This is a genomic window from Streptomyces taklimakanensis (assembly GCF_009709575.1).
In the GTDB taxonomy this organism is placed as follows: domain Bacteria; phylum Actinomycetota; class Actinomycetes; order Streptomycetales; family Streptomycetaceae; genus Streptomyces; species Streptomyces taklimakanensis.
Genome location: NZ_WIXO01000001.1, coordinates 5,600,977 through 5,716,319, shown reverse-complemented (window position 1 = coordinate 5,716,319; position 115,343 = coordinate 5,600,977). Strand labels below are relative to the sequence as shown.

The window sequence follows — 115,343 nt, the reverse complement described above, 5'->3', positions numbered from 1 at the left end:
GGTCCGGCAGCCGCGGGCCGGTTTCGGGGCGCAGGTGGCGCAGGGCTCCGTACCCCAGTCCGCCGCGCGGCACGGCCCGCAGGCCCTCCTTGACGGACTTCAGCGCGGTCCCGGTGTCCGCGTCCCGGGGGACGTCCAGCGCGACGGGGTACATCGTGGTGAACCAGCCGACGGTCCGCGCGAGGTCGACGTCGTCGAACAGGTCCTCCCGGCCGTGGCCCTCCAGCGTCACCGCGACCCGGTCCCGTCCCGTCCAGCGCGCCAGGACCCGGCCCAGGGCGCACAGCAGGACGTCGTTGACGCGGGTGCGGTAGGCGTCCGGCACGTCCTGGAGCAGCCGGCGGGTGTCCTCGCCGTCCAGGCCGACGGTCAGCGTCTCCTCGCGGGTGGCGTCGTTGTCCCCGTCGAGGTCGGTCGGCAGGGCGCCGACGCCGTCCACGTCCCGCCAGTGGGCGAGTTCGTCGTCGAAGCCGCCGGCCGCGGTGTGTTCGGCCAGCCGCCGCGCCCACGCGTGGAAGGAGGTGGTCTTCGGTCCGAGGTCCACCCGGTCCCCGGCCCGCAGCGCCCGGTACGCGGCGTCCAGGTCCTCCAGGATCACGCGCCAGGACACCGCGTCCACCACCAGGTGGTGGGCGGCCAGCAGCAGGACCGGCCGCCGGTCGCCGCCCGGACCACCGCCCGGGCGGCACAGCGCGGCCCGCAGCAGCGGTCCGGCGGCCAGGTCGAATCCGGAGCACAGGGCGTCGGCCACCCCGCGCAGCGTCGCGTCCGCGCCGGCCGTGGCGCCCAGGGGCAGATCGTGCACCTCCAGGTGCGGCGCGTCGCCGGGGGCGGCGCCCCACTGGCGCCACCGCCCGCCGTCGACCGGCTCGAACCGCAGGCGCAGCGCGTCGTGCTGCTCCAGCACGGCCGCCAGGGCGTCGCGCAGCAGCGCCTCGTCGGTGTCGGCGGACAGGTGGAAGGAGAGCGACTGGGTGAAGTGCGCCGGGTCGCCGGTGAGCTCGTCGAACAGCCAGTGCTGGACGGGGGTGAGCAGCGCCTCGCCCACGACCGGGCCCTGTTCGGCGGCGGTGGGCGCCCGGTCCGGCAACTCCTCGGCCGCCGCTGCCAGTTCGGCGACGGTCTGGTGGAGGAACAGGTGCCGGGGGGTCAGCGCGAGACCGGCCCGGCGGGCCGCGGAGACGATCCGGATGCCGAGGATCGAGTCGCCGCCGAGCGCGAAGTAGTTGTCCTCCACGCCCACTTCGGGCACGCCCAGCACCTCGGACCAGATGGCGGCGAGCGCCTTCTCGGCGTCGGTGCGCGGCGGGCGGTCGCCGCCGGCTGCCGGGGCGGTCCACACGGGTTCGGGCAGGGCGCGCCGGTCCAGCTTGCCGGTGGCCCCCAGCGGCAGCCGCTCCAACGGCACCACGACCGCCGGGACCAGGTGGTCGGGGAGCGTGTCCGCGAGGAAGGCGCGCAGTTCGGCCGGGTCCGGGGCCCGGTCGCCGCGGGACACCGCGTAACCCACCAGCCGCCGGTGGCCGTCGTGCTCCACCACCCGGGCGGCGGCCGAGGTCACCCGCGGGTGCCGGGCCAGGGCGGCCTCCACCTCGCCCAGTTCGATGCGGAAGCCGCGCACCTTCACCTGGTCGTCCGAGCGGCCCAGGTAGAGCAGCTCGCCGTCGGTCGTCCACCGCGCCAGGTCGCCGGTGCGGTACATGCGGCTGCCCGGCTCCCCGAACGGGTCGGCCACGAAGCGGGACGCGGTCAGACCGGGCCGGCCCAGGTAGCCGCGGGCCACGCCCGTCCCGGCGAGGTACAGCTCGCCGGGCGCCCCGGCGGGCACCGGACGCAGCCGGTCGTCCAGGACGTAGGCCCGGGCGCCGCCGATCGGCCTGCCGATCGGCGGGACGCGCTCGGGGTCGGCGGGGTCGCAGGTCCAGGCGGTGGCGTAGACGGTGGCCTCGGTGGGGCCGTAGACGTTCATCACCCGGCAGCCGGGCACCGCCTCGCGCACCCGGCGGACGGTGCCGGCGGGCAGCGCCTCGCCGGCCAGGACGACGGTGTCCGCCGTGACGCGGGCGGTGTCCTCCTCCAACAGCCGGCCCAGGGCGGAGGGAACCGCGCTGAGCAGGCCCGCCTGCCACGCGTCGGGGCGCTCGGCGAGGGCCAGCAGGTCGCGGACGACCTCCACGCAGCCGCCGGCGAGCAGCGGCGCGACGATCTCGAACACCGACACGTCGAAGTTGAGCGAGGTGGAGGCCACCACGTGGGCGAACCCGCGGCCGCCGAACTCGGCGGCGGCCCAGTCGGCCAGCGCCACCACCGACCCGTGGGCGACCACGACGCCCTTGGGCCGGCCCGTCGAGCCGGAGGTGTGGATGACGTAGGCGGGGTGGTCGGGCAGCAGCGTCCCACGCCGCTCGTCGGCACCGATGTCGGCGGCGGACGCGGCGGCCAGGCGCTCGGCGCAGACGGGGTCGTCCAGGGTGATCCGGGTGAACGGTCCCGCCGGCAGCCGGCCGGCCGTCTCCGCGCTCGTCACCACGGCGTCGGGACGGACGTCGTCGAAGAGGAAGGCGATGCGCTCGGCCGGGTGGGCCGGGTCCACCGGCAGGTAGGCGGCGCCGCTCTTGAGGACCGCCAGCAGCGCCACGACCAGGTCGGCGGTGCGCGGCAGCGCCAGGGCGACGAACCGTTCGGGGCCGGCGCCGGCGTCGACGAGCAGCCGGGCCAGTCGGTTGGCGCGCTCGTCGAGCTGCCGGTAGGTGAGTCGTTCCCCGCCGGCCAGTACGGCCGGGGCGTCCGGGGTGCGCGCGACCTGTTCCGAGAACGCCTCGGGCAGGGTCCTGCCCGGCGTCCGCACCACCGGCCCGCCGAGCCGGTCGATCAGGTGGCGCCCCCGCTCCGGTTCCACCAGCGGCAGGTCGGCCAGGCACCGGCCCGGGTCGACGGCCATCTCCGTCAGCAGCGTCCGCAGGCTCGCGCCGAGCCCCTCGACCGTGGCGGCGTCGAAGGCGTCCGGGTCGTAGTCCAGGGCGACCGCGAGGGTGTCGCCGGGGGCGACCACCACGCTGAGCGGGTAGTTGGTCGGCTCCAGGTCGCGTTCCTGCTCGACGGCCAGCCCGTGCCGGGCCAGGGCCCCGCTGTCGAAGGGGTAGTTCTCGAAGACCACGATGCTGTCGAACAGGTTCGTTCCGCCCGGCACCTCGCTCCAGGTCTGGAGTTGGGCGAGGGAGACGAAGTCGTGGCGCCGGGACTCCGACTGGGCGCTCTGGAGGTCGCGCAGCCACTCCACCAGGTCGCGCCGGCCGTCGATCCGCGCCCGGGTGGGCAGGGTGTTGATGAACAGCCCGACCATGGAGGTCACTCCCGGCAGCTCGGCGGGTCGTCCGGAGACGGTGGTGCCGAACACCACGTCGTCACCGCCGCCGTAGCGGGACAGCAGCAGCGCCCAGGCGCCCTGGAGCACGGTGTTGACGGTCAGGCCCGCCCGCTGCGCCGTCTCCCTCAGCCGTGCCGACACGCCGGCGTCGAGCGTCACCCGGACCGTCCCCGTCGAGGAGGTGCGGTGTGCCTCGGCGGGTCGCCGGTCCCTCGGCAGTTCGGTGGGGACGGAGAAGCCGGCCAGCGCCTCGCGCCAGTACCGCTCCGCGCTGCCGGTGTCCTGCCGGGCCAACCAGCCCAGGTAGTCCCCGAAGGGCGCGCGGTCCGGGACCCGCGGGCGGCGCCCGGCGGTCAGCGCCGCGTACCGCTCGCACACCTCGTCGAAGACCTGGGCCGCGCTCCACCCGTCGAGCAGGACGTGGTGGAAGGTCCACACCATCCGCACCCTCTTCGGCGACAGCCGGATCAGCACCAGTCTCATCAGGGGCGCCCGGGTCAGGTCGATGCCGGCGCGCCGGTCCCGGTCGAGCAGCTCGTCCAGGTCCCGTTCGCACCCCTCGGCCGGCCGCCCGGACCAGTCGAGGTGGGTGACGGGCACGGTGGCACGCTGCTGCACGGCCTGGAGCGGTTCGGCGGTCTCCTGCCACACCAGGCGGGTGCGCAGCATCGGGTTGGCGTCCACCGTCCGCTGCCAGGCCGTGGCGAGGGCCTGCGGATCGGTGACGCCCGACAGCACCAACTGCACCTGGTTGACGTAGGTGCGCGAGTCGGGGTCCATGAGGCTGTGGAACAGCATGCCCGCCTGCATCGGCGTCAGCGGGTACAGGTCGGCGACCTCGCGGCCGTCTCCCACGACCCGGTCCACGGCCGCCTGGTCGAGCCGGACCAGCGGGAAGTCCGAGGGGGTGCGGCCTCCGGCGTCCGGACGGGAGCAGTGCGCGACGATGTCCTCCAGGGCCCGCACCATGCCGGCCGCGAGGTCGGCGACCGTCTCCTCGCGGTGCAGTCCGGCGCTGTGGTACCAGGTGATCTCCAGGCCGTCGTCCTCGACGCGGGCCACCACGTCCAGCAGGTGCGGACGCGTCGATTCGGGTGCCTCCGCGCCGCCCAGGCCGCCGGGCACCGAGCGGATCAGCGCGCCGCCGTCGGCGGACCAGTCGAAGCGGCCCAGGTAGTTGAAGCTGATGCCGGGCATCGGCGCGTCGGCGAGCCGCTCGTCCCGCGCCAGGTACCGCAGGGCCCCGTGGCCCAGGCCCCGGCCGGGTACGGACCGCAGTTGCTCCTTGACGGACTTCAGCGCGGCCCCCCAGTCACCGTCCGGCACCCGGAGGGCGACCGGGAACAGGGTGGTGAACCAGCCGACCGTGCGGGACAGGTCGACGTCGTCGAACAGGTGGTCCTCGCGGCCGTGCCCCTCCAGGCCGACGGCGACGGTGCGGCGCCCGGTCCACTCCGCCAGCACCCGCCCCAGGGCGGTCAGCAGCACGTCGTCGATGCGCGTGCGGTAGACGCCGGGGACCTTGCGCAGCAGGTCGTCGGTGCGCCGGCGGTCCAGCCGTACGGTCACCGCGCGCAGGTCGGCCGCGGTGTTGTCACCGCTCGCGTCCACCGGCAGCGGCGCCTCGCAGTGCCGGGCCACCTCCTCCCAGTGGGCGCGCTCGGCGTCGAAGCCGCCGGCCTCGGTGTGCGCGCGCAGCCGTCGCGCCCACTCCTGGACGGAGGTGGTGCGGTCCGGCAGGCGCACCGGTTCTCCGGCCAGCGCCTGGCGGTAGGCGGTCTCCAGGTCCTCCAGGATCACGCGCCAGGAGACGCCGTCGACCACCAGGTGGTGCACGGCCAGCAACAGCCGGGCGGGCCGGCCGGCGGCGCCGGTGAACAGTCGTGCGGTGAGCAGCGGGCCGTCGTCCAGTCGGAAGGCGGTGTGTGCCGCGGCCGAGACGCCAGCCTCGACCTCCTCGGCCGCCGCCGCGTCCAGTCCCGTCAGGTCGTGGATCTCCAGCAGCTCGGGGGGTTCCGCGTCCGCGGTGGCGCAGTGTTGGCGCCACTCCCCGTCGGCCTGCCGGACGAAGCGGGACCGCAGGGCGTCGTGGTGCGCCCACAGGGCCGCCAGGGCCCGGCGCAGGGCGGCCGGGTCGGGGACGTCGGGCGTCTCCACCACGACGCGCTGGTCGAAGAACTCCGGGCGCCGCGGCCCCGGGTCGAGGAACCAGTGCTGGATGGGGGTGAGCGCGACCTCCCCGTGCACCGGCCCGGTTCCGGCGGCGGGCGCGGCGGTGCCGGTGGCGGCGGCCAGGGCGGCGACCGTGGGGTGTCGGAACAGGTCGCGGGGGGTCAGCGCGAGGCCGGCGGCGCGGGCGCGGGAGACCACCTGGATGCTGAGGATCGAGTCGCCGCCCAGCATGAAGAAGTTGTCGTCCGTCCCGACCCGTTCCACTCCGAGCAGCTCCGCCCAGATCCCGGCCAGGACGCGCTCGGCCTCGGTGGTCGGCGCGCGGTAGGCGGTGCCGCCGGCCTCCGACCAGTCGGGGGCGGGCAGTCGGCGCCGGTCCACCTTGCCGTTGGCCGTCAGGGGCAGTTCCGGCACCGTGACGAAGGCGGCGGGCAGCATGTAGTCGGGCAGTTCGGCCGACAGGTGGGCGCGCAGTTCGGCCGCGGACGGCACGGCCGCGGCCGGAGCCGGCACGAGGTGGGCGGCCAGGCGCTTGCGTCCGGCGTGCTCGTACACCGACACCACGGCCTCGGCGACGGTCGGGTGGGCGGTGAGCCGGGCTTCTATCTCGGCGGGTTCGACGCGGAAACCGCGGATCTTGACCTGGTCGTCCGCGCGTCCCACGAAGTGCAGTTCGCCGTCGGCGCTCCACCGCACGATGTCGCCGGTGCGGTACATCCGTCCGCCGGGCGGGCCGAAGGGGTCGGCCAGGTAGCGCGCGGCGGTCGTTCCGGGACGTCCGGCGTAGCCGCGGGCCACGCCGGCTCCGGCGATGTACAGCTCGCCGGGGACGCCCGGCGGCTGGGGCTGGAGCGCGTCGTCCAGCACGTACACCCGCGTGTTGTCCAGCGGGCGCCCGATGGGCAGCACCGCCGGCAGCGGGTCGCCGGCGCGGAAGGCCCGCCGGGTCGCGAAGGTGGTGGTCTCGGTCGGGCCGTAGCCGTCGACGACGGTGAGGCCGGGGCAGGCGTCCAGGACGCGGCGCACCACCGCGCCCGGCACGGCCTCGCCGCCGGTCCACACCTGCGCGGCGCCGCGCAGGCAGGTGGGGTCCTCCTGGGCGAGCAGGCGGAACAGGCCCGCGGTCAACCACAGGCAGCGCACGCCCTGTTCGGTGATCGCGCGGCGGACCACGGCGGCGTCCAGCTCCGACGGCGGTGCCAGCACGGCCGTGCCGCCGCGCAGCAGCGGCACCCACAGCTCGTAGGTGGAGGCGTCGAAGGCGTGCGGGGAGTGCACCAGGACCCGGCCGTGGTCGGCGAAGGCGCGGTCGAGGGCGAGAGCGGCGACGTCCCGCTGGCGCACCGCGACGCCCTTGGGGGTGCCGGTGGAGCCGGAGGTGAACATCAGGTACTGGACGTTGTCGGGGCGCACCGCGGTCTCGGCCGTGTGACCGGACGCGTGACCGGCCGCGCGGTCGGTTCCCTCGCCGTCGGGCCGCAGGACGTCTCCGCCGGGCAGCACGGCGCGGGCCGTCTCCTCCCAGACGCCGCCGGTGAGCAGCAGGTCCGCGCCGGCCTCGGCCAGCATCCGCCGCAGCCGCTCGCGCGGCGCCCTGCCGTCCAGGGGGACGTAGACGCCGCCGGTGCGGACGAGGGCCAACTGGGCGACGACGAGCGCGGCCGAGCGGTCCATCAGCACGCCCACCGGGCGCTCCGGTGCCACCCCGAGCGCGGCCAGCCGGTCGGCCAGTGCCGCCGCCCGGGCGTCCAGCTCCCGGTAGGTCAGGCGCTCGTCGCCGGCTTCCAGCGCGACGGCGTCGGGCGTGCGGCGCACCTGTGCGGCGAAGAGGTCCGCCACCGTGGCCTCGGGCGTGTCGGTGGCCGTGTCGTTCCACTCCCGCAGCACCTGCTCGCGGCGCGCGTCCGTCAGCAGCGGCAGCCGCGCGGGCGGGCGCTCCGGGTCGGCGGCCATGCCCCGCAGCAGGACGGTGAGGTACTCGGCCAGGCGGGCGGCGGTGGCGGCGTCGAACAGCTCCGGGTCGTACCCCAGTCGCAGGGCGAGTTCCGGACCCGGATAGGCCACCAGGCTGAGCGGGTAGTTGGTGGTCTCGATGCCGTCCAGGCCGCTCAGCCGCAGCCCGTGCGCGGCGGCGAGGTCGTCGTCGACCGGGTAGTTCTCGAAGACGACGATGCTGTCGAACAGGGCGGTCCGCTCGGGGAGGTCGGTGAACGCCTTCATCCGGGTGAGCGGCACGTAGTCGAACGGCCGGTCCTCGCCCTGTTCCCACTGCAGCCGGCGCAGCCACTCGAGCAGGGTCCCGTCGCGCGGCACCGTGACGCGGGTGGGCAGGGTCGCGATGAACAGGCCGGTCATGTCCTCGGCCCCCGGCAGCTCGGGGGGCCGCCCGGACACGGTGGTGCCGAAGACCACCTCCGGTCTGCCGGCCTGGCGGCTCAACAGCAGCGCCCACGCGCCCTGCACGAGGGTGTTGAGGGTCAGGCCGGCCGTCTTGGCCAGACCCTCCAGTGCCCGGGTGGTGGCCTCGGGCACCGTGACGCGGACCGCCCGCGTGGACTCCGCGTGGTGGGCCTCGTGCGGCTCGCGGTCGTAGGGCAGCGCGGTGGTCTCGGTCAGGCCGGCGAGGCGGGCCCGCCAGTGTCGTTCGGCCTCCGCCCAGTCGCGGTCGCGCAGCCAGGCCACGTAGTCCCGGAACGGAGGACGCGCGGGCAGGGCTCGGTCCGCCTCCCCGCCGTCCGCCGCCGCGGGGCCGGAGAGCAGCGCGTGGCAGGCGAAGACGTCGGACAACACCTGGAACAGGCTCCAGCCGTCCAGGATCAGGTGGTGGAAGGACCACACCACCCGCACGCCGCCGTCCGGGAGCCGGGCCAGCACCAGGCGCTGGAGCGGGGCGCGCGTCAGGTCGATGCCGCGCTCGCGATCCCGGGCCAGGAACTCCCGCAGCCGGTCCTCCCGCTCGTCCTCGGACAGCTCCCGCCAGTCCAGGTGGGTGACCGGCACGGGGGTGTGGCGCTGCACCACCAGCAGCGGTTCGGGCACGTCCTGCCACACGACGCGGCCGCGCAGCACGGGAGTGCGGTCCGTCACCCGCTGCCAGGCTGCCGCCAGCACGGCGGGATCGGACACGCCGTCCAGGACGAAGGTCAACTGCTGGAAGTAGACGCTCCGGTCGTCCTGGGAGAGGCGGTGGAAGAGCATGCCGGCCTGGGTGGGCGTGAGCGGGTGGACGTCCTCCACCGCGCCGGGGTCGTCCCCCACCACCCGGTCCACGGCCGCCTGGTCGAGCCGGGCCAGCGGAAAGTCCGAGGAGGTGCGCCCGCCGGTGCCCGGCCGGGCGGCGTGCCGGGCGATGCCGGCCAGGGCGTCGGCGAACCGTCCGGCCAGGTCCGCGACGGTCTCCTCCCGGTGCAGCCGCTCCGAGTGGAACCAGGTGAACTCCAGCGCGTCGCCGTCCAGGCGCCCCACGACCTCCAGGGCGTACGGGCGCGGCGCCGCCGGGTCGGCGTCCAGCTCCAGCGTGCGGAACGGGCCGCGGTACAGGCTCTCGCGACCGTCCGGCAGTCCGAACCGGCCCAGGTAGTTGAAGCCGACCTGCGCGGTCGGTGTCCGGGGCGGCGTCCCACCCCGGGTCAGGTACCGCAGGGCGTCGTGTCCCAGACCGTGCCGGGGCACCGACCGGAGCTGTTCCTTGACCCCCTTGAGCACGGTGTCCCAGCCGGCGTCCGGCGGGACGGCGAGGGCGACGGGGTGGCGGGTGGTGAACCAGCCGACGGTGCGGCTGGTGTCGACGTCGGCGAACAGTTCCTCGCGGCCGTGTCCCTCCACCTCCACCAGCACCCGGTCGTGGCCGGTCCACTCGCACAGCACCCGGCCCAGGGCGCTCAGCAGCACGTCGTTGGCCTGGGTGCGGTAGGTGTCCGGCAGGACGCGCAGCAGGGCGGAGGTGTCCTCGGGGGTGAGGCGCACGGTCACCGAGCGGGTCGAGGCGTAGGTGTTGATGTCGGTGTGGGTGTCGGCGTGGGTGCCGTCGGCGCCCGCCCGGTCCGTCGGCAGGTCCGCCGTGGCGCCCTCGGTCGAACGCTCCCAGTACGCCCGCTCGTCCTCGAAGCCGCCCTCGGCGGCGTGCGCGGCCAGGCGTCGGGCCCAGTGCCGCAGCGGGGAGGACTTCGGCGGCAGCGCCGCCGCCCCGTCACGTCCGGCGCGGCGGGCTCCATAGGCCCGGTCGAGGTCCTCCAGGAGGACGCGCCAGGAGACGCCGTCGACCACCAGGTGGTGGACGGCCAGGTGCAGGACGCGGGGCCGGTCGGCTCCCCGGTCGTGCAGCACGGCGCGCAGCAGGGGCCCGTGGCGCAGGTCGAAGGGGCCCAGGTGCGGTGCGTCGGTGTCCGGGCCGGTGTGGCGGGCCAGTCGGAACCGGGGGGCCCGACCGTCGATGTGCCACCCGACGCCCTCGGGCCCGGCGGTGGTGGTGCCGTCGGCGGGGACGAAGCGGGAGCGCAGCGCGTCGTGGTGGGCGACCACGTCGTTCAGGGCGTCCTCCAGCGCCGTCGCGTCCACCGTGTCGGCCAGCTCCACCGACAGCGTCTGGGCGTAGTGGCCGGCCCGTTCGGCGCCGCTTTCGAACAACCAGTGCTGGATGGGCGTCAGCGGTGCCGGTCCGGTGGCCGGCACGGAGGCGGGGGCGGCGGGCCGGTGGCCGGCCGCGGCGTCCGCGCACCGGGCGAGGGCGGCGACCGTCTGGTACCGGTAGACATCGCGGGAGGTCAACGAGAGCCCCGCCTGCCGGGCCTGGGCCACCACCTGGATGCTGAGGATCGAGTCGCCGCCCAGGGCGAAGAAGTTGTCGTCCGCCCCGACCCGCTCCACGTGCAGGACGTCCGCCCAGATGGCGGCGAGCGTCCGCTCGGTGGGGGTGCGCGGCGCGACGTGCCGCGTGGTCTTCCCGATGGGGCCCGGGTCGGGGAGCCGGCCGCGGTCCAGCTTTCCGTTGGGGTTGAGCGGCATGGCGTCCAGCACCACGACGGCCTGGGGCACCATGTAGTCGGGCAGTGTGCGGCCGAGCGCCCGGCGCACCGCCTCCGGTTCCACCCGCACCCCCCGGGTCGGGACGACGTAGCCGACCAGGCGCCGGTGGCCGTCGCTCTCGCGGGCGGTGGCGGCCGCCTCGGCGACGCCCTCGCAGTCCCGCAGCGCCTCCTCCACCTCGCCCAGCTCGATGCGGAAGCCACGCACCTTGACCTGCTGGTCGATCCGGCCGACGTACTCCAGTTCGCCGTCGGCGGTCCACCGCGCCAGGTCGCCGGTGCGGTACATGCGGTCCCCCGGCGCGCCGAAGGGGTCGGCGACGAACCGGGCGGCGGTCAGTCCGGGCCGGTTCAGGTAGCCGCGCGCCAGGCCACCGCCACCGAGGTAGAGCTCTCCCGTCACTCCCGCCGGCTGCGGGCGCAGCAGGCCGTCCAGGACGTAGGCCCGGGTGCGGGCCACGGGCCTGCCGATCGGCGGGGCCTGGCCGGGCACGGCGTCGCCGGCGAACCAGGCGGTGGCGTAGACGGTGGCCTCGGTGGGGCCGTAGATGTTGGCCACCTCGCAGGAGGGCATGGTCCGCCGCAGGTCGCGCACGGTCTGCGCGGGCAGCGCCTCGCCGGCCAGCACGACCGTGCCCGCCTCGACGGCGGCGGCGCCCGTGGTGAGCACCCGGGAGACCACCGACGGCACGCCGCTGACCAGCCCCGCCCGTCGCGGGCTCGGCCCGTCGGCGAGGGCGGGCAGGTCGGCGACCAGCTCGACGCCGCCGCCGGCCAGCAGGGGGCACAGCATCTCGAAGACCGAGACGTCGAAGTTGAGCGAGGTGGAGGCCACCACGTGCGCCAGTCGGTCGGGGCCGAACCGCTCCCCCACCCAGGCCGCCAGGGCCGCCACGCTGCGGTGGGTGATCACGACCCCCTTGGGGCGACCGGTCGAGCCCGACGTGTAGATGACGTACGCCGGGTGGTCCGGGTCCAGCGGCCGGAGCCGGTCCGCGTCGACCGGGTTCGTGTCGGCCTCCCCGGGGACGTCCGCGCCGTCGGCCGCGTGGTCCTCCAGGATCAGCGGGTCGCATCCCTCGGGCAGCGCGTCGGCGGTCCGGCCGCTCGCCACCACGAGGGCGGGAGCGGCGTCGGCGAGCATGAAGCGGACGCGCTCGGCCGGATAGCCGGGGTCCACCGGAAGGTATCCCGCGCCCGACTTGAGCACCGCCCACAGCACCGGCAGGAGGTCGGCGGAGCGCGGCAGGCACAGCGCCACCAGCTTCTCCGGGCCCGCGCCGCGGGCCATGAGCAGCCGGGCGAGCCGGTTGGCGCGCCGGTTCACCTCGGCGTAGTCCAACCGTGTCGGGCCGCAGACCACGGCGGTCCGGTCGGGGGTCTCGGCCACCCGCGCCTCGAACAGGGCCGGCAGCGTCGCGCCCCCCGCGTCCCGTTCGGCGCGCGCGGGTGGGTTCCAGGAGTCCAGCAGCGTGCGCCGCTCGTCGTCCGACAGCAGGGGCAGCTCGGCCAGTGTCCGGTGCGGGCCGTCCGCCATGCCCTCCAACAGGTGGTGCAGGTGGCGGCCGAGCCGGGCCACGGTCCGCGCCTCGAACAGGTCCGTGTTGTACTCGACCGTCAGCTCGCACCCGCCGTCCGGCAGCGGCGCGAACTCCAGGACGAGGTCGAAGCGGGCGGCCGGGCGGGGCAGCGGGTGCTCCTCGATCCGCAGTCCGCCGGCCCGCGGCGGGTACGCCGGAGCGGTCTGTTGGACCACGAGCACCTGCACCAGCGGGGTGCGGCTGGGGTCCCGGGGCGGGGCCAGTTCCTCGACCACCCGGTCGAACGGCACCCCGTCGTGGGCGAAGGCGTCCAGCACGGTGGCGCGCATGCTCTCCACGAACCGGTCGACCGTGGCGGAGTCGTCCACCTCGCCGCGCAGCACCACGGTGTTGGCGAAGAAACCGGCCACGTCCTCCAGGTCCCGGCGGTCCCGTCCGTTGGTGACGGTCCCGAACGCCACGTCCCGTTGCCCGGAGTACCGGGAGAACAGCACGGCCGCGGCCCCGGCGAACAGGGTGAAGACGGTCGTGCCCCGGCCTCCCGCCAGGTGACGCAGCCGTGCGACCAGGTCCGCGGGGAGGCGGTGGCGGTGGGCCGCGCCGTTGGTGGTGCGCACCGCCGGCCGGGGGCGGTCCGTGGGCAGCTCCAACTGCTGGAGTCCGCTCAAATGCCGCTTCCAGTACGCGAGGTCCTCGGCATCGGACGAGTCGGCGGCGCCGGCGGCGGCCCGCCGCTGCCGTTCCCACGCGGCGAAGTCCGGGTACTGCACGGCCGGTGCGGGCGGGACGTCCGGTTCACCGGACACCTCCGCGTGGTAGAGCGCGGCCAGGTCGCGGACCAGGACGCCCACCGACCAGCCGTCGGTGACGATGTGGTGCTGGGCCAGCAGCAGCAGGTGGTCGGCGGCGGCGCGGCGCACCAACAGGGCCCGGGTCAACGGCCCCTCCGCCAGGTCGTAGGGGCGGCTCAGTTCCTCCGTCAGCAGGCGCTCGGCCGCCTCGTCGCGCCGCTCGGCGGGCAGCGTGCCGAGGTCGGCCGTGCGCAGCGGCAGCAAGGCGTCGCGCCCGACCCGCTGCACGCCCTGGCCGTCCACCGTGGCGAAGGTGGTGCGCAGGGAGTCGTGGCGGGCGGCGAGCCGCTCCAGGGCACGGCGCAGCGCGTCGGTGTCCAACGGCCCGACCAGGCGCACCGCCACGCCGGTGTTGTACTCGGTGCCGCCCTCGGTGAGGTCGTCGAGGAACCACAGCCGTCGCTGCGCGCTGGACAGCGGGAGCGGCCGGTCGCGCGGGGCGGGCGGAATCGGGTCCGACGGCGCGGCGACGGACGGGTCGTCGAGCAACGGGGCCAGGTCGGCGACCGTCCGGGCGGTGAACACGTCCCGCACCGACAGCCGGACACCCAGTTCCCCCCGGATCCGGGACAGGGTCCGGGCCGCGAGGATCGAGTCGCCGCCCAGGTCGAAGAAGTCGTCCTCCACGCCGACGACGTCGGCCCCCAGCACCTCCGCCCAGATGGCGGCCAGCGCCCGCTCGCCGGGGGTGCGCGGTGGTACGTGTCCCGCGGCGGGGGTGTGGCCCGGTGCGGGCAGGGCGTGCCGGTCGATCTTGTTCTGCGGGGTGAGCGGCAGTTCGTCCAGGACCACGACGGCGGAGGGGACCATGTGCGCCGGCAGCGCGGCGGCGAGCGCCGAGCGCAACTCCCCGGGCTCTGGGGCGCGCTCCGGTTCGTCGGGCGTGACGTAGCCGACGAGTCGCCGCCGTCCCGGTTCGTCCTCGCGCACCACGACCACGGCCTCGCGGACGCCGGGGTGGTGGAGCAGGGCCGCCTCGATCTCTCCGGGCTCGATGCGGAAGCCGCGGACCTTCACCTGCCGGTCGAGGCGGCCGAGGAACTCCAGCTCGCCGTCGGCGGTCCGGCGCACCCGGTCGCCGGTGCGGTAGAGGCGGGCGCCGGGCGGTCCGAAGGGGTCGGCGACGAAGCGCGCGGCGGTCAGGCCCGGCCGGCCGAGGTAGCCGCGGGCCACCCCGTCCCCGCCCACGTACAGTTCGCCGTCGGCGCCGGGCGGTACCGGTCGCATCGACGCGTCCAGCACGTGCGCCCGGGTGCCGGGCAGTGGGGTGCCGATCGTCGGGGTGCCGCTCCCGGCGGAGAGCGGACCGGTCCAGGAGGCGACGATCGTGGCCTCGGTGGGACCATAGGAGTTGATCATGCGACGCCCGGGTGCCCAGCGGTCGACGAGCCCCGCCGAGCAGGCCTCGGCTCCGACGATCAGCGTGCGCAGGTGACGCGCGCCGCCGTCCCGACGGGGGTCGGGGAGGGTGGCGAGGGCGGCCGGTGGAATGAGGGCGTGGGTGATGCGGTGCTCGTCCAGGACGGAGGTCAGTTCGTCGCCCAGCCAGGGCCCGTCCGGGGGCACGACGAGGGTCGCGCCGGACAGGACGGACACGCACAGCTCCAGGACGGAGGCGTCGAAGCTGGGCGAGGAGAACTGCAGCACGCGGTCGCCCGGGCCCACGGCGTACCGTTCGGCGGCGGCCGCGGCGAAGCCGCCGATGCCCCGGTGGGTGACCGTCACGCCCTTGGGGGTTCCCGTGGAGCCGGAGGTGTAGATCACGTACGCCGCGTGGTCGGCGTCCACCGTCGGGCGCGGGGCCGCGGGTCGGGGGCCGCCGTCCTCCTCCATGAGGTCGCCGACCCGGCCCGGTTCGTCGAGGACCACGGCGGGCGCGGCGTCGTCCAGCATCAGGGCGCGGCGCTCGGCGGGATAGTCGGGGTCCACCGGCAGGAACGCGGCACCCGCCCGGGCCACGGCCAGTTCCGCCGCGATCAGTTCCATCGAGCGCGGCAGGACCAGCGCCACCACCCGGTCCGGCCCGGCCCCGCGCCGTACGAGGTCGTCGGCCAGGCGCTCGACCCGCGCCGCCAACTCCCGGTAGGACCAGGTCCGCCGACCGTCGGTCACCGCGGGTGCCTGGGGCGTGCGGGCCACCCACGCGGCGAACAGTTCACCGATCGGTCGGCGCGCTCCCGGGGGGAGCGCCTCTCTTCCCGGGGTCTCGGCACCGTCGGCCTGCGGCAGGGGCGACGCCGGTACGGGCTTGTCGTGCAGGTCCGTCATGGGTGAAGTCCTTCGGAGCGGGGACGATGCGGTGCGCGCGGGCACGGGCCGGCCCGGGGAGGCGGCCCGTGGGCCCACCGGAGCGGTGTGGTGGGCGTCCGCGCGTGCGGGGCGGGTGGGGGTCAGGCGATGTCGGTGCGGCGGGCCGTTCGGCCGGATATCTGGACGCGGTCGACGGCACCGGTGACGGGGTCGCGGTGGAAGCGCCCGCCGGGTTCCCGCCGGCCGGTGGCCGGGTCGACCAGGTCGCAGGAGAGATCCGGGTAGCAGATCAGGGGCACCGGGGAGTCGCCGTCCACGGACAGCGCCGGCGAGCCGTTCGCGCCGATCGTGATCCGGTACTCCATCCGGCCGTTGCGGTAGGTGCCGGCGCACTCGGGGAGGGCGACGGGGGCGCCCCGGTGCGCGGGGGACGGAGCGGTCGGCACCCGCACACCGGTGATCCGGGTGATGTCCTCGACCAGGTCGCGCCACAGGGCGGTGGCGCCGCCGGCATTTCCGGTGAAGGCGACCACCATGCCGCCGTCCGGCTCCGCCCGCAGGTGGCAGGAGGTGCCCTGCGCGTTCCCGTCGTGGCCGTACCACCACCGTCCGTCCTGCCGGAACAGCGCCAGGCCCAGGCCCCAGGCGTCCGCCAAGACCCCCGGGGCGGCGCCCGGTTCGGGGCGGCGCATCCGCGCGGCGGTGGCGGACGGCAGTGCGGCGGATCGGCCGGCCAGTGCCTTCCCCAGCACCGCCAGGTCCAGGGCGCTCGCCAGCAGGGCGCCGGCCGGCGCCTCCACGGGGGCCAGGTTCTGGTGTGCCGGACGCGTCCGGCCCGATGCCGTGTTGAGGGCGTGGCCGGCCGCGATCGGGCGGGTGGGGCGGGTGTCGTCGAGGAAGGCGGGCACGGTGCCGAGGGGCTCCAACAGCAGCACCCGGACGGCTTCCTGCCAGGTCATGCCCGTCACCGCCTCCACCAGTCGGCCGGCGGCGACGTAGCCGGCGTTGGAGTAGGAGAAACCGGTTCCGGGTGCGAACAGCGCGTCCCGTGCGGTGCAGACCGTCGACAGGTAGCGGGACGCGGTGGTGCCCGCGGCGGTGTCCGAGTCCGGCCCGGTGGGCAGGCCGGCGGTGTGGCCGAGCAGGTGACGTATCGCCACCTCGGGTAACTCCCGCAACTCCGGGAGGAACTCGACGACGGGGTCGTCCGGATCGAGGTCGCCGTCGTCGGCCAGGATCATCACGGCCGCCGCCGTGTAGGCCTTGGTGACGGACCCCAGCGGTACGGCCGTGTCCGCGGTGAACGGGGTGCCCGTGGCGACGTCGGCCGTTCCGGTGTGCACGCTCAGGACCTGCGTCCCGGTGTCCACGGCCAGTTGGGCGCCGGGTACCCGGTGGAGGCGGGCGAGGGCATCCAGGCGGTCCTGTAGTACCTGGTGCGAGAGGGTTGGCCGCCGGTCGGTGACCGGAGCGCCGGTGGGGTACGGCATGGGAATGGGGACTCCTGGTGAATGTGGCGGGGAAGGTACCGGGCCGGTCCGCGAGGTGAGCGGTGCGGGGCCGGCCGGTGCGGCGGCGGCCGGCGCTACGGCCGGTCGACCTCGATCGGCAGGTGGCGTACGCCGACGATCACGGCCGGGTTCTGGAACGTGACCTCGTCGGGTGACGGGATGGCGATGTGGCGGAAGCGATCGAGCAGCATGCGCAGCGCGATCCGTGCCTCCAGTCGGGCCAGTGGCGCGCCGAAGCAGAAGTGGATGCCGTGCCCGAAGGTCAGGTGGGGGTTCGGGCTGCGGGTCACGTCGAGGACGTCCGGCGCGGTGAAGCGGGCCGGGTCGCGGTTGGCGGCTCCCAGGTGGGCCATCACCAGGGCGTCGGCCGGGATGTCGTGTCCGCCGAGGACCACGGGCCGGGTGGTGCGGCGGCCCAGTTCGGGGAAGGGGGGCAGCCAGCGCAGCACCTCCTCGACGGCGTCCGGCAGTCGGGCGGGGTCGGCGCGCAGCGCGCCGAGCGTGCCGGGGTGCCGGTCGAAGGTCACGACGGCGTTGCCCAGCAGGGCGGTGGTGGTGATGTGCCCGGCGACCAGCAGCAGGGCCACGAACCCGACGATCTCCTCGTCCCTCAGTCGGGTGCCGCCCACCTCGGCGGTGAGGAGTTTGCTGGTGAGGTCCTCGCCGGGGTGCGCGCGACGGTGGCGGATGTGCTCCAGGACGTAGCCGCTCATCTCGCGGACGGTCGGGGCGATGGCCTTCAGCGCCCGCTCCAGGTCGGCCATGTCGAGCGTCTCGCCGAGCCGGTCGCCGCCGAACAGGGTGCTCGCCCACTCCTGGAACAGCCTGTGGTCCTCGGCCGGCACGCCGAGCAGTTCGGCGATCACGATGATGGGGAGCGGATAGGCCAGCGCGTCGACGAGGTCGAACCGGTCGCGGTCGGCGACGGCGTCCAGCAGGCGCGCGCACACGTCCTCGATGCGCGGTTCCAGTCCGTGCACCACTCGCGGGGTGAACGCCTGGCTCACCAGCGTGCGGAGCTTGCGGTGCTCCGGCGGGTCCATGCCGACGAAGTTGCCCTGCCGGAAGGCCTCGAAGTCCTTCTGGGTGGGGGTGATCGGGGAGAGGTCCGAGGAGTACGTCACCGGGTCGGCGAGTACGGCGGCGACGCCCCGGTGGTCCACGACCTGCCACAGGCCCTGCTTCTCGTCGTACAGCACGGGCCCGGAGGCGTGTAAGGACCGCCACCGGTCGGCTAACGCGTCGAAGGCCGAGGCTCTCTGTCTCAGTTGGCTGCTGGTCACCTTTTCTCCCTTGGGTGGGGCGTGCGGGCGCGACGGGGCCACGGTCGTGGTGGGCCGTGCTGCGCCGGAGGGCTCGTGGCCCGTGCCGGCGAGGAGCGGCGTGCGGTGACGTGCGTTCCGGCCGTCGGCCGACCGTACGGCCGAGCCCGACGGCGGCGTCAACCGGTCCGCCGATCCCTCCCGGACGGCGGGGTGCGGGGCACGGCGACGTCCCCGGCGGGCCGCGCGGTCGTCATCGGCTCGTCACCGGAGTCGCTCGGACCGGATCAACACATTCGCCCAACCGCACTTCGGTCTTCCGTCCGGTCGAGGACGGGCGGTGGCATCCACCCAGCGGACCAAGCCGGCATCACAAACCCCCCAGCGAAACCCTCCGCGCAGCCGCTGCGCGGATTGCCCCGAACACACACGGACAGGCGAAGACCCACGAGGGTCTGACGCCTGAGTACGGAACGAAGGAGCACACGCTCGACGGGTGCTGTCCGAGCAGTGGCGCAATGCGCGCTCTGGGCGCCTTCGTCCCGATGGAACCCGGCCACAGTCTTCACGGTGTGTCACACAATGGCAACCCCCTGAATTTTCACGGAGGGCGTTTCTCTCGCCCTTCCGCCGCGGCCGTCGAGCAGCTTCAGCGAAAGCCCGCCCCGTCGTACGACGGCTCGGGAGCCGGATCGCCGCCCCTGCGGGTGCCCCTGCGGAGCACCCGCAAACACCCCTCCGTCGAAAAAATCCGTGCGGCGTCACCGCGGACACCCCGGCCCCGGTCCCCGGTACCGGGCTGCCACACCCCCGACCACGTGCAACGTCCGCGGGACGCCGGTCGGCCCGCCACCGGGCCGTCGGTCTCCGGTCGGTCCTCCTCGGGTGGCACGGCCGGCCGGGGACACCGGCCGAGCACGGGTCACGCAGCACAGAAGGGCGCACGGGGGCGCGCCGGCGCACGATTCGCGCGAGTCGTGCATCCTCGCGAATCAACTCCCGTGCGGCGTCCCGCCCACGGGACCGAGCACCCGCCGGCCGCGGCCGGCGTCACCGGTGGCGCGAACTCCCCCGGCCCGGCCCGCCGCGCGTCACCCGTCGGCGCCCGGGGAGGGGCGATCGCGCACGGAGCCGCCCCACTCCGCCACCAGGCGCGCCACGGCCTCCCGGTGCTCCGTCAGGTAGAAGTGCCCTCCCGGAAAGGTCCTCAGCCGGAAGTCCGCGGACGTGTGGTCCTTCCACGCGGCGGCCCCCTCGTGCGTGACCCACCGGTCCCGGTCGCCCGTGAGGCACATGACCGGCATGTCCACCACGACGTTCGCCGCCGGCCGGTACAGCTCGATCGCACGGTAGTCGTTGCGAATGGCGGGCATGATCATGCTCATGAGCTCCGGCTCCCGCATGACCTCGGTGTCGGTTCCCCCCAACTCGGCGAGGTGGTCGAGGATCTCCCGGTCCGTGCCGCGATGCACGTGGCTCTCCCGACGCACCGACGGAGCGGACCTGCCGGAGACGACCAGACGACACCGCGCCGTCGTGCCCTCGGCGGCGAGTCGGAGCGCCGTCTCGAAGGCCACGGCCGCTCCCATGCTGTGACCGAAGAGCACGAGCGGCACGGTGTCGGCGGCATACCGGCGGCAGGACGGCGTCAGTCGGTCGGCGAGCTCCTCGATGGTGGTGACGAAGGGTTCGCCGAGGCGCTCCTGCCGTCCGGGGTACTGGACCGCCGAGACGTCGAAGCCCTCGGGGAAGTGCCGCGCGAACGACGCGAAGAACGTGGCGGCGCCCCCGGCGTGCGGGAGGAGGACCACGTGCGCCGTGGGCCGCTCGCTCCTGCGCAGTTCCCTCACCCAAGGGTCTTTCCTCACCATCGACACCCTCGTCTCTCGTCCGGCACGGCCCGCGCCCCGGCCCGACGGGCGCGACGCGGCGACCACGGTCCCCGTCACCCTACGGCGCGGAGGCGACGACCGAAGCGCCGAGAACAAGACACGCGCCACGTCGACGGACCGTCCCGCACGCGACTTCCGACCGGGAGGACGGAACCGGCCGAGCGGCCGCCCCCTCCCCCGGCCGGGTGCCGTCGGCCGCCTCGGTGCTCTACGCGTCGAAGCTCGCGAAGTAACCGGCCGCCATGTCCCTGCCCCCGTGCCCCTGTTCCGAAGCGCGCCGAAAGCGTCGGTGGCCCGCCTCGACGCAGTCCAGACGGACACCGACGCGCCGAGCCGCCTCCAACACGAGCCGGGCGTCCTTCTCGGAGTTGTCCACGGAGAAGCTGGGGGTGTAGTCGCCGGAGAGGATCGCGGAGGACTTGGCCCGGAAGAAGCCGTTGTCCATCGGGCCGCCCGCGACGACGTCGAGGAAGTGCTCCGGCTCGACGCCCAGCCGGTCGGCCAGGGCCAGCGCCTCGCCGACGCCGTGGGTCAGCGCGATCACCCAGGTGTTGAGGACGAGCTTCAGACGGCTGGCCGCTCCGGAGGCGCCGTCCTCCCCGACCCACACGGTGCGCGAGCCGATGGCGTCGAAGATCGGCTGCACGGTGGGGCGCACGACCTGCGGCCCGGCTGCCATGATCACCAGTTTGCCCAGTTCGGCGGGTTGTCGGGTGCCCTGCACGGGGGCGTCGACGAACACCAGGCCGGCCTCGGCGGCGTGGGCGGCGAGCCGGTCGACCTCCTCCCCCACCGTGCTGGTCTGCACCCAGATCGCGCCCTCGGCCAGTCCCGGAGCGGCCGCCTCCATGGCCTCCAGGACGCGGGGGCCGTCGTTGAGGGCGGTCAGGACCACATCGGCGTCCGCGACCGCGTCGGCCGGGGTGTCGACGGCGCGCACACCGTCGGCGGTCAGCGCCTCGGCCTTGCTTCCGGTGCGGTTCCACGCCCGAACGGCGAAACCGCTCTTGCTCAGGTTGCGCGCGACGGGGGCGCCGATGATGCCGGTGCCCAAAACCGCGATGGTCGGTTGTGCCGTGGACATGGGGTGACTCCTGCCGTGGTGTCGGGTGATCGGAATGCGCGGGGCACGTGCCATGGCCCAGGGTTCGAAAATTTTCGAACCACTTCACCCTAGAGGGCCCCGGTTATGCTGGCAACGCTCTTCGACGACCTCTCGGTGAAAGGCCGCGGATGCCCGTTCAGCTGTCTCATCCGCCGCTGGAGGCGGTGGAACTCGGCGCCGTGTACGCCGCGTTGGCCGACCGGCATCGACGCCGAGTGGTGGTCCGGCTCGCCTCGGAACCCGGAACCGAGGTCGCCTGCTCCACGCTCGACGTACCGGGCTCGAAATCGACCCGCTCCTACCACTGGAAGGTGCTCCGCGAGGCAGGGTTCATCCTCCAGCGCAGCACCGGTACGGGCATGCTGCTGCGGTTGCGCCCGGACTTCGAGGAACGCTTTCCGGGACTGCTGGACAGCCTGCTGAGGCTGGAGGGTTCCGCCACCCCCGAGGAGCCCTGACGGCCACCCGGCGCAAGAGCCCGCGCACCGCTATGGAAGCGGCGGCAGGGCCCGGTCCACGACACCGACCAGGGTCTCGCGATCGGCCACCTTGCCCAACACGCGGAGGCCGTACAGCGAGTTGAGCAAATGCAGCGCCAGGGAGCGGGAGGCCGCGGTCTCCTCGATCGAGCCGTCGCGCCACCCCTGCTCGACACAGGCCGTCAACGCCGCCTCCATGCGCGCGAAGGTCCTCCGCACGAGCTCGGTGACCCGCGGATCCCGGCCCGCCAACTCCATCGCGGTGTTGACCACGAGACAGCCGCGGTGTTCCGGCGCCTCGGCGGTCTCCTCCTCCACCACGCTCATCAGGACGGCGCGTATTCGGTCACGGGCGAGCCCCGGCCCCTCTTCGAGGAGCGCCACCAACCGGGTCGTCCACTCGGCGTCGTAGCGCTCGATGGCCGCCTCGAACAGGTCGTGCTTGCTGTGGAACGCGTTGTAGAGGCTGCCGCGGCCCAAGCCCGTGCTCTCCACCAGGTCCTGGGCCGACGTGGCGGCGTACCCCTTGTCCCAGAACGTGGCCATGGCCGCGTCCAGCGCGTGATCGAGATCGAAGTTCCTGGGGCGTGGTGACATGGGTGAAGTTTATCAGTTGTGGAACGCTCGTTAAAAAACCTTGCCCGGGACCCGGTGGTGTGGTTGCCTCTGTGGCGTCGTTGAGGCGCCGAGCTCCGGGCAGCGCGCCCGGTCCTCGATCGCACCGCTGTGGAGCAGGAGACGAACCGCTCCTGACGCCGGCGCCGCGAAGGCTCCCACCGCACCCGGACAGCGACATCGGGGCGCGGAACACGGGGGAGAGCCAGCCATTCACTGGGGGATACCTTGAGAACCGCTCAGTCCGCTGTGCCCGCACGCGACACCCGACCGCAACACGGCACCTGCCTGCCCGCCCTGCTGGAGCAGCAGGTGGAGGCAGAGCCCGAAGCCGTGGCGGTCGTCTTCGAAGACCGCCGGCTCACCTACCGTGAGCTGGGACAGGCGAGCGACCGGCTCGCCGCCCACCTGCGCCACCTCGCCGTGGGAGCCGACGACCGCGTCGGCCTGTACGTCGAGCCGTCACCGGACCTGCTGATCGGAGCGTGGGGGATTCTGATCGCGGGAGCCGCCTATCTGCCGCTGTCCCCGGAGTACCCCGAGGACCGGCTGCGCTACATGCTCGAGGACAGCCGTACGAGCATCGTCGTCACCCAGGATCACCTGCGCGAACGCCTGACCCGCATCGCTCCGCGCGGCACGCGGGTCGTCACACTCGACGAGGCGCGGGACGTCCCCCCGGCCACCGGGGGGACCGCGCCGGCCCCGCTCCTCGCCGGACCGCGCCCGAACTCGCTCGCGTACGTCATCTACACCTCCGGCAGCACCGGCAGGCCGAAGGGGGTGACGATCGAGCACCGCAGCATCGTGTCGCAGCTGCGGTGGATGCACACCATCGGCCACCTCGGGCGCCACGTGACCGTGCTCCAGAAGACGCCGATGAGCTTCGACGCCGCCCAGTGGGAGATCCTGGCGTCCGCCACCGGCGCCCGGATCGTCGTCGGCGCGCCGGGCGTCCACCGGGACCCCGAGGCGCTGATCGACACCGTCCGCCGGTACGAGGTGACGGCCCTGCAGGGTGTCCCCACCCTGCTGCAGGCCCTCCTGGAGACCGAGGAACTGGCGAGCTGCACCACGCTCCGACGCGTCTTCTCGGGGGGCGAGATGCTCTCGCAGCGGCTCGCCCGCACACTGCTCACCGAACTTCCGTGGGCGAGCCTGGTCAACCTGTACGGGCCGACGGAGACCACGATCAACGCGACCGCCCACCTGGTCGATCCCGACACGCTCGGCGACGGCGCCGGTTCGGTCCCGATCGGCGTGCCGGTCGACAACACACAGTGCTTCATCCTCGACGAGGAACGCGCGCCGGTCGACATCGGCACGACCGGCGAGCTGTACATAGGCGGCGTCCAACTGGCCCGCGGCTACCTGCACCGGCCCGATCTGACCGAGGAGCGTTTCGTCCCCTCGCCGTTCGTCCCCACCGAGCGGCTCTACCGGACCGGCGACCTGGCCTACTGGAACCCCGACGGCACGATCACCTGCGTCGGCCGCGTCGACAACCAGGTCAAGTTACGCGGCCACCGCGTCGAGTTGGACGAGATCGCCGTGGCCATCGAAGAGCACACCTGGGTCCGCCGCGCCGCGGCCGTCGTCACCGACGACGCGCGCACCGGCTTCCAGAACCTGGTCGCGTGCATCGAGCTGAACCCCCGGGAAGCGGCCCTGATGGACCAGGGCAACCACGGCGGCCACCACCAGTCCAAGGCCGACAAGCTCCAGGTGCGGGCGCAACTGTCCAACCCCGGGCTGCGCGACGCCGACGAACTCGCCGGGCGCCCCGTGCTCGCGCTGCCGGGCCGGAAGGAGACCGAGCGCCAGCGCAGGGAGACCTTCGCCCGCAAGACGTACCGCTTCTACGACGGAGGGGAGGTCACTCGTGCCGACATCGTGGAGTTGCTCGCCCCGCGGCCGGTCGGCACCCTGGCGCGCGACCTGGAGGATCTGACACCGTCGCAGCTCGGCGAGGCACTGCGGTGGTTCGGCCGGTTCCACAGCGACGAGCGGCTGTTGCCGAAGTACTCCTACGCCTCCCCCGGCGCGTTGTACGCGACCCAGATGTACCTGGAGACCGCCGGACTCCGGGGCGTGGACGGGGGCCTGTACTACTACCACCCCGTCGACCACGCCCTGGTGCGGATCGCGGATCCGGCCCCCTCCTCCGCGAGTCCGGCCGGCAGCGTGTTCCTCAACGTCCACTTCCTCGGCAGGAGACGGGCCATCGAGCCCGTCTACGCCAACAACATCCGGGAGGTCCTGGAGTTCGAGGCGGGCCACATGCTGGGGGTGTTCGAGGAGGTCCTGCCCGAGTACGGGCTGACCATCCGGCCCCTGGCGTACGAGCCCTCCGTCAAGGACCGCCTCGACGTCGCCGAGGAGGACCACTACCTGGGCACCTTCGAGGTCCGCCGCGACGACGGGGAGCCCCGGCAGGACCCGATCGAGATCTACGTGCAGGCGCACCCCGGACGTGTCACGGGCCTGCCGGCGGGTCACTACCGCCACCGGGACGGCGACCTCGAACTCGTCTCCGAGACGCTGATACAGCGCCGACACGTGATCGCCATCAACCAGGCCGTGTACGACCGTGCCTCCTTCGGTGTCACCGCCGTCAGCCGGGCGTCACAGCCGTGGCTGGAGTACGTCGGCATGGGCGCCAGGCTGCACCACCTCCAGCGCAACGCTCTCGGCCTGGGCCTCATGTCCTCCGGCTACAGCTCCAAGTCCGGCAATCCGCTGCCGGCCGCCCGGCGCGTGGACGACATCCTCACGTCCTGCGGGATCGAGACGGGCCCCTCGTACTTCTTCCTCGGCGGCAGGGTGAGCGAGGAGCAGATCCGCAGCGAGGGCATGAACGAGGACGCCGTCCATGTGAAGGGGCCCGCCGAGCTCGTCAAGGACGACCTGGCGACCTTCCTGCCCGACTACATGATCCCCAACCGGGTCCTGGTGATGGACGAACTTCCCCTCACCGCCAACGGCAAGGTGGACGTGAAGGCCCTGGCCGCCCGTGAGGAAGTGCGCGCCGCGGGCAGTGGCGCCCCGTACGTCGCACCGGCCACTCCGCACGAGCGGTGGCTCGCCGAGGTCTGGGGGAAGGCACTGAAGTACGAGGACGTCTCCGCCGCGGACGACTTCTTCGCCTCGGGCGGCAACTCCCTCACCGCCGTCGCCCTGGTCAACCGCGTCAACAGGGAGTTCGGCACCCGGCTGCCGCTCCAGGTCGTCTTCGAGGCACCGAAACTGGCCGACCTCGCCGCTCGCATCGCGGACGGCTCCGCCGGACCGGCCTCGCGGCTCGTACGGCTGCACGACGGCGGTGACGGTGCCGCTCCGGTGTTCTGCTGGCCCGGGCTCGGCGGTTACCCGATGAACCTCCGCCTGCTCGGACGGGAGTCCGACCTCGGCCGGCCGTTCTACGGAGTGCAGGCCCACGGCATCAACGCCGGTGAGGAGCCCTACCCGACGGTCCAGGAGATGGCCGGCGCCGACGTGGCCGAGATCCGGCGCGTACAGCCCGAGGGGCCCTACACGCTGTGGGGCTACTCCTTCGGGGCCCGTGTCGCCTTCGAGGCGGCCTGGCAACTGGAGCGGTCGGGGGAGAAAGTGGAGAACCTCTTCCTGATCTGCCCCGGCAACCCGAAGGTCCGCGCGGCCGACGCCGAGCGCCACGGGCGCGAGGCATCCTACGCCAACCCCGCCTACGTGACGATCCTCCACTCGGTCTTCACCGGCTCCGTCAGCGGTCCCGACGTGGAGCGATGCCTGGATGCGGCACGCGACGAGGACGGTTTCGTGGCGTTCGTCCGTCACCGTATCCCCGCACTGGACGAACAACTGGTGCGGCGCATCACGCGGATCGTCCGGGAGACCTACGAGTTCGACTACAACTTCCGCGAGCTGGCGGAACGCCGGCTCGACGCGCCCGTGACCGTCTTCAAAGCCGCTGGGGACGACTACTCCTTCATCGAGGGCGCCTCCGGCTACTCCGCCACGCCGGCCACCATGATCACGCTGAACGGCGACCACTACGCCGTGCTCAAGGAACCCGGCGTAGCGGAGCTGGTCACCGCGATCCGGGGCCGCCTCGGTCTTTGCTGACCACCGCGACGGATACGGAGCCGCACCCGTGCCTCACGTGACCATCATGCACTTCCCCAAGGAATTCACCGACGAGCAGAAGCGCCGGCTGGCCGCCGCCCTGACCGCGGTCGTCACCGAGCACTTCGGCACCGACGACGGCGCCGTTTCGATAGCCCTGCGGCCGGTCGACCGACAGGAGTGGAACGACCGGGTCGTCGACCACGAGATCACCGGGCGAGAGCACCGACTGATCAAGGAACCCCGCTACCGGTCCGTCTGAACCGGTCCGCCGCGCCCCGCGCGTCGGCACCCCGGCCGCCGGCCTCCCGCGCCGGCGGCCGGGTCCGGGCCTGCCCGAAACCCCGCGCGGGCCCCTACTCCCACAGGAAGAGGACAAGGCAATGACCGACTCCCTCGGCCCCCGTCTCAAGGTCGGCGTGGTCGTCCCCTCGACCAACACCTCGGCCCAACCCGAGATGGAGGCCCTACGGCCCCACCAGGTCACCAACCACACCGGGCGCATGGTGATCGGCGACGACTCCATGGTCGACGAGCCCGGCTTCGACCACGTGATGCGGAGCATCCGCCGTTCCACCCACCCCGCGATCAAGAGCGTCGTCAGTTGCCGTCCCGACTGCGTGATCGTCGCGGTCTCGCCGGAGAGCTACTGGGAGGGGCCCGATTCCCACGCCCGTGTCCTCGCCTCGATGCGGGAGGCCGCGGACGGCCTGCCCGTCACGATGAGCCCCGACGCGATCAACGCCGCGCTGACCGCCTACGGGGCCCGGCGCATCGCGGTCGTCACCCCTTACCTGCCGGTCGGCGACGACTCCGTCAGCCGGTTCTTCAAGGACAGCGGCTACGACATCGTGCGGATCCGGGGGTTGGGCATGCCCAGCCCGGCCAAGATCTCCCACGTCTCCGAGACGCAGCTGCGCGATGTGGTCGAGGAGATCGACGGCCCGGACGTCGAGGCGATCGTCCAGGTCGGCACCAACGTGGCCATGGCGCGTCTCGCCGCCGTCGCCGAGACGTGGCTCGGCAAGCCCGTCATCTCCAACAACACGGTTCTGTACTGGCACGCCCTGCGCCGGAACGGCATCCAGGACCGTGTCCACGGCCACGGCTCCCTGCTGTCCGAGCACTGACACCGGCGCCCGTCGCGGAGACGACACACGGCGCCTTCCGACCCCGACTGTCGCGGCCCGCCCGGCCGGACGGGCCGCGACGAACTGGAGAACTCTCATGACCACCGCTGACAGCGGAGAAGTGACCGCCCTGCGTCTGGACCCGGAACCGACCGAGGAGCGGCTCCCCCATCCGAAGTTGCTGGCCTTCACGGCCGCCGGCTTCCTGGCCATCATGACGGAGACGATGCCGGCCGGCCTGCTCCCGCAGATCGGACGCGGCCTCGGGGTGTCGGAGGGGCTGGCGGGCCAGCTCGTCACCCTGTACGCGGTCGGGTCCGTGATCGCCGCCATCCCCGTGATCGCCGCGACCCGCAGCGTGCGGCGCCGGCCGCTCCTCCTGTGCGCCGTCGGCGGTCTGTTCGTCTTCAACAGCGTCACGGCCCTGTCGACGAACTACACGATCACCCTGGGCGCCCGCTTCGTCGCCGGCATGGCGGCCGGCGTGATCTGGGGTCTGCTCGCCGGCTACGCCCGGCGCCTGGTGCCCGAACACCTGCAGGGCCGGGCTCTGGCGGTCGTCGGCGTGGGACAGCCGATCGCCCTGACCTTCGGTGTCCCGCTGGGTACCTGGCTGGGGACGATCTTCGGATGGCAGGGCGTCTTCTGGGTCATGTCGGCCGTGGCGCTGCTGCTGATGGTCTGGGTGAGCGCCCTGGTGCCCGACTTCCCCGGGCAGACCGCCGAGCAGCGCAGGCCCATCCGGGAGATCTTCCTGATGCCGGGCATCCGCTCGATCCTCGCGGTCATCTTCCTGTGGATCCTGGCCCACAACGTCCTCTACACCTACATCGCGCCGTTCATGGGCCAGGCCGGCCTCGGTGACCGCGTCGACGTGATGCTGTTGGTCTTCGGCGCCACCGCCATCGTCGGCATCTGGTTCACCGGCATGTTCGTCGACCGCGGTCTCCGCGCGATCACGCTCCTCAGCCTCGCCGGTCTCGCCGTCGCCTCCCTGGTGCTCGGCATCGGCCACGACTCGCCGGTCGCGGTGGTCGTCGGCGTGGTGGCCTGGGGGCTGACCTTCGGCGGCGCGCCGACCCTGCTGCAGACGGCGATCGCCGACACCGCCGGTGACGGCGCGGACGTCGCCCAGTCCATGCTCGTCACGGTCTTCAACCTCGCCGTGGCGGGTGGCGGTGTGGTCGGCGGTCTCCTGCTGGAGTCCACCGGCGCGGCCTCGTTCCCGTGGGTTCTGCTCGCCCTGTCCCTGTTCGCCCTCGCGGTCGTCGGCGCGGCGAGGACGCACGGTTTCAAGCCCGGACCCCGAGTGTCGGGGTGAGGTCCGAGCCCGCGGGGCATCGCCCGCGGCGCGATCGCGTCCTCGGTTCCGGCCCTGTGGGGTCGGCACCGAGGACGCGGTCGTTCGGGCGGGGTGCCCCGCGGGACGACCGGACCTTCCGGCGCGGCCGTCGCGGCGCCGGTGGTCGCGGACGCGCCCGCCCTGTGGCGACAACGGAGACGATCACGGTTCGGGGCGGTTCCGGGCCCGGTTCCGCCGTGCGCGACACCCCGGAGCCCCGGGGGCGGGATTCCGGCGACCACGGGACCCTGCACGGGTATTGACCTCCCGCCCGACGAGCCCTTAGCGTCCCTGAACCAAGCATCCGGAAAATTTCCGGAAACTTTAAAACGGTCGACCGAAATGAGAGTCCTCCGATGAGATCCATCCGCTTCGTCACCGCCGCGTTCACCGCGGCAGCCCTGACGCTGCCGCTGGCGGCGACATCGGCCACGGCCGCACCGCCCTCCGACCACCAGGCGGCCCCTCACTCCAACGCCAAGTTCGACCGGCTGCGTTGGGCCGCTCCCGAGGGGTTCTACGTGGGCACCGCCGTGGCGGGCGGCGGCCACCACCTGGAGCAGGACTATCCGGACCCCTTCACCTCGGACCGGAAGTACCGGAAGATCCTGGGGCAGCAGTTCAACTCGGTCTCCCCCGAGAACCAGATGAAGTGGGAGTTCCTCCACCCCGAGCGGGACCGCTACGACTTCGAGGCGGCCGACGCCATCGTCGAGTTCGCACAGCGCCACAAGCAGGTCGTGCGCGGGCACACACTGCTGTGGCACAGTCAGAACCCCGAGTGGCTGGAGGAGGGCGACTTCTCCAAGGAGGAGCTGCGCGCCATCCTGCACGACCACATCACCACCGTCGTCGGCCGGTACGCCGGCAAGATCCAGCAGTGGGACGTGGCCAACGAGATCTTCGACGAGCAGGGCAACCTGCGCACCGAGGAGAACATCTGGATCCGCGAGCTCGGCCCGGGCATCATCGCCGACGCCTTCCGCTGGGCGCACCAGGCCGACCCGAAGGCGAAGCTGTTCTTCAACGACTACGGCGTCGAGGACGTCAACGCCAAGAGCGACGCCTACCACGAGCTCACCCGAGAGCTGCTCGCGCAGGGTGTCCCCGTGCACGGTTTCTCCGCTCAGGCGCACCTGAGCATGCGCTACGGCTTCCCGAGCAGTCTCGAGGAGAACCTGCGCCGGTTCGACGAGCTCGGCCTGGAGACGGCCATCACCGAGCTGGACGTCCGCATGGACCTGCCGGAGAGCGGCAAGCCCACCCGGGCCCAGCTGGAGCAGCAGGCCGACTGGTACCAGCGGACCCTGTCGGCCTGCCTGGCCGTGGCGGACTGCAACTCCTTCACGATCTGGGGCTTCACCGACAAGTACTCCTGGGTTCCGGTGTTCTTCGAGGGTGAGGGCTCCGCGACGGTCATGACCGAGGACTTCGTCCGCAAGCCCGCCTTCCACGCGCTGCGGTCCACCCTGAAGGAAGCGAAGACGGAGCAGTGGAAGGAGAAGTGGAAGCGGGGGTGGAGGCACTGAGACCGCTCGCCCGCCGCGACCGTCCGCGACGGGCGCCCTGAGCCCGTGCCGGGTCCGCCGCCGCACCGCCGTCCGGCGCGGACCCGGCACGCCTCACCGAGGCGGGGGGCGCCGCAGCGAGGCGGGAGTACGCCCGGTCAGGTCGCGTGCGACGCGAATGAGGTGCGGCTGGTCGGCGAAGCCGGCGGCGGCCGCGGCGGCGGCCGATCCGTCGGGCAGACAGGCGACCGCGGTGCGCAGCCGTGCCCACTGTCGGAGCCTGACGAGCGGGATCCCCACGGACGCGCGGACGAGTGCGCGGAGCCGGGGTGCCGAGAGCCCGACATCGGCGGCGACGGCGTCGAGGGAGCCGGGCGCCACGCTCCTTCGCAGTGCGTGGAGCACCCTGGGGTCCGGAACGTGCCCGGCTCCGGCCACGGCGGTGAGTTCGGCCCGGGCCTCGGTGAAGTCCGGCCGCTCTCGGGGGCCGTGCGCGTCGACGCCGCCCAGCGCCGCCAGGATCCGCCGCACCGCGGGCTCGTCGAGTCGCGTCACCCCCGGACCGGGACACAGCAGCCAGGGATCGACGAAGAGCGCGACGAAGGCGGACGTCGCCCTGCAGGTGTGGGCGAGTTGAGGAGGTACGACCACCCCCGGCGCCACGACCGGACGTCCCCCGTACCGGTCGACCTCCACCCGGCCGCCGATCGACAGGACGACCTTCCACGCCGGGTGGCGGTGTCGGGCGACACCGGACGCACCGGTGTCGGCGAACATCGTGATCTCGGCGCCGGACGCGAACACGATCCGGCGATCGTTCCGTTCAAGCGTCCACGCGCCGGTCGGACGGAGCATCACACCATGCACACCGCCCTCGCCGTCGCCCTGTCCGTTCTCCTGATCACCGCGGGCATCGCGCACTTCGTCCTCCCCGACCACTTCCACGGCCTGGTCCCGTCCTGGCTCGGCGGAGCCCGGCACCTGGTCATTGTCAGCGGAGTCGCCGACATCGTCGCGGGCGCGCTGGTCCTGTACCCGGGCACCCGGCCCGCCGGCGGGTGGGCCGCCGCCGCGCTCATCACCGTCTACCTGGTCTCCCACCTCGACGCCCTGTGGCACGCGCGTCCCGACCGGCCCGGCCTGCTGGAGCGGCCGGTCGGCGCGGTGGCGCGGCTGCTGGTCAACCTCCTCTACATCGGCTGGGCGGTCGCGGTGGCCACGGCATGACCCCGTCGGGGCCGTCCGGATCCGCGGAGCCGGACGGCCCCCGTCCCGGCCGCGCACCGATTCCGCGCCTCCCGATCCGTCCTTCCCGAAGACGCCTCGCGACGGCCTTCCTCGACAAAGCCCACTGACACCACGTCAACGCATTCCTCTTCCTCTCCCGCCCCGGAGAGCACGGTAGCGACCATCCGATTCCTCGCATATCTTCGGTCCCGACTCGACGAGGAGTTGGAGACCGCGCATGGTGAACTCGGGAGAAACCGCACCCGCAGCACGAGGCGCCCGAGACCGGTTGGCGCTCGACGGGAAGGCACACACGGCGCACCTTCTTAGCCCTTCCGGAGGAGATCTCACTCGACGACTGGAGGAGCATCGGAGAGCAGATATCCGTGATCTCCGATTCCTCTTCCCGGTGGCTCGGCGACTGGCTGATGCACAGTCAGGAAAAGTATCCCGGCCGCTACCAGCAGGCCATCGAAAAGACCTCGCTGGACTATCAGACGCTACGCAACTACGCCTGGATAGCCCGGAAGTTCCCGCCGTCCCGCCGACGGGACGGACTGAGCCTCCAGCACCACGCCGAGGTGGCGAGCCTCAGCCGTGAACTGCAGGACAGGTGGCTCGGTCAGGCCGAGCGGTACGGCTGGTCGAGGAACGAGTTACGGCGCCGCATCAAGGCGGGACTGAAGCCCTCGCCGGAGCGGAGGCCGTCGACCAACGTCCGGGTGAGCGTCTCCGCCGAACGCCGCACCCGGTGGGAGAAGGCCGCCGCCAACCGGGGCAGGAACTCTCGGCGTGGATCGTCGCCGTGTTGGACGAGTCCGCCGCCACGGCCCGCCGTCCCGCCACCCTTCCCGCCGGGACCCGACTCGGGAATGGAGCCCACCGCCCATGACCCTTGGTGTCTGGGACTACCTCGACGAGTTCCACGCCGAACGTGACGACATCCTCGACGCCGTGGGGGCCGTGCCGGTCTTCGTGGACGTCGACCCCGACACGTACCTGATGGACGTGGACCGGGTGCCCGAGGCCGTCACCGAACGCACCCGCTGTCTGCTGCCGGTCCACCTGTACGGCCAGTGCGTCGACCTGGCACCGCTGGAGGAACTGGCGCGGAGGCACGGTCTGGTCGTCCTGGAGGACTGCGCGCAGGCGCACGGGCGCGCCGCCACGGCCGTCTCGCCGGGACGACGGGCGCGGCCGCGGCCTTCTCCTTCTACCCGACGAAGGTGCTGGGCGCCTACGGGGACGGCGGAGCCGTCCTCACCCGTGACGCCGACACCGCCGCGGCGCTGCGCAGGCTGCGCTACTACGGCATGGAGGACCGCTACCACGTCGAGGCCACACCGGGCCACAACAGCCGGCTGGACGAGGTCCAGGCGGAGATCCTGCGACGCAAGCCGGCCCGGCTGGACACCTACGTCAAGGCCCGGCGCGCCGTCGCCGACCGCTACGCGCGGGCGCTGGCCGACACCGACCTCGTCCTGCCCGCGGCGGCGCCGGGCAACGACCACGTGTACTACGTGTACGTGGTGCGCCACCCGCAGCGGGACACCATCCTGCGGGAGCTGGAGCGACGCGGCATCTCGCTCAACATCAGCTATCCCTGGCCGGTGCACACGGTGCGCGGCTTCGCGCACCTCGGCTACCGGCGGGGCGACCTGCCGGTGACCGAGGAGTTGGCGGGCGGCATCTTCTCGCTGCCCATGTACCCGTCGCTGCGCCTCGACGACCAGGGCCGGGTCGTCGACGCCCTGTGCGAGGTGCTGGCGCGACTCTGACCGGACCGCGATGTCCCGGCACTCCCCCGCGCTCCCGCTCACCCGCTTCCCCACCACGCCCACGCCCACGCCCGCCGGCGCCGTGCGCCCCGCCCGGAGGAGGTAGCCGCCATCGACGTCTCCCACGCCGCCCCCGCCGCGCCGTCCCGGCCTCCGCGGCGGGCGGTCGCTTCGCCGCCTGGTGGGCCGAACGCCGACGCGCGGCCCGGCTGACGGTCACGCCCATACCGTTCGCCGACCTCGACCAGTGGGGTTTCGCGCCCGCCGGCGGCGACCTCGCCCACGCCAGTGGTCGGTTCTTCACCGTCACCGGACTGCGCCGGTACGACGCCGGCACGGCCGTGCACGACCAGCCGATCATCGCCCAACCCGAGATCGGGGTGCTCGGCATCCTGGTCAAGCGGTTCGGCGGCGTGCCGCACGCGCTGATGCAGGCGAAGGCCGAGCCGGGCAACATCGGTTCGGTGCAGTTGTCGCCGACCGTGCAGGCCACGCAGAGCAACTACACCCGCGTCCACCGCGGCGCCGCCACCCGGCACCTGGAACACTTCGTCGGCACGGCGCGCGGGCGGGTGCTGGTGGACACCCTGCAGTCCGAGCAGGGCGCGTGGTTCCGGCACAAACGCAACCGCAACATGGTGGTGGAGGCCACGGGTGACGTCACGGAACACCCGAACCACCACTGGGTGGAACTGGAGGAACTGCGGCGGTTGCTGCGGGTGGACCACCTGGTCAACATGGACGCCCGCTCGGTGCTGGCCTGCGCGCCGTTCTTCCGCCCACCCGACACCGGCGACGACCCGTTCCTGCGGGCGCTCGCCCGCTCCTACCGCGATCCGGCCGTCGGGCGGCACGGCGAGCAGGAGGTGCGCACCTGGCTCAACGACGCCAAGAGCCGCTGCGCGTGGAACGTCCGGCTGCTGCCGCTCGCCGAGGTCGGCGGGTGGTCCCGGACCGCGTGGGAGCTGACCGACGACGCGGGCCGGGACTTCCGGATCATCGCCGTGCGGGTGACGGCCGGCGACCGGGAGGTGGCGAACTGGTCGCAACCGCTGCTCGCCCCGCGCGGGCCGGGGCTGGCGGCGACGGCCGAAGGCGTCCTGCGAGCCGTCTCGGTGCGGCCGCCCACGGTGTTCGGGGACTGCCCGACGCCGACCGCGGTGGACCGGGGCGTCGTCACCGCGATGGCGCGGCGGGCGCTGGCGGGCGAGCCGCTGACGGTGTGGCGGGACGGGGGGATCGCGCGGGACGTGCTGTACGTGACGGACGCGGCCCGGGCGCTCGTCGCCGCGCTGGACCACACCGACGCGCTGGCCGGACGGCACTGGGTCGTGGGCACCGGGCGGCCCACCCGACTGACCGACCTGTTCGCCGCGGTCGCCGAGGTGGCGGCGGAGCGGACCGGGCGGCCGCCGGTGCCCGTCGTCACCGTGGATCCGCCGGCCCACGCCACGCCGCCGGACTTCCACAGCTACACCGTGGACGCCTCGGCCTTCCGCGAGGTCACCGGCTGGGAGCCGCGCGTGCCGCTGCGGACGGGGCTGGAACGCGCGGTGCGCTTCCTCGCCGGCACCGACGCGGGCGAGCCGCCGGCCCGGTGCCGGCCGGGGCGCGGCGAATCGGCGGCTCGGTGACCCCTGTCAGTGCCCCATGCCCAAGCCGCCGTCGACGGGGAGGACGGCGCCGGTGACGTAGCCGGCGTCCGGGCCGGCGACGAAGCGCACCACCCGCGCGACCTCCTCGGCGGAGCCGCTGCGCCCGAGCGGCACGGCGGCCACCATCTCGGCCCGGCGCCGTTCGGGAAGCGCGGTCGTCATGTCGGTGTCGATGACGCCCGGCGCGACCACGTTCACCGTGATGTTGCGCGACGCGACCTCGCGTGCCAGGGAACGGCCGAAACCGATGAGCCCCGCTTTCGAGGCGGCGTAGTTCGTCTGCCCCGCCGAACCCAGCATTCCGGCCACTGAGGAGAGCAGTACGATACGCCCGCCACGAGCGCGCATCATCGGATGGAGCGCACGCCGGGCAACCCGGAAAGCGCCGGCCAGATTCGTGTCGAGAACGGTGTTGAATTCCTCGTCACGCATTACCGCGAGGAGTTTGTCCCGGGTGACTCCGGCATTGGCCACAAGCACCTCCACCGGCCCGTGCGCCTCTTCGACCCGTTCGAACGCGAGATCCACCTGGGCGCTGTCCGTGACGTCACACCGAACGCCCAGGAAACCGTCCGGCGGCGCGCCCGTCCGGTAGGTGACCGCCACACGATCCCCCGACTCCACAAAGGAAAGGGCTATTGCCTTTCCGATTCCCCGGTTTCCCCCGGTGGCGAGAACAGAGCGCGCCATCTCCCGCCTTCCATCGCCTCGAACACATCCCGGCGGCAACCGCCGGGAAAACACCCCGCCTTTTCCGTCAGCCAAGCACAGCGCACGGGAGCGTTCAAGCCCGCGGTGCGACATCGCGCGCGGAACGCGGAGGGAACGAGAAGGCGACGGGAATGCCGGTGGATCGGTTCCGGCGGGGCCGCGCTTCCTCAGAGCGCGCGGTGCATGATGTGCAGCCCGACATAACCCCGCGTCGGATGCCGGAACCCCTCCGGCAGGGTGCCCAGCACCTCGAAACCGAGCGACTTGTACAGTCCCACCGCGCGGGTGTTGGTCTCCACGACGGCGTTGAACTGGATGGCGCGGTAACCCGCCGACCGCGCCCACTCCAGCGTGTACTCGCACAGCTCCCGGCCCACGCCCCGTCCCGAGTGCGCGGGGTCGACCATGTAGCTCGCGCTCGCGATGTGCGACGCGTTGCCCATGTGGTTGCGGTTCATCTTCGCCGTCCCCAGGACCGCGCCCGAGTCGTCGACGGCGACGACCGTACGGTTCGGGGCCGGAAGGAGCCACCAGTCGCGGCCCTGTTCCTCGTCGAGATCCGTCGGGTAGGTGAAGGTCTCGCCCGCGGCGACGATCGTGTGGAAGAAGGGCCAGATGGCGGGCCAGTCGTCCACACCGGCTTCTCTGATCGGCATCCGGGCAGGATGCCCGCCCGGCCGCCGGACGTCCACCCCGTTTCGGCGCGTTCGACGGATGGTGCGGCCGGATGGGGGGACTTCGACGGTACGGCCGTGGTCGCGCGGGTAGAAGGCGGCCCATGTCCGAACGGTTGCGGGTCGATCCCCCGGGTGGCCGCGATCGCCTCGTCCGGGCTCGGCCCGGCGTCGGGGTGGTCGCGTCGCGTTTCCGGGCGCCCCCGCCGGCCCCCGACCGGCCCCGGGGCTTTGAGACCGACGGGCTGCGGGCGATGTGGGAGACGGCCGTCCACTTCGCCGAGGAACAGTCGGCCGTCGGCCTTCCCCGGTCGGCCGGCCCCGGCGCGGAACACCCCGGGGAGGGCATCCGATGTCCCGGTTCGAGCTGATCACGTTCGGCCACAGCACCGCGGGCCGGGCGGCGCTCGCGGAACTCCTGCACCACGCCGGCGTGACCGCCGTGGTGGACGTGAGGACCGCTCCCGGCAGCCGGCGCGATCCGGACCTGTCGCGGCAGCGGCTCGCCCGATGGATGCCCGAGGAAGGCATCGCCTACCGGTGGGAGCAGCGTCTGGGCGGGTTCCGCAAGCCGTCCCCGCACTCGCCCGACACGGTGTGGCGCAACGCCTCCTTCCGCGGTTACGCCGCCCACACCCGCACCCCCGGGTTCGTCACCGCGATGGACGACCTGGTGCGGCAGGCGGCGGAGACGCGCACGGCGGTGATGTGCAGCGAGGCGGTGTGGTGGCGGTGCCACCGTCGTCTCATCGCCGATTTCGCCGTCCTCGCCCGTGGTGTGCCGACCCGCCATCTGATGCACGACGGGCGCCTGACGGCGCACTCCCCCACGTCGGGGGTGCGCCTGCGGACCGACGGCCTCCTCGTCTACGACGACGGCGCGGCAGCCCGGGAGGAGCGGACCTGACGCGGACCGCTCGGCCGTCTCCTCCCCGTCTCCTCCGGTTCCCCGGCCCCTCCCGTCTCTCCGGTCCCCTCCACCGGTGAGGAGGGCGGTGGGGCCGGGCCGGTCGGGGCGGAACCGGCGATCCGACAGCGGATGTCGATCGGTTCCGGCGGGTGACCGTGAAAAAGTGGGCGGCAGGCGAGGCGGAGCCGAGGAGGTTCGGTCATGATCTTCCACGACGCCGGCGGGAACGGTGAGCCGCCCCGGCCGGTGACACCGGGGGTGCCGCCGGCCGGGGTGCCGGACATTCCCGACGCGGGGGTGTACGTGATGGACGAGCAGGGGCGCATCGTCTGGGTGAACGACCGGGCCCAGTCGCTGCTCGCCCGGCCCGCCGGCGACCTCCTCGGCCAGGACGCCCACGACCTTCTGCACCGAGACGGTCGGGGACAGACGCTCCCGCGCGCCCAGTGCCTGATCCTGCGGGCGTTCCTCGGCGGCCGGACGGCCCAGGGCGAGCGGGGGTGGTTCGAGCGTGGGGACGGCTCGCTGCTGCCGTTGTCCTGGCTGGCCACCCCCTGCCGGCTCGGCGGGGGGGCGGCGGGCTCGATGGTGCTCCTCCACGAGCCGGTCCTCCCCGAGTCCGTCGAGTGGGAGCAGGGTGATCCCGCGGCACCGCTGTCGGAGCTGGAGCGCCTGGCCCTGCTCGCCGAGACCACCACACAGCTCACCTCGACCCTGGACACCGAGGAGACGCTGCACCGACTGGTGCGGTTGGTGCTGCCCCGCCTGGCGGACTGGGCGGTGGTGGACCTGATCACCGAGAACGGCGAGGTGCGGCGGACGGCCGTGGTGCACCACCGGGACGGCGTCCTGCGGCACCGGGAGGACCTGCGGGGCCCGATGCCCCCGGTGCCGCAGGACTCCCCGATGCCCCTGTCACGGGCGCTGCGCGGCGCGGCCTCGACGCTGGCCGGTCCCGAGACCTACCAGGGCCCCCCGGACTCGGGCATCGCGGTCGCCCAGCGCGAACTGTTCCGGGCGACCGGCATGCACTCCGCCGCCATCGCCCCGATCCACGGCCTGCGGGACGTCCTGGGAGCCCTGACGCTGGGCCGCTCCGAGCGTCCGGGGGCGTTCACCGCCGCCGACCTCTCACTGCTCGACGACATCGCCCGTCGGGCGGGGCTCGCGTTGGACAACGCCCGCCTGTACCAGCGGCAGCGGCGGGTCGCCGAGACCATGCAACGCCACCTGCTGCCGCAGACCCCCCGCGTACCGGCTCTGGAGATGGCGGCGCGCTACGTGCCCGCACCGCACGCCTCCCAGGTCGGCGGCGACTGGTACGACGCCTTCGCCCTCCCCGACGGGGCGACCGCCGTGGTGATCGGCGACGTGGTCGGCCACGACCTCGACGCCGCCGCCGGCATGGCCCAGGTCCGCAACATGCTCCGCGCCTACGCCTGGTCCCGCCAGGAGCCGCCCAGCGTGATCGTCGATCTGCTCGACCGGGCGATGCCGCACGTGACCGAGGCGTCGATGGCCACCGTCGTCTTCGCCCGGATGGAGGACGCCGGTGCCGGGCGGTGGCGACTGCGCTGGACCAACGCCGGCCACCCCCCGCCCCTGCTGATCGACCACGACGGACGGACCCGTTTCCTGACGGCCGGACACGGGCTCCTGCTCGGTGCCGAGCTCGGCTCCGTCCGCACCGACGCCGTGGTCACGTTGCCGCCCCGGTCCGCCCTGGTGCTCTACACCGACGGGTTGGTCGAGTCCCCCGGCCACTCCATCGACGACGGGCTGACCCGGCTGCGCCGGCACGCCGCCGCCCTGGCCCGTCGCCCCCTGGAGGTCTTCTGCGACCTCCTCTTGGAGCGTGTCCGCCCCACCGACAACGACGACGACATCGCGCTGCTCGCCCTGCGCACGCCCGACCCCGACGACGTGCCCGGCCCCACCGTCCTCGACCACCGCCGAGGGTGGTCAGTGCCCTCCGCGCCCCGTGTCGGCACCGGACGTCGCGGAGCCGTCGCGGTCCGGGGCCCGAGCGGGCTTCGGGGCGCTCCGGGTGGGGCTCATCCGGCGGACGACGACGGCGAGGACGACGAGCAGCACGACCAGGCCCACCCACACCTGTGTCCGGGTGACGTCGAGTCCGGCACCGGAGACGCCCGGGGTACGGCCACCGTCCCGGCCGGTGGCGGCGACCACCAGCAGACCGACGACGGTGGCCGCGACGGCGACCCGGCCCGCCAGGCGCGCCACCAGGGACACCGCTCCCGGCCGCCCGGCGGCGTCGCGCGGGCGCAGGCGCTCGCCGCGCCGCGCGGGGGCCAGCAGGCGGACCAGGAACAGGACGGCGACGGGTAGTTGGAGCAGCCACACCGTGGTGCGGAAGGCCCCGTCGTACCAGACGTTGGTGCCGTACAGCAGGGTGTGCCAGACGCTGAGGACGTAGCCGACGACGATGAAGCGGTGCAGGGCCCGCCACATCCGGGAGCCGGTGGTCCGCCGCAGATAGAAGGCCAGACCGAGGGGGATCGTCAGGTAGAGGGCCAGCAGGCCGATCAGGATGGCGATCCGGCCCGTTCCCGAGGAGTAGACGCCGGGGACGAACACCTCGGCGAAGGAGGTGGTCAGACGGCCGATCCAGCTCCGCCCGTCCTCGTCGGCGCGCACCAGTTCGGCGAAGAACAGGGCGGCGTGGGCGAACATCAGGCCGATCGTGGTCAGGCTCGTGGTGCGGTGCCACCGCTCGATCCGCGCCACGGACACCCGCAGCCACCCGGGCCGGGAGCTGGACCTGACCAGACCCAGCATGATCGTGAGCCACGCCCACAGCAGACCGCTCCATCCGAACGCCTGGCACAGCCAGTACATCCAGTACCGGTCGGCGTCGGCCAGGTCGGGCATCACCTGGAGCGTCATGGAGGTGCCGGAGGACACGCGCGCGTACAGCCAGACGAAGATTCCCGCCGTGACCACCAGCGCGGCGGTGGCGTCGGGCACCGCCGACCGCAGGTCCGCCCGTAACTCGGACCAGTCGAACCACCGGTGACGCTGCACCGAAGCAGGGGTGGATCCCACCATGACCAGACACCGTTCTCCTAGGGGGGTGGCGAGGAGCGGCCTGCCCAACCGGGACCGCGCGACCGGGGCCCCACCGTGGGCACGCGCGCCACGAGGGTAGCCACAGGCCGCCGCCCCGGAAAGCCCAACCGAGCGCGGCGGGGCCGATGTCCCCCGTTCCGGTGCGGGGCGCCGCCGGGGCCCGGCCCGAGGGGCGTCCGTCCGGGGCCGGTCACCGACGGCGCCGACCGGCGCCCGCCGCCTCGCGCGTCAGTCCGCGGTCACCACGTCGCGCGGTCCCTCCGCCGTCCGGACCGACACGCCGCCGAAGTCCCTCTCGACCTCCGCCCTCTCCGCCGCGTTCGGATACGGGTTCTTGCACGCGGTGCCGGCGCTGGAACCGGACATCAGGCTCGAACAGGGGCCTGGCTTGCGGTCCGGCAGGCCCAGGATGTGGCCGAGCTCGTGCGCGGAGATCCGGACCGTGTCGTAGCCCTGGACGACGGCCTGCCGTCCGATGTAGACGATTCCGTTGCCCAGTGTGGTGGGCAGGGCGCGGGGCCAGCCGTTGTCGGCCAGGATCCGTATGTCGGCGCGCCGGCCGGTCGCGACCGGCCGCAGTTCGACGCCGTCGACGCTCTCGTTCCAGATCGCCGCCCCCCGGTCGACCGCGCTTTTGAACTCGGCGGACGCGCTCGCGTCGTAGGTGAGCACACGTGGGGCGAGGGCGCGGTCCCCGGCGGGGGAGGGAGCGGCAACAGCCTGGCCACCGGCCAGGGCGAGCGTCATCGCCAGGGTGGCGGTGGCGCTGCGGACGAGCGTGCGGACGTGCATGGTCGGCCTCCTCGTGGGGGAAGGGGGTCGTGCTCATGACACACTGAAAGTTCACTGCCCACCGGGGGCGGACGCCAATCCGTCAATCGGCACCACCGCCCGGGGCGCCCGTCTTGGTCACCGCTTCGACGCGACGCGCCCCGTCCTCTCACACCCTCGCCCGGTAGGAGCGCATCGCCAACGGGTAGAAGACCGCGGCTATCGCCACCGCCCAGACCAGCGACCACAGCAACGGCCGACCCACCTCGCCGCCCAGCAGCAGTCCGCGGAACGCGTCCGACAGGTGGGTGACCGGGTTGACGTCCGCCCAGGCCTGGAGCCAGCCGGGCATGGTGTCGACACGGACGAAGGCGCTGCTGGTGAAGGTGATCGGGAAGATGAGGGTGAAGCCGAACGCCTGGACCTTCTCCGCGTCGCTCGCGAGCATGCCGATCAGCACCGCGCTCCAGGACACCGCCGCCGCGAAGACGACGAGCAGCAGCGTGCCCGCGAGGAAGCCGCCGAGGCCGCCGGTGGCACGGAAGCCGAGGGCCAGGCCGAGCGCGAGCATCAGGAGTGTCGCCCACAGGTGTTTGGCCAGGTCGGCGGTGATCCGGCCGACCAGCGGGGCGGAGCGGGCTATCGGCAGGCTGCGCAACCGGTCGAAGACCCCCTTGGTGAGGTCGGTGTTGAGGGCCAACGCCGTGTAGGTGGTCATGAACAGGGTGTTCTGGACGATGATCCCCGGCAGGGCGTACTCCAGGTACGCCCCGGGCGAACCGGCCATCTGACCGCCGAGCACGTACGTGAAGAGGAACACGAACATGATCGGCGTGATGCTGTAGTCGACGAGCTCCAGCGGATTGTGCTTGACGGCGACGAGGCTGCGCCACGCCATGGTGGCGGTCTGCCGCAGCCCGGCGCCCGGGCGGACCCGGCCGCTCGCGGTGAGGGTGGCATCGGCCGTCGTGGCGGTCACGGCCTGCTCACCTCCTTCTCGTCCTTCTCGTCCTTCCCGGTGCCGCCGTGGTCGGGGTCGGCGTCGTCCGCCCCGGGCCGTTCCCCGTCCGACGCGGTACGGCGGCCGGTCAGGGACAGGAAGACCTCGTCCAGCGACGAACGGCGCAGGGTCAGCTCGCCCACCGCGATGCCGGCCCCGTCCAGCCGGCGGACGACGGCGGGCAACAGCTCCGGGTCGTCGACCGGTGCCGTGATCGCCTCGCCCTCGATCCGGGTCCGTGGCCCGGCCTCCTGTGCCACCGCGGCATGGGCGGTCGCCAGATCGTTCCCCCGCACCGGCCGCAGTTGGAGCACCTGCCCGCCCACCTGCGACTTCAGTTCGTCGGGCGTGCCCTCGGCGATGACCCGCCCCTTGTCGATCACCACGATCCGGTCGGCGAGCAGATCCGCCTCGTTCAGGTACTGCGTGGTCAACAGCGCGGTCACCCCCTCGGCGACCAGGCCGCGCAACATGTCCCACACCTCGCCCCGACTGCGCGGGTCGAGCCCGGTCGTCGGCTCGTCGAGGAAGAGGATGCGGGGCCGGCCCACCAGGCTCGCCGCCAGGTCCAGCCTGCGCCGCATGCCGCCCGAGAACGTCTTCACCGCGCGTCCCGCCGCGTCCGTCAGGCCGAAGCGCTCCAGCAGCTCGGCCGCCCGCGCCTTCGCCTCACGCCTCGGTATCCCCAGCAGCCGGCCGATCAGCAGCAGGTTCTCCGTACCGGTCAGGTTCTCGTCGACCGCCGCGTACTGGCCGGTCAGACCGACGAGCGAGCGCACCGCCCCGGCCTCGCGGACCACGTCGTGTCCGGCCACCTCGGCCCGCCCGGCATCCGGTTGGAGCAGGGTGGCGAAGATCCGCACGGCGGTGGTCTTGCCCGCTCCGTTGGGCCCGAGCAGCCCCAACACCGTCCCGGTTCGGGCGACCAGGTCCACGCCGTCCAGCGCCCTGGTCTCCTTGAAGCGTTTGGCCAGGCCCTCCGCCCGGATCGCGTACGTCATGGAGTTCGCCCCCTCGCATCGAGGTCGCGCTTCGGCGGTGGTCTCCGGGCCCTCCGGCCCGGGGGTCGCCTTCCGGACAACGGTGACCCACGTCACGGACATTCCGCCCGACACGGCCGTACGGCGCCTCGGGGGCGAGCCGGTACGGCGGACCGGGAACGGAGCCCGTGGTGATCATGGCGATCTCCCTTCGCGGATCCCCACGACTCCACCCTGACACCGGTCACCGACACTCGCCCGTGGGGCCGCTCGCCGAGAGCCGACCCCACAGGCCGGCGCCCGACGCCGACGGCGTCACGGTCGCCGGGACCACCACGACCACGCCCCGCGCCCGCGCCCGCGCCGGGGGGCGACTCCCCCGGTGAGTCCGTCGATCACCAGGGACACCCCGATGCCGAGCATCCAGGCGTCCTTGGCCAGCGGGAGTCCCTGCTCCGTCCACCGCAGGCTGCCCTCCCGACGCATGCCGGGAGTGCGCAGGTACAGGCCGAGCGTGCCGAGCGAGAACGCGGTCAGTCCGGCTCCCACCACGGTCGCCGGGACGAAGGGCACCAGCAGCGCCGCGCCGAGCCCGATCTCCGTCTTCGACAGGATCCCGGTGAACCGCCGGGGCTCCATCCGTCCCACGAACGGGTAGGCGCCGGAGGCGAACCCGTGCAGTCCCCCGGCGGTCTCCTCGTCCGCGCCCGTCTTCGTCAGGCCGGAGTTGACCAGGAACACCCCGGCGGTCGTCCGCAACGGCAGCCGCCGGGCCCAGACCGCCGCGTTCGAGGGTGGGAAGCGCGTATTCGACAGGTACATGGAATCTCCCGATGAAGTACCGGTCCGGCCGGGACCGGGAAGGGCGCGCCGTCCCGGCCGGCCCCCGTGCCTCGCGCCGCGAGGGGCCGTGGGCGCACACCGCCCACGGTAACGGGGCGCCCCGCTCCCCGCAGCGCGGCGACGGCCCTCGACGCCGGCCTGCCACGGCACGGCCGACTCCTCGGCCGAACAGGCGAGACGACGCCGGGAGATTCCTGTGAACAGCCGATGCGTCAGGACCGCCCGATCGACCGTGATCGCCACACCCGGACCGCGCCACCTGCCCGGCACGACATCGCAGCCGCCATCACGCACCGACTCGTTGGAGGCGGCGGGCCGCCGGTCATGGCGCGGAGCCGCCTCGGGAACCTTCACCGGTGGACGCGGGCCAGGTGGTGGCGCATGCGTGTCTCGGCCGCCGCCGCGTCGCCGGCCAGCATGGTGTCCAGCAGTTCGGCGTGTTCCCGCGCCGACTCCACCAGCGGGCCCGTCTCCACGAGGTCGGCGTAGGCGTGGAGGCGGGAGCGCCTGCGCAGGTCGTCCACCGCTTCGACGAGACGGGCGTTGCCCGCCAGGGAGAGCAGGCCGAGGTGGAAGCGGCGGTCCGCCTCCAGGTACCCGACCAGGTCACCGGAGCGCGCGGCGGCCACGGTCCCCTCCGCGGTGGGACGCAGAGCCTCGAGCTGTTCCCGCGTGGCCGTCCGGGTCACCCTGCCGATGGTCGGGGCCTCGATCAGGAGGCGGAGTTCGGTGAACTCCGCCAGATCGCGTTCGGACGGCTCAGTGACCCGGAAGCCCTTGTTCCGTACCGCTTCGACCAGCCCCTGGCGGGCCAGGTCCAACATGGCCTCGCGCACGGGGGTGGCGGACACCCCGTACTCGGCGGCGAGGGCGGGGGCGGAGTAGACCACCCCGGGCCGCAGTTCACCCGCGACCAGTGCGGCCCGGAGGGCGTCGGCCACCTGGTCACGTAGATGGGCCTGCATCGAGACGGGTCTTTGGGGCCTGGACTCGCTCATGAACCGCCCTCCGTGATCCTGCGGCCCCACTTTACAATGTCACGTTGCAGACGACGGGGCACCGGACCGCCCGACGCGATCGGAGCACCTCACGCGCCGTCGCCCGTACCGGCGGCACAGGAGGGGTGGCCCCAGCCATCGGGGTTCTTGGCGATCGTCTCGCCCTTCGCGTAGGGCCGCCCGCAGCGGCACCGGCCCGGAAACCGGGCCTTGACCGAGCCGCCCGAGGAGCGCGCGGCCCTCGGGCGGCCCGTCGCCTTCCCGGCCGGGCGGCGGGTGCCCTTTCCGCCGGTGGAGGGTGTCGTGGGGTCCGGTGGGGGCAGGGTGTCGCCCGTCGCCGAGCCGATCGGTCGCTGGGTGCGGGCGGTGTGGCTCGCCGCGCGGTCGGCCGCGTCGTTGAGCCGGTCCCCGTCCACCCGGTGGGCCGGCGTGTGGACGAACTCCACGTCCCGGTCGGTCAGCAGTTCGTCGATGCGCATCACCAGGGCCTGGTTGGCCACCGGCGTGCCCGCGGCGGTCTTCCAGCCCCTGCGGCGCCACCCCGGCAGCCAGGTGGTGACCGCCTTCATCGCGTACTGGGAGTCCATCCGCACCTCCACCGGCACCGCCGGATCGAGGGTCTCCAACAACTCCCGCAGCGCGGTCAGTTCCGCCACATTGTTCGTCGCCCGGCCCAGCGGCCCGGCCTCCCAGCGCTCCACCTCGCCGTCCGCGCCGGCGATGACCCATGCCCAGGCCGCGGGCCCGGGATTACCCTTCGACGCGCCGTCACAAGCGGCGATGATCCTTTCCAACACCCTCCGATCCTGCCACCTCCCGCCCGTCCTCCGGCCATCGGGCCGCCCGGCGGGCCCGCGGGCCCTTCGGCTCCCGGCGGGACATCGGTCGTGTTCGGGCGCGGCTGTCCGAACGGCCCTCTTGTGGCTCTGGCGTGCCCACGCCATTCTGGGCGGCGCGGTGGCCTCTACCCGCATAGACGGAGGCCGCCGACTCCGGTACGCCCTTCCGCACCACGCCCCCTCTCCCGATTCCCCACAGGAGGCCCGCGTGACCGCCCTCGGATCCCGCGGACGGAGAACCGCCGTCGTGTGCGCCGCCCTGACGGCCCTCGGCTTCGCTTCCGTCCAAGTACCCGCCTCGGCGACCGCTCCGCCGAAGACCGAACGGGACGGCACCGCCGTCGCCACGATCAAGAACGACACCGCCCGCTCCCTCGCCGTCTCCCTCTCCGGGACCGACTGGCGCGCCCGGGTCCGGGCGGCGACCCTCGCCTCGCACGAGGTCGCTCTCGACGCCCTCGTACGGAAGGCCCCCTCCGCCACCGTGGGGAGCCTCGGGGCGGTGGTCGACGGAGCCGACCGGAGGTTGGCCGAGGCCAAGGGGTTGGACGCGGGCGTCGGCTCCCTGCTGCGGCTCCGCCTCGCCGACGCGTCCATGCGCGCCTCCCTCAGGGCCGGCGCCGAACCGCTGGTGGCCGCGGCGCCCGACGACGACGCCACGACGGTGACCGCCTACGACAGCGGTGGTCGCTCCCACACGCTGGACGTCCGGCACGTCCCCGAACGGCCGGTCTACGTGGTGGACCTCGACTCGGAGAAGGCCGTCTCCGCCGGCATGGAGGTCCTGCGCGAGGAACTCGCCCGACGCGGTCTGTCCGCTCCCCGGCCGGTGGCGTCGGCCGGCGCCACGGGCGACGGTTTCTGGACGAGCCGCATCACCTCGGTCCGGCTGTCCGACGACGAGGAACCGTGGATCAAGGGCGACGCCGAGATCTACTCCCTGGTGACCGGCTTCGGCCCGGACGGCAAGGTGCGGGTCGATCCGGTCGAGATGCCCTACCTCGACGAGGACGGGAAGACCTACCGCCCGAACCAGATCCTGGTCAACTGGTCGTCCTACAAGTACGACCTGGCGGACGTGGTGATGATGGAGGAGGACGGCGGCACCAACTACCGGGCCCTGGCCAAGGCCATCGCCGACGCCCTGCTCACCGTCGTCGACCTCGGCGCCTACGTCCCGCTGGTCGACGCCGTCCTGGACGCCGTGCCCGACGACTGGTGGACCGACGACCCGGACTACGTGGACTCCTGGTACACCCTGGCCCGGAGCACTTCCGGATCGGTCGCCGGCGCCAGGGGCAACGGCCTCCTGACGCTCGAACCGTACTGGGTGGCGAGTTTCTGAGGGGCCACCACCTTCGGCGCGCCGGCGTCGCCGCGGACCCGCGCGCGACGGAAGCGCCGCCGCCGGTCCTCCTGGGACGGACCGGCGGCGGCGCGGCACGGCTCCCGGCTCCGCCCGTTCAGGCGTCCTGCGGGTACCAGCGCAGTTCCACGGTGTTGCGGTCGGGGTCGCGCACGTAGAGGGACTGGGCGGTGCCCCGGGCGCCGAAGCGCGGGCCGGGGCCGTCCAGCACCTCGAACTCGCCCGAGTCGACGACCTCCTGCCAGTCCAGCGGCTCCACCACCAGGCAGATGTGGTCGACGTTGGCGCCCGCGGCCGGCTCCCCCTCCTTCCGCGACACCAGGTCGATGATCGTCGTCGGGGAGACCCGAACCGACGGGAAGGGCGCGTCGCCCCGGCGCCACTCGTCGACGCGCACCGGCTCCAGGCCGAGTTTGTCGCGGTAGAAGGCGAGGGAGCGCTCGATGTCGGTGACGCTGAGAACGACGTGGTCGAAGCCGATCACGCGCATGGGTCCTCCCGGGGTGGGCGGATGGGTACGGGACGGCCGGCGCCGGGGGCGGACCTTCCCGGCGACGGCGCTCACCGGCGCCAACACGGGCTCGGTGCGCCGTATTTCCACCGCGGCCGACCGGTGCGCCGCGCTCCTCCGGCACGCGGCCGACCGTCAGAGGGGGAACGCCTCGCGCCGCAGGAACGCCAGCCGGGCGCGCTTCGCGGGGAGTCGGACGTCGGGCAGGTCGATCGCGGGGAGGACGACCTCGGGTCCGGGTTCGAACCCGGTGCGCAGCAGGCGGGCGATCGCCTTCTCGTTGCGGGCGTCGGGTTCGACGACGATCCGTCTCAGGCCGGGGTCGGCCGACAGGCGGGTGAGCAGAGCGGTCACCAGGCGCTCGGTGAAGCCTCGTTCGGAGGCACCGGCGGCGGGGGCGACGAGCAGGTGGACCCCCACGTCGCCGGGCCGGACCTCGTAGCACGACCCCACCCGGTCCTCGGCCGGGTCGTAGGTCTGGAAGAGCGCGACGGGCTCGTCGCCCCGGTGGACGAGGTGGGCGTGGTGGGTGTCGAGGGTGCCCATGTGGGCGTAGACGTCGCGGACGTCCTCGACGCTCGTTCCCGTCATGCCCCAGAAGGCGGCGCGCTCCTCGGTGACCCAGCGGTGGATCACGGGGGCGTCCCGTTCGGGGTCCACGGGGGTGATCCGCACGGCTCCGCGACCGGTGACGGGTCGTTCGCGGTCGGGGTGACGGACGGTGTCAGGGGTGCTGCCGGCGCCGGCCATGGTTCTCCTCGCTCGGTGCGCGAGCGGACGGGGCCGGACGGCCGGCGGGCGGGGGGCCCGATCGGTTCCCGGCGCCCGAACGTCACCGCTTTCGGGCAGCGGTTGCCCGCACACCCTTCATTGATTAGGTTAGGCTTACCTAAGCTAATTCGACGTCGGTCGGAAAGCAATCCGGGCGGCGGAAGGGGGGAACCGTGCGACACGGCTGGGAGGGTGTGGTCCTCAAGCTGCTGCGGGGCAAGGACTTCGTCCTCACGGTGATCGAGACCGAACCGGTCACCGAGCACTACCGCCGCATCCGGGTGTCGGACGGTGGCATGCTCGCCGCGACCGGCGTGCACCCCACGATGTGGGTCCGCCTCTGGTTCGACGACGCGGGCAAACCCCACCAGCGCGCCTACACCCTGGTCGACCCCGACCCGGACGCCGGAACGTTCGACCTGGAGTTCGCGCTGCACCGGGGCGTCGCCTGCGACTGGGCGCGCGCGGCACGGCCGGGCGACACGATCGAGGCCACCGTCCACGGCACGGGGTTCGGCACCCCCGATCCCGCGCCCTCCCGGCTGCTCGTCGTCGGCGACCCGGCCTCGCTCCCGGCCGTCAACTCCCTGCTGGACTCCTTCCCCGACACCCCGGCGACCGTCTGGTTCGAGACCGCCCACGAGGGCGACACGGAGCTGCCGCTGCGGCTCGACCCCGCCCGGCACGAACTTCGGTGGGTCCCCCGCGAGGGGGCCGGCGCCCGACTGGTCACCGAGGTGACGGCCGCCCTGCCGGGCTCGGTGGCCGCCGAACCCGCCCCCTACGTGTGGATCGCCTGCGACACGGCCACCACCCGGGCCCTGGCCGCGCACGCGCGCAAGCAGGCGGCCGTGCCCAGGGAGCGGCTGCACGCGCTGGGATACTGGCGCGCGACCTGATCCTGGCGGGACGGACCGGACCGCGGGGAACCGGGTGGGGGGTGGCGCGGGGCTCCGGCACAATGGCCGGATGCCTCACAACCGGACCGCCCACCCCCCGGCGGGCCGCGCTCGCGCGCGCCGAGCACCGCACCGCGCCCCCGACCGGGCCCGCACCACGGACGGGCCCGCGGCGACGGCCGGGGCCGGCGCACCGGCCCCGCGACCGGAGCAGGCGACATGAGGAGGCTCGCCGCCCGTCTGTGGCACCTGCTCGCGGGCCCGGTGCAGTGGCGCGTCCTGTGGCTCGCGCACGCGAAGTTCACGGTCGGTGTCACCGGCGTCGTGCGCGACGACGACGGCAACGTGCTCCTCCTGCGGCACCGCCTGTGGCGGAAGGACCGCCCGTGGGGCCTTCCGACGGGCTGTGCCCGCAAGGGCGAGTCCCTGGCGGAGACGGTCGTGCGCGAGGTGCGCGAGGAGACCGGGCTCGACGTGCGCGTCGGCGAACTCGTCCGCCTCGAGAGCGGCTACCGACTGCGCGTGGAGGCGGCGTACGAGGCCCGGCTCCGCGGGGGCACCCTGCGGATCGACCCCTTCGAGATCCTGGAGGCCGGCTGGTTTCCGCCCGACGACCTTCCCGAGGGGTTGTCGGAGTCCCACCGCCGCCTGATCGAGCGCGGGGCGGGCTGACGGCGGGCCGACGGGCCGACGGAGCGCCACCTCCGGGTCGGGGACGCCGGGGGAACACCCCCGTGCCCCCCTTCCGTCCACAACCCCTGGGAAGCACCGCGTCCCGTGACGGATGATGGCCTGGCCGCTCCGCGCGGCCCCGACCACACCGACACGGGGGACCCACGTGCTCACCGTCCTGCTCAGAAGGCACCTCGCTCCCTACCGGAGGGCGGTGTGCGCCCTGGTGCTGCTGCAGTTCCTCCAGACCTGCGCCACCCTCTGCCTGCCCGCGCTCAACGCGGACATCATCGACAACGGCGTCGTGGCGGGGGACACCGGCCGCATCCTCGCCTCCGGTGCCGTCATGCTCGCGGTCACCGTGGTCCAGGTCGGCTGCAACATCGGAGCCGTCCTGCACGGCGCGCGGACCGCCGCCGCGTTCGGCCGGGACGTGCGGGCAGCGGTCTTCGACCGGGTGCAGTCCTTCTCCGCCCGCGAACTGGGCCGGTTCGGGGCCCCGTCGTTGATCACCCGGACCACCAACGACGTCCAGCAGGTGCAGGCACTGGTCCTGATGGGCTTCACGCTCATGGTGTCGGCACCGATCATGTGCGTGGGCGGCATCGTGATGGCCCTGGGGATCGACGTGCCGCTGTCGTCGGTACTGGTCGCGGTCGTGCCGGTGCTCGGCCTCGCCGTGGGGCTGATCGTGCGACGACTGCGTCCGCTGTTCCGGGCGATGCAGGAACGGCTCGACACGGTCAACCGGGTGCTGCGCGAGCAGATCACCGGCATCCGGGTGGTCCGGGCCTTCGTCCGCGACGGACACGAGAGGGAACGCTTCCGCGTCGCCAACACCGAGCTGACCGAGGTGTCCCTGGGCAGCGGACGGTTGCTCGCGCTGATGTTCCCGATCGTCATGACCGTCGTGAACCTCTCGTCGGTCGCGGTGGCCTGGTTCGGCGCCCACCGCATCGACGCCGGCGACATGGAGATCGGGGCGTTGACCGCGTTCCTCGCCTACCTGATGCAGATCGTGATGAGCGTGATGATGGCCACGTTCATGTTCATGATGGTGCCGCGCGCGGACGTGTGCGCCGAGCGTCTCCAGGAGGTCCTGGAGACCTCCACCAGCGTGGCGCCGCCGAGCGAGCCGGTGCGGGAGGTGCGGTTCCACGGACACCTGGAGATCCGCGGGGCCGGGTTCCGCTACCCGGGCGCCGAGGAACCCGTCCTGCGCGACGTGAACCTGGTGGCCGGGCCCGGCGAGACCACGGCGGTGATCGGGTCGACCGGGAGCGGGAAGTCCACGCTGCTCTCCCTGGTGCCCCGGCTGTTCGACGTGACCGAGGGCGAGGTCCTGGTCGGCGGTGTGGACGTGCGGAGACTGGACCCGGCCCGGTTGGCGAGGACCGTGGGACTGGTGCCACAGAGGCCGTACCTGTTCTCCGGCACCGTCGCGACGAACCTGCGGTACGGCAGGCCGGACGCCACGGACGAGGAGCTGTGGCACGCCCTGGAGACCGCCCAGGCCGCGGACTTCGTCCGGCGGCTGGAGGGCGGGCTCGACGCGCCCGTCGCACAGGGCGGCACCAACGTCTCCGGCGGGCAACGGCAGCGGCTGGCGATCGCGCGGACCCTGGTGCAGCGTCCGGAGATCTACCTCTTCGACGACTCCTTCTCGGCGCTCGACTACGCGACCGACGCCGCGCTGCGCGCCGCGCTGGCCCGGGAGACCGCCGGTGCGACGGTCGTGATCGTCGCCCAGCGCGTGTCGACCGTCCGCGACGCCGACCGCATCGTGGTCCTCGACCGGGGTCGGGTGGTCGGCAGCGGACACCACGACGCCCTCCTGGCCGGCAACGACACCTACCGGGAGATCGTGCTCTCCCAACTGACGGAAGCGGAGGCCCACTGATGGCCATGGGACGGATGGCCGCGGGCGGCCCGCACCAACGGTCGATGAACTTCGTCGGTTCCGGGAAGCGGTTGTTGGCCCGCTTCGGGCCGGAGCGGGCCACGGTGTGCGGCATGCTCCTGACCGTGCTGCTGAGCGTGGCGCTCTCCGTGGCGGGACCGATGATCCTGGGTCGGGCGACCGACCTGGTCTTCGCCGGGGTCGTGGGGCGCGACATGCCCGAGGGAGTCGACCGGGAACGGATCCTCGACCGCATGCGGGAGGAGGGGCGGGACGACACCGCCGAGATGCTCTCCGGGGCCGACTTCACCCCCGGCCGGGGCATCGACTTCACAGCCGTCGGGAAGATGCTGCTGCTCGCGCTCGCGGTGTTCGCGGTCGCCGGACTGCTGATGGCGGTCGCGACCCGCCTGGTCAACCGGGCGGTCAACCGGACCGTGTACCGGCTGCGCGAGGACGTGCAGGCGAAGCTGTCGCGGCTGCCGCTGTCGTACTTCGACCGGCGGCAGCGCGGCGAGGTGCTCAGCCGGTCCGGCAACGACATCGACAACATCGGTCAGACCCTCCAACAGACCATGGGCCAGTTGGCCAACTCGCTGCTCACCGTCGTCGGCGTGCTGGCGATGATGTTCTGGATCTCGCCGCTGCTGGCACTGGTCGCCCTGGTCACCGTGCCGCTGTCGTTCGCGGTCGCCAAGGGCGTCGGCAGGCGGTCGCAGCCGCAGTTCGTGCGGCAGTGGAAGTCCACCGGCGAGCTGAACGCGCACATCGAGGAGATGTACACCGGGCACTCCCTGGTGAAGGTCTTCGGGCGGCAGGAGGAGTCGGCCAGGGCGTTCGCCGAGCACAACGACGCGCTGTACGAGGCGTCGTTCCGGGCGCAGTTCGCCGGCGGGATCATGCAGCCGCTGATGTTCTGCGTCTCCAACCTCAACTACGTGCTGGTCGCCGTGGTCGGCGGGTTGCGGGTCGCCTCGGGAACGCTGTCGATCGGTGACGTGCAGGCCTTCGTCCAGTACTCCCGACAGTTCTCGATGCCGCTCAGCCAGATCGCCTCGATGGCGAACCTGGTGCAGTCGGGCGTCGCCTCGGCCGAGCGGGTCTTCGAACTCCTCGACGCCGAGGAACAGGAGCCCGACCCGGTGCCGGGGGCACGCCCGCAGGAGCGGCTGGGGAGGGTCGTGCTGGAGAAGGTCTGCTTCCGCTACTCCGAGGACAGACCGCTCATCGAGGACCTGTCGCTGACGGTCGAGCCGGGCCGCACCGTGGCCGTCGTCGGCCCCACCGGCGCGGGCAAGACCACCCTGGTCAACCTGTTGATGCGGTTCTACGAGGTGACGGGCGGACGCATCGTCCTGGACGGGGTGGACGTCGCGCGCATGTCGCGGGACGACCTGCGCTCGAACATCGGCATGGTCCTCCAGGACGCCTGGCTGTTCGGCGGCACGATCGCGGAGAACATCGCGTACGGAGCCCACCGCGAGGTGACCCGGGAGGAGATCGAGGAGGCGGCGCGCGCCGCCCACGCCGACCGGTTCGTCCGCACCCTCCCGAACGGTTACGACACGGTGCTCGACGACGAGGGCAGCGGGATCAGCGCCGGTGAGAAGCAGCTCGTCACCATCGCGCGGGCCTTCCTGTCCGACCCGGCGGTCCTGGTGCTCGACGAGGCGACCAGCTCGGTGGACACCCGCACCGAACTGCTGGTCCAGCGGGCGATGGCGCGGTTGGCGCACGGCCGCACCAGTTTCGTGATCGCCCACCGGCTCTCCACCGTCAGGGACGCCGACACCATCTTGGTGATGGAGGACGGCTCGATCGTCGAGCAGGGGCGGCACGAGGAGCTGTTGGCGGCCGGCGGGGCCTACGCCCGGTTGTACCGGGCCCAGTTCGCCCGCGCCGTGGCGGAGGTCGACTGACCCCCGCCCGCCGCCGGCCGGCCGCCCTCGCCCGGCTCACCGCGCGGCCCGGCTCCTCCCCCGCCCCCTCACGGGTCCACCGGGGACGGTGGACGACGCGCCCGGTCGTACCGCCGGGCGGACACGGGCGGCGCCGACCAGGACCAGGGGGACGAGGACGGCGATGGCCGCCCCGGTCCACAGGGCGCCCTGGGGACCGGAGGCGTCGACGGCCAGTCCGCCCAGGAGCGCGCCGACGGCGACGGAGGTGTTGAAGGCCGACACGTACAGGGCCGAGGCGGCCTCACGGGGTTCCGGCGCGGCGCGCAGGATGCGGTTCTGGAAGGTGACCGGCACGGCGCCGTAGCCGAACCCCCACAGGGCCAGGAGGGCGCCCGCCGTCAGGACCCCGGTGTCGGTCGCCGCCAGAAGGATCAGGGCGGAGACCAAGACCGTGCAGGCTCCCGCGGCCGTCCGCCGCGAACGCTCGGCCAGTGCGCCGGCGGCGAAGGTGCCGGCGACACAGGCGGCGCCGAAGAGCAGCAGCAGCGCTCCGACCGCGCCCTCGGGGACGCCGTCGTCGCGCAGCACCGGACGGACGAAGGTGTACGCGGCGAAGTGACCGGTGACGGCGAACGCCAACAGGGCGATGCCGGTGCGCACTCCCGTGCCGCCCCCGAGGGCTCCGGGCAGGTCCGCGAGGCGGACGCCGCGCCGCGCGGGCACCTTCGGCATCAACGCGACCAGGCAGCCCAGGACCACCAGGGCGAGGACGCCCACGGCCGCGAACGCCGTCCGCCAACCGGCGAGGTGGCCGACGAAGGTGCCGGTGGGCACGCCCAGGACGGAGGCGGCACCGACGCCCGCGAAGATCGCCGCGGTGGCGCGCGGCACCCGCTCCCTGGGAACCAGGCGCGGCGCGATGCCTCCGACGACCGCCCAGAACCCGCCCACGCTGATCCCCACCAGGAAGCGGGCGGTCAGGACGACGGCGAAGTGGTCCGCCGTCGCGCACACCAGGTTGGCCACCGCCACCAGACCGAGCAGCACGGCCAGGACGGTGCGGCGGTCGACGCGCCCGGCCGCGACGGCGACCAAGGGCGCCGAGACGGCGGCGACCAGTCCGGGCACGGTCACCATCAGCCCCGCCGTGCCCGGGGAGACGCCCAGGTCGGAGCCGACGGAAGTGAGCAGCCCGACCGGCAGCAACTCGGAGGTCATCAGGGAGAAGAGGCCGAGGGCCACCGTGGCGACGGCGAGCCGGCCCCTGGCGGGCGGGATTCGGCCGCCGTCTTCGCGGTCGGTGGCCGGTGTGTCGACGGTGGTCACGGTTTCACGAGCCCTTCCTTCGGCGGTTGGTGTCGCGATCCGCCGGGCGGCGGGTGCCGCCCGGCGGGACGGGGGGACGGGGGGACGGCGTCAGTCCAACGCCAGGACGGCCGTCAGGACCTGACGGAGCGTCGCCTCCGGGTCGTCGACGGGGCCGGTGGAGCGCCACGCGACGAACCCGTCGGGACGGACCAGCACGGCACCGTCCGGTTCGACGCCGTGGACCCGTGCCCAGTCGGCGTCCTCCTCGGGGACCAGTTCGGCGTCCGGTCCGGTGCCGACGCGGTGGCAGACGAGCGGTACGGACAGCAGGTCGGCGACGCGGTCGGCCGCGGCGTACCACCCGGTCGTCGCGGTGGCGCCGCAGAGGAGCACCGGCGTCGTCTCGTACAGGTCCAGGGTGGAGATCCGCTCCCCGGCGCGGCGCAGCCACATGTGGGGCGCCCGGCTGCCCGGTTCGCCCGTCAGCCGCAGGGCTCCGGGGACGGCCGGGGCGTCGGGGTCGGTGCCCACGACGGCGCCGCGCGGGTAGCGGTAGCCCAGGGCCACGGTGAGGACTCCGCCCTGCGGGCCTCCCCCGCCCGGCCCTCCGGATCCCCCGGCGGGCGGCCCCCCGGCGGCCGGGTCGTAGCCGGGGTGGCTGTGCTCCGCGGAACGGCCCGAGGCGCGGGCGGCGGTGGCCAGCGCGACGGGGCGACGTTCGAAGTCGTAGGTCTCCAACAGGCCCTTCCCCGCCCAGCCGCCGAGCACGGCGGCCAGCTTCCACGCCAGGTTGTGGGCGTCCTGGATCCCGGTGTTGGCGCCGAACGCCCCGGTGGGGGGCATCTCGTGGGCGGAGTCGCCGGCCAGCAGGACCCGGTCGTCGGCGTACCGCTCGGCGACCCGCTCCGCGGCGTGCCAGGCGGCCCTCCCGGTGATCTCCACGTCGAGGTCGGGGACGCCGACCGCGCGGGCGATGTGCCGCGCGCACCGCTCGTCGGTGAACTCCTCCAGCGTCTCGCCCCGCTCGGGGTGCCAGGGCAGGTGGAAGACCCAGCGCTCCCGGTTGTCGACCGGCAGCAGCGCCCCGTCCGCCTCCGGGTCGGTCAGGTAGCACATGAGGAAGCGTCGGTCGCCCACCGCGTCGGCGAGGCGACGGGAGCGGAAGGTGACGCTCACGTTGTGGAACAGGTCGCCGGGTCCGGTGTGACCGATGCCGAGCCGTTCGCGGATCGGGCTGCGCGGACCGTCCGCCGCGACGAGGTAGGAGGCGCGGATCGTGGTGTGCTCCCCGGTCTCGCGGCTCTTGACCACGGCGACGACGCCGTCCGGGTCGGCGTCGAAGGACATCAGCTCGGTGGCGAACCGCAGGTCGCCACCGAGCCGGCGAGCGCGTTCCACCAGGACCGGCTCCAGGTCGTTCTGGCTGCACAGACACCAGGCGCTGGGACTGATCCGGGCCAGGGCGCCGCCTTCGTCCATCCGCTGGAACAACCACTCGCCCTCGTCACCGGCCAGGGACGGCGTCTGGAAGATGCCGTGGTTTCCGGCCAGGACCGACGCCGCGTCCCTGATGGCGGATTCGAGTCCGGCCACCCGGAACAGCTCCATCGTCCGCACGTTGTTGCCGCGTCCGCGCGGGTGGGCCGAGGTGCCGGCGTGCCGCTCCACCAGGACGTGCGGTACGCCCAGGCGGCCCAGGAACACGGAGGTGGACAGGCCCACCAGGGAACCGCCGACGATGAGGACCGGGATTCTGAGGTCGGCTTCTTCGTTCATCGTTCGCCTCCAGCGCGTGCGTCACCACCGGCGCACACGGGCGTGCGCCGGTGGTGATGCATGCCACCCGCACGGGGTGCTCGCCCATGCTTCACCCGGATGATCCGCCGATCGCGGACGGGAACCGGAGGGGACGAGGCAGTGCGGTTTCCGGCCGGCACCGGTCATCACCCCGCCCCGGCCTGGGGGTTCGTCACTTTCGCTGCCGCAGAAGGGGTTTGGCGGGCGCCTCACCCGGTTGCTTCCCAGGATTTGCGGCACCGGACGGGGCGTCACACGATCAAGACGCACCGCGGTCGAAGCCGGGTCCGAGCAGGTCCCCGGCCGCTCGGCTCCCTCGGTGATCCCCCTTCCCCCACTCGCAGGAGAGGTGTGCCGGATGACAGCATCGGGCCTCGCCCCCCAGGTCTCTGGCCGTGTGTCCCAGTCGGCCTTCGACGGCTCCACACTCCGGGTCGTCCTGCTGCTGGACGTCGCGGACGGCGCCCAACAGCGGTTCCTCGGCGCGTACGAGCGCGTGTGCGACCAGGTGGCGTCCACCCCGGGGCACATCCGCGACCAGCTCTGCCAGTCCCTCGACGACCCGTCCCAGTGGCTCATCACCAGCGAGTGGGAGAGCGCGCCGCCGTTCCTCGCCTGGGTGAACAGCGAGGAGCACATGGAGACGGTCCGGCCGCTGCGCGCCTGCCTGACGGACACCCGGTCGCTGCGTTTCCGCGTCATCAGGGAGACCGGTGGCCCCGCCGCCGCGCCGGTGGCGGCGGTGGGGCCGCAGTCCTCCCCCCGACCGGGCGGCGGTGTGGTGCGCCACGCGTTGCTCCACACCGTCCGCCCCGGCAGCGAGTCCGAGGTGGCGGACATCCTGGCCGGCCACACCCTGCCCGCGTGGCGGGCGGGCGACACCGCCCGGCTCCACCGCACCTCGCTGTTCGTGCACGGAAACCGGGTCGTGCGGATCGTCGAGCTGCGCGAGCTGCGGGGGGATCTGCTCGCCGGGCTCCTCCACGTCACCGGGCGCCCCGAGGTGCGCGCGGTGGAGGACGCCCTCACGCCCCATCTGACGCGGAGTCGGGACCTGGACGACCCGCAGTCCGCACGGGTGTCCCTCACCCGGGCCGCGATGCCCGCCGTGCACCACGTCGCCCCCGTGGGGCCGGTGCCGTCGGGGACGGAGGTCCGGCGGCTCGCCCTGTACCACCCGGCCCGCGAGGGCGCGGGCGGCGAACTGGCGCGGCTGCTCTCCCGGCAGGACGAACTCGCCGGTGACGATCCGCTCGACCCGGTCCGCTCCGCCACCGTCTTCCACCGTGACGACACCGTCGTGCGGGTCGTCGAGGTGGCGGGCGACCCGGAGGCGGCGCCCGGTCCGGTCCTGGGGCTGCGGGACCCCGCCGACGCCACCGAACTCGCGGACCTGCTCGACGGTGAGGCCCTCGGTGTCGACGGCCTCGCCCTCGACGAGGACGGGCTGCTGCGCCTCCTCGCGCACGCCCGCATGCGGCTCGTGGCCGACCTCGTCGAGCGCCGTTCCTGACACCGGCTCCGCCCCCCGCCTCAGCACCTCACCGTCCGAACCACACGCGACCGACGACCAGCGACCAGCCATCCCGTGCCAGCCGGCAGCGGCCTTCCGAAAGCGATCGACCAATGAACGAGACCCAGCAGCGCCCACGCACCGTCGCCCTCGAGGAGATCCAGCCCAACCGCCGGCGCGGCGGCGACCTGCGCGCCATGCTCACCCCCGCCACGGTGGGTTCCACCAGCGGTTTCATGGGCGTGGCCATCGTGCAGCCCGGCGATCGCATCGCCGAGCACTACCACCCGTACTCCGAGGAGTTCGTCTACGTCGTCAGTGGCTCCTTCGAGGTGGATCTGGACGGGGAGCCGCACCCGCTCGCGCCCGAGCAGGGGTTGTTGATCCCCGCGCACATGCGGCACCGGTTCCGCAACGTCGGCGACACCGAGGCCCGTCTGGTCTTCCACCTGGGCCCGCTGGCGCCCCGGCCCGAACTCGGCCACGTCGACACCGAGGAAACCGCGCCGGAGCGGGCCGACGACCGGTTCCCGCCCGTCCACGGCAGGCCCGCCGAGCCCACCGGGGCGGTGTCGTGACCCGACGCGTCGCCGTCACCGGTCTGGGCGTGGTGGCCCCCGGCGGCATCGGCGTCCCGGCGTTCTGGGACCTGCTGACCGAGGGCCGAACCGCGACCCGCGGCATCACCCTCTTCGACCCCGTCGGGCTGCGCTCGCGGATCGCGGCGGAGTGCGACTTCGACCCGTTCGCGCACGGTCTGGACGCCGATCGGGTGGAGCGCTGTGACCGTTACGTACAGTTCGCGCTGGTCGCCGCCGCCGAGGCGGTCCGTGACGCCGGCCTGGAGCCCGGCCGGGAGGACCCCTGGCGCACGGGCGTCAGCCTGGGCACGGCGGTCGGTGGCACCACCCGACTGGAACACGACTACGTTCTGGTCAGCGAGCGCGGATCCCGCTGGGACGTCGACCACCGGCGGGCCGGTCCACACCTGCACCGCGCGTTCTCGCCCAGCACGCTGGCCTCGGCCGTCGCCGAGGAGTTCGGCGCGTGCGGTCCGGTGCAGACGGTCTCCACCGGCTGCACCTCGGGGCTGGACGCCGTCGGGTACGCCTTCCACGCCGTCGCCGAGGGACGGGCCGACGTCTGTCTCGCCGGTGCCTCGGACTCGCCGATCTCCCCGATCACCATGGCCTGCTTCGACGCCATCAAGGCCACCTCCCCCAACAACGACGATCCCGCGCACGCCTCCCGGCCGTTCGACGCCGACCGCGACGGCTTCGTCATGGGCGAGGGCGGCGCGGTGCTCGTCCTGGAGGAGCTGGAGCGCGCGCGTGCCCGCGGCGCGCGCGTGTACTGCGAGGTCGCCGGCTACGCGACCTACGGCAACGCCTACCACATGACCGGCCTGACCCCCGAGGGCCTGGAGATGGCGCGGGCCATCGACACCGCGCTCGACCAGGCCCGGCTGGACGGCTCGGACGTCGACTACGTCAACGCGCACGGCTCGGGGACCCGGCAGAACGACCGTCACGAGACCGCGGCGGTCAAGCGGTCCCTGGGAGCCCACGCCTACGACACGCCGATGAGTTCGATCAAGTCGATGGTGGGCCACTCGCTGGGCGCCATCGGATCCATCGAGACGGTCGCCTGTGTGCTGGCCCTGGCCCGCCAGGTGGTGCCGCCGACGGCCAACTACGAGACCCCGGACCCCGAGTGCGACCTGGACTACGTGCCGCGCCAGGCGCGCGAGCGGAGGATGCGCACCGTGCTGTCGGTGGGCAGCGGCTTCGGCGGCTTCCAGTCCGCGGTGGTGTTGACGCGGCCGGACGGGAGGACGCGATGAGCCCGCGACGGGACGGGTCCGGGCGGCGCGCGGTCGTCACCGGCATCGGCGTGGTGGCGCCGAACGGGATCGGCGCGGAGGTGTTCTGGAAGTCGGTGGCCGACGGCGTCGGTGCCCTGGACCGCGTCACCCGCACCGGCTGCGGGCACCTGCCGCTGAGGGTCGCGGGCGAGGTCCGCGACTTCGACCCGGCGTCGACGATCGAGGGACGCCTCCTGGTCCAGACCGACCGGTTCACCCACTACGCGCTGGCCGCGACCACGATGGCCCTGGAGGACGCCCGGTTCGGTCGGGCCGACGCGGACTCGCCCTACTCCGTGGGCGTGGTCACCGCGGCCGGATCCGGTGGCGGCGAGTTCGGGCAGCGGGAGCTGCAGAACCTGTGGGGCCAGGGACCGCGGTACGTCGGGCCGTACCAGTCCATCGCCTGGTTCTACGCGGCGAGCACCGGCCAGATCTCCATCCGCGACGGCTTCAAGGGGCCCTGCGGCGTCGTGGCGGCCGACGAGTCGGGCGGCCTGGACGCCCTGGCCCACGCCGCGCGCGCCGTGGGACGCGGCACCGACACCGTCGTCGCCGGCGCGGCCGAGGCGCCGCTGGCCCCCTACTCGGCGGTGTGTCAACTGGGGTACCCCGAGTTGAGCACCGAGGAGGTTCCACAGCGCGCGTACCTGCCCTTCACCTCGTCCGCCCGCGGGTTCGTGCCCGCCGAGGGCGGCGCCATGCTCGTGGTGGAGGACGGGGAGGCGGCCCGCCGCCGCGGCGCCCCACCCAGGGCCACGGTGGCCGGACACGCCGCCACGTTCACCGGCGCCTCCCGCTGGGACCGGTCCCGCGAAGGGCTGGCCCGGGCGATCCGCGGCGCCCTGGACGAGGCCGGCTGCCGACCGGAGGAGGTCGACGTGGTGTTCGCCGACGCCCTCGGGGTGGCCGAGGCGGACCGTGCCGAGGCCCTGGCGATCACCGACGCCCTGGGCTCCCACGGCCGGCGCGTGCCGGTCACCGCGCCCAAGACCGGCGTCGGGCGGGCCTACTGCGGGGCGTCCGTGCTGGACGCCGCGGCGGCGGTGCTCGCCATGGAACACCGTCTGATCCCTCCCACCCCCAACGTCCACGCCCACGAGGTCGACCACGATCTGGACCTGGTGACCGACCGTGCCCGCCCGGCCGAACCGCGCACGGCCCTGATCCTCAGTCGGGGCCTCATGGGCACCAACGCGGCGCTCGTGCTGCGACACGGCGCCTGACCCCTCCCACAAGCGAAGGAGAACATCCACATGACCGATCAGGTGACCGCACAGGTGACCGTGGAGGAGCTGGCCGCCCTGATGAGACGGACCGCGGGCGTCACCGTCGACCCCCGCGAGCTGGCGGAGCGGGCCGAATCCGGCTTCGACGCCTTCGGCCTCGACTCGCTGGGGCTGCTCGGCATCGTGGGCGAGCTGGAGAAGAGCCACGGCCTGGACCTGCCGGACCACGCCGAGCGGTGCAGGACGCCCCGCGAGTTCCTCCGGTGCGTCAACGGCGCCCTGACGACGGAGGTGTGAGGTGGCCGGGCACACCGAGAACGAGATCACCATCGCCGCGCCCCTGGACCTCGTCTGGGAGATGACCAACGACGTCGAGAACTGGCCGCGGCTGTTCAGCGAGTACGCGTCCGCCGAGATCCTGTCCCGCGACGGCGACCGCACGCGGTTCCGGCTGACCATGCACCCGGACGAGGAGGGCCGGGTGTGGAGCTGGGTCTCCGAGCGGGTGGCCGACCGCGCCTCCCTCACCGTGCGGGCCCACCGCGTCGAGACCGGCCCCTTCCGCTACATGAACATCCGGTGGCGGTACGAGGAGACCTCCGAGGGCGTCCGGATGCACTGGACGCAGGACTTCGAGATGAAGCCGGACGCCCCCGTGGACGACGCGTGGATGACGGAGAACATCAACCGCAACTCCCGGATCCAGATGGCCCTCATCCGGGACCGGATCGAGCAGGCCGCGGGCGAGCGTCCGACCGCCGCCGCGATGAGCGACTGAGGAGCCGCGCCCGTGCACCACACCCTGATCGTCGCCCGGATGGAACCGGGAGCGGCGCCGGACATCGCGAAGGTGTTCGCCGAGTCCGACCGCGGCGAGCTGCCCCACCTGGTGGGCGTGGCCCGGCGCAGCCTCTTCCAGTTCGGCGACGTGTACATGCACCTCATCGAGAGCGAGCGGGACCCCGGCCCCGCCATCGCCCGGGCCACCGACCACCCGGAGTTCCGCGGCGTCAGCGAGCGGCTCTCGGCGTACGTGAAGCCGTACGACCCGCAGACCTGGCGCGGCCCGAAGGACGCCATGGCGCACTGCTTCTACCGCTGGGAACGCGACGGCACGGCCTGACACGGCCCGACGCGCCCCGGCGCCCGGACTCCCGTGCTTGGGTTCCAACGGTCCTCGCAACACCCGCGATCTGTGGGAGTTGCGAGGACCGTGGGCGTTCGGCCCACGGCGCCGCGTCAGGGGTCGCGCAGCCGGGCGGCCCGGTCCCGGATGGCGGGGAGGCGGTCGTAGAGGGCCTGGCCGGGACAGTCGGTCTGGTGGCTGTCCCGGTGGCCGGAGACGACGTCGAAGACCGCCGTCTCCCCCTTCGGGTAGCGGCTGTTGCCGTTGGTGGAGGTCAACCTCACCCTCCCGTGCGGGTCGGCGCCGGGGCGGAGCTTCCACGCGGTGACCGAGGCGATCGCCTCGACGACCGCCTCGGGCACGGGTGTTCCGGCGTCGAAGGTGCCCAGGGCGGCGACACCGACGCTGTCCCGGTTGAAGCCCTGGGTGTGGGCCCCGTGGACCGGGCGCGCCGCGCCCCCGGCACGGCCCTCGTAGATGGTGCCGCAGCGGTCGACGACGAAGTTGTAGCCGATGTCGTCCCAGCCCTGGCCGTGGACGTGGTCGGCCTCCAGCGCGCGCAGCAGGGCGGGGACCTCGTCACAGTGGTAGTCGTTGGGGTGCCCGGTGTGGTGGACGAACACCGCGACGGCCGGGCCGGTGTAGGCGGGACGCTCCCTGACCATGTCCTCGTCGGCGCCCCAGGCGGACCGGGAGACGACCGTCGGCCGGGGGCCTCCGTTCACGGGCACGGCCACCGGGGGCGGATCCGGTCGCCGGACGGGCGAGTGTGCGGGGCCGTCCCCCGCCACCAGCGCGGCCAGGGGGAGGAGGACAGTGCCCAGCACCAGGCGGGGGGACCACATGAAGCCCACTGTGCGTCCCCCGGCCGCCGTTCTCACGGCCGGCACCCCCGATCGGGTGACGTGGCCGGGGGTGGTGCCGTCTCCTCCGCGCTCGCCGCCCGGGACGACGCGACGACCGTTGCCGGGGCTCGGCGCCGTGGGTGCGGCCGTCGTCGCTCGTGCCCGTAAGGGTCCGGTGCCCGGTGCCCGACCGGCTCGCACCGCGCCGGAGGGCGAGGGGGGTTACGGGTGCTTCCGGTTCCCGAAGTGGTCCAGCAGCCACGCCGTGCCGTTCAGCCCCCAGGTGAGAAGCGCCAGGGCGACGACGGGAGCGGCCACCAGGCCGAGGACGAGGAGGATGGTCTCCGTCACGGTGCCTCCAGGGAAGTGAGCGGTGTCGGCGATCGTTCGGCCGCGCGCGGCGAGGGCCGCCCGGCTGTTTCGACCGGTGCCCCGTTTGGGGACGGACACTCCTGCGGGGTCGGCCGCGTCCACGGCCTCGGAGGTGCCGCGGCCGTGGACGCGGTCCGCCAAAAGCGGAGGGAGGCCCGATGGAGAGGCCGCCGGAACGGCTCGACGACGTCGTGGACCTGGTGCGCGAGGTGCTCGGCCCCGAGGTGATCGGCGTCTATCCGCACGGCTCGGCCGTGCTCGGGGGGCTGCGCCCCCACAGCGACCTGGACGTGTTCGTCGTCCTCCGGCGGCACACGCGAAAGGAGCAGCGCAGGGCGCTCGTCGACGGGTTGCTCGGGATCTCCGGGGACGGCACCGCCTCGCGCCCGGCCCGGCCCGTCGAACTGACCGCCGTCGTGCGGGACGACGTGTGTCCCTGGCGCATGCCGCCCCGGTGCGAGTTCCAGTACGGGGAATGGCTGCGCGAGGAGTACGAGCGCGGTCTGACACCGTCACCGGGGCCCGACCCCGACCTGGCGCCGCTGGTCACGATGGTGCTGCGGGGCGACACCGCCCTGTACGGGCCGCCTCCCGGCGAGGTGCTCGCCCCCGTCCCGCACGGGGACCTCAGACGGGGGATCGTCGCCGGGGTGCCGGGGTTGTCGGCCGAGGTGGCGTCGGACACCCGCAACGTCGTCCTGACCCTCGCCCGCGTCTGGACGACCCTGGCGACCGGGACGGTCCGCTCCAAGGACGCCGCGGCCGACTGGGCCCTCCCCCGGCTTCCGGCCGCGCACCGGCCCGTCCTGGCCCACGCCCGGGCCGTCTACCTGGGCGACGAGGAGGAGCGGTGGGAGGAGTTCGCGGCGGGGCCGCGGCCCTACGTCGACCACGTCGTCCGGGAGATCGACCGGCTGGAGCCGCTCGGCGGGACGGCACGGCGGCGGTGACGGGCGCGGCCCGGGGGCGTCAGCCGGGCCCGTGCCGCCGGAGCCCGTAGACCCGGGTCGCCGTACCGCCGAGGACGGCGGCCCGCTCGGCGGGGGTCAGGGCGGCGGTCAGCTCCCGGGCGGTTCCGACGACCCGTCGGTAGGGCGCGGCGAGCAGGCAGACCGGCCAGTCCGAACCGAACATCAGCCGCTCGGGCCCGAACGCCTCCAGGGCGGTGTCGGCGAAGGGGCGCAGGTCCTCCACCGTCCAGGTGTCCCAGTGGGCCTCGGTGACCAGTCCGGAGAGCTTGCCCAGGGTGTTCGGCAGCCCGGCCAGCCGCCGCAGGTCCCGGGCCCAGGATGCGGAGCGGCCCTCGGCCACCGGTGGCTTGCCCAGGTGGTCCAGGACGAACAGGAGGTCGGGGTGGGCCGCGGCGGCTTCCGCGGCGGCGGGCAACTGGTGTGGCAGGACCACCAGTTCGTGCACGAGGCCGGCCGCGGCCAGCGCCCGCGTACCGCGTGTCACGTCCGGGCGCAGCAGCCACCGGGGGTCGGGCTCGCCCTGCACCTGGTGGCGGATGCCCACCAGGTGCTCGCCACCGGGCCCGTCGCGGAGCCGGGCGAGGGCGTCGGCCACGTCGGGGGCGGTCAGGTCGGTCCAACCGACCACCCCGGCGACCAGGTCGTCGGCGGCGGCCAGGGCCAGCAGTTCGGGGGTCTCGTCGGGGACGGTGACGGTCTGCACCACCACGGTGGCGTCCACTCCGGCGGCGGCCGCCTCGGGGGCCAGGTCGGCCGTGGTGAAGGTCCGTCGCAGGGGAGCGAGCCGGTCGTCGGCGAGCCAGTCCTGGTCGCGCACCGACAGGTCCCACACGTGGTGGTGGGCGTCGACGATCCGGGCCCCGGTGTCCGCCGGCCTCCCCTCCGGCCGGTGCTCCCCGGCCGTCACCGGGCTCCCGGGCGCGGTCGCAGACCGGCCATGCCGCCGTCGACCGCGAGGGCCGTGCCGGTGACGGCGGCGGCCGCCGGGGAGGCCAGGTAGACGATCGCCGCCGCGACCTCCTCGGCGGTGACCAGACGCCCCATGGGTTGACGGGCCTCCAGCGCGGCGCGCTCGGCCTCGGGGTCCTCGGCGGCGTCGAGCAGTCGGGTCACCCACGGGGTGCCGGTCGTGCCGGGGTTGACGCAGTTGACGCGGATGCCCTCGTGGAGGTGGTCGACGGCCATGGCGAGGGTGAGGGAGAGAACGGCGCCCTTGGTCGCGGAGTACGCGGCGCGGCGCGGCAGTCCGGCGGTGGCGGCGATCGAGCAGGTGTTGACGATCGAGCCGTGTGCCGAGCGCCGCAGACGGGGCAGGGCGGCGCGGGTGGTGCGGACGATGCCGAGGACGTTGACGTCCAGGACGCGGTGCCACTCCTCGTCGGGGTTGTCCTCCACCGTGCCGACCGCCCCGACGCCGACGTTGTTGACCAGGACGTCGATGCCGCCCAGGAGGTCGGCCGCCTCCGCGACGGCGCCGCGGACCGAGGCGTCGTCGGTGACGTCCGCCTCCAGACCGGCCCACGGCTCGTCCCGGCAGTCCGGGGCGAGGTCGAGGACGGCCACCCGGGCACCGGCGTCGACCAGGGCGCGGGCCGTGGCCCGTCCGATCCCGGAGCCGCCGCCGGTGACCAGGGCCCGCAGTCCCCTCGGGCCGGGGAATCCGCCCGTGCCGGGGATCTCGTGGGCGCCGGGGGCGCCGGGGGTGCCGGGGGTGCCGGATGTCTCCGCGGTCATGCCGGGGCCTCCTCGTCGGCCGCCGTCCGGGCGGCCCAGTACGCGCCGTGGGGATAGGTGTGACGTGCGATCGACTCCGGGACCATCGCGGCGGAGAAACCGGGCGCGGTGGGCACGGTGTAGTGACCGTCGCGGACGACGGCCGGGTCGAGGAAGTGCTCGTGCAGGTGGTCGACGTACTCGATGGTGCGGTCGCGTGTGGTGCCGCTGAGCGCCACGTAGTCGAACATCGACAGGTGGCGGACGAGTTCGCACAGGCCCACGCCGCCGGCGTGCGGGCAGACCGGGACGTCGAACTCGGCGGCCAACAGCAGGATCGCCAGGTTCTCGTTGACCCCGCCGACCCGGACGGCGTCCAACTGGAGCACGTCGATCGCCCCGGCCTTCAGCAGTTGCTTGAAGACGACGCGGTTGTGGGCGTGTTCGCCCGTGGCGACCCTGACGGGGGCCACGGCGGCACGGATCGCCGCGTGGCCGAGGACGTCGTCGGGCGAGGTGGGCTCCTCGATCCAGTACGGGTCGAACTCGGCCAGCTCCCTCGTCCGGACGATCGCCTCCGCCACGTCCCAGCGCTGGTTGGCGTCCAGGGCCAGGCGGATGTCGGGACCGACGGCCGCGCGGGCGACGCGACAGCGGCGGACGTCGTCCGCCGGGTCGGCGCCCACCTTCAGTTTGATCTGCCCGAATCCGTCGGCGACCGCCTGGCGGGCCAACCGGGTGAGCCTGGCGTCGGAGTGGCCCAGCCAACCGGGCGAGGTGGTGTAGGCGGGATAGCCGCGCTCGCGCAGGGCGGCCTCGCGCTCCGCGCTGCCGTGTCTGCCCCGGCGCAGCAGTTCCAGGGCCCTGGCGGGGGTGAGGGCGTCGGTGAGGTGGCGGAAGTCGACCTGGGAGACCAGCCACGCGGGGTCGGCGTCGGCGAGCAGCTTCCACAGCGGCTTGCCCGCGCGTTTGGCCGCCAGGTCCCACACGGCGTTGAGCACCGCGCCGACCGCCATGTGCATCACCCCCTTCTCCGGCCCCAGCCAGCGCAGTTGGCTGTCGTCGGCCAGCGCGCGGGCGAGCGTGCCGGGATCGGCGCACAGCTCCTCGACGGGCCGGCCGAGGACGTGGTCGCGCAGGGCCTCGATCGCGGCCACCTGGACGTCGTTGCCGCGGCCGATGGTGAAGGCGAAGCCGTGCCCCTCGGCGCCGTCGCCCGCGTCGGTGCTCAGGACCAGGTAGGCGGCCGAGTAGTCGGGGTCGGGGTTCATCGCGTCGGAGCCGGTCGACTCCTCGGAGGTGGGGAAGCGGATGTCGTGGGTCGTGAAGCCGGTGACGCGGGCGGGAGCGGTGGGCACCGGGCGGCCCCTCACGCCTGGACGAGGGTCTGGCGTTGGTCGCCCAGGCCCTCGATGCCGAGTTCGACGGTGTCGCCGGCCCGCAGGTAGGGAGCGTCCGGCAGACCGAGGGCGACCCCGGCCGGGGTGCCGGTGTTCAGCAGGTCCCCCGGTTCCAGGACCATGTACTGGCTCAGGTACCAGATCAGGTGCGCCACGTCGAAGACCATGTCGGAGGTGTGGCCGTCCTGGCGCACCCGGCCGTTGACCGACAGCCGCATGCCGAGCGCCTGCGGGTCGCCGACCTCGTCGGGGGTGACCAACCACGGCCCCAGCGGGTTGAAGGTCTCGCAGGACTTGCCCAGGTCCCACTGGGAGGAGCGCTCCAGTTGGAACTCGCGCTCGGAGACGTCGTGACTGACCGCGTAGCCGGCGATCAGCGCGTGCGCCTGCTCGGGCGAGTCGAGGTAGCGGGCGCGGGAGCCGATGACGACGCCGAGTTCGACCTCCCAGTCGGTGCGGGTGGAGCCGCGCGGAACGAGGACCTCGTCACAGGGTCCGACGACGGTGCCCGGGTCCTTGAGGAAGACCACGGGGCGCTCCGGGACCGCCGCCCCGGTCTCGGCGGCGTGGTCGCGGTAGTTGAGGCCGATGCACACGATCTTCCCCGGGCGGGCGACCGGTGCGCCGACGCGGGTGTCCGCGGGCCGGTGGAGTTCGGGCAGTCGGTCCTCGCGCAGGGCGGCACGGAGGCGTTCGACGCCCCCGGAGGCGAGGAACGGACCGTCGAAGTCGTGCGTCACTCCGGAGGCGTCCAGCAGGCGGCCGTCGTCGGCCAGGACGGCCGGGTGCTCCTCGCCTCGTGGACCGAGCCGGGTGAGTCTCACGGGCGTGCTCCTTCGTCCTCGTCACACCGCCGGCCGACCTCGCGGGAGCGGGTGTCGATCCGGTGGCACGTGGATGGTCCGATTCCTGACACGGGCTCGGTCATCGGATGTCTATGACGTCGGACGGTATAAGAAGCCCGAGTTCCCGTAAAGACACGGCGAGAGATCCGATGACCGATGGGTCGGGGGCGGGGCAACTCTCCGGGGTGCCTTCCCGGACCGCCTCCCGGGTCACTCCTCCTGCCCGTCGCACTCCCCCAGCCACTGCTCGACGGCCGCGACGTGCACCGCGGCCGCCGCCCCGGCCAGTTGGGGATCCCGTGCCCGCAGGGCCCGCAGGATCGACTCGTGCTCGCGGTGCGCGGATTGGAGGGCCGCCTCGGTGTCGGCGCCGCGCGCCACCCGTACCTGGTGGGTGCGGACGGAGAGGACCCGCAGCAGCATGGTGAGCACCGGGTTGCCGACGGTCGCCGCGATGGTGTGGTGGAACTCGTTGTCCAGGGAGACGAACTCCTCGACGGACTCCGCCGCGGCGCACCGGTCCAGGATCTCCCGCAGCTCACGCAGCCGGGCGTCGTCGATCAGGGCCGCCGCCGCTGCCGTGGCCTGCGGCTCCACCATCCGGCGGACCTGCAGGAGTTGGCGGGCCGCCGCCCCCCTGGAGACGTCGGAGGCGAAGGAGAGGGTCTCCAGCAGCAGGTGGGGCTCCAGACTGGAGACGTAGGTTCCGTCACCGTGCCGGACGTCCAGGATCCGCATCGCCGCCATGGCCCTGACCGCCTCGCGCAGCGAGTTGCGCGACAGGCCGAGCCGCTCGGCGAGCACGTCCTCCTTGGGCAGCCTGGCCCCCGGCGACAGTCTTCCGGAGACGATCATCTCCTTGATCATCTCGATCGCCCTGTCCGTCACGGACATCCCGCAGCCTCCGTCGTTCGTTCGCGCCGTGGCACACCCGTGCGTGCCCCTCCGTACCGCAGCGGCGATCGTCGCAGAACCACGGGCCGTCGGCGTACCTCCCCCTCCCGCGCAGAGGTCCGATCACACGGAGAGGACACCGGGGCGGGAGGAGGGTCGCTTCCTTCGGGGGCCGGTCGGACAGAGCTCCCGGCGAACTCGCCGGTGAGCGCCCGCACCTCGCCCCACCTGGGGCGTTCGCCTCCGAGGGGACGTGGAACACCGGAGTGTGCGACGGCTCGGGGCGTCGGCGCACTCCGGCCGGGATCGGCCCCGCCCGTCGGAGAGATCGGGTCTGTGGGTTGTCCCCGGTGGCGTCATGGGCCATGCTGCCGAACCGCGGACGGTCCGCAACGGCCCGCCGCGCGTACCGCCGCACCACCACCGCCCCTGGAGGCCCCATGCGTTCGTCGGCACCCCACTCCGGCTCCCCGTCCGCCCCGGGGCCCCCGCCGGCCGGGGCACGCACCGAGGCCGACGGGAACGTCCTGTGGTACGACGAGCCCGCCGTCTCGTGGGAGTCGCACGCGCTGCCCATCGGCAACGGCACCCTGGGCGCCATGGTGTTCGGCGGAGTGACTTCCGAGACCGTGCAGTTCAACGAGAAGAGCCTGTGGACCGGTGGGCCCGGCGTGCCGGGGTACCACTTCGGCAACGACTCCCCGCGTCCGGGCGCGCTGGAGGAGGTCGTGGCGAGGATCGACGCCGAGGGCTGTGCGCCCCCCGAGTGGGTGGCGGGGAAACTGGGCCGACCCCGCACGGGGTTCGGCGCCTACCAGACCTTCGGGGAGCTCCGCATCGACACGGCCGACCGGGACGGCGCCCGCGGCGATCGGGACGCCCCGGGCGCCGTCCCGCCCGGGTGCACCGGGTACCGGCGGCACCTGGACATCGCCGACGCCGTCGCCGGAGTCCGTTACACCGTCGGCAAAGTCACCCACGTCCGGGAGTACTTCGTCAGCCGGCCCGACCGGGTGCTGGTCGGACGGCTGGTCGCAAACCGGCCGGGTTCGGTCGCCTTCGCCCTGCGCTACACCTCGCCGCGCGACGACCACCGGGTGACGGTCGAGGACGGCGAGCTGCGGGTGCGCGGCAGGCTCGCGGACAACGGCATGGTCTTCGAGGCACGGGTCCGGGTGGTCGTCGACGGCGGCGAGGTGGTCCACGAGGACGGCGGGTTGAGGGTCGTCGGCGCCGACGGCGCCGTGTTCGTCCTGGCGGCGGGCACCGACCACGCGCCCGTCCACCCGTCCTACCGCGGCCCCGATCCGGCCGACGCCGTGCGGGCCGCGGTCGAGGCCGCCGCGGCCCGCACCCACCGAGAGCTGCGCGACCGGCACACCGCCGACCACCGTGCCCTGTTCGACCGCGTCCGGCTGGACATCGGCCAGTCCGTTCCCGACCGCCCCACCGACGAGTTGCTGGCCGCCTACGACGGAGGGGAGTCCGCCGACGCCCGGGCCCTGGAGGCCCTGTACTACCAGTACGGCCGCTACCTCCTCATCGCCTCCTCGCGCGACGGCGCGCTGCCCGCGAACCTCCAGGGCCTGTGGAACGACTCCACCTCTCCCCCGTGGGACGCCGACTACCACACCAACATCAACCTCCAGATGAACTACTGGCCCGCCGGGCCGGCCAATCTGGCCGAGACCGCCGAACCCTTCACCGCCTTCGTCGAGTCGCTGGTCGAGCCCGGCGAGCACAGTGCCCGGAGCCTCTTCGGCACCGCCGGCTGGGTGGTGCAGCACAGCGTCAACCCCTTCGGCCACACCGGCGTCGACGACTGGGCGACGGCCTTCTGGTTCCCCGTGGCCGCCGGCTGGCTCGCCTCCCAGGTCTGCGACCTGCACCGTTTCGCCGGCGACCGCGAGGCCCTGCGCAACCGCGTCCTGCCGCTGCTGCGGGGCGCCGCCGAACTCTGGCTGGCGAACCTGCGACGCGATCCGCGCGACGACACGCTGGTGGTCTCCCCCTCCTACTCGCCCGAGCACGGCGACTTCACCGCCGGGGACTCCATGTCCCAACAGATCGTGTGGGAGCTGTTCGCCGACGCCCTGGAGGTCGCGGAGGAACTGGACGCCGACCCGGAGTTCCGCGCCCGGCTCCGCGCGGCCCTGGACGAGCTCGACCCCGGGCTGCGGATCGGCTCCTGGGGGCAGCTCCAGGAGTGGAAGGCGGATCTGGACGACCCGGCCGACACCCACCGACACGTCTCCCACCTCTACGCGCTCCACCCCGGCCGCCGGATCTCCCCGCACACCACCCCCCGGTACGCCCGCGCGGCCGAGGTCTCGCTGGACGCCCGCGGCGACGGGGGCACCGGCTGGAGCATGGCCTGGAAGGTGAACTTCCGGGCGAGGCTGCTGGACGGCGAACGGGCCCACGCCCTGCTCGCCCGCCAACTGGCGCACAGCACCCTGCCCAACCTCTTCGACACCCACCCGCCGTTCCAGATCGACGGCAACTTCGGCGCCACCGCGGGCGTCACGGAGATGCTGCTGCAGAGCCACGGCGGTGTGATCCACCCGCTGCCCGCCAGGCCCTCGCGGTGGCGGAGGGGATCGGTCGCCGGGCTCAGGGCGCGCGGCGGTGTCACCGTCGACGCGGCCTGGGAGGAGGACGGCACCGTCACGTTCACGCTGGCGCCGGACCGCACGGGGGAACTGACCGTGCGCAGCCCGGTCTTCGCCGGGACGCACACCCTGGTCGACACCGCGACCGGGGAGGCCGTGGAGGTGTCCGACGCCCCCGGCGGCGACCCCGACGGCGGCCCCGACGGCGAGTTCGTCGTCTTCGCGGCCGAGGCGGGCCACGTCTACCGCGTGACCGGCAGGGTGCCGGTCACCGAGGCGCCCCGGTAGGCCCGGGGCCGAGGCGGTCGGCCGCCTCCCTCGGTTCCAGGCGGGCGGCCGCCCGCGGAACGCGTGAGCCCCGTCCGGAAGGCACCGGACGGGGCTCACGGACGAGGGGTCGGTTCAGTTCGTGGCGAGCATGCCCTCGCGCAGCCTGGCCAGGACCCGGGACAGCAACCGCGAGACGTGCATCTGGGAGCAGCCGAGCCGCTCGCCGATCTGGGACTGTGTGAGCTCCTCGACGAACCTCAGGTGGATGATCCGGCGGTCCCGCTCGCCCAGTTCCTCGATGAGCGGTGCCAGGGCGTGGAAGTTCTCCACCAGCTCCATGCCCGGGTCGTCGGCGCCGATGAAGTCCGCCAGCGCCGTCTCGCCCTCCTCGCTGCCGCCGACGGCGGCGTCCAGCGAGGCGGACTGGTAGCCGTTGGAGGCCAGGCGCGCCTCGATGACCTCCTCCTCCGAGAGGTTCATCAGCGCGGCCAGCTCGCTGACCTTGGGGGCCCGGCCGAGCCGGGTGCTCAGCTCCTCGGTGGCGCGCGCGAGTTCGACGCGGGCCTCCTGGAGCCGGCGCGGAACGTGCACCGCCCAGGAGGTGTCGCGGAAGAAGCGCTTGATCTCGCCCACGATGTAGGGGACGGCGAAGGTGGTGAACTCCACCTCACGGGAGAGCTCGAACCGGTCTATGGCCTTGATCAGGCCGATCATGCCGACCTGGACGATGTCCTCCATGTCGTCGCCGCGGTTGCGGAACCGGCCGGCCGCGTATCGCACCAGCGACATGTTCATCTCGATCAGCGTGTTGCGCGCGTACTGGTACTCGGGCGTGCCCTCCTCCAGCACCGCCAGGCGGTCGAAGAAGAGCTTGGACAGCGCCCTCGCGTCCTTCGGCGCGATCTTGTGCGGGTCGGTGACCTGCGGAAGCTCGGTGGCGACCTGGGGAAGCCCGGTGCCGTTCCGCTCGGCAGGCTCCTGCGCACCCCGGTCGGCCTTCGTACGCGAGATCGTCGTCGCCGTCATGCGTTTCCCTCCCTGGTTCGCCGCCCCTCGCCATCGTCTGTGGGCCGACAATGCCGCGCCTGCCCCGGCCGCGACGGAGTATGCGCATCAATTTCTGGGATTTTCGTTCCGCCAGGTGGGGGCATTCGCCGGGCACCCGGTGCCGGCCGGCACGATGCTCCCACGGCGGCGCCCGGTCACGGCGGGTCGCCCGTACGCCACCATGACACGAGGAGCGCAGAGATGAGGAACCCTTCCCCGGTCTCCCTGGAGGACGTCCGCGACGCCGCCGAGCGGATCAGGGGAGTGGCGCACCGCACCCCCGTGCTGCGCTCGCGCACCCTGGACGACCTCGTCGGCGCGGAGGTCCACCTCAAGTGCGAGAACCTCCAGCGCGTCGGGGCGTTCAAGTTCCGCGGCGCCTACAACACGATCTCCCGGCTCTCCCCCGAGCAACTCGCCAGGGGCGTGGCGGCGTACTCCTCGGGCAACCACGCCCAGGCCGTGGCCTTGGCGGCACGGGAGTTGGGCACCACCGCGGTGGTGCTGATGCCCGAGGACACCCCTCGCTCCAAGCGGGAGGCCACCGCCGGGTACGGCGCGGAGGTCGTCACCTACGACCGTTACACCGGCGACCGGGTGGCCCTCGGCGAGGCGCTCGCGGCCGAGCGCGGACTGACGCTCGTCCCGCCCTACGAGCACCCGCACATCATCGCCGGGCAGGGCACCGCCGCGCTGGAGCTGATCGAGGAGGTGGGCGAACTCGACGCGCTGGTGGCCCCGGTCGGCGGCGGCGGTCTGATCGCCGGCAGCTCCACGGCCGCCAAGGGCCTGCTGCCCGGGATCCGGGTGATCGGTGTCGAGCCGGAGGCCGGCGACGACACCAGGCGCTCCCTGGCGGCGGGCGAGCGGGTCTCCGTCCCCGTGCCGCGCACCGTCGCCGACGGACTGGCCGCCGAGATCCCCGGAGAGTTGACCTTCTCCGTCAACCGGCGGTTGGTGGACGAGATCGTCACGGTCACCGACGACCAGGTGCGCGACGGGATGCGGTTCCTCTTCGAGCGTCTGAAGACCGTGGTGGAGCCCAGTGGCGCCGCCGCTCCCGCCGCCCTGCTCGCCGGCCGGATCGGCGACCTGCCGCCCAGGGTGGGGGTGATCCTGTCGGGCGGCAACGTCGCCGCCCGGCGCTTCGCCGAACTCTGCGGGGAGTGATTCGCCGTCCGCGGACCGCCGACCGCCGGCCCGTGCCGGGCGGCCCGCGTCGTCCGGTTCCCCTCCGGGCCCCGTCCCACGTTCTCCCTCCGAACGCCCGTCCGCCGGCTACGGTGGTGGCATGATCGACGCCGACGACGTCCGCCGCATCGCACTGTCCCTTCCCGAGTCCGCGGAGAAGGAGGCCTGGAACATGCCCACCTTCCGGGTGGCCGGAAAGATGTACGTCACCGTGCCCGACGACGAGACCTCCATCGCGGTGCGCTGCCCCCGGTACGAGCGCGAGGAGTTGATCGCGGCCGAGCCGGAGAAGTTCTGGGTCCCTCCGCACGAGGCGGGTTCGGCGTGGGTACGGGTACGGCTGGCCGCCCTGGAGGACCTGGCGGAGCTGCGCGACGTCCTCGTCGACTCCTGGCGGCAGGCGGCGCCCGACCGGCTCCGTGACGCGCACCCCGAGCTGGTGCCGGGCTCCGGGGCGAGCAGTCCGTCCTGAACAGTCCGTCACGGGGCCCCGATACTGGTCGGTACTGGTCGGTGTGCCCCGAGGTCCGGGGCGGGAGACGGTCGGGAGGTGGCGGTTGACGGCACGGGGAACGGCGGCGGAACTCACCGTCGCACAGCGCCGGGCGGTCCTGTCGTCCGATCCGGTCACCGGGGAGCTCTCGGCGTCCCCGGCGGTGTGCGCGGCGCTGCGGGCCAAGGGGCTGGCCGTGGAGTACGGCCGGGTCCGCCGGCACTATCTGAACGGCGCGGGGCTGGCGGTGCGCGAGCGGCTGCGGGAGCAGCCGCTCGAGCGGCCCTCCGGCGAGGCGGGTCCGGGGCCGTCGCCGGGCTCCGTCGCCCCGGCTCCGCCCACACCGTCCGATGCTCCGGGTCCGTCCGGTCCGCCCGCGCCGGGCGGCGGCGGGTTCGACGCGGCGACCGGCGACGGCCCCGAGCCGGCCGAGGGGCCGCGGCGGCGCGCCGCCGCGGCCCGCGCCTGGGCGGGGGTGCTGGAGATCCGCCGCGTCACGGGCGGCGCGCCGGGCGGCGGGGACGGCACGGCCGTCCCCGCTCCGTGGGAGCGGACGCGCGCGGTGCGGGCCGTCTCCCTGGCCCTGGAGGCCGCCGGCGTACCGCCGTCGGCGGTGGGCGGGGACGGTCGCCGCACACGAACGGGCTACCGCGTGTCGCCCTCCGAGGAGCCCGGCTCGGTCCGTGTCGAGTGGTTGGGTCCATCGGTCTCGGAGGCCCGCCGGGAAGCCGGAGAGCGGCTGCGGGCCTGCGCGCGACTCCTGGAGGAGCGCGGTTGGGAGGCGCTGCTGTACCGGGGGCCGCGACGCACCCCGTTCCTGTCGGTCACCCCTCGGGACTCCTGACGACGTCCGGGGCGCGCCCATCGCCTCGGGGCCACGCTCCCCTCGCGGGGGCGGTCGTTCCGAAGGCGGTCGGACCGTTCCGGGCGGTCGGGGTCGGATGTCGGGCCGGGGCCGGGATCAGGAGTCGGGCTCGCCGTGGTCGGCGAAGGCGCCGACGCGGACGTTGGGCGTGGCACTGCTGGTCACGCGGTAGTGCCCGTCGGGCAGGTCCTCGCCGGTGGTGACACGGACGGCGAGGGGCCCGGCCCACTCGTACTTCCTGTTCTCGCCGTGGCGGGCCAGGGTGTCGGCCAGGTCCTGACCCACTCGACGACCGCGCCGGGCCAGCTTCTCGTACACCGCGGTGGGGAGTTCGACCTCGTAGGCGTTGGGGGCGACCACACGGCTGTGCCCGAGCACCACGAGGTGGTCGTCACACTCGCGCCGCAGGGCATCCGACAGCTCCGCCGGCTCCCGGGGCAGGACCCTGGCCAACAGCGCACGCTTGGGGTGTCCGGCCTTCCGCCCCCACCTCTTCAACGCTCTCATGACTCGTCGCGTGCCCGAGGCGCCCGGCCTCATGCGCGTACGGGGTCCGCGCGGGTGGGTCCGTCCCCGTGGGCCGCCGTTCAGCGGCGCCTGCCGTTCCGGGCGGCGACCGCGACCACCACCGCCACCGCGGCCGTCACGAGCAGGACGACACGGCCGCGTGTCACCGGGCCGGGAGCCGCGCGGCGCCCGGTCCCGGCTCCCGCTCGCCGCGCCGGTCCCTCCACGTCCACGGTCGACCGGCCCCGGGTGCCCTCGATCCGCTCGCGCAGTTCGCCGGGGTCGAGGGCTCGGCCGTTGTACCGGGGATCGCCGCTCATCGTCCGTCCTCTCCTCGGCCGCGACCGCGTCGGCTCCGGCCCCGCGGGTCACGGTTCGTCACGTGGGTACAGGCGCCCGGTACCCGGGGATGGTCATGCCCATGCCATTACGTGACCCGCGCCACCCCGGCCACGATCCGTGGACACGCCGGTGTTCGTCGTGCCGGCACACCGCGTGGCACCGCGCCGCGCATCAGGCCGCGCGGCGGGCGGCGTCCCGGTCGCCGGTGGCGCCGTCCCGCCGGACGGGCCCGGACGGCGCCGCCTCCGGCAGGTCCGGCACGGCCCGCAGATGGCGCTCACGCGCCGCGTGACGGGCCGGGGCGGCCTCGTCGTCGCCGGCGGAGGCTCCCAGCATGCGTTCCTCGTACCACTCCAGGGCGAGCATGGCGCACAGCAGCAGGGGGGGTATCACGAAGGCGGTGACAGCCACAGGAACTCCTCGGAAGGGACAGCCGGTCCCCTTCCGCGTTGCCTCGTACTCCCCCCGGAAACCCCGCATCACCCTTTTCCGGACACAAGCCGCCGAACAGCCGTCAACCCCCCTCCTTCGGGGCGGCTTTCCGCACCGGTCACCGCTCCGGGCGCTCACAGCCACCCGTTGCGGCGGAAGGAACGGTAGAGCAGGGCCGAGGCCGTCACCATCACCCCGACCGCCAGCGGATAGCCGAAGGACCAGTGGAGTTCGGGCATGTGCCGGAAGTTCATCCCGTACAGACCGGTGAACACGGTGGGCACGGCGAAGATCGCGGCCCACGCCGAGATGCGGCGCATGTCGTCGTTCTGCCAGGTGCCCACCCGGGCCAGATGGGCGTCCAGCACGGAGTTGAGCAGCTCGTCCAGGGACCGGACCTCGGCGTCGGCACGGTGCAGGTGGTCCACCACGTCGCGGAAGTACGGCAGCGCGTCGTGCGGCCACAGGGAGCGGGAGCCGGTGACGAACTCGCGCACCACCGGTACCAGGGGGCGGACCGCGTCGCGGAACTCCAACACCTCCCGCTTGAGGGTGTAGATCTGCTCGGTGACGTCGTCGCGCGAGGAGGAGAAGACGCACCGTTCCAGATCGGTCAGGTCCGTGCGCACCTTGGCGGCCGCGTCGGTGTAGGAGTCCACCACCACGTCGAGGACGGCGTGCAGCACCGCGGCGGGACCGAAGGACGACCTCTCCGGGTCGGCGGCGAGCCTGCGGGCGGCCTCGGTGGTGGGGTCCGCCCACCCGTGCCGGACGGTGAGGGCGAAACGCGGTCCGAGGAAGACCATCACCTCCCCCGTCTCCACCTCCGAGGCGCTCTCGATGTACCACAGCGTCCGCAGCGCCACCGCCAGCACGTCGCCGTACCGTTCGCCCTTGGGGCTCTCGTGGGCCTGCACCGCGTCCTCCACCGCCAGCGGGTGCAGTCCCATCTCCTCGGTGAGATCGGCCAGTTCGCGCTCGGTGGGCGAGTCCAGGCGGACCCACGCGAACTCCCCCTCGTCCAGCTCCCGCAGATGCTTCGACACCGTCCGGCCTGCCCCGGCGGGCTCGCCGCAGTCGACCTGTCGGACCCGGTCGGTCCCTTCCCCGTAAATCACGCACTCCATGACCTCCGGATGCTTCGACGGTCCGGTTCCATGCGTGCCCACCGACCGCGCGCACCACGGCCCGGGGCGGCCCGGGGCGGCGTTCGGACGTCCACGGATGCGGGCCCGCGCGGCGGAGGCGAGAATCGAACGGCCGACCACGGGACCGGTGGCCCGGGCCTCGGCGACACACCGCGGACGGCCGCCGGAGGTGGTCCGACACGAAGGGCGGACGGCATGAGGGTACGCGAGCACATGGTCTCTCCCCCGGAGGCGGTGACACCGGACACCACCGCCCGGCAGGCCGCGCTCCGCATGCGCTCGGGGGAGATCGGCTGCCTGCTGGTCGTGGCGGACGGCGAACTGCGCGGGATCGTCACCGACCGCGATCTGGTGGTGCGGTGCCTGGCCGGGGACGCCTCCCCCGACACCCCGGTGTCGGAGCTGATGACGTCGCCCGTGGTGGCGGTGGGAACGGCCGAGGACGTCACCACCGCCTACCGCGCGTTCCACGACTCCGGCGTGCGGCGGCTGCCCGTACTGGACGGACGCGGACGCGTCGTGGGCGTACTGAGCGTCGACGACCTGCTCCTGGACGTCCTGCGACGCATGGGCGACCTGCTCGGCCCGGTGGCCCGGACGGTGCTGCGGGAGCCGCCCGGACCGTGATCGCCCACCCCTCCCCGCACGGCCGTACGCTGGCGGGTGTGCGCACCGTGGAGTTGCTGCTCGACGACACGGCCGACCGGGCCGTGCGGGAGGCGTGGCGACACCTGGCCGCGGCCGGGCTGCCGAGTCAGGCCGGGCACCCCCACCCGACGAACCGGCCCCACCTCACCCTGGCCACGGTGGAGACGCTCCCGGCCGCCGCGCGGGAGCGGGTGGAGGACGCGCTGACCGCGCTGCCGGTGCCGTTCCGTCTGGAGGGGCTGCTGCGGTTCGGCGGGCGCGTGCGCGTACTGGCCTGGGCGGTGCGTCCCACCCCCGAACTGCTGCGCGTGCACCGATCGGTATGGCGGGCGCTGGAGAGCTCCCCGGGGGCCGGCCCGTCGAACCCGCTGCACGCGCCGGGGCGCTGGATCCCGCACATCACCCTGGGTCGCAGCCGTCGACCGGTGTGGGAGGCGCCCGACGAGCTGCTGCTGCCCGTTCCGCCGGGTGGGGGACCGCGGGGCCGGTTCACCGGTGCCCGCAGCTACGACACCGTCACCCGCGCCGTCGAGATCCTCACACCGCGCTGAGGCAGCCTGCCGCGCGCCGCCGCACGACGGACCGCCCCGACCGCCCCGGCCCCTCGGAGTCCTCCGACGCCACCTCGGGACGGACGGGACGCCTGTCGTGCGGTGTCCGTGGGTAGGGGTCTCCCATGACCGATGTCGTGGACGCAGACGAGTTGCTCCGCCGTATCAGGGTCGCGCGCGACTGGGCCGCGGAACGCGAGGCCGCGGCCGGGGAACGGGCCGGGGACGACGGCGGGAGCGGGACCGACGGCGGTGTCCGGGCGGCCGACGTGGACCGCGCCGCCTTCTCGGCCGTCCGTGCGGCCCTGGACGAGATCATCGACCCCGGTTCCCACCGACGTCAGCCGTAGCTCACTCCCGGCCCCGGGGAGGCCGGGGACGGCGGGACCCGTCCCCCTTGGCGGCGTCCGGCAGGCGGGGAGCCGGCTGGAGTCGCCGTCCACGGTGAGGGCCGCACGCCCGCGCGCACGGCAGTCGACGCCGCCCGCTCCCATCTCCTTCCCTTCCGGACGGCCGCGGCGCGCGCCTCGCTCGGCGAGAGCGTCTCGAAGCGCTCGGGCCAGAGCGTCAGGCAGTCCGGGACGGCCGGGGACGCCACCGCGGCCAGGGTGGCGGCCACGGTGCGCCGCGGTGGGCGTCTGCGGGGAAACACGTTCGTTCGCTGGACCGCAGGTTGAGGAGAGGTGAGGTGCCCCGGGACCCACGGGAGCGCGAGGCCGTGCGCGGCCTCGTCGCGCGGCGTCTGCGCGCCACCCGACACCGCCGCGCGGCCCTGCTGGTCCTCTTCCTCCTCTGTGCCGCGATCACCGCCCTGACGGCGGTGGCGTCGGGCGCGGGGGAGGGAGTCGGGTTCGCCGTCTTCTCGGTGGCCTTCCTCGCCTGGGTCGCCTGGTACGGCGCCCGGAACCGTCGCAGGCTGCTCCGCATGGACGCGGAGTTGGGCACGTCGGACTCCGAGGTCCGGGAGGTTCCGTCCGCCCCGCGTTGAGGGCGGGCGGGCCCCTTCAGGCTCAGGACACGGTCCGCTCGCGGACGGGCATCCCCTCGTCGGCGGGCCTCTCCCCGGTCGCCCCGGATCCGGTCCGCAGCGTCCCGGCCGCGCAGGCGGCCACCACGCACAACGCCACCGGCAGCAGGAAGGCGAGGTTCAGCGGGACGAGACGGGTGAGCGGCCCGATGACGGCGGGCCCCGCGAGCATCCCGAGGTAGCCGAGGCCGGCCACCCGGGAGACATTGGCACCGGCGGCCTCCGGGTCGGCGTGGCCCGCGGCGCTGAAGAGCTGGGGGACGCACCCCGACAGCCCGATGCCGAAGAGCGTCCAACCGACCAGGGCCAGGGGGATCCCCGGGGAGAACACCACCGCCGTCAGACCGGCGGCGGCCAGGACGGCGCCGTGGCGGACGATGACGACCGGGCCGAAGCGCGCGGCCACCGGATCGGCGAGCAGGCGTCCGACGGTCATGGCGGTGGCGAAGGCGCCGTAGGCGAGAGCCGCGGTGGCGTCGGACGCGCCCAGGACGTCCCGCATGGCCAGCGCGCTCCAGTCGTTGGCGACGCCCTCGCAGAGCATCAGCATCAGCGCGAGGGCGGCCAGGGCCCAGATGCGCGCCGGCGTCGCGCGGCGGGCGCCGCGGCCGCCCGCCGAGGACTCCCGCGGCGCCCCGGTGGACTCCTGCGGCAGCAGCGCGGGGGCGGCGAGGACGGCGACGAGCAGCCCGAGCACGCTCGCCCCGGCGAGGGTCTCGACCGTGCTCCAGCCCCAGCTGAGCGTACGGGCCCCGACGAGCGAGGCGAGCACTCCGCCGACCGAGAACACCGCGTGGAAGGCGGACATGACGGGCCGCCGGTAGCCGCGTTCGACCTGGACGGCATGGGCGTTCATGGCGACGTCCAGACAGCCGTTGCCGAAGCCGAACAGCAGCAGGGCCGCACCCAGCGTCCAGACGTCTCCGGCCGCTCCGGGCAGGACCAGCGCGGCGCTGCACAGCGCCGCGCTCACCGGCACCACCTTGCGGGCGCCGAAGCGGTCGGCGAGCGGTCCGGTCAGCTGCATGCCCGCGAAGGCTCCGGCGCCGAGCAGGAGCAGCAGCCACCCCAGCACGGCGTGCCCGACCCCGGCCCGGTCCTCCACGGCCGGGATGTGGACGATCCACAGGCCCATCAGGAAGCCGTTGAGAGCGAAGTAGACGAAGGTGACCAGTCGAGCGGGCCGCAGGGCTCTGTCCATGCGCCAGAACCTAACAAACGCTTTCCATGTTCGATAGGTTGAATTTCGCACATGCGATGTGTTCAATACCTCCGTGGCGAGCACAGAGCGACTGAGGCGCATCACCGACGCCGTGCGCGGGGCCGGACGGCTGAGCGTGGCGGAGTTGGCCGAGCTCACCGGCGCCTCGGAGATGACCATCCGTCGCGATCTGGACGTCCTCGCCGGCCAGGGCGTCCTGGAGCGCTACCGGGGCGGGGCCAGCAGCCTGCTGCTGCGCGGCGAGGAGCCCCCGTTCGCGCTGCGGGCCGACGAGCGGCAGGACGCCAAGCGGCGCATCGCGGCCGAGGTCGCCGAGCTGATCGCCGACGGCGAGTCGGTCGTCCTGGACAGCGGCACCACCTGCCTGGAGGTGGCCCGCGCCCTGGCGGGGCGGCGGCTGACCGTCACACCGCTGTCCCTGCACGCCGCCAACGCGCTGGCCGACACCCCGGGACCGAGGCTGTTGCTGCCCGGTGGGGAACCGCGTCCGGGGGAGCTGGCGCTGACCGGCCCGCTGACCGAGGCGTCACTGGCCGCGCTGCGCTTCGACACCGCCGTCCTCGGCTGTTGCGGGCTGAGCGCCGGCGACGGCATGACCGCGTACGACCTGGCCGACGCCGCGGTCAAGCGCGCCGCGGTCGCCTCGGCCCGCCGGGTCGTCGCCGTCGCCGACGCGACCAAGTTCTCCCGCACCGCGCTCGCCCTCGTCGCACCGGCCTCGGCGCTGGACGCCGTGGTGACGGAGGAGGGCGCCCCCGACGACGAGACCGACGCGCTGGCCGCGGCCGGCGTGACCGTGCGGAAGGTGTGAGCGGGCCGGCGCGGGGCGCCGGCGGGCGGGAGGAGGCCACGGACCACCGAGACGGTCGGCCCCCGCGGGTCCCCCTTCGCCGGCCCGGCCGGGCGGCTCCCCCCGTGAGCCGCCGTGTCGCCCCGCCCGGTGTCCGGGCGGGGCGACACGGGGTGCTCAGTGGGTCGGGGCGGCCGCCGGGGCCTCCGCCTGTGACGACCCGTTCTCCTCCGCCAGGCGCTGCATGCCGCTGGTCGTCTTCAGCGGCTTCTCCTTGACGAACAGCACCGCCACGAACGCGAGCAGCGCGAACGGCGCGGCGAGCAGGAACAGGTCGGCGGTGGCCACCGCGTAGGCGTGCTCCACCACCTCCCGGACCGGCTCGGGCAGTCGCGCGACATCCGGCACGGCGCCCCCGGCGTGCACGTCACCGCCGCCCTGGGACGCGGCGCCGTCCGCCGGATCGACGCCCAGGGCTTCCAGCCCCCTGCCCATCTCGTCCGTGACCCGGTGCGCGAGCACCGCGCCCAGCACACTGGTGCCGATGGTGCCGCCCATGCTGCGGAAGAAGGAGAGCACGGAGGTGACCGCCCCCAGGTCGGAGGCCGCCACGTCGTTCTGCGCGGCCAGCACGAGGTTCTGCATCAGCATGCCGACGCCGACGCCGAGCGTGGCCATGTAGAGGCTCAGCTCGCCGAACCCGGTGTCCACGTCGATGGTGGACAGCAGCCCGAGTCCCGCCGTCATGATGGCGGCCCCCGCGACGAGGTAGACCTTCCACCTCCCGGTGGCGCTGATGATCTGCCCCGCCACGGTGGACGACACGAGCAGACCGCCGATCATCGGCAGGCTCATCAGGCCCGCGACCGTGGGCGACTTGCCCAGGGCGAGTTGGAAGTACTGGGAGAGGAAGACGGTGCCGCCGAACATCGCCACGCCCACGAACAGGCCGGCGATCGTGGTCAGGGTGACGGTCCGGTTGCGGAAGATGCCCAGCGGGACGACCGGCTCGGGCACCCGGGCCTCGACGTACACCGCGAGGACCAGCAGCAGGACGCCGCCGCCGGTCAGGGCCGCCGTCTGCCAGGAGGCCCAGTCGAACCGGTTGCCCGCCAGCGAGGTCCAGATCAGCAGCGCGCAGACACCGGCGACGAGCAGGAACGCGCCGAGGTAGTCGACCTTCGCGTCACGGCGGATCGTCGGCAGGGACAGGGTGCGCTGGAGCAGCAGGATCGCCAGCAGGGCGAAGGGCACGCCGATGAAGAAGCACCAGCGCCAGCCGAGCCAGGAGGTGTCCACCATGACACCGCCGACGAGCGGTCCGATCACGGTGCCCACGGCGAAGACCGCGCCGAAGATCCCCGCGTACCGACCCAGCCTGCGGGGCGGGACGATCGCGGCCATGACGACCTGGGCCAGGGCCGTCAGACCACCGGCGCCGATGCCCTGCACGACGCGGCTGAAGATCAGCAGGCCGGCTCCCTGCGAGAAGCCCGCGAGCAGCGAGCCCACCACGAACATGCCGAGCGAGAGCTGGAGCAGCAGCTTCTTGTTGTACAGGTCGGACAGCTTGCCCCACAGGGGCACGGTCGCGGTCATCGCCAACAGTTCGGAGGTGACGACCCAGGTGTACACGGACTGGCCGGCGCCGAGGTCCGTGATGATGCGCGGCAGCGCGTTGGCCACCACGGTGCCCGCCAGGACGGCGACGAACATCCCGGCCATCAGGCCGGACATGGCCTGGAGTATCTGGCGGTCGGTCATGGCCGTGGGTGCCATGTCCTCCCGCGTCTCTGTCGCGGTCACAGGGTCCTTCTCATCGGATCGGTGGGGCCGGAGCCGGGGGTGCGACACCGGAAGGGGGGCCGAGGACGGCCGGGGCGGTTCAGGGCGCGGGCGCGTCGAGTCCGGCGGCGAGCTGCGCGAACACGCGGCGGAAGACGTCGCGGAACGCGTCCGGCTCTCCCGAGACGCTCCAGTGCTGGATGGCGACGCGCACGGCGATGGCCGCCGTGGCCGCGAGCAGTCTCGGGTACAGCCCGAGGGGGGCGTCCGGGCCCGGATCGCCGGGCTCGTCCCCCGTGTCCGCGGCGAGCCCGTCCCCCGCGCCCGTCCGTCGGGCGACGGCCGAGGCCAGCATGCGTTCGTCCGCCATGTGCGTGCCCAGGCTGTTCGCGAGCAGGTGTGGCGAACGGTGCAGCACCCGGGCCCGGAGCCGCCACAGTTCGTGGTGCCTCTCCATGTCGGCCAGTTCGGCTTCCAGGGCGTCGCGCACGGCCTCCAGCGGCGACAGGTGGGCCGGCGCGTCGAGCACGGCCCGCTGCACCCGCCGGCCCGCTTCGGGGTCGGCCAGGAGGAAGGCGTCGTCACGGCTGTCGAAGTAGTTGAAGAAGGTGCGCGGCGAGACCCCGGCGGCCTGGCTGATGGCCTCCACGGTGACGTTCTCCGCCCCGTGCTCGGCGGCCAGCCGCACGGCCGCCTCGACCAGCGCGGCGCGCGTGGCCGTCTTCTTGCGTTCGCGCAGCCCGGGCGCGGGGTGGTCGGACATGCTGTGCAGAGTATGCAAAATTGCGCACCCTGCAAAATTTTTTTCGGTCGCCGTCCGCCTCCGGTCAGCGGTCCAGCAATCCCGAGACCACGCGTCCGAACAGCAGACGCCCCACCCACGCCGTGGGCGCGTCCAGCGGACGCGGCGCGCCCCGCAACCGCACCTCCTCGCTCCACACCACCAGCGCCCCGTCCGCCTCGGGCGACACCTCCGTCTCGGCCCAGCCGAGGACGACCCTCCCCCGCTTCTCCACCCGGCAGCGCCCGGGACGCCCCGCCGAGGGCGGCTCCCAACGGACGACCTCCATGGGGTCGTCGAAACCGGCGCCGCCGACACCCGTGCGCGCGGTGAAGCGCGTGCCCACCCGGGTGGGGGGCGTGGTGAGGACCGTGATCCGCGTGAACGGGACGTGGCGGGCGTGGCGCTCCCAGTCGGTCAGTCGGCGCCACGCCTCCTCGGCGGACATCCGGGTCCGCCGCTCGATCCGGACCAGAGGCATGCCACGACCGTAGCCACTCCGCCCCGACCGGGCCTCCCGACCCGCCGGGGCCCGGCCCCGCCCGCTCCCGACACCTGACCGGGGCACTCCCCGGCCGGGGACGTTTGAGGTGTGGGCATGTGGTGGGAATGTCACGCTTCGTGGAGCAGTGGGTGTTCGGCCCGGGCCGAACACCCGCACCGCACCGGGGTCCGCTCCTCCCCGCGTGCCCCGCAGCCAGGAAGGAGGCCGCCACGAGCACCGACACGTCGGCCCCCCAGCGGCGTCGAGGAGGTCCCCGTCCTCTGGAACCCGGAGGGTGTGGGCTGCGACGGCGACACGGTCTCGGTCACCGCCGCGACGCTGCCGAGCCACACGCCCACGGGCCGCTCGTGAGGTCACCGCGCTCCATCACCAACCGCACCGTGAGCAAGGAGCCCGAGTGGCGCCACAACCGCACCGAGCCGGCCTCGGGCCACCAACCGCGCCGGCCCGGTCGCTGACCGGACCGGAGAAGCCGACGACGCTCGAGAGGGCCGCTCCGTGACGACCAGCCAGACCGTCCCGGTCCGGCAGCGCACCCTCACCGAGGTCGCGTTCGGTCCGATCACCAGGACCGCCTTCCCCGATCGGGAGGTCGTCGAGCGCCGGAGCACCTCCTCGATCCTCCGCGGCCACAGCGTCCTCACGATGAGCCGCACCACGCGCGGGACGTGCTGCCTGACGGAGGACCGGCACGTCCTCCCGTCCCTCCACTCCCCGTTCACCGGCGCGGGGCCCGAGCGCTTCGCGGCGGTCCCCACCCGATGGCACGACCCGATCGACCGCTACGTCGCCGGCAGCCCCCGGCTGCGGCTGTCCCGACGGACCCACGACCGGCTCGACGTCGACCGCCTCCGGCAGGTCCTGGGCACCTGGGACGACACCGTCGGCAGTCCGCTCGACCGGGCGGACGCCCCCACCCCCGAGGCCACCAGGACCTCCCGAACCACCGGAGCACCATGGACGACGTGAGACGGGCGGGACGCACGGAGAAGGTGGAGAAGATCGTGCGCACCTGCCTCTACGAGGGCTATCTGCTCTGGCCCTACCGCAGGTCCGCGCCGAAGAACACCAAGCGCTGGACCTTCGGCGGGGTCTTCCCCCGCGCCTGCGCCTCCGCCCTCGGCGAACCGGACCGGATCCGGACCGAGGTGCTGCTCGACGCCGCCGGCCGCCCCGCCGACCGCACCGAGGTCACGGTGCGCGTGCGGTTCCTGCACGTCGTCGACCGCGGCGTCGTGCGGGAAGGCCCGGCCGGCCCCGAGCCCGTGGCCGAACTGACGGTGGACGGCGAACGCCACCTGGCGTGGCAGGAGGCGACCGAGCGCGAGGTGCGCGTCCCCGTCGCGCTGGACGCCGCCCTCGACGGACCGGTGCGCACGGCCGTCGACATCCCCGCCGGCACCGTCCGCGAGTCGATCGTGGACCGCGCGGGCCGTACCGTCGGTGCCCTGCTGCGCCGGTGGAACGCGCTGAGCGGCACGGTGGAGATCGGCGCCGCGCCCGTGACGGACGGCGTGTACCGGCTGGCCGTGCGCGTGGAGAACACCACGCCGTGCCCGCCCCCGGCCCCCGAGGCGCGCGACGCCCGGGAGCGGGCCTGCGCGTACGCCTTCGTCGCCACCCACACGGTGCTGCACAGCGACACCGGGCGCTTCGTCTCGCTCCTGGGCCCGCCGGAGCGGCTGCGGACCGCGGCCTCGGGGTGTCGCAACCAGGGCACCTGGCCGGTGCTGGTGGACGACGACGCCGAGGTCGCCACCGAGGGTGCCGGCGGGGACGGCGGTGCCGGATCGTTCGCCCGGACCGTCCTGTCCTCCCCCGTGACCCTGTACGACTTCCTGGAGGTGGCCCCGGAGAGCCTCGGCGACCTGTTCGACGGCACGCGAACCGACCGGCTGCCGATCCTCGGCGCCATGAGCCCGACCGAGGAGGAGCGGCGCGAGGCACGGGCGGCGAACGAGCCCGACGTCCTCCTCTAGGCCACGGCCAGGGGGCGGCCGCCCTCCGTTCCGCCGCTCTCGTCCCCGGCCTCGCCCGCTCCCGTGGCGGCGGCCCGTGCCGTCTCGCCGGGGGACGTCTTCCCGACCGCCTTCTCCCTCCGGCCGGGATACCTCACCCGGGCACGCTCCAGTAGTTCCTCCACCGTCCGCTCCACGTCGATCCGCCGCTCCACGCGCGCGAGGCGGCCCGGCGTGGAACCGGTGGCCAGGGCGCGCTGCGCGGTGCCCAGCGGCACCACGTACAGCCGGGCGTCCGGCTGGTAGCGGGTGAGCTCCCGCACCAGGGCGTTCGGTCGTCGTCCCCGAGGGGTCGTCCCACCCGGTTCCGGATCCGTCGTTCGGATGGGCCACGGCGCCGGCGGGACGACCGCTCCACGGCCCGTGGTCCCCGTCGCTCCCCCTGTCCCGGACAGGCCCCGAACCGGTCCGTGTCGAACGCCGTGGCGTCGGTCACGCTCCGGCGTCTCAGGTCGGGCGGACGGGCGGACGGGCAACGGGCGGGCAGGAGAACAGGCGGGAGGACAATGGGCCGTACCGGGCGTCCGACAGGCGGCGCCCGTCCCGCCCACAGGAGAACGCCCACGGTGTCCCGTCATCGCCACACCCGCACCGCCGCCACCGGCCGTACCGCCACGCCGCCCGCCGCCGAGCTGCGGCCCGACTGCGGCGCGTGCTTCGCGCTGTGCTGCGTCGCGCTGCCCTTCACCGCCTCCGCCGACTTCGCGGTGGACAAGGCGGCCGGGCGGCCGTGCGCCAACCTGCGGGAGGACTTCCGCTGCGGCATCCACGCCCGACTGCGCGCGGAGGGCTTCCCCGGCTGCACCGTCTTCGAGTGCTTCGGCGCGGGCCAGAAGGTCTCCCGGGTGACCTTCGGCGGGCGGCACTGGCGTGAGGACCCGGACACCGCGCGGAGCATGTTCGCGGTCTTCCCCGTCGTCCACCGGCTGCACGAGCTGATGTGGTACCTCTCCGAGGCGCTCGAACTGCCTGCGGCCCGCCCGCTCCACCGCGAGCTGCGCCGCTCGCTGGCGGAGGTCGACCGCCTCACCCGCGGCAGCGCCGAGGAACTCGCCGCCGTGGACGTGGCGGCCGTCCGCCGCGGGGTCGACGAACTGCTGCGCCGCACCGGCGAACTGGTGCGGGCCACCGTTCCGGGGCGGCGCCGCGGTCGCCGCCGGGCCGATCTGATGGGGGCCCGGCTCAGGGGCGCCGACCTGCGGGGGACCGATCTGCGGGGGGCCTGTCTCATCGCGGCCGACCTGCGGGACGCCGACCTGCGAGCGGCCGACCTGATCGGCGCGGACCTGCGGGACGCCGATCTGCGCGGCGCCGATCTGTCCGGAAGCCTCTTCCTCACCCAGCCCCAGGTCAACGCGGCCCGCGGGGACGACCGGACCCGGCTCTCCCCGCGGCTCGTCCGCCCCGCGCACTGGAGCCCCTCCCCGGGCGGGGCGGCGCGCGGCGGGCGCTGACGGCCCGCGGGGACGAGGGGACGAGGGGACCCCGACCGGTCCGGCGACGAGGCGGTGGACGACGGGGGAAGGGTGGGGAGGGCGGGGAAGGCGGCCGATTCGCGCCGGCTCGAAATCCGGGGCAACCATTCGACCGGCTACGTGATCTTCCTTGCCGACCACCCCATGTCGCCGCGTTCCCAGGGAGAGACGCGGCCACGGACGGGGACGAGCAAGACCTCCCGAGGGACACACATGACGGAGTTTCGGGTCAGCGTGGTGATACCGGTGTACAACGCCGCGGACCACCTCGACGAGTGCCTGGAGTCGCTGACGGCGCAGACCATCGGTTTCGAACGGATCGAGGTGCTGGCGGTCGACGACGGTTCCACCGACGCGAGCGGGGAGCTGTTGGACGCCTGGGCCGCCCGACACCCCAACGTCCGCGTCTTCCACCAGCCCAACTCCGGTGCCCCCGGCGGCCCCAGGAACCGGGCGATCGAGGTCGCCGGCGGTGAGTTCCTCTTCTTCGCCGACCCGGACGACCGCCTGGGTCCGGAGGCGTTCGAGCGGATGCTGGCGGCCGCCGACCGCAACGGTTCCGACGTGGTGCTGGGGCGGATACGGGGAGTGGGCAGGAGCGCCCCGAAGGTCGCCTTCGCCCGCAACGTCGAGCGCGGCGACATCCACACCACCCATGTGGTGTGGAGCCTGACCGCGCACAAGCTGTTCCGCAGGTCGCTCGTCATGGAACACGGCCTGCGCTTCGCCGAGGGCGTCCGGCTGGCCGAGGAGCAACCGTTCGTCGTCCCCGCCTACTTCCTGGCCCGGTCGATCTCCGTCGTCGCCGACTACGACTGCTACCACCTCGTCGAGAGGGAGGGTTTCGGCCACCTCACCAAGGAGTTGCCGGAGCCCGAACCCTTCTACGCGGCCGTGCGCGTCGCCCTGGAGACCGTCGTCCGCCACACCGAGCCCGGAAGGCGGCGCAACCGACTGTTGCAGCGGTGGGCCCGGTTGGAGATCCTCAACAAGTTCGGCGCCCGGTACGCCCGCTGCTCCGAGGACCTGCGCGAGCGGTACGCGCGGGAGGCCGGGAGACTGCTGAGGGATTTCGTGCCGCGGGAGGTCGTCGACGGCCTGCCGCCCGTCTTCCGTCAGCGCGCCCGGATGCTGCGGGACGGCAGGACCGCGGACCTGGTGGCGCTGGCCCGCCACGACGACCTGGACTGGGCCGAGGCCGAGGGGGTCGCCTGGCTCTCCGACGGCCGGCGGTTCAGCGTCGACATCCGCAGCGGCCTGTACCTGCGGGAGTCCCCGGAGGACCTCCGGCACCGGATCGTGCTGCGGCAGAAGGACGGCCACGAGGTGGCGGTGCCCGCGGACCCCACCGTCGTGACCGGTTCGCCGATGGTGCGGCGCCTCGTCGTCGATCCCACCGTGCTGTTTCCCGCCGTGTTCTGTCCCGGCGCCTGGCGGATCGCGGTGAGGGTCGAATCGGCCGACGGCGACCGGTACGAGGTGCCGGTCCGTTTCCCCGGCGGGCACGTCCCGGAGAAGGCCGGGGCGCGCAGGCTGTTGGTGAACGGGGCCCGGCCGATGCTCGTCCGTCTCCACCGCGACTCGGCCGACAAGGCCGTGCTCACCGCCGCCCACGGGCGGGCCGTGGCGGACGCCGTCCGGCGCAGGCTGCTCAGCCGGGCGTGAGGCCCGCGCTCCGGATCCGCTTCCGTTCGGGGACCGGAAGAGATCCGGGCCGGAAAGGGTGGCTTGACTCGCCGTCGGCCGGGTAGGCGACGAGTGCGCCCGGGACACCGACAGGTGGAGTCGTGAACAGGTGCCCGGTCGCACCCGCCGGCGGTCGGCGGCTCCCCCTCCTGCCGACCGCCGGTCCCCCCTCCTCCGTCGGTCTCCCCCGTCGGTTTCCGCTCCGCCGGACCCGGTGGAGCGGGGACCGACGGCGTGCGAGGATCGTGCCCCGACGCGTCGGGCGCACGGAGCGGGGAGGCACGCGATGGCGACGGGAACCGCACGGGCCGACAGGCCGTCGGTCAGGGCTGCGCTGCCCGAAGAGGCGGTTCGGTTGAGCGAGTTGGCGATCCGGTCGAAGGCGCACTGGGGGTACGACGGGGCCTTCGTCGCCGCGTGCCGGGAGGAACTGACGCTCCGTCCCGACGAGGTCACGCGTCGGCGGACCGCCGTGGCCGAACGGGACGGGGAGATCCTGGGGTTCGTCACCGTCGAGGGCCGGCCCCCGCACGGGTCCATCGGGTTGATGTTCGTCGATCCCCCCGCCATCGGGCAGGGCGTCGGCCGCCTGCTGTTCGAGGACGCGCTCCACCGGGCGCGGGCGGCCGGCTTCACCCGGTTGTCGGTGGACGCCGACCCGAACGCCGAGGGCTTCTACCGGGCCATGGGGGCCGTGCGCACGGGAACGGCGCCGTCGGGGTCGATCCCCGGACGCGTCCTGCCCCAACTCGCCGTGCGGGTGCCGGAGACGGACCCCGACCGCGCCGCCGAAGGCCCCGGCTCCGCCGGGCGCGACGCGGACGGTGCCGCTTCCCGACGCCTCCTTCGGCCGTCGGCTCGCCCGTCGGGGGAGCGCCCCTGACACCGGCGGTGCACCATGGACCCATGACCTTCGATCCGTACCGAACCCCCGGGACCGCCGTGGTCACCGGTGCCTCCTCCGGCATCGGTGCCGAGTACGCGCGCCGACTGGCCGGGCACGGCTGGCGGTTGCTGCTCGTCGCCCGACGGGCCGGCCGTCTGGAGGACCTGGCCGCGCGGCTGCGCGCCGAGGCCGGGGCGGACGTGGAGACGCTCACCGCCGACCTCGGTCACGAGGGCGACCTGGCACGGGTGGCCGACCGGATCGTCCGCCGGGAGGTGGACCTGCTGGTGAACAACGCGGGCATCAACGGCTACGGCCCCTTCGCCGAGGTCGATCCCGGGCTGCTGGCCCGGGTGGTCACGGTCAACACCCTGGCGCCGACCGTCCTGACCCGCGCGGCGGTGCCGGGGATGCTGGAGCGCGGACGCGGCGCGGTGGTCAACGTCGCCTCGATGCTGGCCTTCGCGGGCTCCCTGCCGCCCGGCCGGCTCCCCCACCGGGCCGTCTACGGGGGCAGCAAGGGGTACGTGGTGACGTTCTCCCGGACGCTCGCCGCCGAGCTGGCGGACGCCCCGGTGACCGTGCAGGTGCTCTGTCCGGGGCTGACGGCCACCGAGTTCCACCTCACCCCGGGGGACGAGTCGGTGGCCGGGGAGGAGGAACGGGTCCACCGCGAGGGCGGCATGCCCCCCGGCGACGTGGTGACGGCCTCCCTGGCCGCCCTGCGCTCGGGGGAGGTGGTGTGCGTACCGGGTCTGGTCGAGGCGGACGCGGTGGAGCGGCTGCGCACGGCCGAGTTGGCCCTCCGCACCGGCGCGGGCGCCTCCGTGGCTCCCCGCTACACCGCCGTGGCGCCCGACCCCGGAGCCGGTCCCCGCTCGGGCCGTTGAGGGAGGTCCGCTCCTCCCGGGGCGTCCTCCCCCCACCCCACCGGTTCCGCGGGGCCGGCCCTGCGCAGGACCAGCAGGGCGATGTCGTCCGAGGGGGTCCCGCCGGTGTGGTCCAGCAACTGGTCGAGCAGGCCCGTGGCGATCCGGTGGGGTGGGGCGCCGGCCCACCGGGAGAGGCGTTCCTCCAGGGGGAAGAAGGCGCCGGAGGAGTCGCGCGCCTCGGTGACACCGTCGGTGCAGAGCAGGAGCACCGCGTCGTCCGGGAGGTCGAACCGTTCGACGGCGCGGGGTTCGGGGGCGAGGGGGCCCAGTCCCAGGGGGACGCCGACCTCCCGCGGCGAGAGGGGCCCGGTCCTCTCCCGGTGCACCACGTACGGCGGGATGTGACCGCAGTCGACGACCCTCGCCCACCGTCCGGCGTCGACGTCCAGGACGAGTGCGGTGACGAAGCGTTCGGGCTCCCCCGTCCGGGTCGCGAAGGCGTTGTGCCGCACGACCGCGTTCTCCAGGGCGTCCACGACCGCGATGAGGTCCGGCTCGCGGTTGGCGGCCTCGCGGAACGCGCCCAGCACGGCGAAGGCGGTTCCGATGGCCGGCAGCCCCTTGCCCTGGACGTCGGCGATGCACACCCGGGTGCCGTACGGTGACGCCACCACCTCGTAGATGTCGCCGCCGACCCTGCTGTCCTCCTCCACCGGCTCGTACACCCCGTCGACCAGCAGGTGGTCGGTGAGTCGCGGAAGCGGGCTCAGGATCTGCCGTTGGAGGGCGGCGGCCGCCGAGCGCAGTCGGTGGATCTCCTCGTCCCTGCGGACCCGCTGCCAGGCACCGGCGACGCTCAGCCCGCCGAGCGCCAGGGTGAAGGCGACCGTCGCCAGGTTCGCGGAGACCGTCTGGAAGGGGTCGTAGGCCATCAGTCCGACCAGGACGAGGACGATCCAGGCGGCGGCCAGGGCGGTCTGCCGCACCGTGCCGCGCCCCGCCACGAAGGCCGGGAGGAAGACCAGGAGGGGGGTGAGCCCCAGCCCCCGCTCGCTCAGGTAGTCCGAGACCACCACCAGCACCGTCAGGACGACGAGCCAGGACGCCAGGGTTCGGGTCCCGAGCCGGGGCGGGGCGGCGCCCCACCTGTGGCCACCGCCCGTACGGGGGTCCCTGAGGACGTCGGAGCCTCGCACGTCGCTTCCGCACCTCCCGTGGTCGGATCCCGCCGGGACGTCACGTGCCGTTCGAGGGCGGGCGGGTGGTCCCACCTTCTCGCATCCGCCGGGTGGTGCCGGGACATCCGCGCGCGGCGTCACCCGTGCGCGCGAGCGACGCTCCGACGTGGGGAAGCCGGGTACGCGTACCGGGCACCGAGCACTCCCGCGGAGAGGACCCCACCATGAGCGATCCGGTCCGCCGGCCGGCCGTCCCGCCACCGTCCGAAGCCGAGCCCCGTCCCCGTCGATCGCTGGGGGTCTGCGCCCTGATCGGCGCCGCGGTCATGGCGGCGGTCGACGAGATCGTCTTCCACCAACTGTTGAACTGGCACCACTTCTACGACCGTTCCACCCCCTCCGTCGGTCTGCTCAGCGACGGGTTGTTGCACACCGCCGAGCTGCTGGCGCTGGTCGCGGGGTTCACCCTCTGGGCGGATCTGCGGCGCCGCGGCGCCCTCTCCCCGTCCCACGCCCGAGCCGGGCTGTTCCTCGGCGCGGGCGGCTTCCAGCTCTTCGACGGCATCGTCGACCACAAGCTGCTGCGCACCCACCAGATCCGTTACGGCGTCGACCTCCTCCCCTACGACCTGGCCTGGAACGCCGCCGGGGTGGTGCTGTTGGGCGTCGGGGCGGCCCTGGCGGTGCGGGCGGGCCAAAACGGCCGGGGTGATCGGAGCGTCGGACGAGGTCCGGAGCCGTCCCGATGACGTCGGCACACGCCCACCCCACCGGCACGGGCCCGGGATTCTCGGCCCTGGTGGCCGCCGCGGCCTCGTCGGTCGCGGTCGTCTGCTACCTGCTCGCCGCCGCGCGCCTGCGCCGCCGCGGGGACGCCTGGCCTCCCCTGCGCGACGTGTGCTTCGCCACCGGCGGTGCGGCCCTGGCCGCGGCCGCCGTCGTCACCCCGCCCGGCGGACCGTTCACCGTCCACATGGCCCGGCACCTGGTGGTCGGCATGGCGGCCCCGCTGCTGCTGGTGCTCGCCCGCCCCCTCACCCTGGCCCTGCGCGCGCTGCGCCCCGGACGGGTGCGGCGCGCCCTGGCCGCGACGGGCCGCTCCCGCCCCGCGGCCTGGCTGCTCTTCCCCCCGACGGCCGCGGTCTTGGACGTGGGCGGCCTGTGGCTGCTGTACCGCACACCACTGTGGTCGGTCTCCCACGAACGGCCCCTCCTCCAGGCCGCGGTGCACTTCCACGTTCTCGCGGCGGGTCTGCTGTTCGCCTTCGCCGTCTGCGCGGTGGACCCCGTGCGCCACCGGTGGGGGCTGCCGTGGCGGGGGGCCGCGCTGCTGGGTGCGGGGGCCGCCCACGCCGTGCTCGCGAAGTCCCTGTACGCCGCTCCCCCGGCCGGCACCGCCTTCGCGCCCGACGACCGGCGCGCCGGCGCCCTGCTGATGTACTACGGGGGCGACGCGGTGGAGCTGGCGCTGGCCGCCGTCCTGGCCGTCGGGTGGTACGCCGCGGGCGGCCGTGCCCCGGCCCGGGGTGGACGTTCCCGCTCCACGGCCCGGCGCCCCCGCCTCCGTCCCGGCCCCCACCCGCGTCCCGGTCCGCGTCCGTCGGGCTTCGGTACGACTGTCCGTGCGATCGGCGGGTACCCGCAGGACACAACCCGCGAGGGAGTCACACAGCGGTCAGCGGAGCAGAAGCGCTGACGCCGCCGGCGGCCGGTACGTCCGTCCCCCCGTTCCGACCGGCCGCCGGCTCCTCCCCACTCCCCGGTCGGCCCCCAAGCGAGCCGTGACACCGACGACTCCGGCTCGCGTTGGACGAGGAAGCCGGGCGCCGGGAGGAGGACGCGCCGCCCGGCGGGTCCGTCAGGGATCCGTGCGAGGCGGCCTCCGTCCGTCGGGCCACGGTGGTGTTCCCCGGCGCGGTCCACGGCCGCCCGTTCCCGGAGAGCCGGCGGGTGGGGGCCTCGGTCCGGCGCAAGCCTTCAGGGGGACATGAGGGGCCGAATGCAGCACGCCGGCGCGCGACCCGGCCGGGGCCGGGGCACGGTGGAAGCCACCCAACGTCTCGAAGGAGATTGATTTCCATGCGTCGTCTTGTCCGCCTGTCCGCCGTCGGCGTCGGCCTCTGCTGTGCCCTGTTCGTCGGTTCCCCCGCGGCCACCGCGGCGAACAGCCCCGAGACCGGTGTCCAGATGTGCTCCGAGCACGTCAACCCGGGCCTCTTCGGTGGTCTGTTCCCGACCGCGGGCAGCCAGTCCAAGGGGTGCATGTCCAGCACCGCGCTCGTCACCGAGTGACCTCGGAACGACCCCTCGGGTGGGTGTCCCGCGCATCGGTCGCGGGGCACCCACCCGCCGTCGTGCGGGGCGTGTACGGTGCCCGGGGCCCGGACACCCGGTCCGGTGAGGGGGCTTCGACGGGCCCCCGGCGTCCACCGCGCGAAGGCACCGGAAGGGAGGCGCGGAGCATGCCCGGTCCCGAACCGGCCCCGGAGGACGGCGCGGGCGCCACCGGAGGCACTGCCGACGGGGGCGCGGAAGCCGTCGGCGGACCACCGCCGTACCCGCCCGCGCCCTGGAGGTTCCGCGGGCACCTGTGGGCGGCGGTCCTCCCGGTGCGCGACCGGTTGCCCGTTCCCGCCGACCTGCGCCCGCTGGGCAGCCCCTTCCGACTGGCCGTGGGGCTGGTCCGCTACCGGGAGGGGACCTTGCGCTACGACGAACTGGCCCTCGGCCCCCTGGTCCGTCGGGGTCGCCGCGCCGGGCTGCTGATCGACCGCATCTGGGTCGACGACGCCGTCTCGGTACGGGGCGGGCGCGACATCTGGGGACTGCCCAAGGAGCCCGCCGAGTTCGAGTGGTCGGGCCGTTCGGTGCGGGTCCGTGACCGCGACGGCCCGGTGGCGGAGCTCTCCTTCGGCCCGGGACGGCCCGCGCGCCTCGCCCTCCCGTCCGTTCCCCTGCCCCTGCCGGGCTTCTCCGGCTCCGCGGGGCGGCGGCTGTTCGTACCGGGGCGCCTGGTGGGGACCGTCCGCCCGGAGACGATGACGGTCCTCTCCTGGTCGGACCGGCTTCCGCGGCCGGCGCGCACCACCACCCGGCTCTCGGTGGCCGTACGCCCCTTCCGCATGACCGTCCCCGGTCCGGTGCGCTGCTGACGGGCCGGACCGACGGCGTCTCCCGGTCCACGTCGCGGTCGGGGGCGTCGGCACCGGGCGCGCGGCCCGCGCCCCCGGACTCAGCCGCGCTCCGCTCCCCCGGCTCCCTCGGCCGTCTCCCGCACCAGTGCCTCCAACCGTCGGGCGACCAGCGGGTCGTCGCAGGCTTCCGAGAGGATGCGCCGGGCCGATCCGCTCAGCCGGGCGATGCGCTCCTCCACCGCGGCGGGCACGCCCAGCCCGGTCAGCACGTCCCGGACGCGTGCCGGTCCCTCCCCGGTCGGCGACCGGTCGCCCGAACTCTCCCGCAGGACGGTCAGGGCCCGCTCGTCGCCGGCCGCCTCGGCGCGGGCCAGGGCGAGTGCCACCGGATAGGTGGGTTTCCCCTCCCGCACGTCGCCGCCCGTCGGTTTGCCCGTGCGTTCCGGGTCGCCGAAGAGGTCGAGGAGGTCGTCCCGGAGTTGGAAGGCCAGGCCCGCCCGGCGTCCGGCGGCGCGCAGCGCCGCGACGAGCCCGGCGTCGGCGCCGCCCAGGACCGCGCCCAGGTGCAGGGGGCGCTCGACGGTGTAGAGGGCGCTCTTGAGCCGGGCGACGCGCAGCGCGGCCGCCGGGGAGGCCCCGCCCGCCGCCTGGGCGCGGAGGTCCAGGAACTGTCCGGCCACCATCTCCGTGCGCGTCACCCGCCACACCCGCTGTGCCGCGTGCCGCACCGCCCCGTCCGGCAGCGACTCGGCGAACAGGTCGTCGGCCCAGGCCAGGGCGAGGTCCCCGGCGAGGACGGCCACCGCCCTCCCGTACCCGTCGGGGTCGCCACGCAGCCCGTCCCGCCGGTGGCGACGGGCGAAGGCGGTGTGGAGGGACGGGCGACCGCGGCGCAGGGCGGAGTCGTCCATCACGTCGTCGTGGATCAGGGCGCAGGTCTGGAGCAGTTCCAGGGCGGCGGCGGTCCGGAGCGCGTCCGTCGCGGCGGGACCGCGGGGCGCGCCTTTGGCCGCCCGCCACCCCCACCACAGGAACGCGGCGCGGTTCCGCCTCCCCCCGCGCAGCGCGAGGTCGACGAGGGCGGTGACCGGCTGCCCGTGGAAGGCGACGTCGAGGGAACGGGCCTCCTCGCACCGCCGCGCCGTCCAGCGCCGCAGGACCTCCTCCACCTCCCGGCGGGGGTCCTCCTCGGGGGCGTCGTCGGTGGGGCCGGGCAGGCCGTGGGGGCTCCCGGGGCCGGCGGCCCTCCCGCTCGCCGTCATCTCGCCGTCCTCGGGGTCTCGCGGCCGGGGCCGGCCGCGGTGTCCGGCCCCCACCGAGGGTTCAGGCTCCACCGGGCGGGCGGCCCAGCAGGCTGTCGTCCAGGTGGGCCAGGAGGTCGGCGGGGTTCTCGTAGACCTCCGCCGCGCCCGCCTCCGCCAGTTCCTGCCGGGTGAGGCCGCCGGACAGCACGCCCAGGCAGGGCACACCCGCACGGGAGCAGGCGGCCACGTCCCACACGGTGTCGCCGACGAAGACGGCGCGGTCGGGGGTGGTCCCGGCGTGTTCCAGGGCGGACTCCACCAGGTCGGGCGCCGGTTTGCTGGCCTCCACGTCGTCGGAGCTGGTCGCCGCGGTCACCACGTCGTCCGCGCCGACCGCGCGGCGCATCGCCGCCAGTTCGTCGCCGCGCGCGGAGCTGGCCAGCACGACCGTCCAGCCCCGTCCGGCGCAGGCCCGCAGGAGGTCGGCGGCGCCCTCCAGGGGAGCCAGCCGCGGCCAGTACTCGGCGTAGAGGGCGTGGTGGGCCGCGCTGACGGACGCGGCCTCCTCGGGGTCGTGGTCCTCGCCGAGCAGCCGCGCCAGAAGTTGGTCGCTGCCCATGCCGATGGTGCGGTGGATCAGCGACATCGGCACCGGGCGGCCCGCCTGGCGCAGCGCCTCCCACCAGGCCACGGTGTGGAGGTAGGTGGTGTCCACCAGGGTGCCGTCCACGTCGAAGAGCACCGCTGCGCGCGTCCCGTCACGGCTCATGCCGACCTCCTTCCGTCCGCGCCCGGCCGGTTCCGGATCGCTCCCGTCGCAGCCCCGGGTACCCAGCCGGCCGCCCGCCGCACCCCCCCTGTCGCGCGGTCGGCGGTCAGGCCGGACGGACGGGGTCGTCCGGGCGGACCCGCGCGGGGCCGGCTCCGTCCGCCCACTCCCGGGGGGAGGTCCAGGCCGACAGGGCGCGGCGGCCGACGAAGCTGCGGGTGCGGCCGGTGAACGGGTCGGTGAACTCCAGTGACCTGGCGAGCAGTTGGAGGGGGCGGCCGAAGTCGTCCGGCGCCCGTTCCACGAGTTCCGGGTAGACCGGATCCCCCAGGATGGGCACGCCCAGGCCGCTCATGTGGAGCCGTAGCTGGTGGGTGCGGCCGGTGAGCGGCACCAGCCGGTAACGGCCCAGCCCGTCGCGGTGCTCCAGCAGCTCGATCCGGCTGGCGCTGTTGGGCTCCCCGGGCACCTCCCGGGCCGCGATCACCCCCCGCTCCTTGACGATCCGGTTGCGCACCGTGCGGGGCAGCTCCAGCTCCGGGTCGTACGGCGCCACGGCCTCGTACTCCTTGCGCACTCGCCGGTCCCGGAAGAGGTTCTGGTAGGCGGCGCGGTACTCCGGGCGGACGGTGAACATCACCACGCCCGCGGTGAGCCGGTCCAGTCGGTGCGCCGGGCTCAGCTCGGGCAGGCCCAGGTCGTGGCGGAGCCGGGCCAGGGCGGTCTCGGTGACGTGCCGGCCGCGCGGGGTGGTCGCCAGGAAGTGCGGCTTGTCCGCCACGACCAGGATGTCGTCCCGGTACAGCACCTCCACCTCGTGGGGCACCGGGACCTCCTCGGGCGGCTCCCGGTGGAACCACAGGTACGCGCCCGGCCGGTACGGGACGTCGGGGGCGAGCGGACCGTCCGTGCCCCAGACCTCTCCCGCCTCCAGCATGGCGTCGATCAGTCCGGGGTCCACCGCGGGCAGCCGGTCGACCAGGTGGTCGCGGACCGTCCGCCAGGGGCCGGCGTCGGGCAACCTGAGGCGGACGGGGTCTATCCCGCGTCGCTGGGGCAGGGGGGAGGGCGGCACCGCGCGTCTGCGTCTCATCGCGGTGCCAAGCGTAAGGGGGCGCGCTCGGGCGGCGGCCCCGGAGCCGCCTAGGATCGACGGTGCCCGCACTCGCTCCGGGAGGTACCGGTGTCCCTCGACGAGGCCCCTCGCGTCCTGACCGACCTCGGCGACCGCGTCGCGGAGGCGGCTCCCGGGCAGGGCGGTGCCCTGTGGCGGTTGGCCGAGTCCGGACGGCAGCTCGACGCCAACCTGGTCCGCCTCGCGCCGGGCGCGGTCGTGGGCGAGCACGCCGAGAACGAGCTGGACGTGTTGTTGCTGGTGGTCGCCGGTGGCGGCGAGCTGGAGGACGCGACGGGCGCGCGGCGGGCGCTGGCGCCCCAGGCCCTGGTGTGGCTGCCGCGCACCTCCCGGCGTTCGCTGCGGGCGGGCCCGGCGGGACTGGTGTACCTGACGGTCCACCGGCGGCGGCCCGGTATGAGCATCCGCGACCCCGAGGCGGCCGGGCGGGGCGTCCCCCGGACGGCGGCGGCCGACGAGGGCGGCGAGGGGCCGTGCATGCTGGACCGGGTCTGCCCGGAGTGCGGCCGGCTGAACGAGCGTGCCCGCGCCGCGGTGTGCGAGCGCTGCGGCACGCCGTTGCCGTCCACCGCTCCGTGAGGAGGCGGCGGCGTCCCGTGCGGCGGGCGGGCCTCAGCCGCCCCGGCAGCCGTACAGGAGCAGCAGGAGGACGGCCGTACCGGCCAGGGTGATCAGGAGCGAGCCGAGGCACCCGGCCCGGTTGGAGAAGAAGAAGAACACGGTCACCGTCTCAGGGGTCGTCGTCCGCGCGTCCCGGCGTGTGCCCGTGGGACGCGGAGGCGGCGGTCGTCGCCGTCCCGGGTCACGCGTGCCCCGTACTGCCCGAGAAAAGCACCCGGGCCAGTTCGTCGTCCAGGGAGGGGCGGACCTTCGCCGTGCACGTCCCGCCGGTGGCCTCGTCGACGACCTCGATGACGCAGCGGGCCTCGTGGACGGCCTTGGGCCGGTCGGCGGAGGCGCGCTGCGCGACGCGGTCGAAGAACTCGTGGGCGCTCATCCGCATACCGGTTTCCGGCTCGTCGGGAGCGTACGCCACCCTGCGCAGGTGTTCACCGATCTCGCGCGGGAGTTGGGCGGCCAGCTTCTCCGCGACCGTCGCCGGGACGCGTTCGGCGAGCGTCTCCAGACTGGCGCGGGTGGCGGTCTCGGCGGCGCCGGGGTCACTGAGCCGGGCGCGGGCCTGTACCTGTCCGAGGAAGGTGTCGTACCGCATGGTTCACTCGTCCCTTCGTCTCCGACCCCGCCCCGGTACCCGGGCCCGTGGGGAGGAAACCCGGCGGAGCGCACGGTGCCCGGCCCCTCCGAAGCGGGGCCGGGCACCGTGCGCCGGGACGGCTCGGCGGTGTCAGGGGCTGCCGCAGGAGACGCCGGGCACGGCCGGGGAGCCGGTGGCGGTGAAGCCGAACGTCGCCGTGCCGTCGGGGGCCAGTCGTCCGTTCCAGCCGCTGTCGGTCGCGATCACGGTGTCGCCGGAGCGGGTGAGCGTGGCGTTCCAGACGCTGTCGATCCCGAGGGCTCCGGACGGGGTCCACCGCACCTCCCAGCCCTCGAGGGTCGTGGACGTGGTGTTGCGCACGGTCACCTCGGCCTGGAAACCGCCGGGCCACTGGTTGACGATCCGGTAGTCGGCCGTGCACCGCTCGGCTCCGGGCCCGTCGGGGTCGCCGGGCCCGCCCGGCTCCTCGGGCTCCTCGGGCTCCTCGGGCTCGTCCGGACCGGTGTCGGGGTAGGTCAGCCCGTGGCCGAGGGGGAACAGCGGGGTCTTGCCGTCGCCGTCGTTGATCGGCTGCTGGCCCGCCGACCGCATCCAGGTCACCGGCAGCCTGCCCGTGGGGGCGTGGTCGCCGTAGAGCACGTCGGCGACTCCGGCGCCCTCGGTGCCGGGCAGCCAGGCGGCCAGCAGCGCGTCCCAGTCCTCCAGGTGTCCGGCGACGTCCAGGGGGCGGCCCGAGACGAGCACGACGACGACCGGCACCCCGGAGGCCCTGAGCCGGGAGAGGGTGTTCAGGTCCTCCTGGTCCAGCCCCATCGATCCGGGCCGGTCGCCTTCCATCTCGGCGTAGGGGGTCTCGCCGACGACGGCCACGGCGACGTCGTAGGAGCCGTCGATGCCGTGGCCGTACCGGTCGTAGGCCACCCGCGACGGGTCGGAGGCCGACGCGCGCATCCCCTCCAGGATGGTGGTGCCCGGGGTGATGTCGCCGCTCGCCCCCTGCCAGGTGATGGTCCAGCCGCCGCTCTGGTTGCCGATGTCGTCGGCGTTCCTGCCCGCCACGAAGACCTTCGCCGACTTCTCCAGCGGCAGCACCCCTCCGTCCGCCCCTCCGTCGTTCTTCAGCAGCACCTGGGACTTGCGCACCGCCTCGCGGGCGAGCCGGCGGTAGTCGTCGGAGCCGATGCCCGCGGTGAGGGAACGGTCGGTGTAGGGGTTCTCGAAGAGGCCCAGTTCGAACTTCTTGGTCAGGATGCGGCGGTTGGCGTCGTCGACGCGCTCCATCGACACCCGTCCGGCCCGGACCTCGCCGCGCAGCAGCTCGACGAACCTGCGGTAGTCGTGCGGGACCATGACCATGTCGATGCCGGCGTTGATCGCCTCGCGCACCTCGGCGGCGGTGAAGCCCTCCCGGCCGTCGAGCTGGTCGACGCCCGCCCAGTCGGAGACCACGAAGCCGGTGAAGCCCAGTTCGCCCTTGAGGACGTCGGTGATCAGGTGACGGTGGCCGTGCAGCTTGACGCCGTTCCAACTGCTGTAGGAGACCATCACGGAACCGACGCCCCGCTCCACCGCCGCCCGGAACGGCGGGAGGTGGATCGCACGCAGCTCGGCCTCGCTCAGCTCGGTGTTCCCCTGGTCGTCGCCGCCGGTGGTGCCGCCGTCGCCGATGTAGTGCTTGGCGGTGGCCAGGATCGAGCCGGGGGCGTCGAGCGCGTCTCCCTGGAGGCCGTCGATGATCGTGGTCATGGCGGTGGGGATCTCGGGGACCTCGCCGAAGGACTCGTAGGTGCGCCCCCACCGGTCGTTGCGCGCCACGCACAGACAGGGCGCGAAGGTCCAGTCGATGCCGGTGCCGGCGACCTCCTCGGCGGTGGCCCGACCGACGCGCTCCACCAGGTCGGGGTCGCGGGTGGCGCCGAGTCCGATGTTGTGGGGGAAGATCGTGGCGCCGCGCACGTTGTTGTGGCCGTGGACGGCGTCCACCCCGTAGATCACGGGGATGCCCAGCGGGGTGGTCAGGGCGGTGCGCTGGAAGGAGTCGTACATCTCCGCCCACGCCTGGGGGGTGTTGGGGGTGGGTGCCGAGCCACCGCCGGAGAGGACGGAGCCGATGCGGTAGGTCGCCAGGTCGGACGGGTTCTCCAGCGCCCCGCGGTCGACCTGGGTCATCTGGCCGATCTTGTCGTCGAGCGTCATTCGGGACAGCAGGTCCTCGACGCGGTCGTCCACCGGCAGCGTCGGGTCCTCGTAGGCGGGGGGCGCGTCGGTCGACGCCGCGGCCGGGGTGCCGCCGTTCAGGGTGCAGGCGACCATCAGGGAGACGGCCGCGCCGGCGGTCAGCCGCCGTAGCCTGTCCCGCACCGCCGTCCGGCCGGCCGGTTGCGCGGTCGTCCCTCTCGCCGTTCCTCTCGTCCGTCTCATGGGCGGTCCGTCCTTCCGGTGCGGTCGCGTGCGCGGCCTGGGGGGTTCTCCGGCACGGGCCGGCGGCCGTCGGCCCGTGCCGGACGCGTCTGGCGCCTGGAACGGTGGGACGAGGGCCGTGCGGGGCGGCCGGCCCCGCACGGGTCGATCGCGACGACCGTCCGGCCCCGGCGGAGGAGACACCGGGGCCGGACGAGGGGCCGGTCCGGCGGCGCGCCCTCATCGCGCCGCCGGACCGGGGATCCCGACCGGGACTCCAGGCGCGGCGGGTCTCCCGGGCGGGCGGTCCGGTTCAGGGGCGCAGTGGCGGCTCCGCGTTGCGGACCAGTTCGAGGGCCTGCTGGGGGAACCACCGGCCGGCGGGCGGGTCGATCGTGCCGCGCGCCGGGTCCTCGGGCCCCTCGGTGCCGCGCAGGCACTCGCCGTCCGATTCCCCGGGGATCTTGATCCACAGCCGGGCGTCGTGGAGCGGGTCGCCGGTGCGGGTGGTCGGGCGCAGGCCCAGGCCGCGGTCGGGCGGGTTGCACCAGTCCTGCGGGTCCGGGTACTGGTCCGTCTCCGGGTACCAGGGGCCCTTGCCGTTGCGGCTGGTGTCGGTGACGAAGTGGGGCTGGTCCGAGGGGTCGGGGGTGACGTTCGCCGCCAGCCAGGCCCGGGCGTCGTTCCGGTCGGTCCACTGGTCGGGGCAGGAGGCCGGGTCGCCACCGTCCAGGGTGTGTTCCAGGCAGCCGGAGACCAGCGTGCCGTACCAGGCCAGCTCATCGTCGGAGCGGTAGTTGGAGGCGTTGAGGTAGAAGCCGGCGGTCCGCTCCACCCCGGCCCGCACCAGTCGCGGCACGATGGAGCCGACGCCGTGCCAGTTGCTGTGACCGGCGTCGAGGTAGACGGTCGTGCCGGGCAGGGCGGCGAGGGTTTCGACGGCGTGGCCGATCTCCCGGTACCGGGCGTCGGTCAGGGTGCCCTCGTCGTCGTCCTGACCGCAGTCGGAGGGCAGCAGGGCGAGGGAGTCGGGCTCCAGGACGACCAGCGCCTTCCGCTTGCCGATGCCCCGGGCGACCTCGTCGATCCACGCCGTGTACTCGGCGGTGTTCGCGGCGCCGCCGGCCGAGTACTGCGAGCAGTCGCGTCCGGGGACGTTGTAGAGGGCCAGCACGGGCAGGGCGCGCTCGCGCGCGGCGTCCCGCACGACGCGGGCCACCTCCCGGCGGACGCTGCCGTCGTCGCCGTTGCCGTTGAACCAGACGGCCTGGGGGGTGGTGACCATGCGGGCGACACCGACGGCGTCCCGGTACCGTCCGGCCCGCACCAGCTCCCCGATTTGCGTGTACGCGTCAGGGTTGGCGGGCGGGGTGTACAGACGGGTCCGCGCCGACTCCCGCTTCCCCCCGTCCGTCCCGCCGGCCCGGTCGGCGGCCTCCACCGTCCCGGCGATCCCGACGACCAGCGCCAGAGCGGTGACGGCACCCGCTCCGGCCGTGATCCCTCTTCTCCGTCTGTGCACGTGTCCGGCTCCTGACGTGAGCGACGTGATGGAGCACTTCCGACGCGGTACGGCCCCACCGCTGATGGGAGCGCTCCCAATCCGCTGCCCGACCATCCCCCCGTCCGTGCCGCCCGTCAAGACCCCTCGCTCCGGTTTTCCGTACCGGCGAGTTCACCACCGCTCCGCCCCATCCCTCCCGCGTTGCGCCCGCGAACAACCGCCTGAGCGACCGGCGGCTCGCTCCGGACGGCCTGCGGCGACGCTCCTCTAGAGTCGGGGGTATGGCTGCTGACGACGGGAGCGTACGGATCGACAGTTGGATCTGGTCCGTCCGGCTCACCAAGACGCGTTCGACGGCCGCCGCGGCCTGCCGCGGCGGCCACGTCCGGATCAACGGGGACCGGGTGAAGCCCGCCCACCCGGTGCGCCCCGGGGACGAGGTACGGCTGTTCCACCTGGGACGCGAACGGATCGTCGTGGTCAAACGCCTGGTGCGCAAGCGGGTGGGCGCCGCGGTCGCGGCGGAGTGCTACATCGACGACAGCCCGCCACCGCCGCCGCGCGAGTACGTCGCCCCCGTCGCCCGACGCGACCGCGGCGCGGGCCGGCCGACCAAGCGCGAGCGGCGCGAACTGGAACGGCTGCGCGGTCGCTGAGCCGGGCGGGAGCCTCGCGCCCCGTGGGCACCGGGGCCGGGGCGGCGGTGCCGCCACCTCGGCCCCGGTTCGCTGCCGGGAAGACCTACGGTCGTTCCGGTCCCCCGCATCGGACGGGCGGGCCGACCCACCCGCGCGGCCGGCCCGCCCGGTCCTCGCAGCCCCCGACCCCAGGCGTCCTGCCCGTTTCCCCAGCGTTCGCCGGACAACCCCCCATACGCCCGGAGCGCTTCGCCGGGCGGTCGCCGACGCCCCGTCAGGCCCCGTGGACGCGGGCCCACCACCTGTTTTCTTTTGACATTCCGTATGACTAACATCGCCCCATCCTTCGCCGCCCTCACCAGCGGCGACCCGTCACCGTGAGCCACTGCTGGGGAGAGATGGCACTGCGCGTCCGTGTGCCGAAACGGCAGGGTCGGTCGGCGAGCGAAACGTTCCATCTGAGTTCGCTCCGCACCGCCCTGCTCGTCCTGACCGTCGTGCCCAGCCTCGCCCTGGTCGCCCTGTGGGGCATCAGCACCGCCCAACTGGCCCGCGACTGGCAGACCCAACGGAACGAGAAGATCCTCGCCGAGCGGGCCGGCACCCCGGCGAACACCGTCTACTTCAACCTCCAGGAGGAGCGGCGGCTCAGCGCGGAGATGCTGGCCACTCCCGGCCCCCGGACCCGCGCCGCCCTGCGGGAACAGCGCGCCCGGACCGACGAGGCCCTGCGGTCCTTCCACGAGCTGTCGGACATCGAGGCGTCCGGCGCGCCCGACGCGTTGCGGGAGGCCGTCGCCCTCACCCGCACGGACATGCTGCGCATCGACCGCATCCGCAAGAACGTGGACGACGGGATCGCCGGCCAGGCCGAGACCTTCCGCTACTTCACCGAGCTGATCGCCGTCGACCTGCGACTCTTCGAGGCCCTGAGCCGCTCGGAGAACAGCGAGGTCACGACCCGCGCCAGGGTGCTGATCGACCTCTTCTGGGCCAAGGAGATGCTCTCCCGCGAGGACGCCCTGCTCGCCCGCGGCTGGAACACCGGCCGGATCGCCCCGTCCGAGTACGGCAACCTGACCGAGTGGATCGGCGCCCAGCAGTTCCTGTTGGAGAGCCGGATCTCGCCCCACCTGCCGCAGGACGACCTGCGCCGCTACCGCCGCATGACCACCACCGGCGACTGGCAGGCCAAGGCCGACGTGGAGCGGTCGCTCCTGGGGGCCCACTCCCACGGCGGTGAGCCGGGCATCCCCCTGCCCGACGCGCGTGCCGAGTGGCGGAAGTCCGTGGACGCGCTGACCCCGCGGTTCCAGGAGCTGATCACGGCTCGCACCATGGACATCAACGCGATCGGCGACGAGACGGTGACGAGCCTGCGGAACCGCCTGCTGGGCGCCAGCGCCATCGGTCTGGCCGGTGTCCTGCTGGTCATCTGGATCAGCCTCCGGGTCGCGGGGTCCATGCGGCGTCGCCTCTCCTCGTTGCGGGACGAGGCGCTGGAGTTGGAGACGAAGCTGCCGCAGGTCGTCGAGCGGCTGCGCAACGGCGAGTCCGTCGACCCCGACGTCGAGGTCCCCGAGGTCGGCCACGCGCGCGACGAGTTGGGCCGACTCGGTCAGGCGCTCAACATCGCGCGCCGCAGCGCCGTCGAGACCGCCGTGCGCGAGACCGAGCAGCACCGCGGTTTCGAGCGGCTGCTCCAACGCATCGCCCGCCGCACCCAGCTCCTCATCGGCCTGCAGATGAAGAAGCTCGACGAGATGGAGCGCCGGCACGAGGACCCCGAGGTCCTGGAGGGCCTGTTCGACCTCGACCACCTGACGGCCCGTCTGCGCCGCTACGAGGAGAACCTGGTGATCCTCGGCGGTGGCCAGCCGCAGCGACGCTGGCGCAGGCCGGTCAAGGTGCTCGACGTGCTGCGCGCCGCGCTGGGCGAGGTGCAGGACTACCGCCGCATCCAGATCGAGGTCGACGGCAGGCCGTGGCTGGCGGGCCGCGCGGTGGGCCCGGTGGTGCACGTGCTGGCCGAGCTGATGGAGAACGCCGCCGCCTTCTCCAAGCCCCCCAGCCCCGTGGAGGTACGGGCCGGCAAGGTCGGACGCGGCCTGGTCGTGGAGATCGAGGACCGCGGCCTGGGCATGGAGCGGGAGGAGTACGAGCGGATCAACCGACTCGTCGCCGATCCGCCGCGGATGGACATGCTCTCGCGCGCCGACGACGCCCGGCTCGGCCTGTACGTGGTCTCGCGGCTCGCCTCCGGGCTCGGTCTGGGAGTGGAGTTCCGGCCGTCGGTGTTCGGCGGCACCCGGGTGATCGTCCACGTCCCCGAGGAGCTGGTCGCCGAGGAACCGGAAGTCGAGGACACGCCGCGGAGGAGGCGGCCGCGCGGGGCGGCCCCCGGCGCCCGGCCCGCCCCCGCCGAGGGGGCGGACGGCCGGGGAGGGACCGACGCGCCGAACGTTCCCGCGCCCGCCACCCGGCGGGAGGGCGAACCGGAGGGCGGGACCCGTGCGGCGCTGCCCGTCCGCTCCCGAGGCCGGGCGATGTCCGGGATCGTCTCCTCGTCCGTCGGCCCCCGGCCCACTTCGGACGGCCGCGCCGACGAGCGCGCCGGTGCCGGTCGGGGCGAGGCCCCCGGCTCGGAGCCGTCCGACGGCGACGGGGCTCCGGAACCGGACGCGGCGGCCGAGCCGCTGCCCCGACGGGTCCGTCAGGCCAGCCTCGCCCCCGAGCTGCGCACGCCGTCCCCCCGGGTCCCCGACGACGAGGACACGCTCACCCTCCGTTCGGAGCCCGCCCGGTCCGGCGCCACCATCGGCGCCTTCCAGCGGCAGTCCCGGCTCGCCAGGCGGCGGACCGCCGCCCCCGACGACGCATCCTCCTCGACCGGCGGCAGCACGCCGGGTCAGAGCCGACCCACGACGGAAGACCGAACATGACACAGCGAACCACCGCCACCAACCAAGACCTGGACTGGCTGCTGGACGGTCTGGTGGAGCAGGTGCCCGGCACCCGGCACGCCATCGTCCTGTCCGACGACGGTCTGGTCGTCAGCCAGTCGAGCACCATCGAGCGCACCGACGCCGAGCGCCTGGCCGCCATCGCCACCGGGCAGCAGAGCCTGGCCCGGGGGATCGACGAACTGTTCGACGGCGGCCCGGTGCAGCAGGTCATCGTGGAGCTCGCCGACCTGTGGCTGTTCATCACCGCCGCCGGCAGGGGCACCCACCTGGCCGTCGTCGCCTCCCAGGACGTGGACGCCGAGGTGATGGCCGTGGCCATGCACACCCTCGTCCAGCAGGTCGGCCAGAAGCTGGGCACCGAGGCTCGGGCCGACGTCTCGGCCTCCGGCGGGGGTGGACGTGTGTGAAGCACTGGACGGACCGCCTGGAGTCCGACGACGGAGAGGATCCGCTGGTCCGGCCGTACACCATCACCCGCGGCCGTACGGCTCCCCGGCGCGACGACCTCACGCTGATCACGGTGGTGACGACGGTCGAGCCCGACGAGGCCCGGCCCGCCGGACGGCGGCTGGAACCCGAGCACCGGGCGATCCTGGAGCTGTGCCGCGAGCCGGCCGCGGTGGCGGAGATCGCCGCGGAGCTGGATCTGCCCGTGTCGGTGACGAAGATCCTGATCGGCGACCTGGCGGCGCTGGGCAGGGTGGCGACCCGTCCGCCACCGGCGGCCGAACGGGGTGGCGGAATGAACGTCGAGATTCTGCGGGCGGTGAGGGATGGACTCCAGAGACTTTGACGGCGTGACGGGGCCGATGGCCGTCAAGATCCTGGTCGCCGGTGGTTTCGGGGTGGGGAAGACCACCATGGTGGGGGCGGTCAGCGAGGTGACGCCCCTGCGCACCGAGGAGTACCTCACCGAGGCGAGCCTGGGGGTCGACGACACCGACGGGGTGGCGGAGAAGTCCACCACCACGGTGGCCCTGGACTTCGGCCGCATCACCATCAACCCCGACCTGGTCGTCTACCTCTTCGGCACCCCGGGCCAGGAGCGCTTCTGGTTCATGTGGAACGACCTGGTCAACGGCGCGCTGGGAGCGGTCGTCCTGGTCGACACCCGGCGGCTGGAGGTCAGCTTCGCCTCGATCGACTTCTTCGAGAGTCGCGGCATCCCCTTCGTGGTGGGCGTCAACTGCTTCCACGGCCGCTGCGAGCGCACCGCGGAGGAGGTACGCGACGCCCTCGACCTCGATCCGGGCGTTCCGCTGCTGATGGGGGACGTGCGGCGGCCGGAGGCGGGCCGCGACCTGCTGGTCGCCCTGGTGGACCTGCTGATGGCCCGGTCCGCGGCGGCCGCGGCCGTACCGGCGGGCTGACCGGCCCCCTCCCCTCCTCCCTCCCGTCCCCCGCCCCGCGCACGTCCCCCGGAAAGGAAGCCAAGGAAGCCATGTCCCCGGCCCGTACCGTCCTCATCGTCGGAGGCGGCGTCTCCGGCAACGCCCTCGCCGTCCTGCTGCGCCGCTCCGGCGTCGAGGTCGACCTCGTGGAGCTCTCCCCCGACTGGAACGTCCAGGGGTCGGGCATCACCCTCCAGGGCAACGCCCTGCGCGTGCTGCGCGAGGTCGGGGTGTGGGAGGAGGTCCGGCGCGCGGGGTTCGGCTTCGACACGCTCGGCGTGGTCGCGCCCGACGGCACGGTGCTGCACGTCGCCGAGGACATCCGCACCGGGGGCCCGGACCTGCCCGCCACGCTGGGGATACGACGCCCCGACCTCCAGCGCCTCCTGACCGACGCGGTCCGCGCGAGCGGGGCCCGTGTCCGACTCGGCCGCGGCGTCGAGTCCCTGACCCAGGACGGCGACGGGGTGGACGTCCGCCTCACCGACGGCTCCACCGGCCGCTACGACCTGGTGGTCGCCGCCGACGGCCTGAACTCCCCCACCCGCGCCGCGATCGGCGTCGACGACCGGCCCGAGCCCACCGGCATGGGCATCTGGCGCGTCACCGCCCCGCGCCCCGCGGGTGTGGAGCGCACCGACCTGGCCTACGGCGGGCCGGCGTTCATCGCGGGGTACTGCCCGACCGGCGAGGACTCCCTCTACGCCTACCTCGTCGAGCCCGCTCGGGAGCGCGCCGAGCTGCCGCCGTCCTCGTACGTCGAGGAGGTGCGCTCCCTGGCCGCCGGGTACGGGGGTGCCTGGAAGGAGATCGCCGCCTCCGTCACGGACCCCTCCCTGGTCAACTACACCTGGTTCCACCGGCTGCTGGTGGAGGGCCCCTGGCACCGCGGCCGGGTCGTCCTGGTCGGTGACGCCGCGCACGCCTGCCCGCCCACCCTGGCCCAGGGGGCGGCGATGTCCCTGGAGGACGCCCTCGTCCTGGCCGAGCTGCTCACCACCCGCACCGACTGGGACGAGGACCTCCTCACCGCGTACCGGGAGCGCCGCGTGCCGCGCGTGCGGCTGGTCGTGGAGAACTCGGTACGGCTCGGCCGGTGGCTGCTGGACGGAGTGCGCGACGCGGACGTGCCCGGACTGATCGGCCGGACCATGGCGGTGTTGAGCGAACGTCCGTGACGCCCGGTCCCGACCGGTCCCGTCCAGGCTGTAAGGGAGCCGGGGCGGGGCGGCGACCGGTACCGGTCTCTCGGCTCCCCCAAGTTCCGCTTATCGTTCCGGCATGTTCGACTCCCGACACATCAGGACCTTCCACGAGGTGGTTCGCACCGGTTCGTACTCGGCGGCGGCCCGAGCGCTGGGCTACACCCAGCCGGCGATCACCCAACAGATGAAGGCCCTGGAACGGGCCGTGGGCACCCCGCTGTTCCTGCGGGTCGGGCGTCGGATGCGGTTGACCGAGGCGGGCGAGGCGCTGGCCCGCCACGCGGGCGCGATCCTGGACAGCATGGCCGTCGCCCACCAGCAGATGACGGCGTTGACCAGGCTGCGCGCGGGACGGGTGCGGGTGTGCGCGTTCCCCAGCGCCGGGGCGACGCTGGTACCGGAGGCGCTGGCGCGGCTGGCCGCCGACCATCCCGGCGTACGGGTGGAGCTCCAGGAGAGCGAGCCGCCGGAGTCGCTGGACCGTGTGGTGCGCGGCGAGTGCGACATCACCCTGGCCTTCACCTACCCCGGGCTCCGCGAGCAGGTGCCCGAGGAACTGGTGGAGATCCCGCTGCTGGAGGACCAGCTCACCGTACTGCTGCCGACCGGGCACCCGATGGCGCGGCGGCGGGCGGTCCGGTTGGCGGAACTGGCGGACGAGCGGTGGATCGCCGGATGCCTGCGCTGCCGCACCAACTTCCTCCACGAGTGCGCGGAGCTGGGTTTCGCGCCCGACATCGTCTTCACCACCGACGACAACCTCGTGGTGCAGAGCCTGGTCGCCGAGGGGCTCGGCATCGCGATGATGCCGGGGTTGGTGCTCTCCTTCCTGGTGCACCGGAAGGTCACCGGACGCGCCCTGGACCCGGCGGCCCGGCGGCAGGTCTCCGCGTACGTGCTCCGCGAGCACCTGCGGATACCGGCCACCGCGCTGGTGCTGGAGGAGCTGAGGACGGTGGCCGCGAACCGGGTCGGCTGTTGAGCCGCCCCGACCCATAAGCGGTTCTTGGGACGGGCGAAGAAACCGTCGTTGGACGTGATGGTCCGTTGGCGTGACGCTGTCACCATGGCCGCTTCCACCCACTCCTCCGCCACGCCCTCCGCCGCGCGGACCGCCGTCCCCCGACGGGTGACCGATCGACTGGCCGCCCTCGTCGAGGACGTCCGCGAGGTCGTGGAGCGCGGCCTGCCGCCGGACCTGACCGCGTACCTCGTCGGCGAGCGACTGGCACCCCACCTCGGCGCCGACGACCTGCTCCTCCCCGCCCAGCGCGAGGGCGATCCCGGGCGCTACCGCCAGCACCTGCTGCACGCCGAGACGGACGGCGGCTTCTCGATCGTCGCCCTCGTCTGGTTGCCGGGGCAGCGCACCCCCGTGCACGACCACGTCTCCTGGTGCGTCACCGGCGTCCACGAGGGCGAGGAACACGAGCGCCGCTACCGACTGGTGCCGGCCGCCGCCCCCGGGGACCGGGCCCGACTGGTCGCCACCGAGGACGTGGTGAACCCGCGGGGGGCGGTGTGCGGCTTCGCTCCGCCCGGTGACATCCACCGGGTCTGGAACGGCTGCTCGCACAAGGCCGTGTCCCTCCACGTCTACGGCGCGGACGTCTCCCGGCTGGGGACCAGCGTCCGTCGCGTCTACGACCTGCCGGCCGACCGCTGATGGCGCTGCTCGGCGAGCGCCCGCGCGGGACCGCGGCACGCGGCGCCGGGGTCGGGACCGGGGTCGAGGGGTCCGTGGGCGCTCCGGGCGGCGGTTCCGAGGGGGCCGGGCGACGGGAGCGGCGGACGCCCGGTCCGCTGCCCGGTCTCGCCCTCGCCTGCTGCGGCACGGCGGTGGCCTGGGCCGTGCACCGGCTGCTGCCGGGAGTGCCGATGCTGACCGCGGCCGTCGTGCTGGGCATCGTCGCCGCCCACCTGCCGGGTCCGGGGCGCCTGGTGTCCGGGCCCGGACGTCCGGGACTGTCGTGGGCCGGAAAACGGATGATGCGGATCGGTGTGGTCCTGCTGGGCCTGGAGCTGAGCCTGGGCGACGTGCTGGGACTGGGCTGGACGACCTTCGTCATGGTGCCCGCGGTGGTGGCGGCGACCTTCTTCGGCACGCTCTGGCTGGGGCGCGGACTGGGGCTGCCCGGCGATCAGCCGCTGCTGGTCGCCACCGGTTACTCGATCTGCGGCGCCTCCGCCATCGGCGCCGTCGGCGAGGCGCGCGGGAGCGACGAGCGCGACGCCGCCGCGTCGGTCGCGCTGGTGACGCTGTGCGGCACCCTCGCCGTCGTCGTCCTGCCGTTGTTGCACCACCCCCTCGGGCTGGACGCCACCGGTTTCGGACGGTGGGTCGGCGCCGGGGTGCACGACGTGGGGCAGGTGGTGGCCGCCGCCCGGACCGCGGGGCCCGAGGCGCTGGGCGAGGCGGTGCTGGTGAAGCTGGTACGGGTGCTGCTGTTGGCGCCGCTGGTCGCCGCGGTGGCCGTGGCCGCGGCCCGCCGGGGACGGCCCGGACCCCGGGGAGGCCGGGGGGAGCACGACACGGCGACGGGTGCCCGGCCCCGGCGCCCGCCCCTGGTGCCGCTGTTCGTGGCCGGCTTCCTGGCGGCCGTCGCCGTGCGCACCGCCGGTCTGCTGCCGGCCGGCGCGCTCGCGGCCACCGCGACGACGCGGGAGTTCGTGCTGGCCGCCGCCCTGTTCGGATTGGGCAGCGCCGTCCACCTGCCCTCCCTCGCGCGAACCGGGCGACGGCTGGTCCTGCTGGGCGCCCTCTCCTGGGCGGTCGTCGCCGGGGTCTCCTACGTCGGCGTGCTGCTGACCGTCTGACTCTTCCCGCTCGCCGGCCCCCTCCCCCGCGTCCTCCCCGTCTCTCCTCCCTTGAAGCCCCTCCCACCGGGAAGACGGACGGGGACGAGTGCCGTCCGGGAGGCACCCGGGAAGGAGAGAGGCAGATGGTCGACATCGATCCCGACCCCCCGAACCCGATCGGCGACGCGTGGAACACGGTGGCCGGCTTCTCCTCGTACCAGGAGGCCCAGGCGGCGGTCGACCACCTCTCCGACGAGAGGTTCCCCGTGGAGCACATCGACATCGTCGGTTCCGACCTGCGGCTGGTCGAGCACGTCACCGGGCGGCTCACCAAGGGGCGCGCGGCCGGGATGGGCGCGGCCGGTGGCGCCTGGTTCGGGCTGTTCATCGGTCTGCTGGTGGGGTTGTTCACCACCGGTCCGGTCTGGCTGGGGCTGATCCTCGGTGGTCTCCTCGTCGGCGCGGTGTGGGGCGCCGCCCTCGGGTTCGTCGGTCACGCCGCGACCGGCGGGAACCGCGACTTCTCCTCCGTGCAGTCCCTGGCCGCCGCCCGTTACGACGTCATCGTGCGCGGTGGCCAGGCCGACCGGGCACGCGACATCCTCCGGCGGAAGGGCCTGACGGGCACCGCCTGAGCCCGTTCGACCGGCGCGGGCCGTCCTCGCGGACGGGCCGGTGGTCAACCCTTCCCCCTCCGACCACGGTCACGGTCGCGGTGGAGCAGCGCCCGCTCCACCGCCGTCCACGCCGTGGTGGTGGCCAGGTAGAGGCCGGCGGCCAGCGGGACGAAGGCCGCGGTGACCAGGGTGCCGAACGACAGCAGCGGCAGCACCCTGGCCACTCCCGCGCCCCCCGGCGTCTCCGCCGCCGGGGCCACCGCCGCGCGCGCCCGCCGGTAGGACCAGAGCGCCACGACGGCGATCACCGCGAACAGGGCGAGGTGCACCAGTCCCGGCGCGCCGAGGAATCCGCCGTTGTCCAACGCCTGGGCCCACCGTCCGCCCAGGGGTGCGGCGCCCAGTCGATGGTCCAGCAGCCCGTTGGGCTCGCCCCCCACCTCACCGGCCGTGAAGAGGCGGTACATC

Annotated in this window: 97 protein-coding genes and 4 pseudogenes (2 of these 101 only partly in view); 55 read left to right on the top strand and 46 right to left on the bottom strand. The window is 73.9% G+C overall.

Going from position 1 to position 115,343, the window contains the following annotated elements; translation table 11 throughout:
* The 5 genes from F0L17_RS25180 to F0L17_RS25160 all read right to left on the bottom strand — a co-directional run.
* A protein-coding gene (locus F0L17_RS25180; RefSeq protein WP_155072827.1) for a non-ribosomal peptide synthetase crosses the window boundary here: on the bottom strand, nt 1-15,223 show its 5' portion. It extends 3,506 nt beyond the left edge of the window; only the first 15,223 of its 18,729 coding nucleotides appear in the window; its start codon is at nt 15,221-15,223; its stop codon lies off the left edge, out of view.
* A 122-nt stretch (nt 15,224-15,345) separates the two neighbouring features.
* Nucleotides 15,346-16,695 carry a serine hydrolase domain-containing protein gene (locus tag F0L17_RS25175; protein WP_155072826.1) on the bottom strand — a complete coding sequence of 450 codons (1,350 nt, stop codon included), beginning with the start codon at nt 16,693-16,695 and terminating at the stop codon, nt 15,346-15,348.
* 95 nt (nt 16,696-16,790) lie between these two features.
* Nucleotides 16,791-17,999 carry a cytochrome P450 gene (locus F0L17_RS25170; RefSeq protein ID WP_162466674.1) on the bottom strand — a complete coding sequence of 403 codons (1,209 nt, stop codon included), beginning with the start codon at nt 17,997-17,999 and terminating at the stop codon, nt 16,791-16,793.
* Between the two features lie 1,070 nt (nt 18,000-19,069).
* Nucleotides 19,070-19,828, bottom strand: a complete 759-nt coding sequence (locus tag F0L17_RS25165; protein WP_162466673.1) for an alpha/beta fold hydrolase — start codon at nt 19,826-19,828, stop codon at nt 19,070-19,072.
* Between the two features lie 250 nt (nt 19,829-20,078).
* Nucleotides 20,079-20,954: an NAD(P)-dependent oxidoreductase gene (locus tag F0L17_RS25160; protein WP_155072824.1), complete on the bottom strand. Its 876-nt coding sequence runs from the start codon at nt 20,952-20,954 to the stop codon at nt 20,079-20,081.
* 149 nt (nt 20,955-21,103) lie between these two features.
* On the opposite strand from F0L17_RS25160, the gene F0L17_RS25155 reads away from it, so the two are divergent.
* On the top strand, nt 21,104-21,433 hold the full coding sequence (locus F0L17_RS25155) for an ArsR/SmtB family transcription factor (RefSeq protein ID WP_155072823.1): 330 nt from the start codon (nt 21,104-21,106) through the stop codon (nt 21,431-21,433).
* Nucleotides 21,434-21,463: 30 nt separating this feature from the next.
* Here the strand turns inward: F0L17_RS25155 and F0L17_RS25150 are convergent, their stop codons facing one another.
* Nucleotides 21,464-22,051, bottom strand: coding sequence for a TetR/AcrR family transcriptional regulator (locus F0L17_RS25150; RefSeq protein WP_155072822.1), 588 nt, complete (start codon nt 22,049-22,051; stop codon nt 21,464-21,466).
* A gap of 267 nt (nt 22,052-22,318) precedes the next feature.
* Here F0L17_RS25150 and F0L17_RS25145 point away from each other — a divergent pair, with 267 nt between their 5' ends.
* The 5 genes from F0L17_RS25145 (at nt 22,319) to F0L17_RS25125 (ending at nt 30,174) form a co-directional block, all read left to right on the top strand.
* Entirely contained in the window at nt 22,319-26,173 is a 3,855-nt protein-coding gene (locus F0L17_RS25145; RefSeq protein ID WP_162466672.1) for an amino acid adenylation domain-containing protein, read from the top strand.
* A gap of 28 nt (nt 26,174-26,201) precedes the next feature.
* On the top strand, nt 26,202-26,435 hold the full coding sequence (locus F0L17_RS25140) for a tautomerase family protein (protein ID WP_162466671.1): 234 nt from the start codon (nt 26,202-26,204) through the stop codon (nt 26,433-26,435).
* Between the two features lie 121 nt (nt 26,436-26,556).
* Entirely contained in the window at nt 26,557-27,303 is a 747-nt protein-coding gene (locus F0L17_RS25135; protein ID WP_155072820.1) for a maleate cis-trans isomerase family protein, read from the top strand.
* 97 nt (nt 27,304-27,400) lie between these two features.
* On the top strand, nt 27,401-28,624 hold the full coding sequence (locus tag F0L17_RS25130; protein WP_155072819.1) for an MFS transporter: 1,224 nt from the start codon (nt 27,401-27,403) through the stop codon (nt 28,622-28,624).
* Nucleotides 28,625-29,001: 377 nt separating this feature from the next.
* A complete protein-coding gene (locus F0L17_RS25125; protein WP_155072818.1) occupies nt 29,002-30,174 on the top strand; it encodes an endo-1,4-beta-xylanase in 1,173 nt (390 codons plus the stop codon).
* A gap of 93 nt (nt 30,175-30,267) precedes the next feature.
* Here the strand turns inward: F0L17_RS25125 and F0L17_RS27880 are convergent, their stop codons facing one another.
* Nucleotides 30,268-30,957, bottom strand: a complete 690-nt coding sequence (locus F0L17_RS27880) for a helix-turn-helix domain-containing protein (protein ID WP_338018214.1) — start codon at nt 30,955-30,957, stop codon at nt 30,268-30,270.
* 57 nt (nt 30,958-31,014) lie between these two features.
* Here F0L17_RS27880 and F0L17_RS25115 point away from each other — a divergent pair, with 57 nt between their 5' ends.
* The 4 genes and pseudogenes from F0L17_RS25115 to F0L17_RS25100 all read left to right on the top strand — a co-directional run bounded on the left by F0L17_RS25115 (nt 31,015) and on the right by F0L17_RS25100 (nt 34,792).
* Nucleotides 31,015-31,380, top strand: a complete 366-nt coding sequence (locus F0L17_RS25115) for a DoxX family protein (protein WP_155072817.1) — start codon at nt 31,015-31,017, stop codon at nt 31,378-31,380.
* Between the two features lie 344 nt (nt 31,381-31,724).
* Complete coding sequence (locus F0L17_RS28575; RefSeq protein ID WP_420802483.1) at nt 31,725-32,318, top strand: LmbU family transcriptional regulator; 594 nt, start codon at nt 31,725-31,727, stop codon at nt 32,316-32,318.
* 7 nt (nt 32,319-32,325) lie between these two features.
* A pseudogene (locus F0L17_RS25105) lies at nt 32,326-33,158 on the top strand (DegT/DnrJ/EryC1/StrS family aminotransferase); the annotation flags it as partial.
* Nucleotides 33,134-34,792 carry an NDP-hexose 2,3-dehydratase family protein gene (locus F0L17_RS25100; protein WP_155072815.1) on the top strand — a complete coding sequence of 553 codons (1,659 nt, stop codon included), beginning with the start codon at nt 33,134-33,136 and terminating at the stop codon, nt 34,790-34,792. The pseudogene F0L17_RS25105 and the gene F0L17_RS25100, both read left to right, overlap by 25 nt.
* A gap of 6 nt (nt 34,793-34,798) precedes the next feature.
* On the opposite strand, the gene fabG is transcribed toward F0L17_RS25100, so the two are convergent.
* Both fabG and F0L17_RS25090 read right to left on the bottom strand, forming a co-directional pair.
* Nucleotides 34,799-35,503: a 3-oxoacyl-ACP reductase FabG gene (gene fabG / locus F0L17_RS25095; protein WP_155072814.1), complete on the bottom strand. Its 705-nt coding sequence runs from the start codon at nt 35,501-35,503 to the stop codon at nt 34,799-34,801.
* A 188-nt stretch (nt 35,504-35,691) separates the two neighbouring features.
* Nucleotides 35,692-36,180: a GNAT family N-acetyltransferase gene (locus tag F0L17_RS25090; RefSeq protein ID WP_155072813.1), complete on the bottom strand. Its 489-nt coding sequence runs from the start codon at nt 36,178-36,180 to the stop codon at nt 35,692-35,694.
* 370 nt (nt 36,181-36,550) lie between these two features.
* Here F0L17_RS25090 and F0L17_RS25085 point away from each other — a divergent pair, with 370 nt between their 5' ends.
* Both F0L17_RS25085 and F0L17_RS25080 read left to right on the top strand, forming a co-directional pair.
* Nucleotides 36,551-37,105, top strand: a complete 555-nt coding sequence (locus F0L17_RS25085; RefSeq protein WP_155072812.1) for a DUF488 domain-containing protein — start codon at nt 36,551-36,553, stop codon at nt 37,103-37,105.
* Nucleotides 37,106-37,309: 204 nt separating this feature from the next.
* A pseudogene (locus F0L17_RS25080) lies at nt 37,310-39,019 on the top strand (PP2C family protein-serine/threonine phosphatase); the annotation flags it as partial.
* 51 nt (nt 39,020-39,070) lie between these two features.
* On the opposite strand, the gene F0L17_RS25075 reads toward F0L17_RS25080, so the two are convergent.
* The 8 genes and pseudogenes from F0L17_RS25075 to F0L17_RS25045 form a co-directional block, all read right to left on the bottom strand.
* Nucleotides 39,071-40,177, bottom strand: a complete 1,107-nt coding sequence (locus tag F0L17_RS25075; RefSeq protein ID WP_155072811.1) for a ferric reductase-like transmembrane domain-containing protein — start codon at nt 40,175-40,177, stop codon at nt 39,071-39,073.
* Nucleotides 40,178-40,426: 249 nt separating this feature from the next.
* Nucleotides 40,427-40,990 (bottom strand): snapalysin family zinc-dependent metalloprotease, encoded by a 564-nt coding sequence (locus F0L17_RS25070; RefSeq protein WP_155072810.1) that lies wholly within the window; start codon nt 40,988-40,990, stop codon nt 40,427-40,429.
* Nucleotides 40,991-41,138: 148 nt separating this feature from the next.
* Nucleotides 41,139-41,948 (bottom strand): ABC transporter permease, encoded by an 810-nt coding sequence (locus tag F0L17_RS25065; protein WP_162466670.1) that lies wholly within the window; start codon nt 41,946-41,948, stop codon nt 41,139-41,141.
* Nucleotides 41,945-42,970, bottom strand: a complete 1,026-nt coding sequence (locus tag F0L17_RS25060) for an ATP-binding cassette domain-containing protein (protein WP_155072809.1) — start codon at nt 42,968-42,970, stop codon at nt 41,945-41,947. Before F0L17_RS25060 ends, F0L17_RS25065 begins: the two co-directional genes overlap by 4 nt.
* 294 nt (nt 42,971-43,264) lie before the next feature.
* Nucleotides 43,265-43,771, bottom strand: a complete 507-nt coding sequence (locus F0L17_RS25055) for a hypothetical protein (RefSeq protein ID WP_238419609.1) — start codon at nt 43,769-43,771, stop codon at nt 43,265-43,267.
* A gap of 66 nt (nt 43,772-43,837) precedes the next feature.
* Nucleotides 43,838-44,035: pseudogene (locus F0L17_RS28395) on the bottom strand (transposase family protein); the annotation flags it as partial.
* A gap of 107 nt (nt 44,036-44,142) precedes the next feature.
* Complete coding sequence (locus F0L17_RS25050; protein ID WP_155072808.1) at nt 44,143-44,790, bottom strand: GntR family transcriptional regulator; 648 nt, start codon at nt 44,788-44,790, stop codon at nt 44,143-44,145.
* 89 nt (nt 44,791-44,879) lie between these two features.
* On the bottom strand, nt 44,880-45,587 hold the full coding sequence (locus F0L17_RS25045) for an RNase H family protein (protein WP_202918007.1): 708 nt from the start codon (nt 45,585-45,587) through the stop codon (nt 44,880-44,882).
* A gap of 250 nt (nt 45,588-45,837) precedes the next feature.
* Between F0L17_RS25045 and F0L17_RS25040 the strand changes: the two genes are divergently transcribed.
* Nucleotides 45,838-46,974, top strand: a complete 1,137-nt coding sequence (locus F0L17_RS25040) for a DUF3103 family protein (RefSeq protein ID WP_338018213.1) — start codon at nt 45,838-45,840, stop codon at nt 46,972-46,974.
* Between the two features lie 118 nt (nt 46,975-47,092).
* Here F0L17_RS25040 and F0L17_RS25035 read toward each other — a convergent pair whose 3' ends face one another.
* Together F0L17_RS25035 and F0L17_RS25030 are read right to left on the bottom strand one after the other, a co-directional pair.
* Nucleotides 47,093-47,485, bottom strand: a complete 393-nt coding sequence (locus F0L17_RS25035; RefSeq protein WP_155072805.1) for a VOC family protein — start codon at nt 47,483-47,485, stop codon at nt 47,093-47,095.
* Nucleotides 47,486-47,641: 156 nt separating this feature from the next.
* On the bottom strand, nt 47,642-48,256 hold the full coding sequence (locus F0L17_RS25030) for a GNAT family N-acetyltransferase (protein ID WP_155072804.1): 615 nt from the start codon (nt 48,254-48,256) through the stop codon (nt 47,642-47,644).
* 194 nt (nt 48,257-48,450) lie between these two features.
* On the opposite strand from F0L17_RS25030, the gene F0L17_RS25025 reads away from it, so the two are divergent.
* From F0L17_RS25025 to F0L17_RS25010, 4 genes are all read left to right on the top strand, one after another.
* Complete coding sequence (locus F0L17_RS25025; RefSeq protein WP_162466669.1) at nt 48,451-49,176, top strand: SIP domain-containing protein; 726 nt, start codon at nt 48,451-48,453, stop codon at nt 49,174-49,176.
* A gap of 219 nt (nt 49,177-49,395) precedes the next feature.
* Entirely contained in the window at nt 49,396-49,848 is a 453-nt protein-coding gene (locus F0L17_RS25020) for an NUDIX domain-containing protein (RefSeq protein WP_155072803.1), read from the top strand.
* A gap of 166 nt (nt 49,849-50,014) precedes the next feature.
* Nucleotides 50,015-51,748, top strand: coding sequence for an ABC transporter transmembrane domain-containing protein (locus F0L17_RS25015; RefSeq protein WP_162466668.1), 1,734 nt, complete (start codon nt 50,015-50,017; stop codon nt 51,746-51,748).
* Nucleotides 51,748-53,667, top strand: a complete 1,920-nt coding sequence (locus tag F0L17_RS25010) for an ABC transporter ATP-binding protein (RefSeq protein ID WP_155072801.1) — start codon at nt 51,748-51,750, stop codon at nt 53,665-53,667. Before F0L17_RS25015 ends, F0L17_RS25010 begins: the two co-directional genes overlap by 1 nt.
* Before the next feature lie 36 nt (nt 53,668-53,703).
* Here the strand turns inward: F0L17_RS25010 and F0L17_RS25005 are convergent, their stop codons facing one another.
* Nucleotides 53,704-54,975: an MFS transporter gene (locus F0L17_RS25005; RefSeq protein ID WP_162466667.1), complete on the bottom strand. Its 1,272-nt coding sequence runs from the start codon at nt 54,973-54,975 to the stop codon at nt 53,704-53,706.
* Between the two features lie 90 nt (nt 54,976-55,065).
* Nucleotides 55,066-56,733, bottom strand: coding sequence for an FAD-dependent oxidoreductase (locus F0L17_RS25000; protein WP_155072800.1), 1,668 nt, complete (start codon nt 56,731-56,733; stop codon nt 55,066-55,068).
* A gap of 379 nt (nt 56,734-57,112) precedes the next feature.
* Between F0L17_RS25000 and F0L17_RS24995 the strand changes: the two genes are divergently transcribed.
* From F0L17_RS24995 to F0L17_RS24965, 7 genes are all read left to right on the top strand, one after another.
* A complete protein-coding gene (locus F0L17_RS24995) occupies nt 57,113-58,267 on the top strand; it encodes a SchA/CurD-like domain-containing protein (RefSeq protein WP_155072799.1) in 1,155 nt (384 codons plus the stop codon).
* A gap of 113 nt (nt 58,268-58,380) precedes the next feature.
* On the top strand, nt 58,381-58,845 hold the full coding sequence (locus F0L17_RS24990) for a cupin domain-containing protein (RefSeq protein WP_155072798.1): 465 nt from the start codon (nt 58,381-58,383) through the stop codon (nt 58,843-58,845).
* Nucleotides 58,842-60,110, top strand: a complete 1,269-nt coding sequence (locus F0L17_RS24985; RefSeq protein WP_162466666.1) for a beta-ketoacyl-ACP synthase II — start codon at nt 58,842-58,844, stop codon at nt 60,108-60,110. Before F0L17_RS24990 ends, F0L17_RS24985 begins: the two co-directional genes overlap by 4 nt.
* Nucleotides 60,107-61,357, top strand: coding sequence for a ketosynthase chain-length factor (locus F0L17_RS24980; protein ID WP_155072797.1), 1,251 nt, complete (start codon nt 60,107-60,109; stop codon nt 61,355-61,357). Before F0L17_RS24985 ends, F0L17_RS24980 begins: the two co-directional genes overlap by 4 nt.
* Nucleotides 61,358-61,387: 30 nt before the next feature.
* Complete coding sequence (locus F0L17_RS24975) at nt 61,388-61,657, top strand: acyl carrier protein (RefSeq protein WP_155072796.1); 270 nt, start codon at nt 61,388-61,390, stop codon at nt 61,655-61,657.
* A 1-nt stretch (nt 61,658) separates the two neighbouring features.
* The gene (locus F0L17_RS24970) at nt 61,659-62,138 is read left to right on the top strand and encodes an SRPBCC family protein (protein ID WP_162466665.1); all 480 of its coding nucleotides are present in this window, start codon (nt 61,659-61,661) and stop codon (nt 62,136-62,138) included.
* A 12-nt stretch (nt 62,139-62,150) separates the two neighbouring features.
* Complete coding sequence (locus tag F0L17_RS24965; RefSeq protein ID WP_162466664.1) at nt 62,151-62,483, top strand: TcmI family type II polyketide cyclase; 333 nt, start codon at nt 62,151-62,153, stop codon at nt 62,481-62,483.
* A gap of 116 nt (nt 62,484-62,599) precedes the next feature.
* Here the strand turns inward: F0L17_RS24965 and F0L17_RS24960 are convergent, their stop codons facing one another.
* Entirely contained in the window at nt 62,600-63,331 is a 732-nt protein-coding gene (locus tag F0L17_RS24960) for a peptidoglycan recognition protein family protein (RefSeq protein ID WP_155072795.1), read from the bottom strand.
* A gap of 222 nt (nt 63,332-63,553) precedes the next feature.
* Nucleotides 63,554-63,682 (bottom strand): hypothetical protein, encoded by a 129-nt coding sequence (locus tag F0L17_RS28155; protein WP_274389103.1) that lies wholly within the window; start codon nt 63,680-63,682, stop codon nt 63,554-63,556.
* A gap of 179 nt (nt 63,683-63,861) precedes the next feature.
* Between F0L17_RS28155 and F0L17_RS24955 the strand changes: the two genes are divergently transcribed.
* On the top strand, nt 63,862-64,653 hold the full coding sequence (locus F0L17_RS24955) for an aminoglycoside adenylyltransferase family protein (protein WP_155072794.1): 792 nt from the start codon (nt 63,862-63,864) through the stop codon (nt 64,651-64,653).
* A 19-nt stretch (nt 64,654-64,672) separates the two neighbouring features.
* Here F0L17_RS24955 and F0L17_RS24950 read toward each other — a convergent pair whose 3' ends face one another.
* The 5 genes from F0L17_RS24950 to F0L17_RS24930 form a co-directional block, all read right to left on the bottom strand.
* Complete coding sequence (locus F0L17_RS24950) at nt 64,673-65,581, bottom strand: amidohydrolase family protein (RefSeq protein WP_162466663.1); 909 nt, start codon at nt 65,579-65,581, stop codon at nt 64,673-64,675.
* Entirely contained in the window at nt 65,578-66,408 is an 831-nt protein-coding gene (locus F0L17_RS24945; protein WP_155072793.1) for an SDR family NAD(P)-dependent oxidoreductase, read from the bottom strand. Before F0L17_RS24945 ends, F0L17_RS24950 begins: the two co-directional genes overlap by 4 nt.
* Nucleotides 66,405-67,745, bottom strand: coding sequence for an enolase C-terminal domain-like protein (locus F0L17_RS24940; RefSeq protein ID WP_162466662.1), 1,341 nt, complete (start codon nt 67,743-67,745; stop codon nt 66,405-66,407). The genes F0L17_RS24945 and F0L17_RS24940 overlap by 4 nt, the downstream gene beginning before the upstream one ends.
* 11 nt (nt 67,746-67,756) lie before the next feature.
* The gene (locus F0L17_RS24935; RefSeq protein ID WP_162466661.1) at nt 67,757-68,611 is read right to left on the bottom strand and encodes a fumarylacetoacetate hydrolase family protein; all 855 of its coding nucleotides are present in this window, start codon (nt 68,609-68,611) and stop codon (nt 67,757-67,759) included.
* A gap of 231 nt (nt 68,612-68,842) precedes the next feature.
* Nucleotides 68,843-69,526: a FadR/GntR family transcriptional regulator gene (locus F0L17_RS24930; RefSeq protein ID WP_155072792.1), complete on the bottom strand. Its 684-nt coding sequence runs from the start codon at nt 69,524-69,526 to the stop codon at nt 68,843-68,845.
* A gap of 440 nt (nt 69,527-69,966) precedes the next feature.
* On the opposite strand from F0L17_RS24930, the gene F0L17_RS24925 reads away from it, so the two are divergent.
* Nucleotides 69,967-72,426, top strand: coding sequence for a glycoside hydrolase family 95 protein (locus tag F0L17_RS24925; RefSeq protein WP_155072791.1), 2,460 nt, complete (start codon nt 69,967-69,969; stop codon nt 72,424-72,426).
* Between the two features lie 114 nt (nt 72,427-72,540).
* Here the strand turns inward: F0L17_RS24925 and F0L17_RS24920 are convergent, their stop codons facing one another.
* Nucleotides 72,541-73,434, bottom strand: a complete 894-nt coding sequence (locus F0L17_RS24920) for an RNA polymerase sigma factor SigF (RefSeq protein WP_155072790.1) — start codon at nt 73,432-73,434, stop codon at nt 72,541-72,543.
* Nucleotides 73,435-73,656: 222 nt separating this feature from the next.
* Here F0L17_RS24920 and F0L17_RS24915 point away from each other — a divergent pair, with 222 nt between their 5' ends.
* The 3 genes from F0L17_RS24915 (at nt 73,657) to F0L17_RS24905 (ending at nt 75,983) form a co-directional block, all read left to right on the top strand.
* Nucleotides 73,657-74,625, top strand: coding sequence for a pyridoxal-phosphate dependent enzyme (locus tag F0L17_RS24915; protein WP_155072789.1), 969 nt, complete (start codon nt 73,657-73,659; stop codon nt 74,623-74,625).
* Nucleotides 74,626-74,746: 121 nt separating this feature from the next.
* Entirely contained in the window at nt 74,747-75,118 is a 372-nt protein-coding gene (locus F0L17_RS24910; RefSeq protein WP_155072788.1) for an MmcQ/YjbR family DNA-binding protein, read from the top strand.
* Nucleotides 75,119-75,203: 85 nt separating this feature from the next.
* Nucleotides 75,204-75,983 (top strand): hypothetical protein, encoded by a 780-nt coding sequence (locus F0L17_RS24905; RefSeq protein ID WP_338018212.1) that lies wholly within the window; start codon nt 75,204-75,206, stop codon nt 75,981-75,983.
* Between the two features lie 117 nt (nt 75,984-76,100).
* On the opposite strand, the gene F0L17_RS24900 is transcribed toward F0L17_RS24905, so the two are convergent.
* The 4 genes from F0L17_RS24900 to F0L17_RS24885 form a co-directional block, all read right to left on the bottom strand.
* Nucleotides 76,101-76,511: a DUF3662 domain-containing protein gene (locus F0L17_RS24900; protein WP_155072787.1), complete on the bottom strand. Its 411-nt coding sequence runs from the start codon at nt 76,509-76,511 to the stop codon at nt 76,101-76,103.
* 80 nt (nt 76,512-76,591) lie between these two features.
* A complete protein-coding gene (locus F0L17_RS24895; RefSeq protein WP_155072786.1) occupies nt 76,592-76,831 on the bottom strand; it encodes a hypothetical protein in 240 nt (79 codons plus the stop codon).
* A 193-nt stretch (nt 76,832-77,024) separates the two neighbouring features.
* Entirely contained in the window at nt 77,025-77,264 is a 240-nt protein-coding gene (locus tag F0L17_RS24890; RefSeq protein ID WP_155072785.1) for a hypothetical protein, read from the bottom strand.
* 155 nt (nt 77,265-77,419) lie between these two features.
* Nucleotides 77,420-78,412, bottom strand: coding sequence for a magnesium and cobalt transport protein CorA (locus F0L17_RS24885; RefSeq protein WP_155072784.1), 993 nt, complete (start codon nt 78,410-78,412; stop codon nt 77,420-77,422).
* Nucleotides 78,413-78,628: 216 nt separating this feature from the next.
* On the opposite strand from F0L17_RS24885, the gene F0L17_RS24880 reads away from it, so the two are divergent.
* From F0L17_RS24880 to F0L17_RS24865, 4 genes are all read left to right on the top strand, one after another.
* Nucleotides 78,629-79,060, top strand: coding sequence for a CBS domain-containing protein (locus F0L17_RS24880; RefSeq protein ID WP_155072783.1), 432 nt, complete (start codon nt 78,629-78,631; stop codon nt 79,058-79,060).
* Entirely contained in the window at nt 79,057-79,632 is a 576-nt protein-coding gene (locus F0L17_RS24875; protein WP_420802452.1) for a 2'-5' RNA ligase family protein, read from the top strand. The genes F0L17_RS24880 and F0L17_RS24875 overlap by 4 nt, the downstream gene beginning before the upstream one ends.
* 125 nt (nt 79,633-79,757) lie before the next feature.
* A complete protein-coding gene (locus F0L17_RS24870) occupies nt 79,758-79,982 on the top strand; it encodes a hypothetical protein (protein ID WP_155072782.1) in 225 nt (74 codons plus the stop codon).
* Nucleotides 79,983-80,320: 338 nt separating this feature from the next.
* Nucleotides 80,321-80,620 (top strand): hypothetical protein, encoded by a 300-nt coding sequence (locus F0L17_RS24865; RefSeq protein WP_155072781.1) that lies wholly within the window; start codon nt 80,321-80,323, stop codon nt 80,618-80,620.
* Nucleotides 80,621-80,642: 22 nt separating this feature from the next.
* Here the strand turns inward: F0L17_RS24865 and F0L17_RS24860 are convergent, their stop codons facing one another.
* The gene (locus tag F0L17_RS24860; RefSeq protein WP_155072780.1) at nt 80,643-81,860 is read right to left on the bottom strand and encodes an MFS transporter; all 1,218 of its coding nucleotides are present in this window, start codon (nt 81,858-81,860) and stop codon (nt 80,643-80,645) included.
* A gap of 73 nt (nt 81,861-81,933) precedes the next feature.
* Between F0L17_RS24860 and F0L17_RS24855 the strand changes: the two genes are divergently transcribed.
* On the top strand, nt 81,934-82,692 hold the full coding sequence (locus F0L17_RS24855; protein WP_162466660.1) for a DeoR family transcriptional regulator: 759 nt from the start codon (nt 81,934-81,936) through the stop codon (nt 82,690-82,692).
* Between the two features lie 156 nt (nt 82,693-82,848).
* Here the strand turns inward: F0L17_RS24855 and F0L17_RS24850 are convergent, their stop codons facing one another.
* The 3 genes from F0L17_RS24850 to F0L17_RS24840 all read right to left on the bottom strand — a co-directional run bounded on the left by F0L17_RS24850 (nt 82,849) and on the right by F0L17_RS24840 (nt 85,718).
* Nucleotides 82,849-84,435: an MDR family MFS transporter gene (locus F0L17_RS24850; RefSeq protein ID WP_202917999.1), complete on the bottom strand. Its 1,587-nt coding sequence runs from the start codon at nt 84,433-84,435 to the stop codon at nt 82,849-82,851.
* 121 nt (nt 84,436-84,556) lie between these two features.
* Nucleotides 84,557-85,219 (bottom strand): TetR/AcrR family transcriptional regulator, encoded by a 663-nt coding sequence (locus tag F0L17_RS24845; protein ID WP_155072779.1) that lies wholly within the window; start codon nt 85,217-85,219, stop codon nt 84,557-84,559.
* A 64-nt stretch (nt 85,220-85,283) separates the two neighbouring features.
* On the bottom strand, nt 85,284-85,718 hold the full coding sequence (locus F0L17_RS24840) for an SRPBCC family protein (protein ID WP_155072778.1): 435 nt from the start codon (nt 85,716-85,718) through the stop codon (nt 85,284-85,286).
* 522 nt (nt 85,719-86,240) lie between these two features.
* On the opposite strand from F0L17_RS24840, the gene F0L17_RS24830 reads away from it, so the two are divergent.
* A complete protein-coding gene (locus F0L17_RS24830) occupies nt 86,241-86,711 on the top strand; it encodes a hypothetical protein (RefSeq protein WP_155072776.1) in 471 nt (156 codons plus the stop codon).
* Entirely contained in the window at nt 86,699-87,721 is a 1,023-nt protein-coding gene (locus F0L17_RS24825) for a hypothetical protein (RefSeq protein WP_155072775.1), read from the top strand. Before F0L17_RS24830 ends, F0L17_RS24825 begins: the two co-directional genes overlap by 13 nt.
* On the opposite strand, the gene F0L17_RS24820 is transcribed toward F0L17_RS24825, so the two are convergent.
* A complete protein-coding gene (locus F0L17_RS24820; protein ID WP_155072774.1) occupies nt 87,718-88,023 on the bottom strand; it encodes a hypothetical protein in 306 nt (101 codons plus the stop codon). The genes F0L17_RS24825 and F0L17_RS24820 overlap by 4 nt on opposite strands.
* A gap of 303 nt (nt 88,024-88,326) precedes the next feature.
* Between F0L17_RS24820 and F0L17_RS28150 the strand changes: the two genes are divergently transcribed.
* From F0L17_RS28150 to F0L17_RS24800, 4 genes and pseudogenes are all read left to right on the top strand, one after another.
* Nucleotides 88,327-89,214: a pentapeptide repeat-containing protein gene (locus tag F0L17_RS28150; RefSeq protein ID WP_420802451.1), complete on the top strand. Its 888-nt coding sequence runs from the start codon at nt 88,327-88,329 to the stop codon at nt 89,212-89,214.
* A gap of 234 nt (nt 89,215-89,448) precedes the next feature.
* Nucleotides 89,449-90,900, top strand: a complete 1,452-nt coding sequence (locus tag F0L17_RS24810) for a glycosyltransferase family 2 protein (protein ID WP_155072772.1) — start codon at nt 89,449-89,451, stop codon at nt 90,898-90,900.
* A gap of 307 nt (nt 90,901-91,207) precedes the next feature.
* A pseudogene (locus F0L17_RS24805) lies at nt 91,208-91,678 on the top strand (GNAT family N-acetyltransferase); the annotation flags it as partial.
* Nucleotides 91,679-91,827: 149 nt separating this feature from the next.
* Entirely contained in the window at nt 91,828-92,697 is an 870-nt protein-coding gene (locus tag F0L17_RS24800; protein ID WP_155072770.1) for an SDR family NAD(P)-dependent oxidoreductase, read from the top strand.
* Here the strand turns inward: F0L17_RS24800 and F0L17_RS24795 are convergent.
* Nucleotides 92,646-93,875 carry a PP2C family protein-serine/threonine phosphatase gene (locus F0L17_RS24795; protein WP_338018211.1) on the bottom strand — a complete coding sequence of 410 codons (1,230 nt, stop codon included), beginning with the start codon at nt 93,873-93,875 and terminating at the stop codon, nt 92,646-92,648. The two genes, F0L17_RS24800 and F0L17_RS24795, sit on opposite strands and share 52 nt — an antisense overlap.
* Before the next feature lie 206 nt (nt 93,876-94,081).
* On the opposite strand from F0L17_RS24795, the gene F0L17_RS24790 reads away from it, so the two are divergent.
* The 4 genes from F0L17_RS24790 (at nt 94,082) to F0L17_RS24775 (ending at nt 97,009) form a co-directional block, all read left to right on the top strand.
* A complete protein-coding gene (locus tag F0L17_RS24790; RefSeq protein WP_155072769.1) occupies nt 94,082-94,606 on the top strand; it encodes a DUF2243 domain-containing protein in 525 nt (174 codons plus the stop codon).
* Nucleotides 94,603-95,553, top strand: coding sequence for a cytochrome c oxidase assembly protein (locus F0L17_RS24785; protein WP_155072768.1), 951 nt, complete (start codon nt 94,603-94,605; stop codon nt 95,551-95,553). Before F0L17_RS24790 ends, F0L17_RS24785 begins: the two co-directional genes overlap by 4 nt.
* Before the next feature lie 383 nt (nt 95,554-95,936).
* Nucleotides 95,937-96,149 (top strand): hypothetical protein, encoded by a 213-nt coding sequence (locus F0L17_RS24780; protein ID WP_155072767.1) that lies wholly within the window; start codon nt 95,937-95,939, stop codon nt 96,147-96,149.
* A 170-nt stretch (nt 96,150-96,319) separates the two neighbouring features.
* Nucleotides 96,320-97,009 (top strand): acetoacetate decarboxylase family protein, encoded by a 690-nt coding sequence (locus F0L17_RS24775; RefSeq protein WP_155072766.1) that lies wholly within the window; start codon nt 96,320-96,322, stop codon nt 97,007-97,009.
* A gap of 80 nt (nt 97,010-97,089) precedes the next feature.
* On the opposite strand, the gene F0L17_RS24770 is transcribed toward F0L17_RS24775, so the two are convergent.
* The 3 genes from F0L17_RS24770 to F0L17_RS24760 form a co-directional block, all read right to left on the bottom strand.
* Nucleotides 97,090-98,253 carry a polyprenyl synthetase family protein gene (locus F0L17_RS24770; RefSeq protein ID WP_155072765.1) on the bottom strand — a complete coding sequence of 388 codons (1,164 nt, stop codon included), beginning with the start codon at nt 98,251-98,253 and terminating at the stop codon, nt 97,090-97,092.
* Nucleotides 98,254-98,314: 61 nt separating this feature from the next.
* A complete protein-coding gene (locus F0L17_RS24765) occupies nt 98,315-99,004 on the bottom strand; it encodes an HAD family hydrolase (RefSeq protein WP_155072764.1) in 690 nt (229 codons plus the stop codon).
* A gap of 106 nt (nt 99,005-99,110) precedes the next feature.
* The gene (locus F0L17_RS24760) at nt 99,111-100,097 is read right to left on the bottom strand and encodes a pseudouridine synthase (protein WP_155072763.1); all 987 of its coding nucleotides are present in this window, start codon (nt 100,095-100,097) and stop codon (nt 99,111-99,113) included.
* Nucleotides 100,098-100,187: 90 nt separating this feature from the next.
* Between F0L17_RS24760 and F0L17_RS24755 the strand changes: the two genes are divergently transcribed.
* Nucleotides 100,188-100,718: a zinc ribbon domain-containing protein gene (locus tag F0L17_RS24755; RefSeq protein WP_162466658.1), complete on the top strand. Its 531-nt coding sequence runs from the start codon at nt 100,188-100,190 to the stop codon at nt 100,716-100,718.
* A gap of 223 nt (nt 100,719-100,941) precedes the next feature.
* Here the strand turns inward: F0L17_RS24755 and F0L17_RS24750 are convergent, their stop codons facing one another.
* From F0L17_RS24750 to F0L17_RS24740, 3 genes are all read right to left on the bottom strand, one after another.
* Nucleotides 100,942-101,352 carry a DUF2267 domain-containing protein gene (locus F0L17_RS24750; RefSeq protein WP_155072762.1) on the bottom strand — a complete coding sequence of 137 codons (411 nt, stop codon included), beginning with the start codon at nt 101,350-101,352 and terminating at the stop codon, nt 100,942-100,944.
* Between the two features lie 132 nt (nt 101,353-101,484).
* On the bottom strand, nt 101,485-103,776 hold the full coding sequence (locus tag F0L17_RS24745; RefSeq protein WP_238419607.1) for a glycoside hydrolase family 3 N-terminal domain-containing protein: 2,292 nt from the start codon (nt 103,774-103,776) through the stop codon (nt 101,485-101,487).
* 292 nt (nt 103,777-104,068) lie between these two features.
* Nucleotides 104,069-105,277 (bottom strand): glycoside hydrolase family 6 protein, encoded by a 1,209-nt coding sequence (locus F0L17_RS24740; protein ID WP_338018210.1) that lies wholly within the window; start codon nt 105,275-105,277, stop codon nt 104,069-104,071.
* A gap of 263 nt (nt 105,278-105,540) precedes the next feature.
* On the opposite strand from F0L17_RS24740, the gene F0L17_RS24735 reads away from it, so the two are divergent.
* The 10 genes from F0L17_RS24735 to F0L17_RS24690 all read left to right on the top strand — a co-directional run bounded on the left by F0L17_RS24735 (nt 105,541) and on the right by F0L17_RS24690 (nt 114,893).
* Nucleotides 105,541-105,915 (top strand): RNA-binding S4 domain-containing protein, encoded by a 375-nt coding sequence (locus F0L17_RS24735; protein ID WP_155072761.1) that lies wholly within the window; start codon nt 105,541-105,543, stop codon nt 105,913-105,915.
* Nucleotides 105,916-106,295: 380 nt separating this feature from the next.
* Nucleotides 106,296-108,839 carry a sensor histidine kinase gene (locus tag F0L17_RS24730; protein WP_155072760.1) on the top strand — a complete coding sequence of 848 codons (2,544 nt, stop codon included), beginning with the start codon at nt 106,296-106,298 and terminating at the stop codon, nt 108,837-108,839.
* Nucleotides 108,836-109,270, top strand: a complete 435-nt coding sequence (locus F0L17_RS24725) for a roadblock/LC7 domain-containing protein (protein ID WP_155072759.1) — start codon at nt 108,836-108,838, stop codon at nt 109,268-109,270. The genes F0L17_RS24730 and F0L17_RS24725 overlap by 4 nt, the downstream gene beginning before the upstream one ends.
* A gap of 17 nt (nt 109,271-109,287) precedes the next feature.
* Nucleotides 109,288-109,656, top strand: coding sequence for a DUF742 domain-containing protein (locus tag F0L17_RS24720; RefSeq protein ID WP_155074166.1), 369 nt, complete (start codon nt 109,288-109,290; stop codon nt 109,654-109,656).
* Entirely contained in the window at nt 109,637-110,233 is a 597-nt protein-coding gene (locus tag F0L17_RS24715) for a GTP-binding protein (RefSeq protein ID WP_155072758.1), read from the top strand. Before F0L17_RS24720 ends, F0L17_RS24715 begins: the two co-directional genes overlap by 20 nt.
* Nucleotides 110,234-110,304: 71 nt before the next feature.
* Nucleotides 110,305-111,432, top strand: a complete 1,128-nt coding sequence (locus tag F0L17_RS24710; protein WP_155072757.1) for an FAD-dependent oxidoreductase — start codon at nt 110,305-110,307, stop codon at nt 111,430-111,432.
* Between the two features lie 103 nt (nt 111,433-111,535).
* On the top strand, nt 111,536-112,441 hold the full coding sequence (locus F0L17_RS24705; protein WP_155072756.1) for a LysR family transcriptional regulator: 906 nt from the start codon (nt 111,536-111,538) through the stop codon (nt 112,439-112,441).
* A gap of 84 nt (nt 112,442-112,525) precedes the next feature.
* Nucleotides 112,526-113,125, top strand: a complete 600-nt coding sequence (locus F0L17_RS24700; protein WP_155072755.1) for a cysteine dioxygenase family protein — start codon at nt 112,526-112,528, stop codon at nt 113,123-113,125.
* Complete coding sequence (locus F0L17_RS24695; protein ID WP_155072754.1) at nt 113,125-114,276, top strand: YeiH family protein; 1,152 nt, start codon at nt 113,125-113,127, stop codon at nt 114,274-114,276. The genes F0L17_RS24700 and F0L17_RS24695 overlap by 1 nt, the downstream gene beginning before the upstream one ends.
* Nucleotides 114,277-114,401: 125 nt before the next feature.
* Complete coding sequence (locus F0L17_RS24690; protein ID WP_155072753.1) at nt 114,402-114,893, top strand: YflT domain-containing protein; 492 nt, start codon at nt 114,402-114,404, stop codon at nt 114,891-114,893.
* Between the two features lie 44 nt (nt 114,894-114,937).
* Here the strand turns inward: F0L17_RS24690 and F0L17_RS24685 are convergent, their stop codons facing one another.
* Nucleotides 114,938-115,343: the 3' portion of a YidC/Oxa1 family membrane protein insertase gene (locus F0L17_RS24685; RefSeq protein WP_155072752.1), read on the bottom strand. Its footprint extends 314 nt past the window's final position; only the last 406 of its 720 coding nucleotides appear in the window; its start codon lies beyond the right edge, outside the window; the stop codon is at nt 114,938-114,940.

Bases quoted from the DNA above. Each gene is read 5' to 3' on its own strand.
- F0L17_RS24980 (WP_155072797.1), top strand. From the start codon at position 60,107: ATGAGCCCGCGACGGGACGGGTCCGGGCGGCGCGCGGTCGTCACCGGC.
- F0L17_RS25085 (WP_155072812.1), top strand. From the start codon at position 36,551: ATGTCCCGGTTCGAGCTGATCACGTTCGGCCACAGCACCGCGGGCCGG.
- F0L17_RS24750 (WP_155072762.1), bottom strand. From the start codon at position 101,352: ATGCGGTACGACACCTTCCTCGGACAGGTACAGGCCCGCGCCCGGCTC.
- F0L17_RS24760 (WP_155072763.1), bottom strand. From the start codon at position 100,097: ATGAGACGCAGACGCGCGGTGCCGCCCTCCCCCCTGCCCCAGCGACGC.
- F0L17_RS25155 (WP_155072823.1), top strand. From the start codon at position 21,104: ATGCCCGTTCAGCTGTCTCATCCGCCGCTGGAGGCGGTGGAACTCGGC.
- F0L17_RS24945 (WP_155072793.1), bottom strand. From the start codon at position 66,408: ATGACCGCGGAGACATCCGGCACCCCCGGCACCCCCGGCGCCCCCGGC.
- F0L17_RS24695 (WP_155072754.1), top strand. From the start codon at position 113,125: ATGGCGCTGCTCGGCGAGCGCCCGCGCGGGACCGCGGCACGCGGCGCC.
- F0L17_RS24895 (WP_155072786.1), bottom strand. From the start codon at position 76,831: ATGAGCGGCGATCCCCGGTACAACGGCCGAGCCCTCGACCCCGGCGAA.
- F0L17_RS24930 (WP_155072792.1), bottom strand. From the start codon at position 69,526: ATGTCCGTGACGGACAGGGCGATCGAGATGATCAAGGAGATGATCGTC.
- fabG (WP_155072814.1), bottom strand. From the start codon at position 35,503: ATGGCGCGCTCTGTTCTCGCCACCGGGGGAAACCGGGGAATCGGAAAG.
- F0L17_RS24975 (WP_155072796.1), top strand. From the start codon at position 61,388: ATGACCGATCAGGTGACCGCACAGGTGACCGTGGAGGAGCTGGCCGCC.
- F0L17_RS24990 (WP_155072798.1), top strand. From the start codon at position 58,381: ATGAACGAGACCCAGCAGCGCCCACGCACCGTCGCCCTCGAGGAGATC.
- F0L17_RS25035 (WP_155072805.1), bottom strand. From the start codon at position 47,485: ATGCGCGTGATCGGCTTCGACCACGTCGTTCTCAGCGTCACCGACATC.
- F0L17_RS25060 (WP_155072809.1), bottom strand. From the start codon at position 42,970: ATGACGTACGCGATCCGGGCGGAGGGCCTGGCCAAACGCTTCAAGGAG.
- F0L17_RS24900 (WP_155072787.1), bottom strand. From the start codon at position 76,511: ATGAGAGCGTTGAAGAGGTGGGGGCGGAAGGCCGGACACCCCAAGCGT.
- F0L17_RS25125 (WP_155072818.1), top strand. From the start codon at position 29,002: ATGAGATCCATCCGCTTCGTCACCGCCGCGTTCACCGCGGCAGCCCTG.
- F0L17_RS25175 (WP_155072826.1), bottom strand. From the start codon at position 16,695: ATGCCGTACCCCACCGGCGCTCCGGTCACCGACCGGCGGCCAACCCTC.
- F0L17_RS24710 (WP_155072757.1), top strand. From the start codon at position 110,305: ATGTCCCCGGCCCGTACCGTCCTCATCGTCGGAGGCGGCGTCTCCGGC.
- F0L17_RS24765 (WP_155072764.1), bottom strand. From the start codon at position 99,004: ATGAGCCGTGACGGGACGCGCGCAGCGGTGCTCTTCGACGTGGACGGC.
- F0L17_RS25135 (WP_155072820.1), top strand. From the start codon at position 26,557: ATGACCGACTCCCTCGGCCCCCGTCTCAAGGTCGGCGTGGTCGTCCCC.
- F0L17_RS25000 (WP_155072800.1), bottom strand. From the start codon at position 56,733: ATGAACGAAGAAGCCGACCTCAGAATCCCGGTCCTCATCGTCGGCGGT.
- F0L17_RS24995 (WP_155072799.1), top strand. From the start codon at position 57,113: ATGACAGCATCGGGCCTCGCCCCCCAGGTCTCTGGCCGTGTGTCCCAG.
- F0L17_RS24785 (WP_155072768.1), top strand. From the start codon at position 94,603: ATGACGTCGGCACACGCCCACCCCACCGGCACGGGCCCGGGATTCTCG.
- F0L17_RS24885 (WP_155072784.1), bottom strand. From the start codon at position 78,412: ATGGAGTGCGTGATTTACGGGGAAGGGACCGACCGGGTCCGACAGGTC.
- F0L17_RS24955 (WP_155072794.1), top strand. From the start codon at position 63,862: ATGGAGAGGCCGCCGGAACGGCTCGACGACGTCGTGGACCTGGTGCGC.
- F0L17_RS25115 (WP_155072817.1), top strand. From the start codon at position 31,015: ATGCACACCGCCCTCGCCGTCGCCCTGTCCGTTCTCCTGATCACCGCG.
- F0L17_RS24775 (WP_155072766.1), top strand. From the start codon at position 96,320: ATGCCCGGTCCCGAACCGGCCCCGGAGGACGGCGCGGGCGCCACCGGA.
- F0L17_RS24700 (WP_155072755.1), top strand. From the start codon at position 112,526: ATGGCCGCTTCCACCCACTCCTCCGCCACGCCCTCCGCCGCGCGGACC.
- F0L17_RS25160 (WP_155072824.1), bottom strand. From the start codon at position 20,954: ATGTCCACGGCACAACCGACCATCGCGGTTTTGGGCACCGGCATCATC.
- F0L17_RS25130 (WP_155072819.1), top strand. From the start codon at position 27,401: ATGACCACCGCTGACAGCGGAGAAGTGACCGCCCTGCGTCTGGACCCG.
- F0L17_RS24690 (WP_155072753.1), top strand. From the start codon at position 114,402: ATGGTCGACATCGATCCCGACCCCCCGAACCCGATCGGCGACGCGTGG.
- F0L17_RS25050 (WP_155072808.1), bottom strand. From the start codon at position 44,790: ATGAGCGAGTCCAGGCCCCAAAGACCCGTCTCGATGCAGGCCCATCTA.
- F0L17_RS24915 (WP_155072789.1), top strand. From the start codon at position 73,657: ATGAGGAACCCTTCCCCGGTCTCCCTGGAGGACGTCCGCGACGCCGCC.
- F0L17_RS24920 (WP_155072790.1), bottom strand. From the start codon at position 73,434: ATGACGGCGACGACGATCTCGCGTACGAAGGCCGACCGGGGTGCGCAG.
- F0L17_RS25055 (WP_238419609.1), bottom strand. From the start codon at position 43,771: ATGTACCTGTCGAATACGCGCTTCCCACCCTCGAACGCGGCGGTCTGG.
- F0L17_RS24780 (WP_155072767.1), top strand. From the start codon at position 95,937: ATGCGTCGTCTTGTCCGCCTGTCCGCCGTCGGCGTCGGCCTCTGCTGT.
- F0L17_RS24745 (WP_238419607.1), bottom strand. From the start codon at position 103,776: ATGAGACGGACGAGAGGAACGGCGAGAGGGACGACCGCGCAACCGGCC.
- F0L17_RS25150 (WP_155072822.1), bottom strand. From the start codon at position 22,051: ATGTCACCACGCCCCAGGAACTTCGATCTCGATCACGCGCTGGACGCG.
- F0L17_RS25075 (WP_155072811.1), bottom strand. From the start codon at position 40,177: ATGGTGGGATCCACCCCTGCTTCGGTGCAGCGTCACCGGTGGTTCGAC.
- F0L17_RS25030 (WP_155072804.1), bottom strand. From the start codon at position 48,256: ATGGCCGGCGCCGGCAGCACCCCTGACACCGTCCGTCACCCCGACCGC.
- F0L17_RS24800 (WP_155072770.1), top strand. From the start codon at position 91,828: ATGACCTTCGATCCGTACCGAACCCCCGGGACCGCCGTGGTCACCGGT.
- F0L17_RS24825 (WP_155072775.1), top strand. From the start codon at position 86,699: ATGGACGACGTGAGACGGGCGGGACGCACGGAGAAGGTGGAGAAGATC.
- F0L17_RS24845 (WP_155072779.1), bottom strand. From the start codon at position 85,219: ATGTCCGACCACCCCGCGCCCGGGCTGCGCGAACGCAAGAAGACGGCC.
- F0L17_RS24790 (WP_155072769.1), top strand. From the start codon at position 94,082: ATGAGCGATCCGGTCCGCCGGCCGGCCGTCCCGCCACCGTCCGAAGCC.
- F0L17_RS24960 (WP_155072795.1), bottom strand. From the start codon at position 63,331: ATGTGGTCCCCCCGCCTGGTGCTGGGCACTGTCCTCCTCCCCCTGGCC.
- F0L17_RS24730 (WP_155072760.1), top strand. From the start codon at position 106,296: ATGGCACTGCGCGTCCGTGTGCCGAAACGGCAGGGTCGGTCGGCGAGC.
- F0L17_RS24810 (WP_155072772.1), top strand. From the start codon at position 89,449: ATGACGGAGTTTCGGGTCAGCGTGGTGATACCGGTGTACAACGCCGCG.
- F0L17_RS24850 (WP_202917999.1), bottom strand. From the start codon at position 84,435: ATGACCGACCGCCAGATACTCCAGGCCATGTCCGGCCTGATGGCCGGG.
- F0L17_RS24860 (WP_155072780.1), bottom strand. From the start codon at position 81,860: ATGGACAGAGCCCTGCGGCCCGCTCGACTGGTCACCTTCGTCTACTTC.
- F0L17_RS24840 (WP_155072778.1), bottom strand. From the start codon at position 85,718: ATGCCTCTGGTCCGGATCGAGCGGCGGACCCGGATGTCCGCCGAGGAG.
- F0L17_RS24725 (WP_155072759.1), top strand. From the start codon at position 108,836: ATGACACAGCGAACCACCGCCACCAACCAAGACCTGGACTGGCTGCTG.
- F0L17_RS25090 (WP_155072813.1), bottom strand. From the start codon at position 36,180: ATGCCGATCAGAGAAGCCGGTGTGGACGACTGGCCCGCCATCTGGCCC.
- F0L17_RS24705 (WP_155072756.1), top strand. From the start codon at position 111,536: ATGTTCGACTCCCGACACATCAGGACCTTCCACGAGGTGGTTCGCACC.
- F0L17_RS24870 (WP_155072782.1), top strand. From the start codon at position 79,758: ATGACCGATGTCGTGGACGCAGACGAGTTGCTCCGCCGTATCAGGGTC.
- F0L17_RS25010 (WP_155072801.1), top strand. From the start codon at position 51,748: ATGGCCATGGGACGGATGGCCGCGGGCGGCCCGCACCAACGGTCGATG.
- F0L17_RS25070 (WP_155072810.1), bottom strand. From the start codon at position 40,990: ATGCACGTCCGCACGCTCGTCCGCAGCGCCACCGCCACCCTGGCGATG.
- F0L17_RS24715 (WP_155072758.1), top strand. From the start codon at position 109,637: ATGGACTCCAGAGACTTTGACGGCGTGACGGGGCCGATGGCCGTCAAG.
- F0L17_RS24880 (WP_155072783.1), top strand. From the start codon at position 78,629: ATGAGGGTACGCGAGCACATGGTCTCTCCCCCGGAGGCGGTGACACCG.
- F0L17_RS25020 (WP_155072803.1), top strand. From the start codon at position 49,396: ATGAGGAGGCTCGCCGCCCGTCTGTGGCACCTGCTCGCGGGCCCGGTG.
- F0L17_RS24910 (WP_155072788.1), top strand. From the start codon at position 74,747: ATGATCGACGCCGACGACGTCCGCCGCATCGCACTGTCCCTTCCCGAG.
- F0L17_RS24925 (WP_155072791.1), top strand. From the start codon at position 69,967: ATGCGTTCGTCGGCACCCCACTCCGGCTCCCCGTCCGCCCCGGGGCCC.
- F0L17_RS24770 (WP_155072765.1), bottom strand. From the start codon at position 98,253: ATGACGGCGAGCGGGAGGGCCGCCGGCCCCGGGAGCCCCCACGGCCTG.
- F0L17_RS24735 (WP_155072761.1), top strand. From the start codon at position 105,541: ATGGCTGCTGACGACGGGAGCGTACGGATCGACAGTTGGATCTGGTCC.